Source organism: Pseudoclavibacter sp. RFBG4 (assembly GCF_002931515.1).
In the GTDB taxonomy this organism is placed as follows: Bacteria; Actinomycetota; Actinomycetes; order Actinomycetales; family Microbacteriaceae; genus Pseudoclavibacter.
Map to the genome: position 1 here is coordinate 1 of NZ_PSYC01000024.1, position 112,435 is coordinate 112,435.

Annotated in this window: 106 protein-coding genes (1 of these 106 cut by a window edge); 48 read left to right on the forward strand and 58 right to left on the reverse strand. The window is 68.9% G+C overall.

Annotated features, from left to right (window positions below; genetic code table 11):
- Positions 1-95: 95 nt before the first annotated feature.
- Positions 96-1,025 carry an aldo/keto reductase family oxidoreductase gene (locus C5E10_RS07000; protein ID WP_104331029.1) on the reverse strand — a complete coding sequence of 310 codons (930 nt, stop codon included), beginning with the start codon at positions 1,023-1,025 and terminating at the stop codon, positions 96-98.
- 170 nt (positions 1,026-1,195) lie between these two features.
- Here C5E10_RS07000 and C5E10_RS07005 point away from each other — a divergent pair, with 170 nt between their 5' ends.
- From C5E10_RS07005 to C5E10_RS07015, 3 genes are all read left to right on the forward strand, one after another.
- The gene (locus C5E10_RS07005) at positions 1,196-1,687 is read left to right on the forward strand and encodes a DUF4395 domain-containing protein (RefSeq protein WP_104331030.1); all 492 of its coding nucleotides are present in this window, start codon (positions 1,196-1,198) and stop codon (positions 1,685-1,687) included.
- Positions 1,688-1,698: 11 nt separating this feature from the next.
- Positions 1,699-2,127: a thioredoxin family protein gene (locus C5E10_RS07010; protein WP_104331031.1), complete on the forward strand. Its 429-nt coding sequence runs from the start codon at positions 1,699-1,701 to the stop codon at positions 2,125-2,127.
- Between the two features lie 66 nt (positions 2,128-2,193).
- Positions 2,194-2,634 (forward strand): thioredoxin family protein, encoded by a 441-nt coding sequence (locus C5E10_RS07015; RefSeq protein WP_146080186.1) that lies wholly within the window; start codon positions 2,194-2,196, stop codon positions 2,632-2,634.
- Between the two features lie 39 nt (positions 2,635-2,673).
- On the opposite strand, the gene C5E10_RS07020 is transcribed toward C5E10_RS07015, so the two are convergent.
- On the reverse strand, positions 2,674-3,474 hold the full coding sequence (locus C5E10_RS07020) for a GAP family protein (RefSeq protein WP_104331032.1): 801 nt from the start codon (positions 3,472-3,474) through the stop codon (positions 2,674-2,676).
- Between the two features lie 117 nt (positions 3,475-3,591).
- Between C5E10_RS07020 and C5E10_RS07025 the strand changes: the two genes are divergently transcribed.
- From C5E10_RS07025 to C5E10_RS07035, 3 genes are all read left to right on the forward strand, one after another.
- The gene (locus tag C5E10_RS07025; protein ID WP_104331033.1) at positions 3,592-4,803 is read left to right on the forward strand and encodes a sensor histidine kinase; all 1,212 of its coding nucleotides are present in this window, start codon (positions 3,592-3,594) and stop codon (positions 4,801-4,803) included.
- Positions 4,800-5,471 carry a response regulator transcription factor gene (locus C5E10_RS07030; protein WP_236558238.1) on the forward strand — a complete coding sequence of 224 codons (672 nt, stop codon included), beginning with the start codon at positions 4,800-4,802 and terminating at the stop codon, positions 5,469-5,471. Before C5E10_RS07025 ends, C5E10_RS07030 begins: the two co-directional genes overlap by 4 nt.
- Before the next feature lie 133 nt (positions 5,472-5,604).
- Entirely contained in the window at positions 5,605-6,609 is a 1,005-nt protein-coding gene (locus tag C5E10_RS07035; RefSeq protein ID WP_104331034.1) for a Gfo/Idh/MocA family protein, read from the forward strand.
- Here the strand turns inward: C5E10_RS07035 and C5E10_RS07040 are convergent.
- Genes C5E10_RS07040 through C5E10_RS07060 form a run of 5 tightly spaced genes read right to left on the reverse strand, consistent with a single transcriptional unit; the run spans position 6,606 to position 12,568 of the window.
- Positions 6,606-6,986 carry a VOC family protein gene (locus C5E10_RS07040; RefSeq protein ID WP_104331035.1) on the reverse strand — a complete coding sequence of 127 codons (381 nt, stop codon included), beginning with the start codon at positions 6,984-6,986 and terminating at the stop codon, positions 6,606-6,608. The genes C5E10_RS07035 and C5E10_RS07040 overlap by 4 nt on opposite strands.
- A gap of 52 nt (positions 6,987-7,038) precedes the next feature.
- Entirely contained in the window at positions 7,039-8,817 is a 1,779-nt protein-coding gene (locus tag C5E10_RS07045; RefSeq protein WP_258071027.1) for a biotin carboxylase N-terminal domain-containing protein, read from the reverse strand.
- Positions 8,814-10,448: a 5-oxoprolinase/urea amidolyase family protein gene (locus tag C5E10_RS07050; RefSeq protein ID WP_104331036.1), complete on the reverse strand. Its 1,635-nt coding sequence runs from the start codon at positions 10,446-10,448 to the stop codon at positions 8,814-8,816. The genes C5E10_RS07045 and C5E10_RS07050 overlap by 4 nt, the downstream gene beginning before the upstream one ends.
- A gap of 4 nt (positions 10,449-10,452) precedes the next feature.
- Entirely contained in the window at positions 10,453-11,247 is a 795-nt protein-coding gene (locus C5E10_RS07055; protein WP_104331037.1) for a LamB/YcsF family protein, read from the reverse strand.
- Between the two features lie 28 nt (positions 11,248-11,275).
- Positions 11,276-12,568 carry an NRAMP family divalent metal transporter gene (locus C5E10_RS07060; RefSeq protein WP_104331038.1) on the reverse strand — a complete coding sequence of 431 codons (1,293 nt, stop codon included), beginning with the start codon at positions 12,566-12,568 and terminating at the stop codon, positions 11,276-11,278.
- Between the two features lie 172 nt (positions 12,569-12,740).
- Between C5E10_RS07060 and C5E10_RS07065 the strand changes: the two genes are divergently transcribed.
- Both C5E10_RS07065 and C5E10_RS07070 read left to right on the forward strand, forming a co-directional pair.
- Positions 12,741-13,409, forward strand: coding sequence for a GntR family transcriptional regulator (locus C5E10_RS07065; protein ID WP_236558243.1), 669 nt, complete (start codon positions 12,741-12,743; stop codon positions 13,407-13,409).
- Positions 13,410-13,487: 78 nt separating this feature from the next.
- Complete coding sequence (locus C5E10_RS07070; RefSeq protein ID WP_104331039.1) at positions 13,488-14,237, forward strand: glutamine amidotransferase; 750 nt, start codon at positions 13,488-13,490, stop codon at positions 14,235-14,237.
- Here the strand turns inward: C5E10_RS07070 and C5E10_RS07075 are convergent.
- The 8 genes from C5E10_RS07075 to C5E10_RS07110 all read right to left on the reverse strand — a co-directional run bounded on the left by C5E10_RS07075 (position 14,234) and on the right by C5E10_RS07110 (position 22,268).
- Entirely contained in the window at positions 14,234-15,124 is an 891-nt protein-coding gene (locus C5E10_RS07075) for an ABC transporter ATP-binding protein (protein ID WP_104331040.1), read from the reverse strand. The two genes, C5E10_RS07070 and C5E10_RS07075, sit on opposite strands and share 4 nt — an antisense overlap.
- Positions 15,117-16,202 carry an iron chelate uptake ABC transporter family permease subunit gene (locus C5E10_RS07080; RefSeq protein ID WP_104331041.1) on the reverse strand — a complete coding sequence of 362 codons (1,086 nt, stop codon included), beginning with the start codon at positions 16,200-16,202 and terminating at the stop codon, positions 15,117-15,119. Before C5E10_RS07080 ends, C5E10_RS07075 begins: the two co-directional genes overlap by 8 nt.
- Positions 16,199-17,245 (reverse strand): iron ABC transporter permease, encoded by a 1,047-nt coding sequence (locus tag C5E10_RS07085; protein ID WP_258071028.1) that lies wholly within the window; start codon positions 17,243-17,245, stop codon positions 16,199-16,201. Before C5E10_RS07085 ends, C5E10_RS07080 begins: the two co-directional genes overlap by 4 nt.
- Positions 17,242-18,186: an ABC transporter substrate-binding protein gene (locus C5E10_RS07090; RefSeq protein WP_104331042.1), complete on the reverse strand. Its 945-nt coding sequence runs from the start codon at positions 18,184-18,186 to the stop codon at positions 17,242-17,244. Before C5E10_RS07090 ends, C5E10_RS07085 begins: the two co-directional genes overlap by 4 nt.
- A gap of 55 nt (positions 18,187-18,241) precedes the next feature.
- Positions 18,242-19,000: an ABC transporter ATP-binding protein gene (locus C5E10_RS07095; protein ID WP_104331043.1), complete on the reverse strand. Its 759-nt coding sequence runs from the start codon at positions 18,998-19,000 to the stop codon at positions 18,242-18,244.
- A 34-nt stretch (positions 19,001-19,034) separates the two neighbouring features.
- Positions 19,035-20,084: an iron chelate uptake ABC transporter family permease subunit gene (locus tag C5E10_RS07100; RefSeq protein ID WP_104331044.1), complete on the reverse strand. Its 1,050-nt coding sequence runs from the start codon at positions 20,082-20,084 to the stop codon at positions 19,035-19,037.
- Positions 20,077-21,090, reverse strand: a complete 1,014-nt coding sequence (locus C5E10_RS07105) for an ABC transporter permease (protein ID WP_104331045.1) — start codon at positions 21,088-21,090, stop codon at positions 20,077-20,079. The genes C5E10_RS07100 and C5E10_RS07105 overlap by 8 nt, the downstream gene beginning before the upstream one ends.
- 164 nt (positions 21,091-21,254) lie before the next feature.
- The gene (locus C5E10_RS07110; RefSeq protein ID WP_104331046.1) at positions 21,255-22,268 is read right to left on the reverse strand and encodes a siderophore ABC transporter substrate-binding protein; all 1,014 of its coding nucleotides are present in this window, start codon (positions 22,266-22,268) and stop codon (positions 21,255-21,257) included.
- Positions 22,269-22,489: 221 nt separating this feature from the next.
- Here C5E10_RS07110 and C5E10_RS07115 point away from each other — a divergent pair, with 221 nt between their 5' ends.
- A complete protein-coding gene (locus C5E10_RS07115; RefSeq protein ID WP_104331047.1) occupies positions 22,490-23,620 on the forward strand; it encodes an FUSC family protein in 1,131 nt (376 codons plus the stop codon).
- A 52-nt stretch (positions 23,621-23,672) separates the two neighbouring features.
- Positions 23,673-25,865, forward strand: coding sequence for an RNA polymerase recycling motor ATPase HelR (gene helR / locus C5E10_RS07120; protein ID WP_219820335.1), 2,193 nt, complete (start codon positions 23,673-23,675; stop codon positions 25,863-25,865).
- Between the two features lie 108 nt (positions 25,866-25,973).
- Here helR and C5E10_RS07125 read toward each other — a convergent pair whose 3' ends face one another.
- The gene (locus tag C5E10_RS07125) at positions 25,974-26,399 is read right to left on the reverse strand and encodes a hypothetical protein (RefSeq protein WP_146080187.1); all 426 of its coding nucleotides are present in this window, start codon (positions 26,397-26,399) and stop codon (positions 25,974-25,976) included.
- A 184-nt stretch (positions 26,400-26,583) separates the two neighbouring features.
- On the opposite strand from C5E10_RS07125, the gene C5E10_RS07130 reads away from it, so the two are divergent.
- The 5 genes from C5E10_RS07130 (at position 26,584) to C5E10_RS07150 (ending at position 31,371) form a co-directional block, all read left to right on the forward strand.
- On the forward strand, positions 26,584-27,567 hold the full coding sequence (locus C5E10_RS07130) for an NUDIX domain-containing protein (RefSeq protein ID WP_258071029.1): 984 nt from the start codon (positions 26,584-26,586) through the stop codon (positions 27,565-27,567).
- A gap of 174 nt (positions 27,568-27,741) precedes the next feature.
- Positions 27,742-28,266, forward strand: a complete 525-nt coding sequence (locus tag C5E10_RS07135; RefSeq protein WP_104331050.1) for a pyridoxamine 5'-phosphate oxidase family protein — start codon at positions 27,742-27,744, stop codon at positions 28,264-28,266.
- Positions 28,267-28,439: 173 nt separating this feature from the next.
- Complete coding sequence (locus C5E10_RS07140) at positions 28,440-29,240, forward strand: tryptophan-rich sensory protein (RefSeq protein WP_104331051.1); 801 nt, start codon at positions 28,440-28,442, stop codon at positions 29,238-29,240.
- Between the two features lie 182 nt (positions 29,241-29,422).
- Entirely contained in the window at positions 29,423-29,755 is a 333-nt protein-coding gene (locus C5E10_RS07145) for an L-rhamnose mutarotase (RefSeq protein ID WP_181062682.1), read from the forward strand.
- Positions 29,756-29,952: 197 nt separating this feature from the next.
- A complete protein-coding gene (locus tag C5E10_RS07150; protein ID WP_104331053.1) occupies positions 29,953-31,371 on the forward strand; it encodes an amino acid permease in 1,419 nt (472 codons plus the stop codon).
- A 45-nt stretch (positions 31,372-31,416) separates the two neighbouring features.
- On the opposite strand, the gene C5E10_RS07155 is transcribed toward C5E10_RS07150, so the two are convergent.
- A complete protein-coding gene (locus tag C5E10_RS07155; RefSeq protein ID WP_104331054.1) occupies positions 31,417-32,721 on the reverse strand; it encodes an esterase family protein in 1,305 nt (434 codons plus the stop codon).
- Positions 32,722-32,966: 245 nt separating this feature from the next.
- Here C5E10_RS07155 and C5E10_RS07160 point away from each other — a divergent pair, with 245 nt between their 5' ends.
- Positions 32,967-33,527 (forward strand): hypothetical protein, encoded by a 561-nt coding sequence (locus C5E10_RS07160; RefSeq protein ID WP_258071030.1) that lies wholly within the window; start codon positions 32,967-32,969, stop codon positions 33,525-33,527.
- A gap of 76 nt (positions 33,528-33,603) precedes the next feature.
- Positions 33,604-34,731 (forward strand): hypothetical protein, encoded by a 1,128-nt coding sequence (locus C5E10_RS07165; protein WP_104331055.1) that lies wholly within the window; start codon positions 33,604-33,606, stop codon positions 34,729-34,731.
- A gap of 34 nt (positions 34,732-34,765) precedes the next feature.
- On the opposite strand, the gene C5E10_RS19525 is transcribed toward C5E10_RS07165, so the two are convergent.
- Positions 34,766-35,215, reverse strand: a complete 450-nt coding sequence (locus C5E10_RS19525; protein WP_308471708.1) for an excalibur calcium-binding domain-containing protein — start codon at positions 35,213-35,215, stop codon at positions 34,766-34,768.
- 195 nt (positions 35,216-35,410) lie between these two features.
- Between C5E10_RS19525 and C5E10_RS07175 the strand changes: the two genes are divergently transcribed.
- Positions 35,411-36,313 carry a hypothetical protein gene (locus tag C5E10_RS07175; RefSeq protein ID WP_146080189.1) on the forward strand — a complete coding sequence of 301 codons (903 nt, stop codon included), beginning with the start codon at positions 35,411-35,413 and terminating at the stop codon, positions 36,311-36,313.
- Between the two features lie 15 nt (positions 36,314-36,328).
- Here the strand turns inward: C5E10_RS07175 and C5E10_RS07180 are convergent, their stop codons facing one another.
- The 3 genes from C5E10_RS07180 to C5E10_RS07190 all read right to left on the reverse strand — a co-directional run bounded on the left by C5E10_RS07180 (position 36,329) and on the right by C5E10_RS07190 (position 39,157).
- The gene (locus C5E10_RS07180) at positions 36,329-36,733 is read right to left on the reverse strand and encodes a (deoxy)nucleoside triphosphate pyrophosphohydrolase (protein WP_258071056.1); all 405 of its coding nucleotides are present in this window, start codon (positions 36,731-36,733) and stop codon (positions 36,329-36,331) included.
- Positions 36,734-37,076: 343 nt separating this feature from the next.
- The gene (locus C5E10_RS07185; protein WP_104331059.1) at positions 37,077-37,994 is read right to left on the reverse strand and encodes a dihydrodipicolinate synthase family protein; all 918 of its coding nucleotides are present in this window, start codon (positions 37,992-37,994) and stop codon (positions 37,077-37,079) included.
- Positions 37,994-39,157, reverse strand: a complete 1,164-nt coding sequence (locus C5E10_RS07190) for a mandelate racemase/muconate lactonizing enzyme family protein (RefSeq protein WP_104331060.1) — start codon at positions 39,155-39,157, stop codon at positions 37,994-37,996. Before C5E10_RS07190 ends, C5E10_RS07185 begins: the two co-directional genes overlap by 1 nt.
- 87 nt (positions 39,158-39,244) lie before the next feature.
- Between C5E10_RS07190 and C5E10_RS07195 the strand changes: the two genes are divergently transcribed.
- The 4 genes from C5E10_RS07195 to C5E10_RS07210 all read left to right on the forward strand — a co-directional run bounded on the left by C5E10_RS07195 (position 39,245) and on the right by C5E10_RS07210 (position 43,170).
- The gene (locus tag C5E10_RS07195) at positions 39,245-40,039 is read left to right on the forward strand and encodes an IclR family transcriptional regulator (protein WP_104331365.1); all 795 of its coding nucleotides are present in this window, start codon (positions 39,245-39,247) and stop codon (positions 40,037-40,039) included.
- A 48-nt stretch (positions 40,040-40,087) separates the two neighbouring features.
- Positions 40,088-41,350 carry an ABC transporter substrate-binding protein gene (locus tag C5E10_RS07200; RefSeq protein ID WP_104331061.1) on the forward strand — a complete coding sequence of 421 codons (1,263 nt, stop codon included), beginning with the start codon at positions 40,088-40,090 and terminating at the stop codon, positions 41,348-41,350.
- Positions 41,347-42,321 (forward strand): carbohydrate ABC transporter permease, encoded by a 975-nt coding sequence (locus tag C5E10_RS07205; protein ID WP_146080190.1) that lies wholly within the window; start codon positions 41,347-41,349, stop codon positions 42,319-42,321. The genes C5E10_RS07200 and C5E10_RS07205 overlap by 4 nt, the downstream gene beginning before the upstream one ends.
- Positions 42,322-42,423: 102 nt before the next feature.
- Positions 42,424-43,170 (forward strand): carbohydrate ABC transporter permease, encoded by a 747-nt coding sequence (locus tag C5E10_RS07210; protein ID WP_181062683.1) that lies wholly within the window; start codon positions 42,424-42,426, stop codon positions 43,168-43,170.
- Between the two features lie 503 nt (positions 43,171-43,673).
- On the opposite strand, the gene C5E10_RS07215 is transcribed toward C5E10_RS07210, so the two are convergent.
- The 13 genes from C5E10_RS07215 to C5E10_RS07275 form a co-directional block, all read right to left on the reverse strand.
- Positions 43,674-44,489: an amino acid ABC transporter ATP-binding protein gene (locus C5E10_RS07215; RefSeq protein WP_104331064.1), complete on the reverse strand. Its 816-nt coding sequence runs from the start codon at positions 44,487-44,489 to the stop codon at positions 43,674-43,676.
- A complete protein-coding gene (locus C5E10_RS07220; RefSeq protein ID WP_374953490.1) occupies positions 44,486-45,385 on the reverse strand; it encodes an amino acid ABC transporter permease in 900 nt (299 codons plus the stop codon). Before C5E10_RS07220 ends, C5E10_RS07215 begins: the two co-directional genes overlap by 4 nt.
- Positions 45,386-45,388: 3 nt before the next feature.
- Entirely contained in the window at positions 45,389-46,234 is an 846-nt protein-coding gene (locus C5E10_RS07225; protein ID WP_104331065.1) for an ABC transporter substrate-binding protein, read from the reverse strand.
- Positions 46,235-46,318: 84 nt separating this feature from the next.
- Complete coding sequence (locus tag C5E10_RS07230) at positions 46,319-46,843, reverse strand: cupin domain-containing protein (protein WP_258071032.1); 525 nt, start codon at positions 46,841-46,843, stop codon at positions 46,319-46,321.
- Positions 46,836-48,182: an amidohydrolase family protein gene (locus C5E10_RS07235; protein ID WP_258071033.1), complete on the reverse strand. Its 1,347-nt coding sequence runs from the start codon at positions 48,180-48,182 to the stop codon at positions 46,836-46,838. The genes C5E10_RS07230 and C5E10_RS07235 overlap by 8 nt, the downstream gene beginning before the upstream one ends.
- The gene (locus C5E10_RS07240) at positions 48,179-50,017 is read right to left on the reverse strand and encodes an adenosylhomocysteinase (RefSeq protein WP_146080191.1); all 1,839 of its coding nucleotides are present in this window, start codon (positions 50,015-50,017) and stop codon (positions 48,179-48,181) included. The genes C5E10_RS07235 and C5E10_RS07240 overlap by 4 nt, the downstream gene beginning before the upstream one ends.
- A 108-nt stretch (positions 50,018-50,125) precedes the next feature.
- Complete coding sequence (locus C5E10_RS07245) at positions 50,126-51,379, reverse strand: type II toxin-antitoxin system HipA family toxin (protein WP_104331067.1); 1,254 nt, start codon at positions 51,377-51,379, stop codon at positions 50,126-50,128.
- Positions 51,379-51,630, reverse strand: coding sequence for a helix-turn-helix transcriptional regulator (locus C5E10_RS07250; protein ID WP_104331068.1), 252 nt, complete (start codon positions 51,628-51,630; stop codon positions 51,379-51,381). Before C5E10_RS07250 ends, C5E10_RS07245 begins: the two co-directional genes overlap by 1 nt.
- 85 nt (positions 51,631-51,715) lie before the next feature.
- Positions 51,716-52,075 (reverse strand): hypothetical protein, encoded by a 360-nt coding sequence (locus C5E10_RS07255; protein ID WP_104241063.1) that lies wholly within the window; start codon positions 52,073-52,075, stop codon positions 51,716-51,718.
- 9 nt (positions 52,076-52,084) lie between these two features.
- Positions 52,085-53,491, reverse strand: coding sequence for an FAD-dependent oxidoreductase (locus tag C5E10_RS07260; RefSeq protein ID WP_104331069.1), 1,407 nt, complete (start codon positions 53,489-53,491; stop codon positions 52,085-52,087).
- 114 nt (positions 53,492-53,605) lie between these two features.
- Entirely contained in the window at positions 53,606-54,169 is a 564-nt protein-coding gene (locus C5E10_RS07265) for a hypothetical protein (protein WP_104331070.1), read from the reverse strand.
- A gap of 77 nt (positions 54,170-54,246) precedes the next feature.
- Complete coding sequence (locus C5E10_RS07270; protein WP_181062684.1) at positions 54,247-54,834, reverse strand: hypothetical protein; 588 nt, start codon at positions 54,832-54,834, stop codon at positions 54,247-54,249.
- 66 nt (positions 54,835-54,900) lie between these two features.
- Positions 54,901-55,632, reverse strand: coding sequence for an alpha/beta hydrolase (locus C5E10_RS07275; RefSeq protein ID WP_104331072.1), 732 nt, complete (start codon positions 55,630-55,632; stop codon positions 54,901-54,903).
- Positions 55,633-55,700: 68 nt separating this feature from the next.
- Between C5E10_RS07275 and C5E10_RS07280 the strand changes: the two genes are divergently transcribed.
- Positions 55,701-56,885 carry a cation:proton antiporter gene (locus C5E10_RS07280; RefSeq protein ID WP_104331073.1) on the forward strand — a complete coding sequence of 395 codons (1,185 nt, stop codon included), beginning with the start codon at positions 55,701-55,703 and terminating at the stop codon, positions 56,883-56,885.
- Between the two features lie 146 nt (positions 56,886-57,031).
- Here the strand turns inward: C5E10_RS07280 and C5E10_RS07285 are convergent, their stop codons facing one another.
- The 3 genes from C5E10_RS07285 to C5E10_RS07295 all read right to left on the reverse strand — a co-directional run bounded on the left by C5E10_RS07285 (position 57,032) and on the right by C5E10_RS07295 (position 59,105).
- On the reverse strand, positions 57,032-57,523 hold the full coding sequence (locus tag C5E10_RS07285) for a histidine phosphatase family protein (protein ID WP_104331074.1): 492 nt from the start codon (positions 57,521-57,523) through the stop codon (positions 57,032-57,034).
- A 180-nt stretch (positions 57,524-57,703) separates the two neighbouring features.
- On the reverse strand, positions 57,704-58,546 hold the full coding sequence (locus C5E10_RS07290) for an alpha/beta fold hydrolase (protein ID WP_104331075.1): 843 nt from the start codon (positions 58,544-58,546) through the stop codon (positions 57,704-57,706).
- Between the two features lie 202 nt (positions 58,547-58,748).
- The gene (locus tag C5E10_RS07295) at positions 58,749-59,105 is read right to left on the reverse strand and encodes a hypothetical protein (protein WP_104331076.1); all 357 of its coding nucleotides are present in this window, start codon (positions 59,103-59,105) and stop codon (positions 58,749-58,751) included.
- Positions 59,106-59,384: 279 nt separating this feature from the next.
- Between C5E10_RS07295 and C5E10_RS07300 the strand changes: the two genes are divergently transcribed.
- Together C5E10_RS07300 and C5E10_RS07305 are read left to right on the forward strand one after the other, a co-directional pair.
- Positions 59,385-59,777 carry a hypothetical protein gene (locus C5E10_RS07300; RefSeq protein WP_104331077.1) on the forward strand — a complete coding sequence of 131 codons (393 nt, stop codon included), beginning with the start codon at positions 59,385-59,387 and terminating at the stop codon, positions 59,775-59,777.
- Complete coding sequence (locus C5E10_RS07305) at positions 59,753-60,631, forward strand: hypothetical protein (RefSeq protein ID WP_146080193.1); 879 nt, start codon at positions 59,753-59,755, stop codon at positions 60,629-60,631. The genes C5E10_RS07300 and C5E10_RS07305 overlap by 25 nt, the downstream gene beginning before the upstream one ends.
- Before the next feature lie 21 nt (positions 60,632-60,652).
- Here C5E10_RS07305 and C5E10_RS07310 read toward each other — a convergent pair whose 3' ends face one another.
- Together C5E10_RS07310 and C5E10_RS07315 are read right to left on the reverse strand one after the other, a co-directional pair.
- A complete protein-coding gene (locus C5E10_RS07310) occupies positions 60,653-61,099 on the reverse strand; it encodes a VOC family protein (RefSeq protein WP_104331079.1) in 447 nt (148 codons plus the stop codon).
- Complete coding sequence (locus C5E10_RS07315) at positions 61,096-61,575, reverse strand: SRPBCC domain-containing protein (protein WP_104331369.1); 480 nt, start codon at positions 61,573-61,575, stop codon at positions 61,096-61,098. The genes C5E10_RS07310 and C5E10_RS07315 overlap by 4 nt, the downstream gene beginning before the upstream one ends.
- A 174-nt stretch (positions 61,576-61,749) precedes the next feature.
- On the opposite strand from C5E10_RS07315, the gene C5E10_RS07320 reads away from it, so the two are divergent.
- The gene (locus tag C5E10_RS07320) at positions 61,750-62,178 is read left to right on the forward strand and encodes a YciI family protein (protein WP_104331080.1); all 429 of its coding nucleotides are present in this window, start codon (positions 61,750-61,752) and stop codon (positions 62,176-62,178) included.
- 38 nt (positions 62,179-62,216) lie between these two features.
- Positions 62,217-63,539 carry an RNA polymerase sigma factor gene (locus tag C5E10_RS07325; RefSeq protein ID WP_104331081.1) on the forward strand — a complete coding sequence of 441 codons (1,323 nt, stop codon included), beginning with the start codon at positions 62,217-62,219 and terminating at the stop codon, positions 63,537-63,539.
- Positions 63,540-63,719: 180 nt separating this feature from the next.
- Here C5E10_RS07325 and C5E10_RS07330 read toward each other — a convergent pair whose 3' ends face one another.
- Complete coding sequence (locus C5E10_RS07330; protein ID WP_104331082.1) at positions 63,720-64,421, reverse strand: YceI family protein; 702 nt, start codon at positions 64,419-64,421, stop codon at positions 63,720-63,722.
- Positions 64,422-64,615: 194 nt separating this feature from the next.
- Here C5E10_RS07330 and C5E10_RS07335 point away from each other — a divergent pair, with 194 nt between their 5' ends.
- Positions 64,616-66,343, forward strand: coding sequence for a long-chain-fatty-acid--CoA ligase (locus tag C5E10_RS07335; RefSeq protein WP_258071034.1), 1,728 nt, complete (start codon positions 64,616-64,618; stop codon positions 66,341-66,343).
- A 10-nt stretch (positions 66,344-66,353) separates the two neighbouring features.
- Here C5E10_RS07335 and C5E10_RS07340 read toward each other — a convergent pair whose 3' ends face one another.
- Positions 66,354-67,574, reverse strand: coding sequence for a S9 family peptidase (locus tag C5E10_RS07340; RefSeq protein WP_104331084.1), 1,221 nt, complete (start codon positions 67,572-67,574; stop codon positions 66,354-66,356).
- 123 nt (positions 67,575-67,697) lie between these two features.
- Here C5E10_RS07340 and C5E10_RS07345 point away from each other — a divergent pair, with 123 nt between their 5' ends.
- Complete coding sequence (locus C5E10_RS07345; RefSeq protein ID WP_104331085.1) at positions 67,698-68,000, forward strand: DUF4287 domain-containing protein; 303 nt, start codon at positions 67,698-67,700, stop codon at positions 67,998-68,000.
- On the forward strand, positions 67,997-68,437 hold the full coding sequence (locus tag C5E10_RS07350; protein WP_104331086.1) for a YchJ family protein: 441 nt from the start codon (positions 67,997-67,999) through the stop codon (positions 68,435-68,437). The genes C5E10_RS07345 and C5E10_RS07350 overlap by 4 nt, the downstream gene beginning before the upstream one ends.
- A gap of 131 nt (positions 68,438-68,568) precedes the next feature.
- Here C5E10_RS07350 and C5E10_RS07355 read toward each other — a convergent pair whose 3' ends face one another.
- From C5E10_RS07355 to C5E10_RS07370, 4 genes are all read right to left on the reverse strand, one after another.
- Positions 68,569-71,271, reverse strand: a complete 2,703-nt coding sequence (locus C5E10_RS07355; protein WP_104331087.1) for a phosphoenolpyruvate carboxylase — start codon at positions 71,269-71,271, stop codon at positions 68,569-68,571.
- 105 nt (positions 71,272-71,376) lie between these two features.
- Entirely contained in the window at positions 71,377-71,853 is a 477-nt protein-coding gene (locus C5E10_RS07360; protein ID WP_104331088.1) for an SRPBCC domain-containing protein, read from the reverse strand.
- 9 nt (positions 71,854-71,862) lie between these two features.
- Positions 71,863-72,972 carry a DNA alkylation repair protein gene (locus tag C5E10_RS07365; RefSeq protein ID WP_104331089.1) on the reverse strand — a complete coding sequence of 370 codons (1,110 nt, stop codon included), beginning with the start codon at positions 72,970-72,972 and terminating at the stop codon, positions 71,863-71,865.
- Positions 72,956-73,699, reverse strand: coding sequence for a TetR/AcrR family transcriptional regulator (locus C5E10_RS07370; RefSeq protein ID WP_104331090.1), 744 nt, complete (start codon positions 73,697-73,699; stop codon positions 72,956-72,958). The genes C5E10_RS07365 and C5E10_RS07370 overlap by 17 nt, the downstream gene beginning before the upstream one ends.
- Before the next feature lie 183 nt (positions 73,700-73,882).
- Between C5E10_RS07370 and C5E10_RS07375 the strand changes: the two genes are divergently transcribed.
- The 4 genes from C5E10_RS07375 to C5E10_RS07390 all read left to right on the forward strand — a co-directional run bounded on the left by C5E10_RS07375 (position 73,883) and on the right by C5E10_RS07390 (position 77,965).
- Positions 73,883-74,491 carry a hypothetical protein gene (locus C5E10_RS07375; protein ID WP_146080194.1) on the forward strand — a complete coding sequence of 203 codons (609 nt, stop codon included), beginning with the start codon at positions 73,883-73,885 and terminating at the stop codon, positions 74,489-74,491.
- A gap of 69 nt (positions 74,492-74,560) precedes the next feature.
- On the forward strand, positions 74,561-75,739 hold the full coding sequence (locus tag C5E10_RS07380) for an aminotransferase class I/II-fold pyridoxal phosphate-dependent enzyme (protein ID WP_104331092.1): 1,179 nt from the start codon (positions 74,561-74,563) through the stop codon (positions 75,737-75,739).
- A 56-nt stretch (positions 75,740-75,795) separates the two neighbouring features.
- Positions 75,796-76,479 (forward strand): ABC transporter ATP-binding protein, encoded by a 684-nt coding sequence (locus C5E10_RS07385; protein WP_104331093.1) that lies wholly within the window; start codon positions 75,796-75,798, stop codon positions 76,477-76,479.
- A complete protein-coding gene (locus C5E10_RS07390) occupies positions 76,466-77,965 on the forward strand; it encodes a hypothetical protein (RefSeq protein WP_146080195.1) in 1,500 nt (499 codons plus the stop codon). Before C5E10_RS07385 ends, C5E10_RS07390 begins: the two co-directional genes overlap by 14 nt.
- Here the strand turns inward: C5E10_RS07390 and C5E10_RS07395 are convergent.
- Positions 77,950-78,513 (reverse strand): dihydrofolate reductase family protein, encoded by a 564-nt coding sequence (locus C5E10_RS07395; RefSeq protein WP_104331095.1) that lies wholly within the window; start codon positions 78,511-78,513, stop codon positions 77,950-77,952. The two genes, C5E10_RS07390 and C5E10_RS07395, sit on opposite strands and share 16 nt — an antisense overlap.
- A gap of 94 nt (positions 78,514-78,607) precedes the next feature.
- Between C5E10_RS07395 and C5E10_RS07400 the strand changes: the two genes are divergently transcribed.
- Positions 78,608-79,651, forward strand: coding sequence for an LLM class flavin-dependent oxidoreductase (locus tag C5E10_RS07400; protein WP_104331370.1), 1,044 nt, complete (start codon positions 78,608-78,610; stop codon positions 79,649-79,651).
- 13 nt (positions 79,652-79,664) lie between these two features.
- On the opposite strand, the gene C5E10_RS07405 is transcribed toward C5E10_RS07400, so the two are convergent.
- The gene (locus C5E10_RS07405) at positions 79,665-80,228 is read right to left on the reverse strand and encodes a dihydrofolate reductase family protein (RefSeq protein WP_104331096.1); all 564 of its coding nucleotides are present in this window, start codon (positions 80,226-80,228) and stop codon (positions 79,665-79,667) included.
- 334 nt (positions 80,229-80,562) lie between these two features.
- Between C5E10_RS07405 and C5E10_RS07410 the strand changes: the two genes are divergently transcribed.
- Entirely contained in the window at positions 80,563-82,032 is a 1,470-nt protein-coding gene (locus C5E10_RS07410) for a DUF222 domain-containing protein (RefSeq protein WP_374953491.1), read from the forward strand.
- Between the two features lie 416 nt (positions 82,033-82,448).
- Here the strand turns inward: C5E10_RS07410 and C5E10_RS07415 are convergent, their stop codons facing one another.
- Positions 82,449-83,258, reverse strand: coding sequence for a substrate-binding domain-containing protein (locus C5E10_RS07415; RefSeq protein ID WP_104241091.1), 810 nt, complete (start codon positions 83,256-83,258; stop codon positions 82,449-82,451).
- A gap of 96 nt (positions 83,259-83,354) precedes the next feature.
- On the opposite strand from C5E10_RS07415, the gene C5E10_RS07420 reads away from it, so the two are divergent.
- Positions 83,355-83,711, forward strand: a complete 357-nt coding sequence (locus C5E10_RS07420; RefSeq protein ID WP_219819490.1) for a DUF5997 family protein — start codon at positions 83,355-83,357, stop codon at positions 83,709-83,711.
- 7 nt (positions 83,712-83,718) lie between these two features.
- Positions 83,719-84,300, forward strand: coding sequence for an MOSC domain-containing protein (locus tag C5E10_RS07425; RefSeq protein WP_104331098.1), 582 nt, complete (start codon positions 83,719-83,721; stop codon positions 84,298-84,300).
- Between the two features lie 564 nt (positions 84,301-84,864).
- On the opposite strand, the gene C5E10_RS07430 is transcribed toward C5E10_RS07425, so the two are convergent.
- The 3 genes from C5E10_RS07430 to C5E10_RS07440 are packed head-to-tail and all read right to left on the reverse strand — an operon-like array spanning position 84,865 to position 88,032.
- Positions 84,865-86,319, reverse strand: coding sequence for an NAD(P)/FAD-dependent oxidoreductase (locus C5E10_RS07430; RefSeq protein ID WP_104331099.1), 1,455 nt, complete (start codon positions 86,317-86,319; stop codon positions 84,865-84,867).
- The gene (locus C5E10_RS07435; RefSeq protein ID WP_258064751.1) at positions 86,309-86,950 is read right to left on the reverse strand and encodes an MBL fold metallo-hydrolase; all 642 of its coding nucleotides are present in this window, start codon (positions 86,948-86,950) and stop codon (positions 86,309-86,311) included. The genes C5E10_RS07430 and C5E10_RS07435 overlap by 11 nt, the downstream gene beginning before the upstream one ends.
- Complete coding sequence (locus tag C5E10_RS07440) at positions 86,947-88,032, reverse strand: S-(hydroxymethyl)mycothiol dehydrogenase (protein ID WP_104331371.1); 1,086 nt, start codon at positions 88,030-88,032, stop codon at positions 86,947-86,949. The genes C5E10_RS07435 and C5E10_RS07440 overlap by 4 nt, the downstream gene beginning before the upstream one ends.
- 28 nt (positions 88,033-88,060) lie before the next feature.
- Between C5E10_RS07440 and C5E10_RS07445 the strand changes: the two genes are divergently transcribed.
- On the forward strand, positions 88,061-88,993 hold the full coding sequence (locus C5E10_RS07445) for a DUF4031 domain-containing protein (protein WP_104331100.1): 933 nt from the start codon (positions 88,061-88,063) through the stop codon (positions 88,991-88,993).
- Here C5E10_RS07445 and C5E10_RS07450 read toward each other — a convergent pair.
- On the reverse strand, positions 88,990-91,239 hold the full coding sequence (locus C5E10_RS07450) for an excinuclease ABC subunit UvrA (protein ID WP_104331372.1): 2,250 nt from the start codon (positions 91,237-91,239) through the stop codon (positions 88,990-88,992). The genes C5E10_RS07445 and C5E10_RS07450 overlap by 4 nt on opposite strands.
- A gap of 69 nt (positions 91,240-91,308) precedes the next feature.
- Here C5E10_RS07450 and mgtE point away from each other — a divergent pair, with 69 nt between their 5' ends.
- Entirely contained in the window at positions 91,309-92,661 is a 1,353-nt protein-coding gene (mgtE, locus tag C5E10_RS07455) for a magnesium transporter (protein ID WP_104331101.1), read from the forward strand.
- 235 nt (positions 92,662-92,896) lie between these two features.
- On the forward strand, positions 92,897-95,362 hold the full coding sequence (locus tag C5E10_RS07460) for a LuxR C-terminal-related transcriptional regulator (protein WP_104331102.1): 2,466 nt from the start codon (positions 92,897-92,899) through the stop codon (positions 95,360-95,362).
- Positions 95,363-95,379: 17 nt separating this feature from the next.
- Here C5E10_RS07460 and C5E10_RS07465 read toward each other — a convergent pair whose 3' ends face one another.
- From C5E10_RS07465 to C5E10_RS07475, 3 genes are read right to left on the reverse strand one after another with little or no spacing between them, the layout of a single operon-like run.
- The gene (locus C5E10_RS07465) at positions 95,380-96,378 is read right to left on the reverse strand and encodes an NAD(P)-dependent oxidoreductase (RefSeq protein ID WP_104331103.1); all 999 of its coding nucleotides are present in this window, start codon (positions 96,376-96,378) and stop codon (positions 95,380-95,382) included.
- The gene (locus C5E10_RS07470; protein ID WP_104331104.1) at positions 96,375-99,098 is read right to left on the reverse strand and encodes an alpha/beta fold hydrolase; all 2,724 of its coding nucleotides are present in this window, start codon (positions 99,096-99,098) and stop codon (positions 96,375-96,377) included. Before C5E10_RS07470 ends, C5E10_RS07465 begins: the two co-directional genes overlap by 4 nt.
- A complete protein-coding gene (locus tag C5E10_RS07475) occupies positions 99,092-100,114 on the reverse strand; it encodes a 3-oxoacyl-ACP synthase III (protein ID WP_104331105.1) in 1,023 nt (340 codons plus the stop codon). The genes C5E10_RS07470 and C5E10_RS07475 overlap by 7 nt, the downstream gene beginning before the upstream one ends.
- A gap of 179 nt (positions 100,115-100,293) precedes the next feature.
- On the opposite strand from C5E10_RS07475, the gene C5E10_RS07480 reads away from it, so the two are divergent.
- Complete coding sequence (locus C5E10_RS07480; protein WP_104331106.1) at positions 100,294-101,355, forward strand: hypothetical protein; 1,062 nt, start codon at positions 100,294-100,296, stop codon at positions 101,353-101,355.
- Positions 101,356-101,523: 168 nt separating this feature from the next.
- Here C5E10_RS07480 and C5E10_RS07485 read toward each other — a convergent pair whose 3' ends face one another.
- Complete coding sequence (locus C5E10_RS07485; RefSeq protein WP_104331107.1) at positions 101,524-103,230, reverse strand: sodium:proton antiporter; 1,707 nt, start codon at positions 103,228-103,230, stop codon at positions 101,524-101,526.
- 191 nt (positions 103,231-103,421) lie between these two features.
- Here C5E10_RS07485 and C5E10_RS07490 point away from each other — a divergent pair, with 191 nt between their 5' ends.
- Positions 103,422-104,669 (forward strand): LLM class flavin-dependent oxidoreductase, encoded by a 1,248-nt coding sequence (locus C5E10_RS07490; protein WP_104331108.1) that lies wholly within the window; start codon positions 103,422-103,424, stop codon positions 104,667-104,669.
- Complete coding sequence (locus C5E10_RS07495; RefSeq protein WP_104331109.1) at positions 104,666-106,075, forward strand: NtaA/DmoA family FMN-dependent monooxygenase; 1,410 nt, start codon at positions 104,666-104,668, stop codon at positions 106,073-106,075. The genes C5E10_RS07490 and C5E10_RS07495 overlap by 4 nt, the downstream gene beginning before the upstream one ends.
- On the opposite strand, the gene C5E10_RS07500 is transcribed toward C5E10_RS07495, so the two are convergent.
- Positions 106,027-107,490, reverse strand: coding sequence for an XRE family transcriptional regulator (locus tag C5E10_RS07500; protein ID WP_104331110.1), 1,464 nt, complete (start codon positions 107,488-107,490; stop codon positions 106,027-106,029). The two genes, C5E10_RS07495 and C5E10_RS07500, sit on opposite strands and share 49 nt — an antisense overlap.
- Before the next feature lie 134 nt (positions 107,491-107,624).
- Here C5E10_RS07500 and aceA point away from each other — a divergent pair, with 134 nt between their 5' ends.
- Positions 107,625-108,935: an isocitrate lyase gene (aceA, locus tag C5E10_RS07505; protein WP_104331111.1), complete on the forward strand. Its 1,311-nt coding sequence runs from the start codon at positions 107,625-107,627 to the stop codon at positions 108,933-108,935.
- 92 nt (positions 108,936-109,027) lie between these two features.
- Positions 109,028-110,695 (forward strand): malate synthase A, encoded by a 1,668-nt coding sequence (gene aceB / locus C5E10_RS07510; RefSeq protein WP_104331112.1) that lies wholly within the window; start codon positions 109,028-109,030, stop codon positions 110,693-110,695.
- 37 nt (positions 110,696-110,732) lie between these two features.
- On the opposite strand, the gene C5E10_RS07515 is transcribed toward aceB, so the two are convergent.
- The gene (locus C5E10_RS07515; protein ID WP_104241109.1) at positions 110,733-111,431 is read right to left on the reverse strand and encodes a MarR family transcriptional regulator; all 699 of its coding nucleotides are present in this window, start codon (positions 111,429-111,431) and stop codon (positions 110,733-110,735) included.
- 60 nt (positions 111,432-111,491) lie between these two features.
- Here C5E10_RS07515 and C5E10_RS07520 point away from each other — a divergent pair, with 60 nt between their 5' ends.
- Both C5E10_RS07520 and C5E10_RS07525 read left to right on the forward strand, forming a co-directional pair.
- The gene (locus tag C5E10_RS07520; protein WP_104331113.1) at positions 111,492-112,376 is read left to right on the forward strand and encodes a VOC family protein; all 885 of its coding nucleotides are present in this window, start codon (positions 111,492-111,494) and stop codon (positions 112,374-112,376) included.
- Positions 112,373-112,435, forward strand: the 5' end (the start) of a protein-coding gene (locus C5E10_RS07525; RefSeq protein WP_104331114.1) for an alpha/beta hydrolase. The gene runs 576 nt beyond the window's last position; the window shows 63 of its 639 coding nt (coding positions 1-63); it begins with the start codon at positions 112,373-112,375; the stop codon falls past the right edge of the window. The genes C5E10_RS07520 and C5E10_RS07525 overlap by 4 nt, the downstream gene beginning before the upstream one ends.

Below are 112,435 nucleotides of genomic sequence, written 5' to 3' on the forward strand. Positions count from 1 at the left end.
GTGCTGCTCCCGATCACGGGAGCAGCACCGGGCCACAACTCTGCGCTCCGGGAGGCTCAGGCAGGCGCGCGGACAGGCTCCGGAGCGTGCCGACGCTACGGCAACGTGTGGCCGGCCGCAGTGAAGATGCGGTAGTACTCCTCGCGCGTCAGGTGCACATCCGAGCCCGCGGCCGACTCGGCGACGCGCGACGGGGTCGTCGTGCCGAGCACCACCTGGATGTTCGCGGGATGACGAGTGATCCAGGCCGTCGCGATGCCCATCGGCGTGACGCCGTACTTGTCGGCAAGCGCCTCCAGCACGTCGTTGAGCTCGGCGAAGTGCTCGCGGTCGCCGAGGAAGACGCCGTCGAAGAACCCCTTCTGGAACGGCGACCACGCCTGCAGGGTGATGCCGTTGAGGCGCGCGTAGTCGAGCATGCCGTTGTCACGGTCGATGGACTGGTCGAGGCCGACCATGTTGGCGGCGATCCCCGACGCGATGATCGGAGCGTGGGTGATGCTGAGCTGCACCTGGTTGATGATGAGGGGCTGCGCGACCACCGACTTCAGCAGCTCGACCTGACCTGGCGTGTGGTTGGAGACGCCGAAGTGGCGGACCTTGCCGCGGTTGTGCAGCTCGTTGAACGCCGTCGCCACCTCCTCGGGCTCGACGAGCGTGTCGGGACGGTGCAGCAGGAGCACGTCGAGGTACTCGGTGCCGAGGGCCTCGAGCGACTCGTCGACCGTGCGCAGGATGTGCTCGGCCGAGAAGTCGAAGTAGCCCTCGCGGATGCCCACCTTCGACTGGATGAGCACCTGCTCGCGCTCGGCAGGTGACAGGCGGATGGCCTCGCCGAAGCGACGCTCGCAGGCGTGGCGCTCGCCGCCGTAGATGTCGGCGTGGTCGAGGACGTTGACGCCGGCGTCGAGGGCCGTGCCCACGAGGGTGCGCAGCTGCTCGTCGTCGAGGTCCATGATGCGCATGAGACCGAGGACGATGCTCGAGGCACGCACGTCGGTCTGGGGGAGAGTGAAGGTCTTCATGCTGGCATCATCTCAAGCCACCTCCCGCCGAACCTGGTCGTCGCGGAGCGTCACAGTCGTTCCCCTCGGGGCCGCGCGCGCCTACCATTTCGGCACAGCATCCGCTGCCACCCCGGGGGCTGGCTTCGCTCGAAGCCGTCGCCGAGGTCACCCCTGGAAGACGGAGCATCATGTCGGCACAGACTCGCATCGACCCACGCGGGCCGCGGTTCGGGGCAGCGATCACGGCTGTCCTGCTCCTCGTCACCGTCTTCCTCGGCCTCGTCGCCCCGGCAGCGGAGACGGTGGCGGGCAGGCTCGTGCAGCCCGGCTTCCTCCTGCTCACCGCCCTGACGGCGCTCTTCGCGTGGGGTGCATTCGCGGGCATCCAGCGGCACCCCTACGGGCGATTCTTCGCCGCGGTGATCCGACCGCGGCTCGCGCCACCCGCCGAGACGGAGGAGGCGGCGCCGCCGACGTTCGCGCAGGGAGTCGGGTTCGCGGTGACCCTCGTCGGCGTCGTGCTGCACGTGCTCGGTGTTCCGCTCGCCGTGCCAGTGGCCGCGGGGGCAGCCTTCATCGCGGCCTTCCTGAACGCCGCCTTCGGCTACTGCCTCGGCTGCCAGCTGTACGTCCTGCTCCTCCGGGTCGGCGTCATCCGCCCGCGCGGCGTGCAGGCCTGAAGGAGGCGCCCGTGGATGCCTCGCTCGCCGTCATGGTGCTCGTCGGACTCGTCGTCGTCGCCAGCGTCATCGGCGTCGTCCTGCAGCGGACGAACGGTCGCCTGAAGACCTCGCGTGATCCAGCCGGTGCAGCCGCGGGGGCCACGGACCTGCGCCTGCTCGGGGCCGGCGTCGAGCCGGGGGACAGCGCCACGGTCATCCTCTTCTCCACGGAGTTCTGCGCGAGGTGCCCCGCCACGAAGCGGATGCTCGACCAGCTCGCCTCGACGGCCCCCGGCGTCGTCGTGGCCGAGGTCGACCTCACCGACCGTCAGGATCTGGCCAGGAGCTACGACGTGCGGCAGACGCCGACCGTGCTGGTGCTCGACGCCGACGGCAAGCGGGTCGCACGCATCGGCGGGCCTCCGAGACGAGCTGAGCTCGAGGCGCAGCTCCTGTAGCTCAGCTCGTGACGCGAACGCCCGCAGACCTGACCTCCGAACCCCCGAGTATGGGAGGCTGAGCGCGTGGACGGATCAGTGGTGTTGCTCGTGATCATGGCGCTTGTGCTCATCGTCGCCGTCGTCGGGTGGGTCGCGCGACGAGGGGTGAGCCGCTTCGACGGCGAAGGCGAGCCCGAGCCCGAGCAGTCCGAGATCGACCTCGAGCTCCTGCCCGAGGACGTGCTGCCCGGCCGTCGCGCGACGATCGTGCTCTTCACCGCCCCCGACAGCGCGGAGTGCGCCGCCACGAGGTGGATGCTGCAGGACGTCGCGGCGACCTCGGCGGGGGTTGTGCTCGCGGAAGTCGACACGAGCATCCGGCCCGAACTCGTGCTGCCCTACGACATCGTCGTGACCCCGACGGTGCTGCTCCTCGACGCCGACGGGAACCGCGCCGGTCGCTTCGACGGGTCCCCGCTGCGTGAGTCGGTGGAGGCGCAGCTCATCGAGCTCAGCGTGCGCTGACGGCGGTCTTGGTGGCAACCCGCGCCGGCACCGCGGCCGTCAGGTGTTGAACGGCCAGAAGTCGAAGCTCGCCGAGTGCGCGAGCGCGTCTCGGAGCAGGAAGAAGCCGACGAGGGCGATGATCCAGGCCGTGTTCTCCGCGGCGTTTCGGCTCAGCCAGTCGGCGAGCCGACGCAGGCGCGGTTCGACCGCGCGTCGAGCGGCGACGCGGCCGAGGAGCAGGAGCAGCGCCGGCGCGACCATGACCACGCAGTAGGCGGCGAGGAGCGGAGCCGAACCGGCGATGCCGAGCCCCGAGCCCGTGAGGAGGCCGACCGCCGCCAGGTACGGGATCATCGTCGCGAGCTCGATGAGCCCCGCCGCCAGCGCGAGCGCGATGACGGTCACGGGTGGGCCGTCTCCCAGGGCGCGGTCGCGCCAGCGGGAGAGCCTGCCCTTGGCGGGCTTCGCCGATTGCCCCGGGTCTGCCGACAGCGCGCCTCCGGGCAGTGCGCTCCCGTCCTGAGCGGCCCCGGCCCCTGCCGCCACCCGGTCCCGCTTCTTGGTCGGCATGCAGATGCCCACGACAAGCAGTCCACCGCCGACCACCAGCTGAACGGCGTAGGCCGTGGGGGTCTCGAGCACGGCAGCCGCGTTCTCCAGGAACGCGGAGGCGCCGGCCGTGAGGGCGAGCCCGACGAGGAAGTAGAAGCCGGCAATCGTGCCCAGGTAGGTGAGGATGCGCCCGAAGCGGATGCGGCCGGTCGCGAGCAGGAAGAAGATCGGGATGAGGAGCGTGCCCGCGCTCAGGCTGTCGACGAGCGCGAGACCGAGGAGCGAGAGCAGGAGTTCAGTGGACATGCCGCAACCCTCCTGCGCGCCGGCTCCCGGCCGCATCCGCTGAAGGATGCCAGCCGCGGTGCTGGCGTACATCGTTCGGGTGACCGCGCGTTGGCGTCCGTGTGCTGGGATGGTGCCATGACCGAACCGCAGAGCGCCGTCGCGCCGGGAACCCGGCACCTCCGCGCCGGTTGGCGGCCCGACGAGGACGCGACGACCACGCTCTTCGCGATCGCGGCTGCCGTCCTGCTGGCGCTGTTCGACTCGCCCCAGCACATCGCGCTGAGCCTCGGTGCGGTTGCGCTCGGCGGGCTGGCGCTCACCCAGAAGCGGCGCTTCCCCGTGCTGGTGCTGCTCATCTGCGTGACCATTTCGGTGTCCGCCTTCGTGCTCGTCGGCGTCATCGGCGGGGCCGTTCTGGTGCTGGATGCCCTCTTTATCGTCGGCCGGTACAGCCCGCCGGCGGCGCTCCGAGCGGTGCAGGTGCTCGTCGCGGTGGCCGTGGTGGCGGCCGTCGCCGTGCCCGTGCTGCTCGGCGAGGCGCTTCGGCAGGGCGTGTTCTTCGGACTGCAGGCCCTCGCTATCTTCGGAACGCCACTCTGGTGGGCGAGCTCGGTGCGTCAGAGCGCGGAGCTCGCGCGGGTGCAGGAAGCTCGCGCCGACGACGCCGAGCGTCTGCTCGTGCTGGAGCGGGAGGAGGCGGTACGCGACGAACGCGAGCGCATGGCCCGCGACCTCCACGACGTGGTGGCGGCCAACCTCTCGGCGATCGCCATCACCTCGGAGGCGGCTCTCGCGGGGTCAGGGGTGCGAGGCCGGGAGGCGGGGGCGCTGCAGGCGATCCGTGACTCGGCCCTCGACGGGCTCGACGAGATGCGGTCGATGATCCTCATCCTTCGAAGCGGCGCCGGCGACGGGGAGGTCGCGGCGCCGCCGAGGCTGGCTCAGGTCGCGGAGCTCGTAGCCTCGGCGGACTCGGTCGAGGCGAGCATCGTCGGGGAGCTGCCGAGCGCATCCGCTGCCACGGAGCAGGCCCTCGCCCGGGTGGTGGCCGAGGCCGTCTCGAACGCCGGGCGGCACTCGCCGGGGGCCGTCGTCGAGGTGCGCTTCGAGGAGCGGGCGGACTGGCTTTCCGTCGTCGTGACCTCGACGGGCGGCACCCGGATGGAGGCTGCGCCGGGCACCGGCAACGGGCTCGGTCTCATCCGCGAGCGGGCGGAGCGCCTCGGCGGCCACCTCGAGGCTGGGCCGACGCCAGAGGGCGCAGGGTGGCGAGTCGCCGCCACAGTGCCGCGCACCGCGGGCGCGAGGGCGCAGACCACTGAACGACCCGAGGGGAGCACATCGTGACCGAGGAGATCGACGGACCCATCCGTGTGCTCGTCGCCGACGACCACGCCGCGATCCGGGCCGGGCTGCGGCTGCTGCTCGAGGCCCACGGCATCGAGGTCGTGGGGGAGGCCGGCGACGGGGCCGCGGCGATCAGGAACGCGCGGGCCCTGCGACCCGACGTCGTGCTCATGGACGTCCGCATGCCGGGCACCGACGGCATCGAGGCCACGCGAGCCATCGTCGCCGACTCGCTCGCGCAGGTGCTGGTGCTCACCACCTTCGACCTCGACGAGTACGTGTTCGGCGCCGTGCGGGCAGGGGCCGCCGGGTTCCTGCTGAAGACGACGTCGGGGCCGGCCCTCCAGGCCGCAGTCGAGGCGGTGGCTCGGGGCGAGGGAGCACTGTCGCCGGAGGTGACACGGCGTCTCCTCGATCGCTTCGCGCAGACGGCTGACGGCGCTCCGACGCCGACTCCGGAGGTGCCCGGACTCGCCGAGCTCACGGCGCGAGAGCGGGAGGTGCTCTCCGCGCTGGGCGAGGGGCTGTCGAACTCCGGCATCGGCCAGCGGATGCACATCAGCGCCTCCACGGCGAAGACCCACGTGTCGCGGGTGCTCGCGAAGCTCGGCGTCGTGTCCAGGATGGAGGCCGCCGTGCTCGCGCGTCGGGCTGGCCTCAGCGACTGACGCGCGCCCGCATCCGCGAGACGGGGCTCACCTGGCGACGTCGGAGGTCTGCTCCGTCTTGCCATTCGAGAAGGCCTCCTGCTCGACGCGCGGAGCTCTCGCGGTGCGCGCGGTGCCCGGCTAGGGTTTTTCCGTGACGACTGAACGGGTGCGGTGGGGAATTCTCGGGGCGGGCAACATCGCGAGGACCTTCGTGGGCGACCTCGTGGCGCAGGGCCTGGAGGTGGCGGCGGTTGCGTCTCGGGATGCGAGGCGCGCGGCCGAGTTCGCCGCCGAGCTGTCGATTCCGACCTCCTACGGCAGCTACGAGGCGCTTGTTGCCGACCCAGGCGTCGACGTTATCTACATCGCGACGCCGCAGGCATTCCACGCCGAGCAGGCGCTGCTCGCGATCGACGGCGGGAAGCCGGTGCTCGTGGAGAAGTCGTTCACCAACGACGCCCCCGAAGCCGTGCGGGTCGTCGCGGCGGCCCGCGCCAAGGGCGTGTTCGCGATGGAGGCCATGTGGACGCGCTTCCTGCCGACGGCCGACGCGATCGGCGACGTCCTCGAGCGCGGTTCGATCGGCGAGCTCGTGAGCGTCTCGAGCTCGCACTTCCAGAACCTCGACGTTGCCCCGACGAGCCGACACGGGAACCCCGAGCTCGGCGGTGGCGTCATGGCGGACCTCGGCGTCTACGGCGTCTCCTTCGCCTCGAGGTATCTCGGCGAGCCCACCTCGATGCTCGTCGACGGCGAGGCCTCGGAGCTCGGGGTCGATCTCTCCGCCTCCGTGCTCCTGCGTCATGGTGCTCACCGCACCTCGGCGACCCTCACGCGCATGGATGCGCCCGGCTCGAACCGCGCGGCCATCGTCGGCTCGGACGGCTGGATCGACATCGACTCGGTCTTCTACGCGTCGACCTCGTTCACGGTCTACGACGGCGGCCGAGGGCAGCGCGAGCTCCTCCGCTTCGACAAGCCGCAGCATGTGGGCCGCGGCATGCAGTTCCAGGCGCTCGAGGTCGAACGGTGCCTCAGCGCCGGCGAGCTCGAGAGCCCGCGCATGCCGCTCGACGAGTCGATCGCCATCATGCGAACGCTCGACGAGGTGCGGGCGCGCATCGCGGCCGCTCGTTCCAGCTCGGTCTCGCGCTAGGAGCTCGACCAGACCCCGAGCTCGTTGCCCGCAGGGTCGGTGAAGTGAAAGCGGCGGCCACCGGGGAACTCGTACGGCCCGCTCACGACCTCGCCGCCGGCCGCGCGCACCTGCGCGACGCTCGCCTCGAGGTCGTCGGAGTAGAGCAGCACAAGCGCCCCGCCTGGCGTGACCTGGGGGTCGAGTCGGAAGCCGCCCACCTCGTCGGCCGCGTCACCGCCGGGTCGCCGGATGCCGACGTAGTTGGGGCCGGGGCCGTAGTCGTTGAAGCTCCACCCGAAGGCATCGCCGTAGAACTGCTTGGCCACGGCGAGGTCGGTGACTCCGAACTCGAGGTAGTCGATGGAATGGTGGGCGCGGGCGGCTGGTTCCGTCATGCGAACCAGTCTGCCCGCAGCCACCGACATTTCACCGTCGCCTGGCAGGAGATCAGCTCGCCGCGGCGAGTTCCGCGAGCACCTCGCCAGCTGCGATGGGGCTCCCCGCCTCGGCGCGCTGGCGGAGGACGCCAGCGGCCGTGACCTGAACAGGCGTCTCCATCTTCATCGCCTCGACGACGGCGACGGCAGTCCCCGCCTCGACCTCGGCGCCGTCCTCCACGAGCCAGCGCAGGAGCGTGCCCGCCATTGGGGCCGTGACCGACGAGCCGGACTCGCTGCCAGCATCCGCTGCCCCCGCAGAACCTGCCGCACCGGCAGGCGACGCCGCGGCAGCCGAGCCGCCGGCGGCGAAGAGCGTCGTGGGGAGCCGCATGGCGACGCGTCGCCCGTCGAGCTCGATCCAGGTCGACACGACGGACGGGTCTGTCGGTTCGACCGAGAGCGACTGCTCCGGGATGCGCTCGGCGAAGGTCGTCTCGATCCACTGCGTGTGCACGCCGAAGCCGGGGACGCCCTCGGCGCTCTTGTCGCCGACGAAGTCCGGGTCGTCGAGCACCGCACGGTGGAAGGGCAGCACCGTCGGCACGCCTTCGACCTCGAACTCGGCGAGGGCGCGGCGCGCGCGGCGGAGCGCCTCATCGCGGGTCGCGCCGGTGACGATGAGCTTCGCGAGCATGGAGTCGAACTGGCCGGAGACCACGGAGCCGGTCTCGACGCCCGAGTCGACGCGGACGCCCGGTCCGGACGGTGCTCGGAACAGCGAGATGGTGCCCGGCCCTGGAAGGAAGCCGCGCGCCGGATCCTCGGCGTTGATGCGGAACTCGAGCGAGTGCCCGCGGGGTGCGAACTCGGCTGCGTCGAGCGTGAGCCCGTCGGCGATGCGGAGCTGCTGGACGACGAGGTCGACACCCGCGGTCTCCTCGGTGACGGGATGCTCGACCTGCAGGCGCGTGTTGACCTCGAGGAACGAGATGACGCCGTTCGCGTCGAGGAGGAACTCGACGGTGCCGGCGCTGCGGTAGCCGGCGGCCGCGCAGATGTCGCGGGCCGAGGTGTGGATGCGCTCCCGCTGCTCCGCGGTCAGGAAGGGGGCGGGCGCCTCCTCGACGAGCTTCTGGTTGCGGCGCTGCAGCGAGCAGTCGCGGGTGCCGACGACGACGACGTTGCCGTGCTCGTCGGCGAGCACCTGCGCCTCGATGTGGCGCGGCGACTCGAGGAACTGCTCGACGAAGCACTCGCCCCGGCCGAAGGCGGCGACGGCTTCTCGCCCGGCTGCGGCGAAGAGCTCCTCGACCTCGTCGAGGCGGCGCGCGACGCGCAGGCCGCGGCCACCGCCCCCGAACGCGGCCTTGATCGCGATGGGGAGGCCGTGCTCCTCCGCGAAGGCGCTCGCCTCTGCGGGGGAGTCGACGGGGCCGCTGGTTCCGGCGACGAGCGGCGCGCCGACCTGCTCGGCGAGGCGGCGGGCCGAGATCTTGTCGCCGAGCAGCTCGATCGCCTCGGGCGACGGGCCGATCCAGACGAGCCCCGCGCCCTCGACGGCGCGCGCGAACTCGGCGTTCTCGGAGAGGAAGCCGTAGCCCGGGTGCACGGCGTCGGCGCCCGTCGCCTTGGCCGCGGCGAGGAGCTTGTCGGCGTCGAGGTAGGTCTCCTTCGAGGTCGCGCCCTCGAGCGGCACGGCCTCGTCGGCGAGGCGCACGTGGAGCGCATCGGCGTCGCCGTCGGCGTACACGGCAACGGAGGCGACCCCGTAGTCGGCGCAGGCGCGGGCGACGCGCACGGCGATCTCGCCGCGGTTCGCGATGAGGACCTTGGTGATGCGGGTCATCGGAGTTCTCCTGGAGTCTGGGTGCGTGGTGTGTGGGTTCGTGGTGCCACGATGCGGAATCGCACGGCGGCGCCGACGGGCAGCTGGCCCGCGAGGGGGAGGTCGTCGGTGATGACGGCCCCGAGCACGGGGTAGCCGCCGGTAAGGGGGTGGTCTGCGAGGAAGAGCACCGGCTGCCCGTTCGGGGGCATCTGGATCGCGCCGCTGACGCAGCCCTCGCTGGGCAGCTCGCCGCTTTTCGCTCGGGTCAGGGCGTCGCCTTCGAGTCGCACGCCGACCCGGTTCGATTGCGGCGTCACATGCCAGTCCTGGCTCGTGAACCGCTCGATCTCCTCGGCCGAGAACCAGTCGTCACGGGGGCCGAGCACGATGCGCAGCTCTACGGTGTCACCGCCGGCCCGGGGAAGCTCCCGCGGCGGGGCGTCCGCGACGGGGCTCGCAGCGACGAGGGTGGCGTGCGGCGCGAGGACGCCGAGCACGTCGCCGGCTTGCAGCGCGTCGGGGCCGAGCCCCGCGAGGAGGTCGGTCGCGAGGCTCTCGAGCACCGGGGGTGCGTCGAACCCGCCGCGCACCGCGAGGTAGCTGCGCACGCCTGCGTCGGGGGAGCCGAGCTGCAGCTCGTCGCCGTCGTCCAGCGCGAACGCCGCTCCGAACGGGGCGGTGCGGGCAACGGCGCCGGACACGGTCAGGGGCACCTCGGCTCCCGTCACCGCCACGACCTGCGCGCCGCGCGCCCGCAGCACGAGCCCACCGTAGGCGACCTCGAGGGTGGGGGCTGCCGCAGCGTTGCCGACGAGGCGGTTCGCCTGGCGGTGGGCTGGCGCATCCAGTGCCCCGGAGACGGAGACGCCCATGCTGGCGTAGCCGGCGCGTCCGAGGTCCTGGAACAGGGTCTGCAAGCCGGGGGAGACCACCTCGAGGGCGGACTCGCGGTCGGCGCTGCTCCTGGGATGCTCGGGTTCGGCCTCCCGGGGTGCGTTCGCCCTGGCAGCGCTCAGGGTCGAGCGCGCCCGCTCGGTCGCGGCGGCGACACTGAACGTGACGAGGTCTCCCGGCGCCATGAACGCGGCCGGGTCGCGGTCGAGGTCCCACATGGGCACCTCGGTGGTGCCGATGAGCTGCCACCCGCCGGGGCTCTCGCGCGGGTAGACGCCGCTGTACGTGCCTGCCAGTGCGACGGAGCCCGCGGGGATGCGCGTGCGGGGCGTCGACCGGCGCGGCACGTCGAGCACGGGGTCGTCGCCCGTCAGGTACGCGAAGCCTGGCGCGAAGCCCACGAATCCGACCGTGAAGGTCGAGCTCGTGTGGCGGCGCACGACTTCGTCGGTGGAGATGCCGAGGAGCTCGGCGACCTCCGCGAGGTCCTCACCGTCGTACCGCGTCGGGATCTCGAGGCGCCTCGGCTCTCCCGTGCGCACGCCGCTGAGGTCGGCTGCCGCCGCGGCGGCCTCGATCTCCTCGGCGGTGACCCGGGCCGGCCGGAACGGGACGAGCAGGGTGCGGGCACCCGGCACCATCTCGCCGACACCGGGGATGCGCAGTGCGGTCAGGGCGTCGAAGAGCGCGATCGTCTCGTCGAGGCTGGTGCACTCGATGAGGACCGCATCGTCGCGGGCGGTGAGGACTCTCATGGGGTCAGGCCAGCTTGCCGGCGGCTGCTGTGGCGCCCGCGAACGGGCGAAGCTCGACGCCAGCCTCGGTGAGCGCGCGCCGCACCTGCTTCGCCATGTCGGTGGCCCCGGGGCTGTCGCCGTGCACGCAGATCGAATCGGCCCGCAGCTCGAGCGTGCTGCCGTCGATCGCCTCCAGCAGGCCATCGGTCGCAAGGCGCACCATGCGCTTCGCGACCTCGTCGACGTCGTGCAGCACGGCGCCGGGCTCCCGACGGGAGACGAGCGTGCCCTGCGGCGTGTACGCGCGGTCGGCGAACGCCTCGATCGCGGTGGGGATGCCCGCCTCGGCGGCGAGGCGGAGCACGGCCGAGCCCGGCATGCCGAGGAGCACGAGGCTCGGGTCGACGAGGCGGACGGCCTCGACGACGTCCGCCGCCTGTCGCTCGTCGTGCACGATCGTGTTGTAGAGGGCGCCGTGCGGCTTGACGTAGCGCACGCTGGTCCCCTCGGCGGCGGCGAGTGCCTGCAGGGCGCCGATCTGGTAGACCACATCGGCGACGAGGTCGTCGGAGGCGACGTCGATGTTGCGACGCCCGAAGCCGGCCAGGTCGCGGTAGCCGACGTGCGCGCCGATCGCGACCCCCGCATCGGCCGCCCCCTTGACGGTGGCGCGGATGGCGCGCGGGTCGCCGGCGTGGAAGCCGCAGGCGACATTCGCGCTCGTGACGATGCCGAGCATCTCCTGGTCGTCGCCGAGGGTCCAGCGGCCGAAGCCCTCGCCGAGGTCGCTGTTGAGGTCGATGGAGCGTGCGTTCATGTGGTCAGCCTTTCGCTCGGGATACGGATCAGGTGTTGAGGAGGTCGAAGATCGGTCCGACCGCGTTGACGGCCATGTACCAGGTGATGAGCGTCGCGAGCGTGCCGATGATGAGCAGCCACTTCGGGTACTTCGCGCCGCCCAGCTTCGACGGGCGGAACCAGCCGATGTACATGAACAGGGTGAGGCCGATCGGCAGGATGAGGCCGTTGAAGCCGCCGACGAACACGAGGAGCGTCGCGGGCGGGGTGCCGATCGACAGGTAGATGGCCAGCGAGAAGAGGATGAAGCCCACGGTCCAGAAGTCGGCGGTGCGGCCGGCGATGCGCTTCGAGAAGACCGGCAGGAACGACACCGAGGTGTAGGCGGCGCCGATGATGCTCGTGAGGGCGGCGAGCCAGAAGATGGCGCCGAAGATGCGGAAGCCGGCCTCGCCGGCTGCAGCCTGGAAGGCGTCTGCTGCCGGGTTGAGGGTCGTGTCGAGCACGACGCCGCTCGCGACGACGCCGAGGATGGCGAGGAACAGCACGTAGCGCATGATGCCCGTGATGAGGATGCCGGTCACGGCCGCGCGGTTGACTTCCCTGATGTGCTCAGGTCCGGCGTTGCCGGAGTCGAGCAGCTTGTGCGCTCCCGAGTAGACGATGTACCCGCCGACGGTGCCGCCGACGATCGTCGTGATGGTCGCGAAGTTGATGGTGTCGGGGAGGACGGTCTGGCGGAGTGCGTCGCCGATTGGCGGCTGCGCGACGATGGCGACGATCACGGTGAGCAGGATCATCGCGACGCCGGCCACGATGACGACCCGGTCCATGACGATGCCGGCGCGCTTGATGAGGAAGATGGCGATCGCGATGGCGGCGCTGATGACGGCGCCGACCTTGACGTCGAGGCCGAGCAGCACGTTCAGGCCGAGCCCGGCGCCGCCGATGTTGCCGATGTTGAAGACGAGGCCGCCGATGACGATGAGCACGGCGAGCACGTAGCCGCTGCCGGGGAGGGCGTCGTTGGCGAGTGCGCTCGCGCGCTTGCCGGAGAGCGTGATCATGCGCCAGATGTTGAGCTGGACGGCGAGGTCGATGAGCACCGAGATGAGGATGCCGAAGGCGAACGCGGCGCCGAGCTGCTGGGTGAAGGTCGCCGTCTGGGTGATGAAGCCGGGGCCGATGGCCGAGGTGGCCATGAGGAAGAGCGCGCCGACCAGCGAGGTGCGGCGGGCTTTGGCGTACTGCTTGAGCTTCTCGGGGGTGCTCGCCTCGTCGGCGGCAGAGGAGCCGGACGCTGGGGACGCCGGGGAAGCGGGAGGAGGTGTGGAGGTCATGACTCGTTCCAGTTCGGTAGGGGAGCAGCGAGTGATTGCGGCAACCCTACGGTTGTTCAACGCTGAGCAACAGATTGTTCAACGATAGACGCGTAAATGTCTTGTTACAAGATGTATCGGGGGTATTTCGTGGAACGGGTCGCCGCGGAGCGCCGCCGGTAGAGTGCGAAGCGTGAACGCAGCCGACGAGACCCTCGACAGGGCGGAACGGGCGGCCTCGAGCCTCCGCCAGATGATCGTCACGGGCGAGATCGTCCCAGGGCAACGCCTCTCGGAGAGCGCCATGACCGAGCGACTCGACGTCTCGCGCAACACCCTCCGCGAGGCCTTCCGCATGCTCACGGCGGAGCGGCTGCTCACCCGGCGCCCCAACGCGGGCGTCTTCGTCGCCATCCCCTCACTGGCCTCGATCCTCGACATCTACCGGGTCCGACGCATGATCGAGGTGCAGGCCCTGCGCGCCGCCCCGGGGCGGCACCCGGCCGGGGCGCGGATGCGCGAGGCCGTCGAGCACGCCATCCGAGGGCGAGAGGCCGGCGACTGGGCGGCGGTCGGCACGGCCAACATGGCGTTCCACACGGCGATCGTCGCGCTCGCGGACAGCGAGCGCCTCGACCGCGTCTACGCGAACGTCTCGGCGGAGCTGCGGCTCGCGTTCGGCTTCCTTGAGGACCTCGAGTACCTGCACGCGCCCTACATCGAGCTCAACCAGCGCGTGCTGGAGCTCCACCTCGCCGGCGATACGGCCGGGGCGGCGGAGGCCCTCGACGAGTACCTCGTGCGCTCCGAGCGCACCGTGCTCGCCGCCTACGCACGCATCGCCCCGGCGCCGACGCTCTGACCTAACGCCCTGACCCCATGCCCTGCACTGACGCCCGACTCGTCGCCTCGAGTCGCACCCAACCCGAAGGAGCCCGCCGTGTCCCTCACCGCTCTGGTCGTCCGCCACGTCGTCTTCGAGGACCTCGGGCTGCTTCGTGACGTGCTCACGGAGCGCGGCTACGACATCCGCTACCTTGAGGCCGGGCAGGACGAGTTCTCTGCCGAGCTGCTCGTCGACGCCGACCTCGTCGTGGTGCTCGGCGGGCCGATCGGGGTGGGAGATGCGGAGCGATACCCGTTCCTGACCCCCGAGATCGCCGCCATCAGGGCTCGCGTCGAAGCAGACCGGCCCACGCTGGGCGTCTGCCTCGGGGCCCAGCTCATGGCGGCAGCCATGGGGGCAGCGGTCGCGCCGACGGGGCGAGTCGAGATCGGCTTCTCGCCGCTCACGCTGACCCCGGATGGGGCAGCTTCGGTGCTTGGCGGCCTCGCCGACGTGCCGGTGCTGCACTGGCACGGCGACCAGTTCGAGATCCCCGCAGGAGCCGAGCGACTCGCCGAGACCCCCGGCTTCCCGAACCAGGCGTTCGCCGCGGGCCGGAACCTGCTCGGCCTGCAGTTCCACCTCGAGGTCGACCCGCGGATGGTCGAGACCTGGCTCATCGCGAACGCCTACGAGCTGGCCATCCACGAGCTCGACCCGCGGGAGATCCGCGCGGATGCGCTTGCGCTCGGCCCACGCCTCACGGCCGCCGCGCGGACCGTCGTCGGTGGCTGGCTCGACGCGCTCGATCCCGTCGCCGCCGGCGGGACCGAATCCGGTGGGAACGACGCCGGCGAGAACTAGGCCGGGGAGCCCATGCCCTCCCGTGCGCTCTCCGCCGAGCGAGGGTGGGGCATCCCGCGCGGCACGACAAGCGGCCCGCCCGTGATGGGGTCCTCTATGACGACGTTCGGCAGGCCGTAGATCTCCTCGACCCGTTCGCTCGTCACGACGTCGCGGGGTGTGCCGGAGGCGAGGATGCGCCCGTCGCGCATCGCGATGATGTGATCGGCGTAGCGCGCGGCGTGGTTGAGGTCGTGCAGCACGGCGACGACCGTGCGGCCCTGCCGGTTGAGGTGCGCGAAGAGCTCCATGAGCTCGACCTGGTGCGCGATGTCGAGGAACGTCGTCGGCTCGTCGAGCAGGAGGAGCTCGGTCTCCTGCGCGAGGACCATCGCGACCCAGACCCGCTGGCGCTGACCGCCGGAGAGCTCGTCGACGCGTCTCGACGCCAATGGCAGGGTGCCTGTCGCGTCGAGGGCATCGCGGACCGCTCGCTCGTCGGACTCGGACCATTGGCGCAGGAGACGCTGGTGCGCGAACCTGCCGCGGCCGACGAGGTCGGCGACGGTGATGCCATCCGGAGCCAGGGCCGACTGCGGCAGCAGGCCGAGGCGGCGGGCGACGTCCTTCGCCCGCATGCTCGTGATGGCCTTCCCGTCCAGCACGACCCGGCCGGCGTCCGGCGCGAGCAGGCGGGACAGGCCGCGGAGCAGGGTGGACTTGCCGCACGCGTTCGGGCCGATGATGACGGTGAAGGAGCCGTCGGGGATCACGGCGCTCAGGTGCTCGATGATCGGTCTGCCGTCGTAGCCGAGGGTGATGTCCTCGGCGCTGAGGCGTGACGAGGCGGGGAGCGTGGCGCGCTCTCGGGTCGTGCGGGCGGTGGGTGGTGGCTTGTGCTCAGGCACGGCGGCGGATCTCCTGGACGATGGTGACGACGAGGTAGAGGCCGCCGACGGAGACCGTCACGACCCCAACCGGCAGTGTGACGGGAAGGACGTGCTGGGCGATGAGGTCGGAGGCGAGAAGGAGCAGGGCCCCGACCAGGGCCGCGAGCGGCAGCGACAGGTACGGGGTGCGCGCGATGCGACGCGCGATCTGGGGAGCCGCCAGGGCGATGAAGGCGACGGGGCCGATGACGGCGGTCGAGATCGACACGAGGCCGACCGCGGCGAGCAGGACAAGCGCGCGGACGAGCTGCGGCCTGGCACCGGTGGCGGCGGCCACGTCGTCGCCGAGGTCGAGCTGACGCAGCTGCGGGGCGAGGAAGAGCAGCACGGCGAACAGCGGGACGCCGCAGGCGATCGCGCCGGCGAGGGGCGGGCCGGTCACGCCGTTGAGGGTGCCGGCGCCCCACGCGGAGGCGAACATGGCGGTCTCGAGCTCGACCTCGAGCAGCATCCACGTGTTCGCGGAGGCGAGCATGGCCGAGACGCCGATGCCGATCACGATGAGGCGGAACCCCTGCGCGCCACCGCGATGCGCGAACGCCCAGATCACGAGGGCGGTGAGGAGGCCGCCGATCACCGCACCGGCGGTCATGAGCGGCCAGGATGCGGAGAACACGACGACGCTCACGAGCATGCCCGTGAAGGCGCCGTTGGAGAGGCCGAGGATGTCGGGGCTCGCGAGCGGGTTCCTCGTGACCGTCTGGAAGAGGGCGCCGGCGACGGCGAGGAAGGCGCCGAGGGTGATGGCCGCGATGACCCGAGCGAGTCGCCACTCGTAGACGACGGTGCGGTCGAGTGCGTCGCCACCGCCGAGCAGGGCGCGGACGACGGCATCGGGGCTGAGCGGATACGTGCCGAGCCCCAGGCCCAGGATTCCGAGGACCAGCACGGCCGCGGCCACGGCCGCACCGACGATGGCGCTGCGCAGGCGGAAGGAGACGGCGATGGGGCCGGCCCCGAGGCGGAGCTGCCGGTAGCCGAGGTCGACGGGCTCGAGGCGGTCCTCGGTGCTGTTCGGGGTGCGGGTCGCTGTCATGAGAGGGTGCTCGCCTTCCGTTGCCGGGCGAGGGCGATCAGGATCGGGGCTCCGACGAATGCCGTGACGATGCCGACGGGGATCTCGGCGGGCGCGATGAGGACGCGGCCGAGCACGTCCGAGAGGAGCACGATGACGGGGGCGAGGACCACGGAGATGACGAGGATGACACGCTGGTCGACGCCGAACAGCCACCGTGCGACGTGCGGCACCATGAGGCCGATGAACGAGATGGGGCCGGCCAGTGCGGTCGCCGTTCCCGCGAGCACGGTGACGGCGAGGATGACGCCGATCCGGATCGCGCCGACGTTGGCGCCCTGGGAGCGGGCCACGTCCTCCCCGAGGGCGAGCGCGTTGAGGCCGGGGGTGAGCAGGAGGGCGCCGAGCACTGCGAGCGCGATGAAGGGGAGCACGGGCAGCAGGACGTCGAAGCCGCGGCCGAGCAGCGAGCCCGCGTTCCAGGACCGCATCTGCTCGAAGGCATCCGGGTTGCTGAGGGTCATGCCGGTGGTCATCCCCGAGAACACGGCGCCGAGGGCCACCCCTGCCAGGGTGAGGCGGATGGGGTCGGCGGGGCCCCGGCTGGAGGAGCCGATGAGGTACACGGCGACGGTCACGATGAGGGCGCCGAGGAAGCCGAGCCACACGAACGACGAGATGTCTCGGAGGCCGAGGAATGCCACCCCGATGGCGATCGCGAATGCGGCCCCTGCATTGACGCCGAGGATGCCTGGGTCGGCGAGGGGGTTGCGGGTGAAGGCCTGGATGAGTGCTCCGGCGACGCCGAGGGCGACGCCGACGACGATGCCCGTGACCGTGCGCGGCACCCGGAGCTCGGCGACGACGTAGCGCGCTTCGGAGGACCCGCCGCCCCGCAGCACGTCGAGCACGACGTGCGGCGGGAGCGCGTTGGAGCCGAGCATGAGGGAGAGTGCAACTGCGGTCACGAGCAGGGCGAGGAGCACGAGGGCGCCGGTGGTTGCGCGCGCTCGTGACCCCGCCCTGAGCCGAGCCGGGGTGCGATCGGTGTGGAGGAGCGTCACCGCTGGGTTTCGAGGAAGCGCTCGATGTCTTCGAGCACGAGCGCGCCGCCCTTGGGGCCGACGCCGGACACCCAGTAGCTGGTGTCGACGAGGGTCACCGAGGGGAACTCGGCGGCGTTCTGGGTGATCGCGGTGGGGATGGTCGATGCGTCGTCGACGTCGGCGGTCGTCACGAACACGTAGTCGGCCTTGGCGTCGAGAATGTTCTCGGGGGAGAGGTCGGCCTGGAGTCCGTCTTCCCATTCCTGCTCGGGGATGGTGAGGCCGGCGCATTCGAGCGCGCCGCCGGCGAACGAGGTCGGGCCGTAGAGGCTCAGCGTGGTCTCGTCGCGGGGGCGGATGAGGTTGGCGGTCTTGCCGTCGACGCCGAACTCGGTCTTGATCTCCTCGCAGCGGTCGTTGAAGCCGGTCAGCAGCTCCTGTGCCTCGTCCTGCTGCCCGAGGGCTTCGCCGATGAGGAGGACGTTCTCCTGCCATGGGTCGGCCTGGCTCGCCATGAAGACGGTGGGGGCGATGGCTCCGAGCTGCTCGTAGAGCTTCGAGTGCCGCGACTCCGTGCCGAGGATGAGGTCGGGCTTGAGGGCGGCGATGGCCTCGAGGTCGGGCTCCGGCACCGTACCGACGGGCTCGACGCCGTCGACGCCCAGGTACTCGGGCACTCCGGCGACGTTGCTCGCGACTGCTGCCCCGACGGGGGTGACGCCGAGGGCCACGGCAGTGTCGAGCTCGACGGGTTCGAGGACGACGACGCGCTGGGGGTCGGTCGGGACCTCAGCCGTGCCGCGGGCGTGCTCGACGGAGCGGGTCCCGGACGCGGTGCCTTCAGCGTCTCCTGCGGTCGGGGCGTCCGCGGCTCCGGTCGAGCATCCGGCGAGCAGCAGTCCCGTGAGGGCTGCGGAGGCGATGAGCGTTGCGGCTCTGCGTGTGGTGCGTGTGTGCATGGTGAACGACTTCCGTGGGGTGGGATGGGGAGAGGGATGCGCGGCCGGCGAGTGCTTACCGGTAGTAGACGGCGAGCGGGTAGTCGCCGTCGTGGCGCACCTGGATGGGGGTGCCGAAGACCTGCTCGAGCGTCTCGGTGGTCATGAGCTCGCTCGGGCTGCCCAAGTGCGCGAGCTGGCCGTCGGTGAGCGCGACGATGTTGTCGGCGTAGGCGGCCGCGAAGTTGATGTCGTGGATGACGATGACAAACGTCTTCCCGAGCTCGTCGGCGGCGCGGCGCAGCTGGCCCATCATGGCGACTGCGTGCTTCATGTCGAGGTTGTTGAGGGGCTCGTCGAGGAGGATGTAGTCGGTGTCCTGGGCGAGCACCATGGCAACGTAGGCGCGTTGGCGCTGCCCGCCGGAGAGCTGGTCGAGGTAGCGGTGCTCGAGCGCCGCCAGGTCGAGGAACTCGATGGCACGGTCGATGTGCACCTTGTCGTCGGCGGTGAGGCGCCCCTGCGAATGGGGGAAGCGACCGAAGCCGACGAGCTCGCGCACCGTGAGCCGGGTGACGAAGTGGTTCTCCTGGCGGAGGATCGAGACGACCTTCGCGAGGTCTCGGCTCCTGGCCTTCGTGACGTCGTGTCCGCCAACGGTGACGGTGCCGGTGCTCGCATCCGTCAGCCTGCCGACGATCGTGAGGAGCGTCGACTTGCCTGCGCCGTTCGGCCCGACGAGCGCCGTGATGCCGCCAGCCGGGATGTCGAGGGTCACGGGGCCGAGCACGGTGGTCTTGCCGTAGGTCTTGGTGACGTTCGAGAGCGAGATCACAGAGCACCCTTTCGGAGGAGGTAGCCAGTCGGAGTCACAGCGCACCTTTACGGAGCAAGTAGCAGATGAAGAACAGGCCGCCGACGAACTCGATGATGATCGAGAGGGACCCGGCCGCGTAGAACACGTGGCGCAGCACGAAGTAGCCGCCGAGCAGCGTCAGCATGCCGAGCAGCATCGCGAACGGGATGACGTGCTTGTGCAGGGACGAGCCCGTCAGCTGGTAGGCGAGGGTCGCGACGATGAACCCGAAGAACGTCATGGGGCCGACGAGGGTGGTCGAGATGGAGATGAGCACGGCCGTCAGGATGAGCAGCACCGTGACCTTGCGCTTGTAGGCGACGCCGAGGTTGACGGCGGTGTCGCGGCCGAGGGCGAGCACGTCGAGGGTGTTCCGGGTGCGCCAGATGAAGGCGAGCACGACCGCGATGATGAGTGCCGCCCACGGCAGGTACTCGGGGTTCGAGTTGCTGAGGTTTCCGAAGAGCTTCGCGGAGAGCACGTCGAACTCGCTCGGGGTGAGGAGGCGCTGCATGAACGTGGAGAGCGAGCCGAAGCCCACCCCGAAGACGACGCCGATGAGCAGCATGATGTGCAGGTTGCCGCGTTTGCCGGAGAACAGCCACGTGTAGAGCAGCGTCGCGAAGCCCACCATGAGGAAGCTCTGCAGGAACACCTTGGGTAGGCCGTCGGTGGAGGCGAGCGCGGCGCCGCCGAGGAAGAACACGAGCGCGGTCTGGAAGACGACGTAGATCGCGTCGAACCCCATGATCGAGGGGGTGAGGATGCGGTTGCCGGTCGCGGTGTGGAACAGCACGGTCGCGACGGCCTGGCAGGCGGCGACGACGACGACGGTCGCGACGGTCACGACGCGCAGGTTCACGGCAAGCCAGAATCCGCGGCTGCCGGGCTCCATGGCGATGTCGTAGGTGAGGACGCCGACGGCGGCGAGGACGACGAGGGCGCCGAGGATGCTGAAGCGCAGCCAGAGTCGGGGAGCTTTCGCGGGGCGGCTGGCGTCGCTGACCTGGTCGCCGATGCGACGGGACGTGGATCTCGGGAGGCGGGGCACGGTCTCAGCCATTGCGACGCATCCGGAGCAGGAGGGTGATGAAGACGGCGGCGCCGACCATGCCGAGGATCATGGAGACGGGCAGCTCGAAGGGCATGCGGATGACGCGGCCGATGATGTCGCAGACGATGATGATGCCGACGCCGAGCACGCACACCCAGGGCAGGTTCGATCTGAGGTTGTCGCCGCGCGCCATGGAGACGAGGTTCGGCACGATGAGCCCGAGGAAGGGCAGGAAGCCGACCACGACGGTGGTGACGCCGGTGGCGATCGCGACGAGGGCCGTGCCGATGAACATGACGAGGGTGTAGTTGAGCCCGAAGTTCGTGGCGATGTCCTTGCCGAGGCCCGCGACGGTGAAGCGGTCGGCGACGAAGTACGCGATGACGACGATGACGGCGACGATCCACAGCACCTCGTAGCGGCCGCGGACGACGCTCGTGAAGCTGCCCATGAACCAGGTGCCGAGCATCTGCAGGTAGTTCGTCTCGATGGCGAGCCAGGTCGTGAAGGCGGAGACGACGGCGCCGAGCATGATGCCGATGAGCGGCACGATGAGGGCGGAGCGGAGTGCGACGCGGCGCAGCACGGCGAGGAACACCATGGTGCCGATGAAGGCCGAGACGCTGGCCATGACCATGCGGGTCGTGAGGCCGGCCGCTGGGGCGACGATGTAGCTCACGAGCAGGCCGAGGGCCGACCACTCGGTGGTGCCGGTCGTCGTGGGTTCCACGAAGCGGTTCTGGGTGAGCAGCTGCAGGATGAGGCCGGAGACGCTCATCGCGCAGCCCGCGAGCACGAGCGAGACGGTTCGAGGAACCCGGGAGATCCAGATCATCTCGCCGCCGAACTCGTTGCCGGCGATGTCGTACGCGCCGACGTAGAGCGACAGGACGGCGAGACCGGCGACCGTGACGATGCCGATGGGGAGCGCCCCTCGCCGGTTGAGGAGCGGCACGTGCGGCTTCGACGCGGCTCGGGGCGCCGGCGCTGCTGGGGGTGGGGCTGTTGCTGTCATTCGCTCGCTGTCGTGGGTGACGTGCGGAGGGGGGCCGTGCGGAGGAGTGCCGCGCGGCTGTCGCGGCGGGAGACCCCGGGATACCCGGGGCCGGTTCGTGCCCCGCCGCTCGGGTGCCGCGAGGGCACCAGGGGAGCGGCGGGGCACGAGAGCCCGGAGCGTGGCTAGCTGCTCGCGCCGGAGAACGCCGCTGCGACGTCCGTGTACAGGCCCGTGTAGGCCTGGATGCCCTCGTCGAGGTAGAAGGTCGGGTCGAGGTAGACGATCTGGTTCTTCTGCACGGCTGGCACGTTCTGCAGGGCCTCGGCGCCGGCGATCAGATCGGCTGCTGCCGCAGCGCCCTCTTCGCCGGTGCCGGCGTCGCGGTCGAGCACGATCATCCACTCGGGGCTGGCCTGGGCGATGGCCTCGACGCTGATGTCGTCGCCGTGGGAGGCGTCTTCAGCGGCCTGGTCGATGGCGGGGGTGAGGCCGATCGTGGGGAAGAGCTGGCCGACGCCGCGTCCCTCGCCGGGTGCCGCGTAGGCGATCTCGCCGCCGGAGGTGATGAGGCCGACGACCGTGTCGGTGCCGTTGTATGCGCTCTTGGCGTCGGCGATGGCGGTGTCGAAGGCGGCGACCGTCTCGGCGGCTTCCGCTTCCTTGTCGAAGATCTGGCCGAGGATCTCGACCTGGCGCTTCAGCTCGCTTGTGGCCTCCTCGCCGTCGCGGGGGTTGATCTCGATGGTCTTGGGCTGGATGTCCTTGAGGTCTTCGTAGTAGTCCTGGAAGCGGTAGCCGCCGATGATGAGGTCGGGCTCGGCTTCGATGACGGCCTCGAGGTCGGGCTCGCGGTGGAGGCCGACGTCGAGCACCTCGTCGCCGCCGGCGAGGTCGGGCCAGACGCTCTCCATGAGCGGCTTGGGGGCTGCGACGACGTTGATGCCCCAGTCGCTGAGGGTCTGGAACGTCGTGTTGTCGAGGGCGATGACGCGCTCGGGGTTGACGGGAACCTCGATCTCCCCGTGGTTGTCGGTGATGGTGACGGTTCCGGACGCGGGGGCAGCGGTCTCCTCGGGTGCGGCCCCGGTGGCCGCTGGGGCGCATCCGGCGAGGAGGAGCGTGGAGATGGCGAGCAGGCCGGCACCCTGGAAGCGGGCGGCCGTGCGCCGCGTGGGAGTCGTGAGCGTTTCGGGCATGGCGGATCCTCGGTTCGGGGATGTGCTGTGCTGCGCGCACAGAGAGTGGAGCCGTTGCAGGGGCCGCACGGGCGCTTTGGGGGCGGACGGGCCAAGCCTGCGCGTCGCGTTGAACGTCCAACACGACTCGGCTTTGAGTAAGGCGAGCCTATCTTAAGTTCGGGGTCGTGGTCAGGGGCGGCAGACGGGGAGAAGTCCCCGGGCGGGGAGATAATGGCGCAATGCCTTTTTCCCGACACGAGCTGATTCCTGGCTGGCGCGACCTGGTGACGATGGGGCCCTACCGCCGCGACCACTGGGTGGCACTTCGGGTCGCACTGGCGATCGGCGCGCCGCTGGTGCTCCTCTGGGCGACCGAATCCATGGAGCTGGCGATCTTCGCCGTGTTCGGAGCCTTCACGAGCGTCTACGGTCGCGGGCTGGGCGTGTTCGCTCGCCTCCGACTGCAGTCGATCGCGGCGGGAGCGCTGCTCGTCTCCGTCGGGGTGGGGGCGCTCGTCGCGCTGTCGCCGGAGCGCGGCCTGCTCGTGCTGCCCATCGCCGCCGCATGGGCCTTCCTCATGTCCCTCCTCGGCGACCGGGTGCGGTGGGCGCCTCCCGGCCCCATGTTCCAGATCTTCGCCCTCGCCGCGATCGCGGCGCTCGCGGTGGATGGGGCGGTGCTGCTGCGCGGTCTCGGCGTTGCCGTCGTGACGGCCGTGTGGTCGCTGCTCCTCGGGCTCGCGTTCGGCGGGGTCGGGGAGTTCGTGGACAGGGGCCGAGCGGCGCGTGCTGCCGCCGGTGCAGCCGCTGCTCCTGCTCAGGCTCCGGGGCCAGCTGTCTCGGGGGCCTCCGCTGGGGGTTCGCCGTCGACGGGGTCGATCAGGTCGGTTCGTCCGGCGAGGTCGACGCCGGTGGGACGCGCGTGGATGTTCGCGGTCGGCACGCTGGTGGCTGGGGCGATTCCGCTGCTGATCGGCATCGGGCATCCGTATTGGGCGATGGTGTCCGCGATCGCGGGTCTGTCGGCGGCGACGGGGTTCCACCGGGTGCTGCGGGCGACGCATCGGCTTGTTGGCACGGTGCTCGGCCTCGGGGTGGCGGCGGTGCTGATGGCGTTCGAGCCGAGCGGCCTGGTCGTGGTGCTGCTGGTGATCGCCCTGCAGGGCGGGGTCGAGCTGTTCATCGTGCGCAACTACACGCTGGGGCTGCTGTTCCTGACGCCGCTCGTGCTCGTCATGGGGCGTCTCGCGGGCGATGTCTCGGCCGGGCAGCTGCTGCTCGAGCGGGGCGTGGAGACGTTCATCGGGGTGGCTGTCGCGGTCGTGATCGCGGTGGTTCTCGAGCGCCTGCCTGCCTCTTCCAAGTTATAAATCACCAGGGGGCTTGCCGCAAGGCCCCGTCGAGGCACCAGAATGAGCGATCGTGACATCTCCTGCTGAAGTCTTTGCCCTCCCACCCCACCTCTCGTTCAAGTCCGACCCGGAACTGGTGGGTGCTGATGCTGAGCAGTTCGCCGCGGTCGCTGAGGCGCTGGCCCTGCAGAAGGGCGAGCTCGCGGCGCGGCTCGATGAGCTGCGGCTGACGGAGGGCGGCGCGGGGCAGCAGGCGCTCGATCGGGATACGGAGATCCATCGCCTGTCGCGGCAGCTGCGTGGCCTGGAGCGCTTCGGGGTCGATGCGTGCCTGGGGCGGATGACGCCGGCGGATGGTTCGCCCGACGTGTACGTCGGCCGGTTCGGTCTCGCAGATGAGGCCGGGCGTCGACTGCTCATCGACTGGCGTGTGCCGGCGGCTGAGCCGTTCTTCGCGGCGACGCACGCGAATCCGCTCGGCCTGGCGAGTCGCCGCCGGTACCGCTGGAACGTGGAGCGGGTCGTCGACTACTGGGATGAGGTGTTCGTGCCCGGAGATCTTGTCGGCCGTGTGGCGCTGGACGACCAGTCGTCGTTCATCGCGAGTCTCGGGTCGGCGAGGTCGGGGGAGATGCGGGACGTGCTCGGCACGATCCAGGCCGACCAGGACGCGATCATCCGTGCCCCTTCGCGGGGTGCGCTGGTCGTGGATGGCGGGCCTGGCACCGGGAAGACGGTTGTGGCGCTGCACCGCACGGCGTTCCTGCTGTACTCGGACCCCCGCTTCAAGCAGGGGCGCGGCGGGGTGCTGTTCGTGGGCCCGAGCCGCCCGTACCTGAACTATGTGGCGAACGTGCTGCCGAGCCTCGGCGAGGACAGTGTGCAGCTGTGCACGCTGCGCGACCTGCTCCCGGAGGGGGCCGACGCACGGGAAGAGGCCGATGCATCCGTTGCCCGGCTGAAGTCGTCGCTCGACCTGGTGCGGGCTGTCGGCAAGGCTGTGCGGTACCACCAGCGTCCGCCGCGGGCGCCGTTCTCGGTGACGACGACGGACTCGCAGGAGCTGACCCTGGATGCCCGCGACTGGGCGGAGGCGTTCGTGGCGTACGAGCCTGGGCTCACGCACAACGAGGCGCGTGAGCAGGTGTGGGAGGAGGTGCTGCGTCTGCTCGTCGACAAGCGCTCGCCGCAGGCTTCCGAGTACGCGGTGCGGGCGTCGCTGGTGCGTGATGAGCGGTTGCGGGCCGCGTTCGCGAAGGCGTGGCCGCTGCTCGACCCGGCTTCCGTGATCGCCGACCTCTGGTCGGTGCCGGCGTACCTGCAGTGGTGCGCTCCTGAGCTGAGCGCTGATCAGGTTCGGGCGCTGCAGCGGGCGGATGCTCGCTCGTGGACCGTCGCGGATCTCCCGCTCATCGACGCAGCGCGGCGACTCACGGGCGACCCGAATGAGTTCCGGCAGCGGGCCCGGCGGGCCGAGGCCCTGGTGTCGCAGCAGGAGAACATGTCGCATGTGGTCGACAACCTCATCGAGGGCGACGACGACGGCGAGGGCGTCGTCACGATGCTCCGAGTCGAGGATGCGCAGCATTCGCTCATCGACGAGGGCTCCCTGCCCCCGGTCGACTTCGACGAGCTGGCTGGCCCCTTCGCGCACGTGGTGATCGACGAGGCGCAGGAGCTCACCGATGCCGAGTGGGCGATGCTGCTTGCGCGGTGCCCCTCGCGCAGCTTCACGGTCGTCGGCGACCGGGCGCAGGCGAGGCACGGCTTCCGCGAGACGTGGGAGGAGCGTCTGCGAGGCATCGGCCTGCCGAAGGTCGAGGTGGCTCAGCTCACGATCAACTACCGCACGCCGGAGGAGGTCATGGCCGAGGCTGCGCCTGTCATCCTGGCGGCGCTTCCGGATGCCAACGTGCCGGTGTCGGTGCGCAGCAGCGGACTGCCCGTCGTGCACGGATCGGCCGCTGACCTCCAGCAGGTGCTGGATGCGTGGCTTGACGAGAACCTCGAGGGAATCGCCTGCGTCATCACGGCCGTGGGGAGCAGGAGCGGGAGCGGTGGCGGTGATGGCCCGAGCGGTGTCGAGTTCGACAACCGGGGCCGGGTGCGCTCGCTCACTCCGGAGACGGCGAAGGGGCTCGAGTTCGACCTGGTCGTGCTCGTGGATCCCGAGCAGTTCGGGACCGGGATCGAGGGTGCCGTCGACCGGTACGTCGCCATGACCCGGGCCACGCAGCGCCTCGTGGTGCTGACCACCGACTGACGCGGCGGACCGTGTCGCCGCCGTGGCTCGCGTGGCTGCGACAGTGCGTGTCGCCGCCGCGGTTCGTGTGACCTCTGTCGACAGCCTCGGAGGGGGCGTCGGCATCTCTCACGCCGCCGCGGCGAAGTACTCGGCCTTGTCGAAGTGGCGCACGCCCTCGCGCGATGCGAGGAGCTGCGCCCGCACGGAGAGCTCGCGCACCTCGCACGCGATGCCGAGCGCGGCTGCCCACAGTCGCTCGTCTGGTGTGGAGTCGCCAGGGCCTGGACGCTCCCACGTGAGGATGACGCTCGCGGCCTGCAGCTCGGCGACCATCTCGGCGATGGCCCCGGCGATCTTCTCGAGGTGCGGATACGTGGGCCTGTTCGGGTAGGCCTCGATCGGCATGAGCACCGGGAGGGCGAGGTCGTCGGCGTCGAGGAACATGAGCCAGAGCTGGCGTCGGTAGGCCTCCCCGACGAGGCCGGTCACGTGACGGAGCACCTCCTCGTCGGTGATGATGGGCTCGGTCATCGGGGCTGGGATCGCTGTCATGCGACGAGTGTGCGCGCGACGAAGTGGCCGGAACCGCGCTGCCTTCGCAGCTGTGGAAGGGGTGCATCCACAGGCTGCACGTCTGCGGAGTCACCCCTCGCCCGAACGGGCCCTCGGGGAGTATCTGTTACGCACGTCTGGCTGGGCTCTTGGCAGCGGGGCCGCGCCGTGTGAAGCTGACGGGGTGACGACTTCCCCCACCGGCAACCAGGTTTCGCGACGCCTGCTGCACGGGCCGCGCGATCCCGGCGACGCGTGGGTGTACTCCGAGACCGGACAGCGCTACTGGGGCAGGTTCGGTGCCGCAGGTCTCGTGGCCGTCGACCCGCAGCGCGGCATCCTGCTCCAGCACCGCGCCGAGTGGAGCCACCACGGCGGCACGTGGGGTATCCCGGGCGGGGCGCTGCACGAGGGTGAATCGCCGGCCGTCGGCGCCCTCCGCGAGGCCGCCGAGGAAGCTGGTGTGCCGTGCGGCTCCGTCTCGCCGCTCTTCACGAGCGTTCTGGAGCTCGGCTTCTGGCGGTACACGACGCTCGTTGCTCGCGTCGTCGAGCCCTTCGAACCGGTCATCGCCGACGCGGAGAGCCTCGAGCTGCGCTGGGTTCCCATCGACGAGGTGGACAAGCTGCCGCTGCACCATGGCTTCGCGGCCTCCTGGCCTGCGCTGCGGGCCGCCCTCGAAGTGCGTGCGGCGGTTGTCGTCGACGCGGCGAACGTGGTCGGCTCGGTCCCCGACGGCTGGTGGCGCGACCGTGCCGGCGCTGCCGAGCGGCTGCTGTCGAAGGTCGAGGCCTTCGCCCGAGCCGGGGCGGCCTTGCCTGTGGCGTCCGGATCCACGCCGGTGGCTTCCGGGATCTCGGCCGAAGATCTCGGGCTGGGTGGCACGAGCTGGTTCCCGGAGTTCGCGGTTGTCGTCGAAGGCGCCGCGCGGGAGATCCGCGGCCCGTCGGACGACGAGGCACAGCACGCCCAGGTTCGAGTGGTCCGCGCCAGCGCTTCGGGTGACGACGCGATCGTCGATGAGGCGCGTCGCCGGGTCGATGGGGGCGAGACCGTGACGGTCGCCACGAGCGACCGCGAGCTCGGCGAACGCGTCGCGGCGGTCGGCGCGACCGTGAAGGGTGTCGGCTGGCTGCGCGAGCTGATCGGCTACGGGGCTCGCCGCTAGAGCACACGCCTTTCGTCTCGCTCCCAGGCGCCGCGCCGGGAGTGCACGGCGGGCATCCGGGAGACACGAGGGGGATTCGGAGGCCCCGTGCGTACGTTCGCCGGGTCCCGTCAGCGGGAGCGCCCGACGACGGGCGCGACGATGCGCACGATCTGATCCCCCGAGGAGCAACACATGACCGACCACACGACGCACGACGGCCACGGAACCCACTCGAACGCTTCGCATGCCGATGAGGTGGCGAAGATCGCGAAGCTCGTCAAGAAGTTCCGTTTCGCCATGCTCACGACGATCGAGGGTTCAGGGTCGCTGGTCGCGCATCCGCTCACCATCCAGGAGGCGGAGTTCGACGGCGACCTGTGGTTCCTCATCCAGAAGGACTCGACGACGGTGCGCAACCTCGCGGCGGATGCTCGCGCCGGGGTCTCGCTGAGCTCGAACGACTCGTGGGTCTCGCTCTCTGGGACGGCGGGGGTCGTGGATGCGCCGGAGAAGCTGCGCGAGCTCTGGAACCCTGCCGCCGAAGCGTGGTTCCCTGACGGACCCGAGGACCCGAACGTGGGCGTCCTGAAGTTCACGGCGAGCGGCGGCGAGTACTGGGACACCCCGGGCGGCCGCATCGCGACGGTCTTCAGCTTCATCAAGTCGAAGGTCTCCGGAGAGCCCATCGAGGGTGACAGCGGCAAGGTAGAGCTCTAAGAGGCGCGAAGGCGGCTCGGAGCCGGAAGACTCTGACGCCCCCGATCATGAGCACCACTCGGTGCGGTTCATGGTCGGGGGCGTTTGCCGTGGCCGCGACGGATCGATCGCGTCGGGCACGCGCGGGTGTCAACATCCACGCCGCATTCAGTTAGATCGTTTAGCTTCTTTGCATGTCCTCCGATCTTCTCCGTCGTCTGTTCGTGACCGTCTCCGGAATCCTCTGCGTCGTCGGGACCCTCTACGGGGTGGGTCTCTTCGGCGGCACCGAGGTCAATCAGTCGTCGAGCGGCAACCTCTCCGCCGACGCAACACTCATCGCCCCGGCCGGCACGGCCTTTTCGATCTGGTCGATCATCTACCTCGGCCTGTTCGCCTACGTCGTCTGGCAGTGGCTGCCGAAGCAGGCCACGTCGGCGAAGGCTCGCTCCACGGGCTGGCTGGCCGCGCTGTCGATGCTCCTGAACGCCGGGTGGCTGCTGGTCACCCAGTTCGGCCTGATCTGGGTGAGCGTCGTCGTCATCGTCGCGCTGCTCGCCGTGTGCATCGCGCTGGTGAGCCGCATCGCCGCGCGCCCCGCCGAGAATTGGGGCGAGCGCCTCGCCGTCGACACGACCTTCGGCCTCTACCTCGGCTGGGTGTCGGTTGCGACCCTCGCGAACCTCGGGGCGGCCATCGTCTCGACCGGGGTGGCTGCGGAGAGCACGCTCGGTGAGATCTCGACCACCGCGGCCCTCGTCGCCGTCCTCGGACTCGCGACGTTCTACGTGTGGCGCTGGAAGAACCTTGCGGTGTCTGCGGCCATCATCTGGGGTGTCGCCTGGGTTGGCTTCGGGCGGCTCGCGGATGCACCCGAGTCGACGCTCGTCGGCGTCGTCGCCCTCGCGGTCGCGATCCTCATCGCCGTCACGGGGGTGCTCGCCAAGTCGATCGATTCGCGCAACGCGAGCAGCCAGCAGGCCGCCCTGGCCTAGGTCCTGCTTCGAATGGCCCAGTCACCGCTCTCGCGGTGGCTGGGCCATTCTGCATGCCAGGTGTCGCGCTCCCGCGGGGCGCGATCTCGCTAGCATTCGAGTATGGAAGCTACCGATGGAGCCCTTCTTCGAGACGAGACGCCTGCTGCAGCCCGCGGGGCGCGCTGGATGCGACTCTCACGATGAGGGTCGCGCTCCACTCGGAGATCAAGCCGGGATCGATCGAGGGGTACCGTGCCAGCCACGCCGTCGTGCCTGACGAGATCATGGCCGCGTTCGACCGGGTCGGCATCCGCAGCTGGACGATCTTCCGGTCCGGGCATCGGCTCTTCCACGACGTGATCTGCGACGACTGGGATGCGGCCATCGCTGCCCTCGACGTCGACCCTGCGAATGCGCGCTGGCAGGAGGACATCGGACGCTTCGTCGAGCTGTACCGAGACTCCGATGGTGAGGAGGGCTTTTCCCCGCTTGAGCTCGTGTGGGATCTCGAGGTGCAGAAGCGCGGCGGCTGACGCGCAGGGAGGCGCCGGCTCTCGCATCGGTTCTCGCATGCGTTCTCGGCGTTTCCAACTTGCTCCCGGAACGATCATGGGCTTACACTCGAATCCTTGGGGGATGCGTTCTTGAGACGCCTTGTCTGGTGCAATTCCAGAGTCCTCCACCAATCTTTTCTGGTGAGTTTTCTTCTCACTCGATCTAGGCTCTGGCCATGAGCGGTATCGAAGGCGATTCCCCAACTGCCGGGCCGGCGCTTGAGCGCGGTCTCAGCAACCGACACATTCAGCTGATCGCTATCGGCGGTGCGATCGGAACCGGACTCTTCCTGGGTTCCGGCATCGGCATCCATAAGGCTGGCCCGTCGATTCTGCTGGTGTACGTCGTCGTCGGCGCGATGCTGTTCGTGATGATGCGGGCGATGGGGGAGCTGCTGCTCTCGAATCTCGGCTATCGCACCTTCCAGGACTTCGCGGCCGACTATCTCGGTGAATGGGCGCGCTTCTTCATCGGCTGGACCTATTGGCTGTGTCTCATCTCGATCGCGACGGCCGACATGGTCGGCGTGCAGACGTATGCGAGGTTCTGGTGGCCGGATCTTCCCGGTTGGGTGCCGATGGTCATCGCGGTCGCGTTTGTACTGGCGTTGAATCTCATCGCCGTGCAGGCATTCGGTGAGGCCGAGTTCTGGTTCGCGCTCGTCAAGGTGGTCACCATTCTCGGGCTGATCGTGGTCGGCATCTTCCTCATCGTGACGGCGTTCACGGCCCCGAACGGGGATACGGCGAGCGTCACGCATCTGTGGGACGACGGCGGCTTCTTCCCGAACGGGCTCATCGGGTTCCTTGGCGGTTTCCAGATCGCGATCTTCGCGTTCGCGGGCATCGAACTGGTCGGCACGACGGCGGCCGAGGCGAAGGATCCGGAGAAGAACCTGCCGAAGGCGATCAACCAGGTGCCGATGCGCATCCTCTTCTTCTACGTGCTCGCGCTCGGCGTCATCATGTGCGTGACGCCGTGGAGCGAGATCGACCCGAGCGAGAGCCCGTTCGTGGCGCTCTTCCTGCTCATCGGTCTCGGCGGGGCGGCCGCCATCATCAACGCCGTGGTCATGACGTCGGCTGTGTCAGCCGCGAACAGCGGCTTCTTCTCCTCGAGTCGCATGGCGTACGGCCTGGCGACGAGGAGGCAGGCTCCCGCCGTGTTCGGGAAGCTGACGCGGACAGCCGTGCCGGGCAGTGCCCTGCTGCTGTCGTGTGGGGTGGTGCTGCTGGGCGGATCGCTCGGCTTGATCTTCGACGACGCGTTCCAGCTCGTCACGGCAGTGTCGTCGATTCTCTTCATCTTCGTGTGGTCGATGATCCTCGCGTCGTACCTCGTGTACCGGCGCCGCCGTCCCGAGCTGCATGCCGCATCCGCCTACCGGTTGCGTTTCGGTGTGCCGCTCTCGTGGGTGGTGCTCGGGTTCTTCGTCTTCATGCTGGTGGTGCTCGGCATGTTCGACGACACCCGGGGGCCGTTGCTGCTGACCCCCGTGTGGTTCGTCATCCTGGGCGTCGCGTGGATGCTCGTGCGGCGTCGTGTGGGTCGGGTCGCGGAAGAGCGTGACGATGTGGAGCCGGCCCGCTCCTAGCCGTCGCGAGTGAGCCCGGCTGGCACAGGCTTGGCTGATGCTCGGTCAGGTGCCGGTGGAGAGCCCGAGCACGGGGTAGAGCACGTTGAAGCCTTCGGTGAGGCCGCCGCTGACGGCGTCGCCGCCGTGGTCAGCGCCCTGCACGATGAACAGGGTCGTCGCGATGCCGAGGGCCTGGGTGGCGTTGGAGAGCGTCGTCGCCATGGAGACGAAGTCAGGGTCTTCGCTGCCGGCCGTGAAGATGGCGGTCATTCCGGCGTACGTGCCCGCGGGGGCGGCGTTGAAGATCGTGATGGGCTTCGACGCTTCGAAGGCGGCGGTGTCGCCGCCGTAGATGTCGGCCGTGACGGCGTCTGGGGTCTCTGAGCCGGGGTACTGCTCGCCGGAGACGCTGATGATGTTCTTGAAGGTGCCGGGGTCTTTCGCGGCGTATTTGGCCGCGCATCCGCCGCCGTTGGAGTAGCCGGCGACGGTCCAGTACTTGGGGTCCTGGATGACGTTGAGGTTGGCGTTGACCCAGTTGACGACGTCGGTGGTGACGTAGGTCTCGGCGTTGCCGTACTTCGCGGAGTCGGCGCAGGCCGGGTCGACGTCGCCAGCTCCGCCGAGCTGGTCGGCGACGACGACGATGGGGGCGAGGCCGTTGTGGTCGGCGGCGAACTGGTCGAGGACGTCGCTGATGATGGTCGGGTCGGGGTTGCCGACGTAGCCCATCATCATGATGACGACGGGCAGGGCTGGGGCGTTCTCGACGAGTGCGGCCGGGGGCAGGTAGATGCCGGCGTCTCGGGCCACGAAGCCGGATTCGGTGCCGGGGATGGGGGCCGAGCCGCGTTCGCCGACGGAGGGCATGTCGTCTGGCGCCTGCCAGGTCGCGGCGAGGGGCTGCGTGGGCGCGGTTCGGTTGTCGGGGTTGTACTCGGGGAGTGTGATCTGGTCTTCTTCGACGACGCCGAAGACGGAGCCGAGGGTGGGGTTGAGGCCGTAGAACGCGTTGATGCCGGTTGCCCCCGCGAGGAGGTAGGCGAGGATGGCGACGCTCGCGACGATCTTGCGCCAGGGCTTCGCGTCCGGGAAGGATGCGATGGCGAGGCCGACGCCCGCGAACATGGCGGTCGCCCACACGCCAACCATGAGGGGCAGGTTCACTCCGAAGAGGTCGAGCAGGTTGCCCGCGAAGTAGATGCCCATGCCGAGCAGCGCTCCGGCGACGGCGCCGATGGAGGCGCGCACGAACCACTTCGGGTCGGGGTCGCGGACGAGCAGCGTGATCGTGAGGGCGACCGCGACGAGGTAGATGATCCACATCGCCGGCGAGTCGACGATGGGCAGCTCGAGGATGGCGCTCATGCGCGCGCGGGGAACGACATCGGGTGCTCCTTCGTACGAAGCGTTACGGGGGATTCTGACGAATCTCGGGTCCCGGTGGACTCAACTTCTCACACGGGGTGAGAGAAAGCTACACGCGAAGGCGGGGCGAATTGCTGGGTGGCGATGGGTGGATGCGCGGGTCGGTTCGCGCTCTGACGCTCGGCGGGGATCGCGGGTCGCTGGCGAGGCTTCCGAGTCGGCGTCATCGGCGCTACGTTTCGAGGGTGAGCACCCCAGCAGAGGTCGAGGAGCCCGTGGACGAGCGCCAGCGCGACGTGCCGCTTGGCGTCGTCATGGTCGGTATGGCGGCGGTCGCCTGGTGGCCGGCGTTCACGCTCGGAGCGTGGGGTGAGGTGTTTTTCGACGACATCCTCGGGTTCTGGGCGGCATCGACAGCCGCGTTCGTTTTCGTGCTGCTCGAACGGCGGAGGGTGTGGGGCAGGCTGTGGCGCGCTGGGCTGCTGCTCGTGCCGACGATGTGGCTGGTCCTCAACTTCCTCGTCGACGACGACTCGGGCAATCTCGGAGTCGCCTTCGTAGACCTCGCCGCGCTGCTCGTCGTGCTCGTGTGCGTGCCCTTCACGCTCTGGGTGCTGCTGCGCATCGTGTGGCCCGACTTCGTCGATCGCACTTCACGGCATCGGCGCTGGCTGATCGTCGCCGTGGTCGGCGGCATCGTCGTGGTCGCCTACGTGCTCGGCCTCAACCAGGCCCACTTCCTCACCTGCGACGACTTCGCCATCAGCGGGAACTCGCTGCCGCCGGGGTGCGTGCAGGGGAGCTGACTTGTTTTCCTGCCCTCACGCGAGGACCAGTCGCCTCTATGGTTGGAAGCTGATCGCTGCACGGGGGAGAAGCTTGATGACGTCCATCTATGTCAACCGTCAGCGCAGTATCGAAGCTGACCCGCAGGCACGAAAAGCCCTTGAGACGCTCTTCACGCGGATGCTCGAATTCGGTGCGGATTCCGCGCCCGGGCTTGAGCGTGTTCCCTGGGCAACAGACTCGCGGGCGCGACTGGTGGCTCTCGACGGCGGATACTCGGCGCTGGTCTTCGTGCTCGAGGTGTCGCCGGCTTCGAGGGCCGCGGTAATCGCCGGCATATGGCCTGCAGCAGTCGCCCGAGAGAAGGCACGCACTTTGATGCTGCAGCTGAACCCGGTCAACGGTCTGCCTGAACTCGAGCAGGCGGCGAGCGCCGAGGACGCAATCGAACGCCGCGCTGAGATGCAGCGCATGATGCGGTCGGACGCTGAGCGGAGTTCTGAGCACTTTGCGCCATTGAGCGAAGAGGAACAATCAGAGCCGGGGAACGCCCCGGAGCTCACAGACAAACCTGAAGCCTCGGACGACGCTGACGCTCAGTGGAGGGCAGCCACCGAACGAGTGGTGGTGGAAGCCGCAGCCAAGGTGAATCCAATTGATGAGGCCCTTGGTGAGTGGATCGGTACGCGAACGCAGAGCGGCGAGGTGGCGGCCGTCTTCGTGGCCTTCGAGCAGATGCGTGCCTTCGAGCAGGGGCAGCAAGACCAGAATGCGGCCGGCTTCGAAGGTATCCATGGTCGTTTCCCGCCCATGGACGTCGAGCGGCGAATCGGTTTGCCTCAAGAACTCTTCGCGCGTGCATGGGATGCACGGACCCAGAGTGCCTTTGACGCGGTTGTCGCCTCCTGCGAGAACGAATGGCAACGTCTCGTGTTGACTCGCATGCTTGAGCAGCCGACGGTCGACGACGTTCTGGCCGAGTTCTCTCTCGAGACTCAGGTGGTGCCGTCGGACCCGGAGCCCACGGCCGAGCAGCGGGATTCCTACTTGAGAGCTGTCGAAGCTACCCGAGAGCGCTGGGACGCGGGCCAATTCGTCGAGGAGCCTGAGGTGCCGGGGCCGCCGTACCTCGTGGAACTCGGTCTCCCCGCATCAGACGCTGAGATCATTGCGTCCTTCGAGCATCCGACTGCTCGACTGCAGTTTCAACACTCTTGCTCTTGAGCCGCTGTTGGTTCGAGGCTCGGTGACGATTTGGCTACTCGCAGCCGATGCCGTCACCGTCACGGTCGAGGTGCGGGCCGTAACCAGGATCCCCTGAGTAGACGGGCGCTGCGCCTGCGTCGCGGGCTGCGGTGCAGTTCTTGTAGTAAACGCTCGACGGCTGCTCGACGGGTTCCGCGGCGAGCGGCACCGGCGCTGTTTCGGGTTCAGGTGCGGGCTCCGGCGCCGCGGGTGCCGCCTCGGGAACGCTGACTTCTTCAGCTGGGACGACAACCTCAGGGGTCGCTGTGACGGTGACCGTCACCGTCTCGACGGGAAGCGTGGCCGTAGCCGTGACGGTGACCGTTGGGGCCGGCTCGGCGACTGGCTCGCTCGCGGACGCGCATCCACTGAGCACTCCGAACGCGACGATCGAAAGGGCCGCAGCCGCAGCCAAGAGGGTTCGGCGGGGCAGGCGCGACTTAGGGGCGCGAGGGGAGTTCACGATGAGGGGCTCCAGAGATGGGGGAGAGCGAGGAAGACCCGGCGAGCTTATGCGACCAGAGTTCATGTCGTGAAATGCCCGGGTGCTGGGGAATTGGGTGCTCAGCTCTGAGTGGAGAGGGAGAACGCGCGTGTGGCTTGAACTAGACGCACCCGCGAGCTTTTCCTCGTGCACGGCTATCGCTAGTCTAGAAACGTGGATTTCCCCTGGCCCATACGCATCGGTGAGACCCTCCGGCGACGCCGAATCCACGAGATGCTGGGCGGGCAACAGCAGCAGGGAATATCGACTCCCCGTGGAAACCCGAATATCCTCATCTTCACGGACCCCAAGAAGGGGCAGCGATATGGGTACGACCTCCACGAAGGCCTCCGCGCCGACGGAATTTACGCGTATACGGGTGAAGGAACCCTCGGTAATCAGCAGTTTCTTCGCGGAAACGCAGCCATCATGTCATCTGTGCAAGATGGTCGACTGATCAGGCTCTTCACAGTGCGGGGAGTTGATGTCACCTACGTCGGCGCTTTCACTCTTGCTGACCCGGCGTTCGAGTACCAGGAGATACCGGACGTAGAAGGGGGATCTCGCCGCGGCATCATCTTCCTACTCGCTCCGGTCGACGCGGACGTGGCGAGGCTTATGCCGAGTGGCGTGCCTGATGCTGAGCAAGTCGTCGTCGCTGATTGGGTCATGCCCGAATGGGGAAGCTTCACTGTCGAGCTGCAGCCTCGTGAACTGGAGATATCGAGGGTCGAATTCAATCTCCAGGCAGCATTCGGAACCTGGCTGAAGTCAAAGAACCATGTGGTTCAGTCCATGTCGCTGACAGTCGGAAACGCTCGGATCCGTCCAGACTTCTACGACAGCACTGCGGGCGAAGTCATCGAGGCGAAGAAATCCACCGCTCGCTCGTACGTTCGTACGGCCATCGGGCAGTCGCTCGACTACGCGCACAATGCGCGGCGAGCCGGCTACCCCGTGAAACCGGCGATCCTCATGCCAGGTCGCATGGAAGACGACCTCTCAGAGCTCTGTCGCGAGCTCAACGTTCGGGTCCACACGCGCGTGGGAGAGGGTTTCGTCGAAAGCGAGTGGTGAACGGGGCGTTCCGGCTCAGCCGACGCTCCGTATGAGTGCCCCCACAGTTGGAAGATCTGGTTTCGCCCATTCCAGGGCCGCGAGCTGGCTAATAGGAACCCAGCGCAGAAGATCGTGGTCCGTGCTGCTGCTGGGCGCAGTCTCAAGAGCCTCGACGAGATAGCAGCTGAGGTCGATGGTCACATCTCTCAGTGTCGTCCTCGAACGATCGACAAGTTCCAGAACGTTGACGTGGACGGAGAGCTCCTCTGAGATCTCCCGCGCAAGAGCCGCCTCGGGTGTCTCGCCAGGTTCCACTTTGCCACCGGGGAACTCCCATGATCCGGCCCCACTTTTGTCGGAGCCTCGTCTGCATGCGAGCACGTTTCCATCTTGAAGAAAAACGCCCGCGACGACTGTCATCGTTCTCTCGCGTCCCATAGCCACGCCAGACAGTCTGGTCCAACCTGCGCGCGACGGCTAGTTGTAATGCTCAGGCAGTTGGTTGGTGTGTGACGATTCGCTGTAGGCGAGGAATGAGAGTGAGGACCTCTCGGTGCCTCGTGCCGCTGCTACCACTACGCGCTGTACCAGAGGGGTCCTCGCTCGCTTGATTCGGCCCTCGCATGTCGATGTTCTGACAGTGGACCCAGTCCGCTGCTACGAGCCCGACCGTCCGAGCGCGGAGATCCACGACGGTGAGAAAGTCGCCACCGCGATCGGGGTGTGAAAACGAAACCACGTGTCGTTCATGACTACCGGCCTGCATCCTCGCCTACGGTCATCACCGGCTCGATACCGGAGTCGGAATCGAGAGAGACAAGAGGACGGCTGCGAGTGCATCCCGCGAACGAGCGCTCAGAGGCTTTGCGGGCGCCCTCACGGTCGCCGCAGCAATGATGCCGCGGAGCACGAGTACTTCTTTGTGCACGCTCCAGGCGAGACCGGGTTGCACACCCAAGAGAATCAATGGCAGCAGGGACGCGAAACCGCGGCGTGCTTCGAGATGATTGCCAGCGTTCCACGCATCAAGGACAGGTTTGAGGACATCGACGAATTCGCTCGCAGGCATTGTGCCCGTCGCGCCGCGAGCGTATTCCTCGAGGCAGAGCTGTGCGTTGTTCCCACCCAGAACGGTGAACTCGGGTGTAGCGCAGCTCGCGGCGACAGTGTCGATCTTCTCTGCCGTCGGTGGTGCCTCGACTTTTACGGACGAGATAGCCGTGACTCGGCTCAGCTCCACGATGGTGTCGACTGGGAACTGCACTCCGGTCGGGCCGGGAGCATCCTGCAGCATGACCTCGGACCCCAACTCGCTGCAAGTGTTCGCGACTTCGCCGTAGAAGTCGAGAAGTTGCGGTGGGGTGGGTTTCACCATGAACGGCGGAAGGACCATCAGTACATCGGCGCCCTGCTCTGAGGAGTCTCTCGCCTGTTCGACGGCAGTAACTGTCGACATGGCGTTCACTCCCGCGACGACAGGAACTGCACCATCGGTCACGGCGCGAACTTCTTCGAGGACCAAGCGCCGCTCCGCTGCTGTGAGCGCGAAGGCCTCGCTCGCGTTGCCGTTGACAGCGACTCCGTCGACTCCGCTTTCTAAGCAGAACTCAGTAAGCCTGCGGAGGCTGGGGAGATCGAGCGTGCCGTCGGGATTGAACGGCGTCGCGAGAATGGGAATGAGGCCTTGGGGGGCTGGCATCAGCTGTGTTCCTTTGCGAGTTGGCGGATAAGTGGTTCGTCGATGTCGATTCCCAGGCCGGGGCCGTTCGGTACCCGGAAGCTCGCCCCGTCCGGGAGGAGCGAGGTGGTCAGGATTGATTGGCCAATCTCGGTGCTCGTCGGCTGGTATTCGAAAGCGAGAAGGTCGGGGATAGCGGCGCTGAAGTGGATGCCAGCGGCTAGGAGCACGCCGAGGCCCACTGAATGGTGCGGCGCGGTCGGCAAGTGGCGGGCCGAGCAGACTTCGGCGATGCTGAGAGCCTCGGTGAGGCCCGTGCGCCCGACGTCAGGTTGCGCGAGGTCGAGTGCGCGCTGTGTGGTCCAGCGTTCGAACTCGAATCGGTTGCGTAGCGTTTCTCCGACGGCGATGGGAATGGGGCTGCGCCGAACAAGCTCGCGATGGGCTTGCTCGTCCTCAGGAACAAGCGGAGCTTCGAGGAACCAGCCGCCGAGTGCGCTGAGCCCTTCCGCGAGGCGCAGGCCGTCGTGAGGCGAATAAGCCCAATGGGCGTCGACTGCGATCCGTAGTTGAGGCGCTGCCTCATGGACTGCCGCGACGGTCGCCAGATCGTGGTCAACACCCAGGCCGAGGTGCAGTTTTACGGACCTCATGCCAGCGTCCTGCCATTCGCGGGCGAGTAGCGCGCGGTCGGCGTCGGTTGAGCGTGGGAGGCCGGAGACGTACACGGGAACTTCTTCGCGGAAGGCTCCACCGAGCAGTTCGACGAGCGGAACGTCGTGGAGACGGGCCGCGAGGTCCCAGAGGGCTATGTCTATCGCTGCGAGCGCGTCAGCCTGATGGCCCACGAGGTGTCCTCGCTCACGCATGAGAGAGGTAGTGCGGTTCCAGGCTGGTCGTGGTGCGACGGCACTCATTCCTATGAGTTGGGGCGCGATGAGCCGTCGAATGATCGTGGCCAGAATCTCCGGACCAACTGGTGCGAGCCCTTCTCCCCATCCGGCTGTGCCGTCATCGGCGGTGATCTTGACGAGCACTGTCTCGAAGAGTGGGGAGTACAAGCTCCGCCACGGTTCACGAACGTGGTAGCCAGCGGGCACGCTGGCTCCACCCTGCAAGGCCCCGAGGTAGTTCTCCCGGTGCTGCAGCTTGAGGACGAAGACCTCTACGGACGCAATTCGCATGCATATATCCAATCAGTGGTTGCAGTCATGCACTGTGCGGATTACGCTATCCATTATTGTCGAGGTTGTCTAGCGATGGGAGAAGTCATGGCAGCAGATGGAGCCAATCAGGGGCTTGAGCGGGCTGCATCCGTTCTCGATGCGATAACCCGCTGCGGGCCTTCCCGGGTCGCGGACATCGTGACGGAGACAGGATTGGGACAGTCCACGGTTTCCCGGCTCCTGACCTCGCTCGAGATGCTCGACTACGTCGTGCGCGATCCGGAATCCGGCACGTATCGTCTCGGGTTGATCTTCCTGGCGATGGCCGGTGCCGCGCTCAACGAGCAGTCCGTTTTTCGGCACGCGAGGCAACCCGGTCAGCACCTTGCGGCGTCGCTGGGGCTAGGCGTGAACGTCGCCATCCGTCGGGGTGGGGAGCTCTACTACCTCTCGAATTTCGAGGGTGCGCTCGCGCCGAAGAGCTTCACGCTCATGGGGCATCGCAGTCCTCTGCATTCGACGGCTCTCGGAAAATGCTTGCTCGCAGAGCTATCCGGCGACGAGCGCCGTGCATTGCTGCCTGATCTCGAACCGTTCACCGTGCACACAATCGTCGACCATGAGCGTCTTGATGAGGCAGTCGCGTCCGTGCACCGCAGCGGCTACTCGACGGAACGCGAGGAGTTGGCCCTGGGGCGATCCTGCGTTGCCGCCCCCATCCGCAACTCCGAAGGAGACATTGTGGCCGCGATTTCGATCTCGGGACCCCTCAGCGCGCTTGACCTGACTACTCGCGAGTCGGAGATCGCCCAGCGGGCAATCGAGGTTGCCGATTCCATCAGCACAGCGATGGGCTATCTGGGTCCCCGCGCTTCGACCCAACACCCGCACCGCGCATAGCTGGCTCAGCAATCATCCCCACCTCAGCACACAAGGAAGTGTCGCAGCATGCAACGAACCCGAAGAAACAGCATCCTCTCCCTCACAGCGATCACCGTTCTCGGACTGACCGCCTGCGGCTCCGGTGACACCCCGGATGCCACGGGGCCGATCACCCTGGAGTTCCCGAGCTGGCAGGCCGAAGACCCTGCATTCGGCGCTTGGTGGAGCGAGGTGATCGCCGAATACGAAGCCCAACACTCCGACGTTGATATCGACTTCTACCAGGTCCCGTTCGGCAGCTACGTTGACCAGTTGACGACTCGGTTCGCCGCGAACGACCAACCGGAGATCGTGCACCTGCCTGCGCGCAACGCGTCTGAGTTCGCGAGCCGGGGTTGGCTCGCTCCGTTGGATGCGCACCTTGACGGCACCGATATACCGGAGACGTGGACGCCGCTGCAAACGGAGATGGAGTGGGAAGACAAGTCGTACGGAGTGCTGCTCCTGGGCTATGGCTACACGCTCTACTACAACGCGGATCTCTTGGAGCAGTCCGGAATACCCGTACCGACTACGGGCGAAGAGGTTGTCGCCGCCGCGGAAGCGATAACTGGCAACGGCGTCTACGGATTCGGTGCAACAACCCAGCAGAGTCCAGACAACTACACCGAGCTGATGTCGTTCATCACCGGCAACGGAGGTGCGCTCGCAGACGGGAGCGTGTTTACGGTCGACACTCCTGAGGCTATCGCCGGAATGGAGCAGTATAGGGCCGCGCTGGCGCAGGCACCGGCGGGTATCCAGACGCAGCAGCGCAACGAGCTGTTTCTGAACGGCAACATCGCGATGCTGTTGGACGGGCCCTTTTTTGTTGCAGAGCTCGACGGAGCCGCAGAGAGTGTCGCTGGTTCGCTGAAGACGGCGGCTGCGCCATTCGAGACGATCCCAGGCGGGGTGAGCAACAGTATCCACTTGCCGACGGGCTTGGATGAGCGGACCGAGCAGGCGGCGTGGGAGTTCATCGAGCTCGCGTCGAGCGCTGAGTGGCAGGAACGCTACACGGAGCTCGCGGCGGTGCCTGCACCGCGCGCTGGTTCGATCACCGAAGAAGCCCTAACCGATCGGCCGGAGTTGGAACTCTTCCAGGAGCTCGCGGATGAGGCAGTGAGCATCTACCCGCAGGATGCGCAGCAGCGTGAAGAGTTCACGAGGCTCAGTCAGATCGTGTCGGAGGCGGCCATCACGCTCACGACCACAGACACACCCACGCCTGAGGTCGCAGCTTCCCTGCAGGAACAGTTGGTGCGCGAATTCGGGAGCGGCTCGTGACTGATGTGCGCGAACGGGAGAGCGTGAACGTAGCGCCTGACCGACAACCGCGGTCGCGACCCGCGACGAAGACTGGTCGGCAGGCTTCTCCGACTCGTCGACGGGATGGACTGTTTGCCTACTCGACGCTGACGCCAACGCTGGTCGTGGTTGGCCTGCTTATGGCGTACCCGTTCTATGTCGCCATCGACCTGTCGTTCAGGGGCGGTCGCGTGCAGTCGTTGGACGATGTCGGCTCCTTGCCGTTGACGTTCGACAATTACGTGCAGATCCTTACCGATCCTCAACTGCTCGGCGACCTCGGACGGTCCGTCGTCTACACGCTTGGAGTGCTCATCCCGGCGTTCCTCATCGGACTCGCATTGGCGCTCTTGTTGAATCGCAGTTTCCCGGGGCGCAGGATCTTCCGGCCGCTCGTGCTGCTGCCGTGGGCCGTGCCCGGCATCGCAGTCAGCGCCGCATTCGCATGGATGCTGGATGCGTCGTACGGCATCGTGAACGCCATCCTCCGCAATCTGGGCATCATTCAGGAGAACATTGCCTGGTTGGCCGACCCGGATTCGGCAATGCTGGCGGTTATCATTCCGACTGTCTGGAAGTACTACCCGTTCTTCACTCTCGTATTGCTGGCCGCGCTGCAGAGCGTGCCGGGAGAGCTGTACGAGGCTGCCCAACTCGATGGTGCGAAGTCCAGGCAGCAATTTCGCTACGTCACTTGGCCTGCCGTGCGCACTGCGTCGGCGCTTTCCATCGTCATCACGGCTATCGGCATCTTCCGGGAGTTCGATTTCATCTACCCGCTGACCGGAGGCGGGCCGAACAACGCCACGCAGACGCTGGCGATCCGCATCTACAACGAAGCATTTCAGTACTTCCAGCTCGGGCTCGCTGCGGCCCTTGGGGTCATCACGATGCTCATCGCTACGGCAGTGCTCGCATTCTTCATGCGCTCGCTGCGCACTCAGAGTTAGGAACGCAGCATGCGTCAACTTTCACGCCCTCAGCGATACGGGCTGCTTGCGATCGCTCTCGTCGCGAGCGGGATCCTTCTGTTTCCCATCTACTGGATGGTCATGACGTCCCTCGTGCCGTCTCGGAGTCTCCTGACGGAGAACCCGCCACTTTTCCCTGCGTTGGACGAGGTCTCGTTCGACGCGTATACGGAGGTCATCACGGGCCGCCCGATCTTGACGTGGCTCGGGAACTCCGCGCTGTCGACGCTCGGCGCCGCCGTCGTGTCCACCGTCGTGAGCACGCTGGGCGGATACAGTCTGTCGCGATTCCGCACGCGAGGGCAGCAGGCGATGGGGTTCAGCCTCCTCGTGAGCCGGGTGCTGCCGGGCACCCTGCTTATTATCCCGTTGTTCATGGTGTTCGCCACGACACATCTCATCAACAACTTGTGGTCGGTCATCCTCGTGAATATCGCGGCGACGGTGCCATTCACGACTTGGCTCATGAAGGGCTTTATCGATTCGGTCCCGGTTGAAATCGAGCAGGCTGCCATGATCGACGGATGCTCGAGGCTCGAAGCGCTCCGGCTCGTCGTCCTTCCAGTGCTCCTGCCCGGCATCGCCGCAACATTCACCTACGCCGCTATCCTGACCTGGGGGGACTTCTTGTTCGCGCGCACATTGATGTCAAACCCTGACGGATGGACCATCACAGTCGGTATCGCTTCATTCATCGGCGAGTTCAGCGTCGACTGGTCGGGCCTCATGGCAACTGGGCTTCTGTCGACAATCCCGATGGTCATTCTCTTTCTCTTCCTCGAACCCTTCCTCGCGAAAGGTATGACAGCCGGAGCCGTCAAGGGGTAGATGGGTTCGCAACTTATGTGACGCTGACGGTGACGGAGGCGACGTGCCCAGATGTGTTTTCACGCACGGACGCTTCCCGCAAAGTTTGGCGCGGGTATGGGCACGTCGGCCAGCGTAGGAACGGCATTGTGGGCAGGAGGATCGGGTCGCACTTTCGATGAAGCTGCGGGTGCACGCGGGCACTCGTCGATTCGGGTGGCGCTCGGGAGCAGGGGCCGGAACCGTGATGAGTGAAAGCGTCCAAGCTGTGCTGCGACAGCGGGAACGTCTGGTCCGCCCCACTCCAGGTCGTTGACCTCCTCGACGGAAGCCCACCGAAAGGGATCGTGGGGCGGTGCTGCTATGCCGATCTACGTCCTGAGCCGTGACCACATCACAGGCGAGATCGATTGCGACATCTTCCAACGCGGTCTTCGAGCCATCGAACAGCTCCGCTGCGTCGGTGCGAGTTGCCATAGCTAGCTTTCGGACAATCGAGCGCCAAGACTCTCCCGATCTACTACTTACGCCCCGAGGTTCACCCGCGACAGGAACTCCACCGTCTCGGGCCGCTGCGGGCTCGTGAAGAACTGCTCGGGCGCGGCGCGTTCGATGAGCACACCGTCCTTGAGGAACACGATCTGGTCGGCGACGCGGCGCGCGAAGCTCATCTCGTGCGTCGCCATCAGGATCGTGGCGCCCTGCTCCTTCAACTCGAGCACCACATCCAGCACCTCACCCACCAACTGCGGGTCGAGCGCGCTCGTGATCTCGTCCAAAAGCAGGACCTTCGGCTCCGTCATGATGGCCCGGGCGATCGCAACCCGCTGCTGCTGACCACCCGACAGGCGATCCGGGTAACTCGTCGCATGCGCACCCAGGCCCACGCGCTCGAGGATGGCCGTGCCCCGCGCCGCCGCCTCAGCCCGCGGCGTCTTGTGCACCTTCCTGGCAGCGAGCGTCACGTTGTCGAGCACCGTCATGTGCGGGAACAGGTTGAAATGCTGGAACACCACGCCGATGCGGCTCCGCACCGCGTCCCCGTTCGCGCGCGGGTCGGAGATGTCCTCGCCATCGAGGAAGATCTGCCCGTCATCGACCCGCTCGATCAGGTTGATCGTCTTCAGCAGCGTCGACTTGCCCGAACCGCTCGACCCCACCAGCACGATCACCTGATGCGGCAGCACGGAAAGATCGATGCCGCGCAGCACCTGCACGTCACCGAACTGCTTGTGCACGCCCCGAACCTCCAGGACCGGCTTCAGATCGCCCGCGGTGCCAGCGGATGCAGCGGTGCCCGCGGCGGCGGGCTCGTCGTCGTATGCGTACACGTCGCTCATACCGTGCCCCCGATCTGCTCACGCTTCTGCGCCCGGGCCGTGTACCAATCCGTGAGACGGATCATCGGCAGGCTGATCAGCACGAACAGCAGACCCGCGACCACGTACGGCGTGTAGTTGTAGGTGAGCGCCGTCTCGATCTGCGCCGCCCGAACCGCATCCACCGCACCCAGGATCGAGATGAGGCCGACGTCCTTCTGCATGGAGATGAAGTCGTTCATGAGAGCCGGCGTCACCTTCCGCACACCCTGCGGCATCACCACCAGGCGCAGCGTGGCAGCGTGCGAGAGGCCAAGCGAACGCGCGGCCACGCGCTGCGTCGGATGCACCGACTCCATACCCGCCCGAAGCACCTCGGCGACATACGCCGAGTAGACGAGCACAAGCGCGAGGGTGCCCCAGACGGCCGCATCCACGCGAGGGAAGATGCCCAGCGCCGGAACGCCGATGCCCACCAGGTAGAGCACGATGATGATCGGCATGCCCCGGAACAGGTCCGTGTACACGGTCGCGACGGCACGCAACGGGAAGAAGACCGGACCGCGAAGCGTGCGGATGACCGCCAGCAGCGTCGCGAAGATCGCCACCCCCACCACGGCGACGGCCAGCACGCGGATGTTCAACCACAGGCCCTCGAGCACCGTCGGCAGCACCTCGATCGCGTAGTCCAGATCGAAGAACGTCTTCGACACCGCCGCCCAGCCAGGCGTGTTGATGAGCGTCGCCCAGACGATGACCGCGAACGCGAGCGTCGAGACGAGCGCCACCAGCACCGAACGCTGCGACTGACGTCGGCGGAACGCGCGCCGCTCGAGCTCGATCGCACTCGGCGACCAAGGCTCCGCGGCCGCGGCGCTCGCCGACACGTCGGCGGTTGGAGGAGGGACCTGCGACACGGGCTACTTCAGCGTCGGAACGTCAACCGACGTCTCGAGCCACTCGGTCTCGAGCTCGCCGAGCTTGCCGTTGTCACGCAGCGCATCCACGGCGGCCGTGACCGGCGCCGTCAGCGCAGAGTCCTTCGGCAGCACGATGCCGAACTCGTCGCCACCCTCGGTCGAGTCGAACTGGCCGATGATCTTGCCATCCTCGAGCTCCACCCCGGTGAGGTAGAACGCCGTCGGCAGGTCGGTGACCAGCGCATCGATCTGGCCGCTCTTCAGCGCCAGCACGGTGTCCTCGTTCGAGTTGAAGACCTCGGGATCCTTGCCGAGCGCATCCTTCGCGACCGAGTAGCTCGTCGATGCCGCGGCCACACCCACCTTGGCGTCCGCGAAATCGGCGATCGACGCAGCACCGGCGACGCTCGACCCCTCGGTCGTGATGATCGCCTGCGTCGTCGTGTAGTACGGCGACGAGAAGTCGACGGCGTTCTTCCGCTCCTCGGAGATCGTGAACTGCTGCAGGTTCAGATCGAAGTCCTTCGGCCCCGGCGCGACGGCGCTGTCGAAGGTGGTGCGCACCCACTCCACATCCTCCGGCGCGTACCCCAGCTCCTCGGCAACCGCCAGCGCGACGGCGGCCTCGAAGCCCTCGCCCGTCTCCGGCGCGTTGTCGATGACCCACGGGTAGTACGCCGGCTCGCCCGTCGCGATCGTCAGCTTGCCCGGCGTGAGCGTCTGCAGCCCGTCACCCTCGGCAGCCGGCTCAGTCGTGGACGTGCCGGAGCACGCGGAAAGCGCGAACAGCGCGGCGATGACGCCAGCGGCAGCAGCGCCCTTGCGGATGCGGGAGGAGAGAGTCATGACAAGCCTTTCGTTCACTGCTGAAGATAGGGGAAGGCGCACGCAGGCACGCGCCCATTACGCCTGGTTGCGGGCAAGGCAGGCTCACGCCTCGTGATCGTCGACCAGCGTGAAATCGTCGAAGCTGAAACCGGGGGAGACGAGGCAGCTCACGAGCACCTCCTCCTCGCCCGGCAGCGTGCGCTGCCAGTGCCCGGCGGGGACAAGCGCCTGTGCGTGCCGAAGGTCGAGCGTGACGGGTTCGCGGGCATCCGGCGCCGACCCGTTGCCGCCGAGCTGCAGCTCGAGCGAGCCTGGGCCGTGCCACATCCAGATCTCGTCGCTCGTCACGAGGTGCCAGGCCGACGACTCGCCAGGCGGGAGCAGGAAGTGGATGAGCGTGGCCGCGGGCCGCTCGCCGTTCGGGGTCTGCAGGCGGTCGCCCGATGTCCACGTGCGGCGATACCAGCCGCCCTCGGGGTGCGGCTCGAGGCCCAGCTCCCTGGCGCGCGCGGGCACGGCGGACGGGTCGCGCGCATCCGCATCCTGGCGCCCCTGCGCAGCTGACCCTTCGGCTGCAGGCGCCTGCGTCTCGCCTTGCTGCTGCTCTGCGTTTCCCTGCTCAGCCACGTGAAGCCTCCAGTTCAGTGTTGTCGGCGGCCCAGACGAGCTCGCCGCCGATCATGGTCGCGGACGCCCGGCCTGCCCCTGCCTCGGCGAGCGCGACGATACCGTCAGCCACCGACACCACGGGCACGTCGAAGAACGCCAGGTCGGCGCGCGCCCCCACGGCGAGGTACCCGGTGCGGTCAGGACCGAGGTCGAGGCCCAGCGCGTGCGCCCCGCCGAGCGTCGCCGCCGACAGGATCCGCTCGTGCAGGTCGTCGCCCCGATACCCCTGCGAGCGCGCCACCTCGACAAGCGTCGCGACGTCGTGCATGAGGTCGAGCGACGGGCTCGACGACAGCGAGTCAGTGCCGATCGCGATCGGGCTGCCCTCCACGAGGTACTCGGCGACCGGGGGCGCATCGAGGCCGATGACCTCGTTCGACCGCGGGCACAGGGCGACGCTCGTGCCGCGCTTGCGCAGCAGCGCCCGGTCAGATGCCGTCATGTACACGCCGTGCGCGACGTGGCAGTCGGGGCCCAGCACGCCGAGCTGGTCGACGAACTCGGTCGCGCTCATCCCGAAGCCCGCCGAGCGCATCGCCCGGAAGCTCTCGAGCTTCACCATCTGCCATGGCTCGCCGTCGACGCCGCTGCCATCGCGCTCGCCCTCGAACGCGGCCTCGCCCAGGTGCAGGTGCGTGCGCAGCCCGCGCTGGCGCACGATGTCGGGGATATCGAGCAGGGGAATCGCGTCGAGCGAATACGGCGCGTGCGGGGAAAGACCGGCGCCGGGCGTGGTGGGGATGCGATCGAGCTCCTCCACGATGAGCTGACGGCCCCGCTCCTGCCAGTCCTCGTTGGTCCAGCTCATCACCTCCCAGTAGGTGATGCCGTGCAGTCCAGACTCGTGCAGCACGGGGATCGCCGTCGGGTCGGTGACGATATCGGCGACGCTGGTCGTGCCCGCGCGAAGCAGGCTCTGCGCGCCCGCCATGGCGTCGGCGTACCAGTCGTGGGGGAGCACGTAGTCGCGGTTGAAGGCCTCGGCCCAATCCTCGAAGCCGTTGTACTGGCGTTGACCGACCGCGGCCATGCCGGTGTACTGCAGGTGCGAGTGCGCGTTGACAAGCCCCGGCATCAGGATGCCGTCGTGGTGCACCTCCCGCGCCACGACGCCCCGCTCGGCGAGCGACTCCGTCACCCAGGCCCGCTCGCCGACATGCACGATCTTGCCGCCGCGCACCGCGACCGCGCCGCCCAGGATCGGTGGCGCGGTGATCGGAATGACCAGCGTCGCCGTATAGACCATGACGTCGTTCGCCGAGGTCGTCGCTGCGTTCTGCACGGGCGCTCCAGTCATGCGTTCGGGAATCTGGTGGGGTGCCAGGCGGGCTTCTGGCTCTCGCCCTCGGTCTGGCTCCTGCGCCGGTTCCGGGCCGTCGGCTCGGGGCGGGTTTCGAACTCGGGCTCGGCCTCCGCGAGTTCCGGACTTCTCTGCCCGACGTCGGCACCGAGGATCCCGGCCGCGATGACCTCGTCGGCGCTTGGGGGCAGCGGATGCACGCCCGGCTCCCGCACATCGCAGCGCGCCAGCATGCCGGCGGCCGTGAGCTGCGCCGCGAACGAGAGGTCCATGATCTGCACCGGGTTGCCCTCCGCGGCGGTGATGTTGATGCAGCCGCCACGATCGAGGACAAGTGCCGGGGAGTCTGAGCCGGAGCCGGAGCCGGACGCAGCCGCGGACGCCGCGTCGTCACCGGCCCGGTCGCCGTGCTCGGCCCCGGGCCAGAGCACCGCGTCGACCTTCCACGCCCGCGATTCCAGACGCGCACCCAGCGACTGCGCGTCGCCGAGCGCGATCTCGTCGAGCACGCCGCCCGCGACGGCGAACGCCGTGCCGGGGCCCGCCGTGCGCAGGTGGGCGGCGGTGATCGTCTGCGGCTCACCGGTCGCGGAGATGACGACGTGGGCGGTGCCCACCGTGTCCTCGAGGGGCGCCGTGTCGTAGCCGGCGTACCGCGCCTCGAGCGCCCGCACCGGGTCGAGCTCGCACACCGTGACCACCGCCCCAAGCGCCGACGCGTGCTGCGCGACCCCCACCCCGACCGGACCGAACCCGACCACCGCGACCCGTGCATCCGCGAAGCCCCTGCCGAGCTGATCGAGGAGGTCGGCGATCGCGAACACGCACGACTGGCCCGTGCCGTACCGGTTGTCGAAGCGGGTCTTGACGCGGGCGTCATTGACGGCGAGCACGGGGATGCGCAGCGCATCGCCCATGGCGTGCAGCGGGCGGAGGCCGCTTGTGGTCTCCTCGGCAGCGCCGAGCAGCTCGACACCGTCGTGGGCCGCGAGGCGGATGAGGTGCGAGCCGTCGTCGAGCAGGAACTCGTGCCCCTCGGCGAGATAGGCGCGTGCGTTCGCGAGCTGCCCGTCGGCGTCCGCGCCAGAACCGGCGTGGACGGCGAACCCGCGAGCCCTGAGAGCATCGGCGACGGCGTCGTCGGTCTCGTCGCTGTGCGCGTAGAGCGACACCTGCGCCCCGGCCTCGGCGAGCAGCAGCGAGAGCACGGCCGTCTTCGGCTCGAGCACCATGCTCACCCCGAAGCGACGCCCCCGCAGCGCCCCCTCTGCCGCGAGCGACGCGGCCACCCTCGACGAGGCTGGCATGAAACGGCGAGCCCAGTCGAGGCGCAAGTCGGCGTCACGGGCGGCCGCGTCGGAGCCAGGTTCGAGCGCCTCGGCCCGTCGGCGAGTGAAGTCGAGTCGCGCAGTGAACGGGTCTCGGCCCAGAGTCGCGGGGTCGAGCCGAAGCATGTCGAGGCCGCGGCCGTCGGCGAGGCGGTAGCGGCGCGAGGGCGGCCGCGTCGCGAGCTCTGCGAGGCCGCGTGCCTCCAGTGCGGTTGCAAGAGCCCCGTCGTCGCTCGCGTCGACCACGATCGCCCCGTCGCGGAACGGCAGACCGTCCGTCGCGGCAGCAGCTTGCGACGGCCTGTCGTCGCCGGCGGTCAGGAAGACGTAATCGGCCCGGTCGGGCTCGCTCGAGACCCCGCCGAGCGCACGCAGCAGGCTGCGGAGCGCGCCGGCCAGCTCGCCCGCACCAGCGACGTGGATGCGCTGCCCGGCGACCACCAGGTTCGTGGCGGCAGCGAAGGCGCGCACAAGCCGCTCGGCAGTCAAGGACGCGTCATTCACGGCGCAAGTCTAGAGACAGTGTGCGACCGACTCGGAGCACACTGCGGGATTTCGTCACAGCCCGTTATCGCCGGCACCAGCTCGACTTCTCCGCGCGGCGACGGCAGGCTACTCGACGGGCAGAGGGTGGCCGACCGCTTTCCCCGCGCGCAATCGTTCCGTAAAGGTCCGGATCTGCGCGGTCAAGTTCGGGTACGAGCCCTCAATGGGCTGCTCAGTAGCGACTGCGGCCAGAATCTCATCGAGCGTCTCGTTGACAAGTCGCTCTGCACCGCGGAGTCCCCATGACGTGAGCTCGGACACGACATCCGAACGCTCCATCAGGTGATGCTCGTAGCGACCGTTCACAGCCAACGCGAGTCGACCATCCACCCCAGCCTGATGAGCTTGCGGCACCACGTCGTACGCGGGGGCCAGACGCGTGCGACCGTTGACGGGGTGCAGCAGCCCAAGGTTCTTGGTGTGCAAGTCCAGGTTGCCGACGGCGACGCTGAGCACGAGCACCCGCGCCAGCAGGACCAGATCGTTCGAACGCGACTGGCCACGCAGCGCCTGGGCGACACGCTTCAAACTCGTGACGCCGCCCAGCTCCTGGTACTTCTGATTGCCCGACGCTCCGAGAACCTGGCTGAAATCCTCCTGGTGGATGCGCGCCCCATCGACCCGGTCGAACCTCTCGACAACAAGCGCCGGCAAGCCATCGAATTCGGCGACCGTCGTCGAGAAGGATGCAAGCCCAAGCCGCCGCGCCAGTCGCGCACCGTACTCCTCGTCGAAGATCACCGTCGGGTTCGCCGACAGCCTCGGCTTCAGGATGTGCGTCGACGGGTAGCCACCGAAAGCCTGGCTCCACTGCGCCCCGCCCATCGCCGATGCTGTCGCGGCCAACACGATCTTGGGCTGCACGCCTGCCAGTGACGATTTGCCGACCTCGGCGAGGTTCCCAAGTGATGCGGACAGCGGGTTCTCAGGGAGTGCCCGAATCTGGCTGTCGTCGACCGGACTCGTGCCAGGCGCACGAGGCTCCGTCGGATCGTCCACATCCCAGAGCTGCACCGCACCCGCCACGTCGCGCCCATAGCGAGCGAGGAACCCCAAGACATCTCCGGGACGAAGGCCCGCCTGAGTCCGCAGGTACTCGTACTGATCGCCCTCCGGTAAGAGCTCTGCGAACCAGTTTCGACGTCTGCCCGCCTTCGCCCGGGTCTGGCGAGCGACCAGCGGGAGCTCGACCCCGAGAATGCTGCTGTTTGTTCCAAACTCGGCGATGCCGGCCGTGGACGCAACGAAGTCGAACGACCGAGAGTCATCGCCCTCGAGGTCCCCGACGACGACGCCGTAGAGCTCCACCGCCAAGCGCATCAGCGCGGCCCGGTCGGCTCGTCGGCTCGCTGCTCCCAGCTCGCAGACAACTCGATATCCAGCTCGTGCATCAGATCGAACAGTCTCCGCAGGTAGATCGTCGTCTTCCCGCTCTCGATCTCGCTCACCGCACTCTGCGACAGCTGCAGACGCTCGGCGAGCTCAGCCTGGCTCAGACCTGCTTCGAGGCGCGCCTGCTGCACCGCCAAGCCGAAATCGGCAGGCGCATGCAGTCGAGCACGAGCAACCATGATGAACTCCCATTTGAATATTCAGATACTACTCGAGTATCTGAATATTCAGATGGAAGTCGCCTATCTGGATAATCCGATACGCCTACGCGTCGACGACCCCCGTGAAGCGAGTCCCGATGCCATACGAGAACTCCCGGGTCGTTCCGGCGGCAGGCTCCGGCAACTCGTCGAGATCATGGTTGTCGCACGACACATACGTGAACTCCGGCCACCACTTCTTGGGCCGCACCTTCTCCACCGTCCCGCACACCTCGCACGTCAGCGTCGCCCACACCGGGCGCTTGCCCGTGCGGTTCGCCCGCGACTGCGCCAGCCACGCCGGCGGGTTCGCGTCCAGCTCGGCCAACGCCTCCTCGGCGATGTACGGGGGCAGGCCGTTCCGCTTCGCCATCTCCAGAGGGATGTCGAGGCGGATCGCTGCATCATGTCGGCTGAGCTTCATCCCGCCAGCCTAGAGCGCAGGCGCGCCGGCGGAGTCCGCGGCCGGGTCCTCGGCAGGGTTCGCGGCCGTGTTCGCTGCCGGCAGCGGAGCGAGGTACCTGGCCAGGCTGTCGTCGAGTTCATCCACCCACTTCGTGTGGTGCGTGGATGCGATCGTGCCCGTCATCACGGAACGGTAGGCGCGGTCGCGGTACCCCATGATGTCCTCCGCCTTGTCGTGCTTCCACTCGAGGAAGATCTCCACGACCTCATCGAGGTCGAACATGGGGTAGTCGGTGGCCTCGATGAGGTCACGCACGTAGTCGGCCTGGAAGCGGATCTCATCCGCGGCCCCACCGATCGCGTGGAAGCGCTCGAGCCACGCCTCGATGTCGGCCCGGCGCGCATCCACGCTCGGCAGCACGACGTCGCCCAGGATCACGTCGCGCACGAACCAGGCCTGCGCGTCGAACATGTTGAACGTGAACCACTGGTCCTGCGCGCCCAGGTAGAAGAGGTGCGGGTTCTGCTCCCACACCACACCCTTGTAGAGGCCCTCCGGGTACACGTTGTTGGGGGAGTCGAGCGCCAGCTCGCTCGGCAGGAACGGGTACTTGTGCAGGTAGCCCGTGCAGAGGACAACCGCGTCGAAGTCCTTCTCCGTGCCGTCCGCGAAGTGCGCGGTCGAGCCGTCGAACCGCGTCACGAGCGGGCGCTCCTCGAAGCCGAGCGGCCAGTCGTAGCCCATCGGCGCCGTCCGGTAGCTCGCGGTCACCGAGCTCGCACCCATCTTGTGGGCCTGGCTGCCGATGTCCTCCGCCGAATAGCTCGAGCCGATGACCAGCACGTCCTTGCCCCGCAGGTTCTCGGCGCCGCGGAACTCGTGCGCGTGGCTCACCTGGCCGGGGAACGTCTCGAGGCCCTCGAACGTCGGCATCTTCGGGAACGAGAAGTGTCCGGATCCCACGACGATGCGGTCGAACACCTCACGGCTCGTCTTCTTCGACTCCAGGTCCTCGCTCACGAGCGTGAACTGCTGCGTCGCCTCGTCGAAGTCGACCCAGCGCACAACCGTGTTGAAGCGCACGTGCTTGCGCACCCCTGCGCGCTCGACGCGGCCCGAGATGTAATCCCACAGCGCCGGTCGCGGCGGGTACGAGGAGATGGGGCGGCCGAAGTGCTCGTCGAAGCTGTAGTCAGCGAACTCGAGCGCCTCCTTCGGGCCGTTCGACCAGAGGTTGCGATACATGCTCGAGTGGACGGGCTCGCCGTGCTCGTCCAGGCCGGTCATCCACGTGTAGTTCCACTGGCCGCCCCAATCCGCTTGCTTCTCGAAGCAGACGATCTCAGGGATCTCCCGCCCCTGCTCTGCCGCCGACTCGAACGCTCGAAGCTGTGCCATGCCGCTCGGGCCCGCACCGATGATCGCAATTCTCATGTTCTGTTGTTCCCTGGTTCTGTATGTCTGGTCGAGTTACGTATGACGCTGTACTGACCACCAGGTTAACAAGTCGTGTTCTCGTCGCCGCCGTTGGCGAAGCGGATGCGCCGCTCAGGGCATGCAGACGGCGCTGTCCTCTTCGAGGTCGGTGCTCGATGAGTCGTAACCGCCGGTCTGAACCGAAGCGGCGACGATGGCTGTCCCCATCGTCGAGAACGTGTACGTCGTCGTGACGAGCGGGGTCGGCTTTGCGGGTGCCTCCGTGTCGAGTCCGTAGACCGCGCCGTAGTCGGGCAGCTCGGGGAGCTCCAGCTTCTCGGTGTCCGTCTTCAGCGTCAGCTCGTGCTCGTCGGCGAACGCCTGCATGGAGGACGCAGTCCAGCCCTCCTGGCTGCGGGTCGCATCCAGCGCCGGCTTCAGCTCGGTCTCGCACCGCTCAGCCAGCGTCGAACGGAAGACGAGCGTGCCCCCGAAGATCGTGGCCGCAATCGCCAGCAGGCAGAACACGACGCCGCCGAACCTGATGTAGCCGAGGTACGCGTCGCTCCAGTTCGGCTCGCGGTCGCGGAACATCCACCGCTGGCCCGTCGATGCGGCAGCCGCCGGCCAACCGGCCTGCCACACCCCGAGCACGGCGAAGAGTGCGGCGACGGCGAAGATCGGGAAGAAGTCCATGAGGGCTGATGCTAGACCCGAAGCGGGGTGTCAAGCGCGCTCCGTGAACGCCAGGTCACCGCGTCTTCACGCCCCGCTCAGCAGGCGCATGGCATGCTCGCGAACTGGTTCAGCCCGACGACCGCGAAGATGACGCCGGTGATGAGGAACACGGGCGCCCCCAGGATGCCGCACCAGAAACTCGGCGCCTGCTTCTCGCTCGGCAGGAAGAAGGTGGCGATCGCCACCGCGATCGCCCACAGCGACACCGGGGCCAGGAACGGCTGCTCGAACACCCAGATCATCGGCACCCAGTGCAGGCCCACGATGAGCAGCATGACGGGCGCCATGAGCTCGCCCTTCTTCTTCCGCAGCAGGATGATCGCGGCGATGAGGCCGCCGACGACCTCGACTGCCACCATGACGATGTAGACCGTGAACGGCACGGAGTCGACCCGCAGGGCCGTCGCGCTCGTCCAGTTCCTGATGGCCGTCGGCAGCGTGATGCCGACGAGTGCGACACCGGCGAGGCTCAGCACCCCGAAGACGATGCGCCAGGCCCAATGTCGGGGCCGCTCCTGCGCCCACCCCGCCCACACGAAGGTCGCGAAGCCGAACAGGGACGCAGTGAAGATGACATCTCTCGGGAATTCGACGGACAGCATGCGCACCCCTTCATCGTTCATCGATGTGCGGCTCAGCCTAGGGGAGCGAACCGCCACGGGGCGGGGGAGAAGTGCCCCGCCTCCTCGTCAGATGAGGTCGCGGATCGCCCCGTAGCTCGCATCCACGTCGTGCAGCCAGAACGGGTGACCGACCTCGGGGAGCTGACGCACCTGCCACCCCAGAGCCTCGAGCTCGGCGGGCATCGGGGCGGGAACCACGGCCTTCCCCTCGGCGGAGAGCACGATCGTGGATGGCACGACCGGGACGGCAGGCGTGTACGGGCCATGCGCGACCTGATCGAAGATGCCCACCGTCATCTTCCCGTCGAAGCGCTTCTTCGCCCGAGCGTTCAGCGCCCGCGTCTCTGCCGAGTACCGCTTGGTGTCATTCGTGCCCGTCGCGGCGCCCGCCAGCATCACGAGCGGCAGCGTCACTCCGGACAGCGCCCAGAACACGCGCGCTCCGACTCCCTCGCTTGGCAGTCCGAGCTTGAACCCCGGATCGAGGTAGATGGCCCGTCCGGGGCGAAGCCGGGGCACCGCCCGCACGAGCAGGGCACCGCCCAGCGAATGCCCGACCGCGCTGTGCAGATCGTGCGGAAGCGTCTCGATCAGGTCATCGACGAACTCCTCGAGTCGGTAGCTCTCGGCCCGCGGGCTCTCGCCGTGGCCCCGCAGATCGACGGCGATGGCCGTGTACTCGCCAGACTCGGCGATGCGCCCGGCCAGCGAGCCCCACAGCTCGGCGCTCGCACCGATGCCGTGCACCAGCGCCACCTTCTTCGGGCCGTCGCCGGTGGTGATCGTGTGCAGCTTCATGCATCCGCTCCAGTGCTCGTGTCCGAATCGCCACCCACGCTACGCGTGCCCGCTGTTACTCTGAGCGCGTGTCGGAACCCGGGGTCTTCCTCATACCGGCCCTCGCAGTGCTGGCTCCCCTCTTCACGCGCAGCATCTCGCGCTGGGTCAAGGTGCCCATCGTCGTGTTCGAGCTCCTCCTGGGCATCGCCGTCGGGCCGAGCTTCCTCGGCTGGGTCGACAAATCGGACCTGCTCGACTGGCTCTCCGAGTTCGGCCTCGCCGCCCTCTTCTTCGTCGCCGGCAACGAGATCCGCTTCCGCAGCCTCGGCGGCGGTCCGCTCGCCCGGGCATCGCTCGCCTGGGTCGCAAGCCTCGTCATGGGGCTCGCGGCCGGCTTCCTCATCGCGCCGGGGGAGGCGGCCGTCATCATCGCGATCGCCCTCAGTTCGACCGCGCTCGGCACGCTCATCCCCATCCTCCGCGACGCGGGGGAACTCGGCTCGCCCTTCGGCAAGGCGACGACCGCGATGGGAGCGGTCGGCGAGTTCGGGCCCCTCGTCGCGATCTCGATCTTCCTCGGCACCCGCTCCCCGGGCGTCTCCACGCTCGTGCTCGCGCTGTTCGTCGTCATCACGGGCATCGCGATCTTCGTGGCCGTGCGCATGCAGCACGGGCACCTGCATCGACTCGTGAGCGCGAGCCTCCACACCTCAGGTCAGTTCGCGGTGCGCGTCGTCATCTTCACGCTCGCCTGCCTCGTCGCCCTCAGTGCGATGCTCGACCTGGACATCCTCCTTGGCGCCTTCGCCGCCGGAGTCATGTGGCAGATCATCATGCGCAGCGCGCCGGAGGCCGACCGTGAGCAGGTCGAGAGCAAGATCGAAGCGATCGCCTTCGGCTTCCTCGTGCCCCTCTTCTTCATCTACACGGGCGTCACCTTCAACCTCGATGCGCTCCTCGGCAGCCAGCTCGCGCTCATCCTGCTGCCGGTGTTCCTCATCCTGCTGCTGGCGATCAGAGGCCTGCCCGCCCAGCTCGTCGCGCCCCGTGGCGCGGGCAACCGCGAACGGGCGGGCATCGGCCTCCTCAGCGCGACAGCACTGCCCATCATCGTCGCGGTGACCGCGATCGGCGTCGACCAGAAGGTCCTCGACCCCGGCCTCGCGTCGTCGCTCGTCGGGGCGGGAATGCTCTCCGTGCTGCTCTTCCCCATCCTCGGCATGGCGCTGCGGCCAGCGGACGCGAAGCGGCACGAGAGCGCGAACGTCTGACCCGGCGGGATTGCTGATGGGATGCGGCGGGATTGCTGCCGGGACGCGGCGGGATTGCTGCCGGAACTCGGGAGTTCGACCGAACCGTCTGGGGGTGGCCGCCGTCAGGTGCGGCGTCCGTCAGAGACGGCGCTCGTGTCGCGAGGTCAGCGCGGCGCTCGGAAGGCCGTGATGTTCGCGGAGTTCCAGCGCAGCGCATCCCACTCGCCGTGGAACGTCAGCACGGTGATCCCCGAGGTGGGGTAGCCGTGTCGGATCTCCCGAGCCAGCTCCGAGTCCTTGTCGGCGGCCAGCGCGATCGCAGTGCCCGAGACGGTCGGCTCGTGGCCGATGACCAGCAACGTCTGCACCTCGGCATCGGTCTCCTTGACCTGTTCGAGGTAGTCGTCCTCGCCGCCCATGTAGAGGGTGCTCGGGAACTCGGCGGGAGCGAGGATCTCGGCGGTCTCGAGCGTCTGCCGCGTGCGTGCGGCTGGCGAGCAGAGCACCTTGTCGACCTTCGGCGCGTTCGCGCGCAGCCAGTCGCCGGCCTGCGCGGCTTCCTGCACGCCCCGGTCGGCGAGCGAGCGCTGGCGGTCGTCGATCGTCATCGGATGCTCGGCCTTGGCATGGCGGAGAAGGATCAGAGTGCGGGGCATGTGGCCAGCCTAGAGAACGAGATGGGCAACGCGTCGAAGGCTGACCGCGTCGGTGGCTTTCGCGAGCTGCATGGGTCGGCAGTGCCTGGTTCGCCAAGCGATCGCACCCCGCGCATCCGCTTTATATCTTTGATATCTGCGGATGCGCGCGGCGCGACGCCGTGCGGGCTGCCCCGGCTGTCAGGCCTTGACGAACTTCAGAAGCGCCGCGTTGACTTCCTCGGTGTGGGTCCACAGGAGTCCGTGCGGGGCGCCGTCGACCTCGACGTACTCGGCCTCCGGGAACGCCGCGTGGAACGGGCGCCCCGTCGCGTCGATCGGCAGGATGTTGTCGCTCGTGCCGTGCAGGATGAGCGACGGCTTGCCGCTCGCGCGCACCGCCGCGACGTCCTCGCGGAAGTCCTCGATCCACGTCGGCACCACGGCATAGGCGGCGACCGGCGCCGACTGGGTGGCCGTCGTCCAGTTCGCGTCGGCGACCTCCTGGCTGATGCGCGAGCCAAGGTTCTCGTCGAGGTTGTAGAAGTCCTTGTAGAAGTTCGTGAACCAGGCGAAGCGGTCGGCTTTCGCGTTGTCGGAGATGCCGTCGAAGACCTCCTGCGGAACGCCCGTGGGGTTGTCGTCGCGCTGCACGAGGAACGGCTCGAGCGAGGCGAGGAAAGCCAGCTTCGCAACGCGGTCGTGGCCGTGCTTGCCCACGTACCGCGCGAGCTCGCCGGTGCCCATCGAGAAGCCGACCAGGATCACGTCGCGCAGGTCGAGGGTCTCGAGCACCACGTTCAGGTCGTTCGCGAACGTGTCGTAGTCGTAGCCCTCGGTCACCTTGCTCGACTCGCCGAAGCCGCGGCGGTCGTACGTGATGACGCGGTAGCCAGCGGCCAGCAGCTCTCGCGTCTGCCGCTCCCAGCTCGCCCCGTTCAGGGGGTAGCCGTGGATGAGGACCACCGGCTGCCCCGCGCCGTGGTCCTCGTAGTAGAGCTCGATGTCCGTGCTGTTCTGCGTCCCGACCTTGATGTAGCCCATGGCGGTGCTCCCTTCATCGTGGCGAATGCGACCGGCCCCGAGACGAGATCGTGCGGCGAGGCGTCGCGGAGACAATCCAAGGACACGCGCCTGACCGCGAACCGAGACTGTGACGCCGGAAGGCTCCGAGCGTCGCCGTCTTGAGTGCGGAGGCGAGAGCCTCCGCAGGCGGGGCTGTGGTCGGGGTTGTGGTCGAGGCGAGTCAGGCCCTCTGCGCGGCGCGGAGGTCACCTGCCGGCGGGAACGGCAGCAGGTACTCGTTGTGCGGCACGGTCATGTCGCCCCAGTCCTCGCGCTTCACGCGGATGCGGACCGCCGACACCTCCGTGATGCGCACCCGAGTCCAGTGGCCGTCATCGAGGCGCAGCTCGTAGGCGTCGGCAAGGTAGCCGATGCCGGTCTCCTCCAGGAGGGTCTCGGCCGCCAGCCAGTCGATGGCGTCGGAGCGCTCACGCCCGAGCAGGTCGATGACGACGAAGCCGTCGCCGCGAGGGCACATCCACCCGAGAAGCTCGCCGTCTCCTCGTCGATGCTCGATCCATTCGCTGGGTGCAGTCATGCGTCGATGCTAGCCAGCCGCCGTAGACGGTTGGCGAGGTGTGGATAACTTCTGCGCGAATTCTCGGAGGCCACTACGTTGACGCCCATGCGTTCAGGGGAGAGAAGCAGACGCGCCGTCAGGGCCGCGCTGCTCGTCATGCTCAGCTTCGGGTCGGCCGTCGGGGTGAGCGGATGCGCGCCCCTAGACCCGGCCCCAGGGTCAACCCCCAGTCCTCCACCCAGTGCGCCGGCCGGCGCGGCGCCCGTGCTGCCGACCAACGAAGAAGCCCTCGCGATCGTGGAGGAGCTCGTGCCGAAGTTCCTGGCGGCGGAGGCGGATCTCCTTCAGACAGGTACTACCTCGGCGCTCGAGAGCTTAGCGGTCACTGCCTACGTGGAGAGAGTTGTGCAGGATTATCAAGATCTACAGTCCCGCGGATTGTCGGTGTCCGGCGTTCCCACGCTCAACAGCCTTGAAGTTCAGAAGGTGGAGGCTGGAGAGCGAAATGTCGTTATCTCCTTGTATGGCTGCTACGACATTTCTACAACTCAGATGTTGGACGGAGCAGGTCAAGACGTTCTTGTTCAATCTGCGGGCGGGCGGTCATCAGTAATTGTGTGGGTGAATGACGCGGAGGGCGACTTCAAGATTCAGGAGTTGGAGCCATGGTCTGGCGCGAGCTTCTGCTAACTACTCTCCTTCTCGTTGGCGTGAACCCCGCCGGTGCAGAGTTGCATCCTCGGAGCTGCACCTATCTGAACTTTGCGGATGGAGTCTGCGGTGCATCGAATGACGGCGACAGCGTCAACATTCAGGTCGAGGAGACGTACTCGGACGAGTCCACATCTCCGGACCTCTCCGACGGCGGCGGGGGCGGCTGGGATGACGGAGAGGGTGGCGGAGGCGGCGGCGATGCAGCTGGCCCGAGCGGTCCGCCCTCGTTCACGCCCAGCGTGAGGGCTCTCGCGTCGCCGATGAGCTCGCTCCTCACCCCGGTGCAGTGCCGGGCCTGCGGCGGCGGTGGGGGAGGCGCACGCCCGACCGCGCCGAGCCCGCCGAGGAGCTTCACGGTCAGCGACGTGCTCACGCTCGCACCGGCATCGGTGACGCTCACGGCGGAGCCGTCCACGTGGAGCATCGTCGGGTCCCACACGAACTTCTTCACGACAGCGACCATGCACTCCGCTGCAGGCACCGTCCTCGGGTACCCCGTCACCGCGACGTTCACGCCCGTGTCCTACCGATGGGACTCCGGCGACGGCACCACGTGGGAGACGACCACGCCGGGAGCGAGCTGGGCGGCACTCGGCCAGGAGGACTTCACCGCAACGGCGACCAGCCACGTCTATCGGGAGAAGGCCACCGTGCAAGCCTCCGTCACCGTCGTCTACGCGGCGAGCGTGACCCTCGCGAACGGCACGAGCATCCCCGTCACCGGCACCCTCGACCGAGCGTCGGCCGCTGTACCGATCGAGCTCTTCACGGCCGACACCGTCATCACCGTCGGCGACTGCAGCGAGCACCCGCAACAGCCCCGCTGCTGACCTGCCCCAGCTCGGGCCTGGCTACTCCTGCCCGTCCTGATCGAAGACGACGGAACCGTCGGGGAGCACCGCCCAGCCCGGGTTGTGCGCCACCTCCCAGACGACGCCGTTCGGGTCCTCGACGAGCCCGTGGAAGACCCCGCCGAACTCACCTTCCTGCGGCACCTTCAACATCACCCCGCCACCGGAAGCCATCGCCGACACCACAGCGACGACCTCCTCCCGGCTGCCTACGTTGTGCGCCAGCGTCACACCGGACACCGTCGACCGCTGCTCGCCCGTGCCCAGGTCACGGTCGAACTTCTCCGCATCGAAGAAGCCAAGCACCTGACCGTCCCCGATCTGGAAGAACAGCACCTCGCCCACCACATCCAGCAACGGCTCCCACCCCAGCGCCTCCGAGTAGAAGCGCCGCGCCTCGTCGAGATCACGAGTCGCGAACGTCACGAAGTTCACCTGCTGCTTCACGAGCGACCCACAAACGCCGACAGGTTCTCCAGCGACGACGACATGCCGTCGACGTGGTCCGCCTGCGCGATGCCGCTCGGCACGTCGTACGCCGAGACCGTCACCAAGGTCCCGCCTGGGAACTCCGCCAGCTCCCACACCATCGTCATCGTCCCGGCGAACGCGGGGTCTTCCGACTCGAACACGACCTGCTGCGAGACCCGCTCGTCGGGGACGAGCTCCACGAGCACAGACGCCGAGACATCCCGAGACTCGGTCGTCTTCCCGCCACCCGCCGGCGCCTCCGCGTAGGTGAGCTCGAGCACGCTGCGTCCGCCCACCCAGGGCTCGAAGCTGAGGTACCTCCCCGAAATGCCCTGCGGCGGCAACCAGGACTCAAGCGCTCGCTGGTCCAGCAGAGCCCCGTAGACATTGGATGCGCTCGCTGGCAGCACCCGGGAGACCCGGTCGACGCGTGGTTCGAAATCGCTTGTCATGACCGGAAGGTAACAACCCGAGGTGGGGATGCGCCGACCGGCCTCCGGAAGAAAATCCAAAGAAGATTCCGACGTATGTCGATTCCGCTGGCCCCCGTTCGACGCAATAGTAGAAGGGTGCTGACCGGCACCCTGAAACCGGCCCCGACTGGGTCGCAGACAAGGAGAACCATCATGAAGTTCATGCTCATCATGCGCGCCACCGACGAAGCCAAGGCCTCCTACGAGGACACGGACTTCACCGAGATCATCAACGCCATGGGCAAGTACAACGAGTCGATGATGGAGGCCGGTGTCCTGCTCGCAGGCGAAGGGCTCGCCGACGACCTCAGCACGGCGTTCGTCGTCGACTTCACCGGCGAGCAGCCCGTCGTCACCGACGGCCCATACGGCGAGACGCACGAGCTCTTCAACGGCTTCTGGATCATCGAGACCGCCACCCGCGACGAAGCCATCCAGTGGGCGTCCCGCGCCCCGCTCCAGGGTCCAGGGTCGAAGCTCGAAGTTCGCCGCGTGACCGACATGAGCGACTTCGAAGGCCACGAGGACAACGAGTACCTCCGCAAGGAAGAGGGCTGGCGCGAGGAGCAGGCGGGCGCCTGAGCCCCCGCACGTCTCCGGTCCGCAGCTCGCCAACGGCCATGACCACCCCCGAACACGGCCACGACCCTGAGACGCGCGACGGCTCCACCGGGGGTGCGGCCGCCGACGCCCCCGAAGCTCCGCGTGCGAGCGCGGCGGCGGTCGATGCCGTCTGGCGCATCGAGAGCGCAAGAATCGTCTCTACCTTGACGAGGATGGTCGGAGACGTCTCCCTCGCAGAAGACCTCGCGCAGGAAGCGGTTGCCGACGCTCTGACGCAGTGGCCGGAGTCGGGCGTCCCGGTCAACCCGGGCGCCTGGCTCACGGCCGTCGCCAAGCGCAAGGCCATCGACGGGTGGCGGCGGCGTGAGCGACTCGACGAGCGCTACAGCGCCATCGCGCGAGACCTCAGCGAGGCGGATGCTTCCGCAAGCGACGAGTGGGAGCCGATCGGCGACGACGTCCTTCGGCTCATGTTCGTCGCCTGCCACCCGGCGCTCTCCCGCGAAGCCCAGGTGGCCCTCACCCTGCGCATCGTCGGCGGCCTGACGACTGGCGAGATCGCGCGCCTCTTCCTGCTGCCGGTCGCGACCGTCCAGCAGCGCATCGTGCGCGCCAAGAAGAGCCTCGGCGCCGCCAAGGTGCCCTTCGAGACGCCTGACCCCAGCGAATGGACGGCCCGTCTCAAGGGAGTCCTCGCCGTGATCTACCTCATCTTCACGGAGGGCTACGCGGCGACTTCCGGCGACCGCTGGCTGAGATCCGACCTCGCGGCCGAGGCGCTGCGCCTCGGCCGCGCCCTCAGCAGCATGCTGCCGCGCGAGCCGGAGGTGCTCGGGCTCGTCGCGCTCATGGAACTGCAGTCCTCGCGCTTTGCGGCGCGCGAAGCAGCGGACGGCACGCCGATCCTCCTCGCAGACCAGGACCGTCGCCGCTGGGACCGATCTGCGATCCTCCGCGGCCGCACCCTCCTGTCACGAGCGGATGCGCTGGGCAAAGGGCGAGGCACTTACTGCCTGCAGGCAGCCATCGCCGAGCGTCACGCGGTCGCGCCATCCGTTGCGGACACCGACTGGCCGCAGATCGTCCTGCTCTACGAGGTGCTCGGACGCATCGCGCCGAGCCCCATCGTCGAGCTCAACCGTGCGGTTGCCGTGTCGATGGCGACGGGACCCGCCAGCGCACTGGCGATCGTGGACCGGCTGGGTGCATCCGGTGCTCTCGCCGGCGGTCCGCTGCTCGCGAGCGTCCGGGGGGAGCTGCTGGTGCAGCTCGGGAGGGTGGAGGAAGCTCGCTCGGAGCTGCTCGTTGCGGTGCAGCTGAGCGGCAACGAGCAGCAGCGCCGGGTGCTGCAAGGCAAGCTCGACGCGCTCGGGGCCTGAAACCAGGGCGGAGCTGAAGGTGCGTCACGCAGAAACGACCAACTTGCGTGACAGAAGGGCTGCCCGGGCCGAGTTCTGGCCGGATGCACCGGTTCTGTCACGCAAGTTGGTCAGCGGGTGGAGAAGGCGGTCGGGGTGAAGAGTGCCCCAGGCCGGAGGTGTCGGCTTGGGTGATGAAGGCTAGGCGCGCTCGAGCACCAGGAGGAACTCGACGTCGCCAGTGGGCTCGACGGAGACGAACCCGAGGTTCGGCGCCTCGACACCGTAGTCGGCGAAGGTCACGGGGATGCTGCCGGCGACCTGCACGGTCTCGCCGTCGAGGCCGGCAGTGATGTCGATGCTCACCTGCTGGCTGACGCCATTGAGCGTGAGCGTGCCCGTTGCCGGGATGGTCTCCTGCGTGCCTTCGGCGAGGCCATCGAGTGCTGCGACGGGCTCGTCGAGCGTGAAGGTCGCCTCCGGGTTCGTGGCGGTGTCGAGGGCTTCGCTGCGGAAGTACTCGTCGCGGCGCTGCTCGTCGGTGGCGATGGACGCCACGTCGACCGTGATGTCGGCTGCCGTGAGCTCGGTGTCGGTGGTCGTGAGGGTGCCGGAGACGGTCTCGGTGCGTCCGGTGACGGTCACATCCGTGCCGTTGAGGACCTCGTCGACGCGGTAGCCCGCGTAGGAGCCAGCGGCGACGGTCCAGGAGCCGGCGAGCGATCCGACATCCGCGCTGCTCGGGGTCGTGGATTCGATCTCGAGGGCAGGGGCCTCAGCTGCGGGCGCCGCGATGACATCGCGGTAGATCATGGGGCCGAACACTGCGGCCGCGATGCCGATCACCACGACGACAGCCGCGATGACGATGCCGATGGTGGCTTTCTTCGATGGCTTCTTCATAGTTGTAGCTTGAAGCACTTTTCTATGGACAAGCTATGGGTTTGACGTCTTCTTCGTCTGTGCCGGGACGCGTTCCCCATCCATCACCCATCCACGACCCGGCCGTGACCGACGCACGGCTCCAGCACAACCGCCCCGTCATAGGGTTCGAGTGCACCGCTGTGCGCGCAGCCGTGATTGTCGAAGGGACCCCGGTGAACGACGCCAACGAGACCAGCAAGACTTCAGCCCTCGCATTCCGGCCCTGGCTGGCCGCCTACGCGGAGGACGTGCCTCACGACATCCCAGAAGTGCGTGAATCGCTCGTGGACCTGCTCGACAACGCGGTCAAGCGCTTCGGGTCTCGCCCCGCGCTCGAGTTCTTCGGTGCAGAGACCAGCTATGGCGAGCTCGGCGAGCAGGTGGCTCGGGCTGCCGAGGGGCTCCGCAAGCTCGGAGTCGGGGCAGGCGACCGGGTCGCGCTTGTGCTCCCCAACTGCCCGCAGCACGTCGTCGCCTTCTACGCCGCGCTCCGCCTGGGGGCCATCGTCATCGAGCACAACCCGCTCTATACGGCCCGGGAGCTGCGGCACCAGTTCGAAGACCACGGCGCGAAGCTCGCGATCGTCTGGGACAAGGTCGCGGACATCATCTCCGAGCTGCCGAGCGATGTGGTGCCGGAGACGATCGTCGCCGTCGACATGTCCTCGGCGCTCCCGTTCGGGAAGCGACTCGCCCTGCGTCTGCCGATCGCCAAGGCGCGCGAGTCTCGCGAGGCCATGACGGCAGCACCCTCGGACCGCAGCGTGCTCAAGTGGGAGCGCATCGCGAACGCCAAGCGCATCTCGAAGCGAGTGCCGCACCCCGGCATCGACGACGTCGCGTTGCTGCAGTACACGAGCGGAACGACCGGCAACCCCAAGGGCGCCATCCTCACGCACCGCAACCTGCGCGCGAACGCGGCCCAGGGACGCGCCTGGGTGCCGGGCCTCACCGAGGGACGCGAGACCTTCTACGGCGTCCTGCCGCTCTTCCACGCGTACGGCATGACGCTGTGCCTGACCTTCGCCATGAGCCTCGGTGCCAAGCTCGTGCTCTTCCCGAAGTTCGACGTCGACCTCGTTGTCACCGCGGCGAAGGCGTCTCCGCCGACGTTCCTGCCCGCGGTCCCGCCCATCTACGACGCGCTCTCGCGGGCGGCCTCCCGCAAGGGCGTCAGCTTCACGAGCATCCGCTTCGCGATCTCCGGGGCCATGAGTCTGCCCGTGAAGACCGTCGAACGGTGGGAAGAGGTCACGGGCGGACTCCTCGTCGAGGGATACGGCATGACCGAGACCTCACCGGTCGCGCTCGGCAACCCGGTCGGCCCGAGCCGACGCCCGGGCACGGTTGGCGTGCCCTTCCCGAGCACGCACATCCGTGTCGTCGACCCCGAGGACCCGACCGTGGAGCGTGCCTTCGGCGAACCGGGCGAGCTGCTCATCCGCGGCCCCCAGGTCTTCCAGGGCTACTGGAAGCGCCCTGACGAGACGCGGGAGGTGCTGCTCGCCGGCGGATGGCTTCGCACGGGCGACATCGTCACCGTCTCGGACGACGGGTTCGTGACGGTCGTCGACCGCATGAAGGAGCTCATCATCACAGGGGGCTTCAACGTGAGCCCCTCCGAGGTCGAGGAGGCGCTCACGGCGCATCCCGACGTGGAGGGGGCGGCAGTCGTCGGCCTGCCCCGCAGCTCTGGTGGTGAGGATGTGACCGCCGCGGTTGTCCTCCGGGAGGGCGCCGCGTTCGATGCAGATGCCCTTCGTGACTTCTGCCGCTCTCGCCTCGCCTCCTACAAGGTGCCGAAGCGGGTCGTGCAGGTCGACGAGCTGCCGAAGTCGCTCATCGGCAAGGTGCTCCGCCGACAGGTGCGGGACGGGCTCGTCGCGAAGCGCAGCGAGTAGCGCGCAGAGGCTAGCGAACCAGGCGCGCGTCGAGCCAATCGAGGAGCACCTCGTTGACCGCGGTGCGAGCGAGCGGCTCGCAGTGCGAGTCGGCACCGTTGACGGCTGTGAAGGGGACGAGCTCGGACGCGGGTACAAGCGACGCGAGTTCCTCGGACTGTCCTGGCCAGAACTGCTCGTTCTCCGGTGCCGTGATGAGCAGCGGCGTCGTGATCGAGCTGGCGAGCTCAGCCGTGAGGCGATACTTCTCGACCTCCCGGTAGACGGCGAAGTAGCCGGTGCTCGCGTACGGCTTCGCGCGAAAGCTCCACACGGCGCGCTCCGCCGGGCTGTGGCCGAGACCCAGCTTCATGTACTGGTCGAAGTGCTTCGCATCGCCCTTCGCGAGTTCGTGGCGCAGAGGAGCGGGCAGGTGCGAGAGCCACGAGGTCGACACGTCCGTCACGCCTGGGTCGACGATGGCCGCGGCCACGCGGTGCTCGAACGCGAGCGCTCGTGGCACCCAGTAGCCGGCCTGGCTGACGCCGTAGACCGCGATTCGTGAGGCATCCACGCCCGCTATGCCGAGCGCCGTGTCGATGACCGGCGTCAGCACAGCCTCGAAGTCGGGTCTGAAGTGCGACCCGGCGACGAGCTGGCTCTGCTGGCCGGGGCCGTCGAAGTACAGCACGGCGTAACCCCGGGCTGCGGCGGATGCTCCGATCGTGGCGTAGAGGTCGGTGAGTGTTCCGTCGCTGCCGTTCACGAGCACCAGGAGCGGAGACGCCCTGTCCTCGGCACCGACCTCGGGACGCTGCAGGTAGCCGGGGAGCCTGCCCTTGCCGACGCGGATCGCGAGTCGCTCCAGCGGCACGCGCCTGAGGTCCGCGAAGCGATCCCAGGCAGCGCGGTGCAGCGCGAACGCGTTCGTGTAGCCGTCATCGTCGCCGATCGCAGCGATCGCGTTCAGGGCATGGCCGTAGTAGGCGGATGAGCGAAGCCACTGGGCTGCGGCCGTCGCTGTTCGCCCATTGCCCGTCGAGACCTCGGCAAGCTGCCGCGTGACCTGGGCTCGGGCGAACCACGCCCTGATCCACGACTCGCGCTTCCCGTCCTCGATGGCGGCGAGCGTCGCGAAGATCTCGCCCAGATCGCCGGCACCCGCACCGACGGATCCGAGGACGACCTTGGCTTCGAAGTTCTGGTCTGCGTCGTGGAACAGCGGCCGCGACAGTGCTGGATGGTGCGACATAGCCTCATCATCCTCCTGCCCTGGCGGGCCCGGTCCGATCCGCAGGTATTTGGAAGGAAGGTCGGGTCGTTAGGATGCCAGCACGGTTCTCCGCCCAGAGGCGAGCCCAGGGAGGGTGCATCCATGTCGTTCCAGTCGTACCTCGACAACATCGAGGAGAAGACGGGCCTCACGCCGCGTCAGTTCATCGCGATCGCGAAGGAGAAGGGTCTCGACGGCGAGGCCACGAAGGCCGGCGAGATCCTCGCCTGGCTCAAGGAGGACTACGACCTCGGTCGAGGCCACGGGATGGCGCTGGTGCACGTCATCAAGAAGGGTCCGAAGATCAGCGACAAGCACGTCGGGAAGGCGGGCCCGCACGGCGACGAGTCGGACACCCTGTGGCTGGATGGCAAGGCCACCAAGCCTTCGGCGGCTAGCGAATGAGCGAGGTTGCGGCAGCGTCCCACGACGCGGCGCCGGGCACCGAGACCAAGACCGAGGCCGAGCCCTGTCCGTGCGGAAGCGGGGCCACGTACGCCGAGTGCTGCGGCGTCTTCCACGAAGGCGTCCCAGCTCCGACAGCTGAGGCACTCATGCGATCCCGCTACTCGGCGTTCGCGCGCCGGCTGCCGGACTATCTCAATGCGACCTGGGATGCGGAGACCCGCCCGGCGGACCTCGAGCTCGAAGATGGCACGGTGTGGCGGCGCCTGCAGATCGTCGACACGTTCGACGGCGCAGAGGGCGACTCGACGGGAGTCGTCGAGTTCCGGGCGTCCTACCGTGACCCCGACGGTGCAGGCCTGCTCCACGAGCGCGCCCGCTTCAGGCGAAGCGACGGGCGCTGGGTCTACGTCGACGGCAGGGTCATCCGCGACTGAGGCGCGCACGTGGGAGGGACGCGCCCTCTCGATGTTTCCATCAGCCAGCGGCGCCAGAAAGACGGAGAGGCCGTCATCCCCGCAGGCATGACGACCTCTCACTGTGTCGGCGACAAGGGTCGCCGGCGGCGTCAGCCGGTGTTCTGGAGGCCGGCCGCGACGCCGTTCACGGAGAGCAGCAGGAGCCGCTGGAGCTCGGCGGCCTCATCCCCGTCTGGCTTCCTGGCGTCGTCACGCAGCCTGCGGAGCGCGCGCAGCTGCAGGAGCGACAGCGCGTCCACGTAGGGGCTGCGCATCTTCACGGCGCGCTGCAGCACGGGCTTGCGCTCGAGCAGCTCGGCGCCACCCGTGATCCGGGTGACCCAGCTCGCCGTGAGGTCGAGCTCGCTTGTCACCAGCTCGGCGAGTTCCGGGCGGTCGCCGAGTTCCAGGTAGCGGCGGGCGATGCGTCCGTCCGTCTTCGCGAGACTCATCGCGACGTTGTCGATCATCGACCTGAAGAGCGGCCACTCGGCATAGGCGGCCTGCAGCTGGTCGAGGTCGCCAACCGCGTCGAGCGCCGTGCCGAGGCCGAACCAACCGGTGAGGTTGATGCGCGCCTGCGTCCACGCGAACACCCACGGGATGGCGCGCAGGTCCTCCAGGGACTCCACGGAGAGGCCGCGGCGGGCGGGACGCGACCCGAGGGCGAGCATCCCGACCTCCTCCATGGGCGTCACTCGGGCGAACCACGGGGCGAACCCGGGGGCCTTCACGAGCGCGAAGAACCGCTCGCGTGACGCGGAGTCCATGGTGGCGGCGACCCCTGCGTACTTCTCGGCGGCATCCGCGTTGCGGGTCTCCGTCGACGGGGCAGAGGCGAGGAGCGTCGCGGAGATGACCTGGTCGATGTGCCTGGCCGCGATGTCAGGGTCTCCGTACCTGGCGAAGATGACCTCACCCTGCTCGGTCAGCTTGAAGCGACCGTCGACGGAGTGCGGCGGCTGGGCCAGGATCGCGACGTTCGCGGGGCCACCGCCGCGGCCGAGCGCACCGCCGCGGCCGTGGAAGAGGGTGAGCTCGATGCCGTTTTCGCGGGCCCAAGCGGCGATCTGGCTCTGCGCCTCGTACAGCGCGAGCGTCGCAGCCACCGGCCCGACGTCCTTCGAGGAATCGGAGTAGCCGAGCATGACCTCGAGCCTGCGCCCGTTGCCAGCGAGCAGCTCGACGACCTCGGGCTGCTCGAGCATCTCGGCGAGGATGCGAGGAGCCGCCTGCAGGTCGGCGAACGTCTCGAAGAGGGGGATCACGTTGAGCGCGGGCGGCGTCGCCCCGGGACCCGTGGCCGCGACGGCGAGCTTGTAGACGTTGGCGATGTCCTCCGACGACTGCGTGAAGGACACGATGTAGCGGCCTGCCGCGCGCGGGCCGTGGCGCTCCTGGATGAACGCGATCGAGCGGAACACGTCGAGCACCTCGGCGGCCAGCTCGCTTGGCTCTGCACCCGCCTCCTGCTCGGCGAGCTCGGCGAGCACCTTGCGGTGCACCTGCGAGTGCTGGCGCACCTCGAGCTCGGTGAGGTGGAAGCCGAACGTCTCGACCTGCCAGATGAGGTGCTGCAGCTCGCCGTAGGCGTGCCGGCCAGCGCCAGCGGCGACGAGCGATGCCTGCAGGATGCGCAGCTCCCGCAGCAGCTCGTCCGGCACCTTGTAGGCGAGGTCCGCGTTGCGTCTCCGGGTCGCCTCGATGCGGCGCGCGATGAGCAGCAGGATGCGGCGGTGGGGCTCCCCGGGGGAGCGCTGGGCGATCTCGGCCGCGGCACTCTCGTCGCCGCTGCCGAGGCGCGCGAGCAGGGTCGCGGCGGCCGCATCGAGGGGCGTGGTGTCGGCGCCGAGCGTGAGCGTGCGCCCGATTCGAGCCGAGGCGCGCTCGAGGCCGAGGAGGACGTGCTCGGATGCGATGACGGCTGCCTGACGGCTGACCTTCGCGGTCACGAACGGGTTGCCGTCTCGGTCGCCGCCGATCCAGGAGCCGACGCGCACGAAGGGCTCAGCGATTGGCTTCGATGTTCCAGAGAGCGCGCCCTGCAGGGCCTCGTCGACTCGGCGATAGACGCGGGGGACCGTCGTGAAGAGGGTCTCGTCGAAGACGGCCATGACGGTGCGCACCTCGTCGACGGGCGTCGGCTTGTCGCTGCGCAGCGGCGAGGTGCGCCACAGCAGGTCGATCTCCTCGAGCAGGCGACGGGTCAGCTCCTGAGCGGCGGGGCTGCCCTCGGATGCGCCACCCGAGAGCCGCTGCTCGTCGCGTTCCTCGAGCAGGTCGCTGATGCGACGGATCGCCGAGGAGACAGCGCGTCGGCGGGCCTCGGTCGGGTGCGCCGTGAAGACGGGGTGGAAGCGCAGGGCGCGGACCCGCACCGACGCGGCCTCCGCACCGATCTCGTCGCTCAGGCGCGCGAACGCCTGCGAGATCGTGTCCTCCTGCTGCTTCGATGGTGAGGTGCCGCGGGCGCGGAGCACGCGCACGCGGTGGTGCTCCTCGGCGAGGTTCACGAGGTGGAAGTAGCAGGTGAACGCACGCGCGACCTCGTCCGCCCGCGCCGGTGAGAGTGCATCCACGAGCTCCTCGGCAGAGGCGAACGAGTCGTTCGCGGCCGCGCCGTCGTGCTCGTAGGCCGAGATCGTGAGGCGACGCAGCCGCTCGACGTCGTCGAGGAGCTCTGGGCCTCCCGTCTCTGTCAGGACCTGGCCGAGCAGGGTGCCGAGGAGGTGCACGTCGGAGCGCAGCTCATCTGGCAGTTCAGCGCCAGCCTCAGTGCGGCTGGCGGGGGAGTTCGTTGGGGCTTCGAGCATGAGCCCAGGCTACCGATGCTGTGTATCGACAATGTGACACGGCATCCATCATGACCGGGAATGACATCCGATCGAGTGATGCGCGTCGAAGTGCGGATCGCGCGGTCAGGCCTCTTCTGAGGGTGCCTGAAGATAGTCCTCGAAGACGGGCGTCTCGAGGCCGTCCTTGGCCGCCAGCATCAGGTCGAGGTAATAGTTCCAGCCTGCCCGGATATCCGAGAGCATCGGCACGGGCACCTCGAAGTGCTCGAAGACGAGCTGAGTGGCCTCGCCCCGCACCCCGGACTCCGCCAGCGAGACACGCAGGTGCCACGATCCGGCTGCATCCTCGGTCGTGACCTCCAACAGGCTCGGGGCCTCGCAGCGCCGGATCGTCGCCGCGCTTGCCGGGGCACCCTCCTCTGCCACGAGCTGCAGCCCGATCCGACCGCGCTCCTTGTCAGTGAAGTGCCACGGGCCGATCCACTGCGCCGTCTTCTCGCTCGCCGTGAACCACAGCCATAGATCCTCGCGAGCGGCGTCCACGCTCCGCTCGAGGCGAATGGTCTCGGTGCCGACTGCTTCGGAGTGTTCTTCGGACATGCGGGTATCTCAGCACACCGGGTCGAGAACCAGGTCGAATTCGGCGAAGCCGTGCCGGATCCCGTTGACCTGCAGCTCGATGGCATGCACGCCGGAATGGTAGCGACGCGTGGTGATGGGTCTGACCGCGTGCCGTTTGCTGATGCCGAGCGTGGCGCCCGGTGCGAGTCTCGTCGTCGAGATCTTGAACGTCTTCGGGGTGCGGCTGCCGTCCGCCTTCACATGGTGCACGACATAGTCGACGACGAGATCCGCGGCGACCTGCCCACGATTCGTGATGCTGGCGGTGATGAGCAGTTCCTCGCCGAGCACCATGCTCGCTCGATCGAGGGTCGGCCCGTCCACGACGACCTCCGCCGAGCCGAAGCCGAGCAGCGCCAAGGCGTCGGGATCCCCCCGTTTCACGAGCGTCCTGAGGGCATGGCGAACGAGTCTCGGCGTCTGCTCGTCACCGTCGGCGAGCCACGCGGCGGCCGTCTCGCAGACCAGGGTCGCGTCGTGCCTGCTGATGTCGTTCAGATGGTTGGCGACCGAACGGCGAACGACCTCGCTGTCGTCACGGTAGAGCGCATCCAGAATCGGGATGCACAGGCGGGCATCGCGGGTGATCTCGGGGACTCGAGTGCCCCACGGCAGGTACGGCCGAGTGCCCTCGGAAGCGAGTCGACGCACATGCTCGTTGTCGCTCCTGGTCCACTCGAGCATGATCTCGAGTGCCCGCTCGAGCCTCGCCCGCAGCATGGGGCGCACCGCCCACTCGCAGGTCAGCCGAGGGGTGAGTTCCGCGAGGAGCTGCATGCCGTCGTCGAACGCCGCAGCGCCGCCGTCGGCGATGGCGGCGGCGGACACCGCATTCGAGATCGGCCACACCATCCACCCCTCAAGCGACGACGACTCCAGCGCACGGCGGACGATCGCGGCGAACTCGGGGTAGGCGACCGGGAGGTCCTCCAGGATGGAGGCAGCGAGGTGGGAGCTCCGCGCGCCGAGGGCGAGCCCGTCGAGGCCCTCAGCGGTCGCCCGCGTCGCGGAGAGCTGATGGCTTCCGGCGGCCGACTGCAGCAGCTTCACCATCGCGGAGACCTGCTGGTGTCCGAGGAGTTCATCCGCGAAGGGCATGCAGTGCCTCCTCCGTGCGCGACGTGCTCAGCGCCTCGCCGGTCATCTCGGAGACGCCGGTCATCTGGTAGTCGCCGAAGGCCGAGTCCACGAGCTTCTCGACGCGCTCGGCGCTCTCTGGCGTCGTGAGGCCGAGCAGGATCATCCGCCAGTGCACGCCGATACGCTCCACGAGGTCCTGCCGGTCGGTCAGCGCACCGGAGAGCAGCTGCGTGCCCGTGAAGGACGAGACGAAGAGCGAGCTGACGTGGTCGGCGCTGAAGTCGCCGCGGATGCTGCCCTCTCGCTGGCAGATCCGGATGACGGGACGGATGCGCGCGAGCCAGTCGAGATAGGAGCCGTGCGAGAGGAAGCTCGAGCCGATCTCCGACGTGACGATGACGCCTGCGAGGACCACGACGTCGCTCTGCAGGAGCTTCGCGAAGGCGACGGACACCTTCAGGAGCGCGTCGATGCCGCTTGCCGCCGACCTTGTGGCCTCGGCCACCGCATTCGAGGCCCGCGCAGCGTACTCGCCGAGGACTGCCTCGGCGACCGCCTCGCGCGTCGCGAAGTGGTGGTAGAACGCCCCGTTCGTGACTCCCGAGTTCGCCCGGATGCGCGACAGGGTCGAGCTGGCGAAGCCGTACTCCACGAAGGTCGTGGCCGCTGCGAGCACCAGGCGACTCCGAGTCTGGATGCTGCGCTGCTGCTGGGGTCCGCCGACCGGTCGGGCGAGGGCATTCATAGCCAGTGAGTGTAGTGACGATCGGGGCAGCACCGCACCCCGTTCGGGGTGGGGTGGGGACGTCGGTATCCGCCATATGTGAAGACGAATTCGTCGCGGAGGAGCGGATAGTGTTCCGTCGGCATGCTACGTTGCGCGGAGATTTCCAGTGCGGAGCAACACCGCTCGTGAGTTTGGAGAGCCGTGGGAGTACTCGTACATCCGGACCAGGAAGTGCATCCTGCGATTCGTTGGGCGATCGTCGAGGGGCGGCTTCGAGTTGTCGCCGACCACGGCTCGGGGGCGCCGTGGCTGCTCGCGCGACCATTGGAGCGGGCGCTCACCGAGGTCCGAACGAGGCACCTCGACCTCATCTTCCTCACCCGCCTCTCCAGCGAGCCGGCGACTTCCGTCGTGCTGCGGGCCCAGGGGCGACGATTCCTGGACGAGCTCGGCGACCTCCCGGAGCTGCTCGTGCCATCCGCGATCATGATCGCCAAGGACCGGGCCGGAGCGCTGCGGGTCCAAGGCGCACGCCCCGGCGGAAGAGGGGAGAGCAGACCGGTGTGGCTGGAGGAAGGCACCGCGGCGTTCGTCAGCGACGACCCCCGTCTTCTCGAGGAGGTCTTCTCGCCCCACCCTGGGCAGCTCGACCGGGACGCCTGGCAGTCGATCAAGACCATCCCGGCGGGCTCGTGGCTGCACACCCAGGCGGGCAGGCGCCCGCGAGTGCGCGCGATCATCGACGACCCGGACCCTTCGCCTTCCCAGGGCGAGTGCACCGAGGCTGGGGCTGGTGCCACCAGCAGTTGAGCCTCACGTTGCTCAGCGGACGCGCCCGCCCACGACCCTGAGAACGGCCTACCTGGCATCCTTGGGGGTATGAAGCTCTCGCATCGCGCCCAGACGGTCGAGCCGTTCCACGCCATGGCGTTCGGGCAGCGTGCCGCCGCCCTCGAAGCCGAGGGCAAGCGCGTCGTCAAGCTCTCGTTGGGGGAACCCGACTTCGGGGCGCCGCCCCAGGTTCGCGAGGCGATGCGCGAGGCCATGGACGGTCGGCCGCTCCCGTACACCGTCGCGCTCGGGCTCCCAGCGCTCCGCGAGGCGATCAGCGATTTCTACCGCATCCGTCACGACGTCGAGGTCGACCCGGCCCGCATCCTCGTGACCTCAGGCGCGTCGGCGGCCCTCCTGGTCGTCGTGGCCGCCACCACCGACCCCGGTGACGACGTCGTCATGGCCGACCCGTCGTACCCCTGCAATCGGCAGCTGGTCGAGAGCTTCGGCGGACGGGTGGTCGGCGTCCCCACGAGCATCGAGTCGCACTACCAGCTCGACGTGCCCAGTGTCGAAGCGGTCTGGGGCGAGCGGACGTCCTCGATCATGGTCGCGACGCCGTCGAACCCGACCGGCACCTCCGTGCCCTTCGATGAGCTCGCTGCCCTGTGCGCGTTCGCCCGCGAGCGAGGCGCGTGGCGAATCGTCGACGAGATCTACCTGAACCTCTCCGACCCGGGCGAGGACGGCACGCCGCCGCGGAGCGTCCTGAGTGTCGACCCGGAAGCGATCGTCATCAACAGCTTCTCCAAGTACTTCGGCATGACCGGCTGGCGACTCGGCTGGGCCGTGCTCCCTGAGGCTCTTGTTTCGGCCGTCGAGAAGCTCGCGACGAACTACTTCCTGTCGGCGTCGGCACCGGCGCAGCTTGCCGCACTCGCTGCGTTCACCCCACAGTCGCTGTCGATCTGCGAGGAGCGCCGTCTCGAGCTCGCCGATCGTCGCGAACTCGTGCTCGAGGGCTTGCGGCGCATCGGCCTCCAGGTTCCGGTCCTGCCCGACGGCGCCTTCTACGTGTACTTCGATGTGTCCCGGACCGGTCTGTCCGCGTGGGATTTCTGCGGACGGGCGCTCGAGGAGGCCCAGGTCGCGCTGACGCCTGGCCGCGACTTCGGGGCGCACACGGGGGAGAGCCACGTCAGGCTCTCGTACGCCGCCTCGAGAGCGGAGCTCGTCGAAGGGCTGCGCCGTCTCGAGTCGTTCGTCGAGGGGCTGCTGCCGTGAGCGGGTCTGGTCCTGGACGAAGCGATCGTGTTCCTGGTCGAGCGGAGGATGGCTGCATGCCAGTCGTCCGCGTCGAGGGTCTCTCGGTGAAGCGCGGGGGCACGCGGGTGCTCTCCGATGTAGATCTCGCGGTGCCTGCCGGATCGGTGCTGTGCCTGACGGGGTCGAACGGTTCCGGGAAGACGACGCTGCTCCGCGCGTTGGCCGGGCTCGTCACGCCGAGCGACGGCAGAATCCTCCTCCACGACCGGCCGGTGGATGAACGGAGTCCGCGGTTCCGGCGGAGTCTCGCCGCCCTGCTCGGGTCGGTCCCGTTCTCGCTGACCCTGACTGCACGAGAGCATCTGACGGCCGTCGCAGCATCGTGGGGGACCAGCACGCTCGAGGGGGAGCATTCCGCTGATTCGGTGCTGGCGCGCCTCGGCATCGAGCATCTGGCGACGCGGTTCCCGCACGAGCTCTCATCCGGGCAGTTCCAGCTGCTCTCACTGGCCACCGTTCTGGCGCGTCCGTTCGACGTGCTCGTGCTCGACGAACCCGAGCAGCGTCTCGACGAGGAGCGACGTGAGATGCTCGCCCGCACCCTGAGGGAAGAGAGAGACAGAGGCGCGGCGATCGTCGTCGCGACGCACAGCCGAGCGCTTATCGAGGCGCTGGGTGCGGCCGAGCTGCGGCTTGCCGGGGAACACGAACGCGACGGCGACGACCGGGGCAAGGGTGGTGGGCGTGCGGCGGCGTGAGGGGGCGTACCGCGCGTACCTCGCTGGAGCGGTAGCGCTCGTCGCGGTCGCGCCGCTGGCGCGGATGCTGTTCATCGCGCTCCTGGAACCGGCCTCGATCGCCTGGCTTACGTCTCCGGCGTTCGCGGAGCAGCTTCGGATCGTGGCTGCCGCGGTGGTGCCCCTCGGTCTGCTGGTGGGGACGACTCGTGGTCCGGCCCTGCTTGATCCCTTCGCTACGGTCACCCTCGGTTCCAATGACGTGCCGAGGCGCGTCTCGCTGCGGCGGCCGTTCCGGACGAGTGTGCTCGCTGCCTCGGCGGGGACGGGGCTACTGGCCTGTCTCCTGGGGGCCGCGTTGGTCGTGGGCGTCGGGGCCCCTCCGGTGCCAGTGGCGTGCTTCGTGGCGGCGTCCGTCGCACTGGCCTACTTCGGCGTGATCGCGGCGCTCGTGGGACAGGTCATCGGCAGCCTGCGCGCGTGGGTGGCGGCAATCGCTCTCGGTCTTCTCGGGGTGTCGCCCCTAGGCGTCGGGGCCTGGTTCGGGTCGATCTGGACCGGCGTCGTCGGCCAGAGCCGTGGGAACGGTCGAGGGGTCCACTCGGCCCTCGAGGGCTGGCTTGGGCACGACGGGGGCCTGAGTCTCGTTCTCGTCGGTGCGCTGGCGCTCCTCGGGGTCCTTGCGGCTGCGTTCGCATCCGTGCCCCGGCTGCTGGATCGACTGCGGGGTGACACGCTCCTTCGGCAGGCGCGGCGCCGTGAGGCCGCCGCTTTCGCCGCAGCTGCCGGGGAATTGGCGGGCGCATCGGCGGCGTACCGCGAAGCGCCCTCGGTGGGGAGGGGGCTTCGAGCCGTCGTCGGCGGGCCGCGTGTGCTCTCCATGCTGGTGCGCGATGCGGTCGGGGCGTTGCGGACTCCGCAGCGCACCGTGCTCGGGCTCGTCGGGGTTCTGGTCGCGGCCCTGCTCCTTGGGCTGGCAGTCAGCCCGTCGGCGGTCGCCGCGTTGGCCGCTCTCGGTGGCTCCATTCTGATGTTCCTCGCTCTGGCCCCGTTCACCGAGGGGTTCAGGCATGCGGCCGACGCAGCCGCCGGGGCCGCCGTCTTCGGAACGCCGACGGGGGAGCAGTTCCTGCTGCACGCCGTGTTCCCGCTGGTCGTCGTCGTCCTTGTCGTCGGAGTCACGCTGCTCGTCTCGGGTGGTGCCGGTGGTGGTGCCGCGCCGCTGCTCGCAAGCCTCGCCATGGTCGCCGTGCGCGCCTACGAAGCGGGCCGCGGGCACCTCCCTCCGCTGCTCCTGACGCCCATGCCGAGCGAGGTCGGCGACGTGTCCGTGCTCGCAAGGCTCGTCTGGCAGCTCGACTCGGTCATCATCGCGGCGCTCCTCGGGCTCGCCGCGACGATGCTCTGGGCTGTGGGCCTTCCAGTCGTCTCGATCGTGCTTCTGGTCGCGGGCGCGCTTGTGCTCGCTCTGGCGACGAGGTCACGCCTTCGTCACCTCCGCGGGTAACGCACCTCGTAGCGCGCTTCCACGAACTGTCCCCTCGCGTGCGCGGAGGTCAGGCGCAGCGCATCCGCTTCGATGCGGCGGGGGAGCACCGGAGCTCCGGAGGTGAGGGTCACCGGCGCGATGGAGAGGCGGACCTCAGTCAGGTGGCCCGAGTCGTAGAACTGGCCTGCGAGGTCTCCGCCGCCCACGACCCAGATATCGCGGTCGCCGGCGGCCGCCGCGATGGCACCGATGTGGTCGGCGACGGCACCCCGCACGAGGTGAATGTCGAGTCCCTCAGGGACGGGCAGGTCGCGGCTCGTGAACACGAACGTCGGCCGGTCGGCGTAGGAGGCTCGCCATCTCTCGGGATGCTCGTCGAGACGCTCGTGGTCGTAGACCCACTGGTAGGTGGTCGATCCCATCACGAGCGCGCCGACGCTCGCCAGGAACGAGCCGAAGCTGTCGTCATCGGGCTGGTCGACGACGAACAGCCAGTCGAGAGCGTCGTCGTCGTCGGCGATGAAGCCCGAGAGGGTTGTGGCGGTGTTGTAGATCACGTTCGTCATGCGAGGAAGGTAGCCCCGACCTCCGACAATCGGGAGATGGCGACACGCGAGCGGTCTCGGGAATGCGGCATCGATTCCAGACGCTGTGCTCAGCATGCGCAAGAAAATCGGCTTCCTCTCGTTCGGGCACTGGCACCCGTCTCCGCAATCGGGCACGCGAACGGGCGGTGATGCGCTCGTGCAGTCCATCGAACTCGCGGTCGCGGCGGAAGAGCTCGGCATCGATGGCGCCTACTACCGCGTGCATCACTTCGCGCGACAGCTCGCTGCCCCATTCCCGCTCCTGGCAGCCGTCGGGGCTCGGACCAGCCGCATCGAGATCGGCACCGGCGTCATCGACATGCGCTACGAGAACCCCCTGTACATGGCGGAGGAGGCTGCCGCTGCCGACCTCATCAGCGCACACGCCGGCGGTGAGGGGAGGCTCCAGCTCGGTCTGAGCCGAGGCTCGCCCGAGCCCGCCCAGGACGGCGCACACGCGTTCGGCTTCACTCCGCCTGAGGGCAAGACCGATGACGAGCTGGCCCGCGCGAAGACGGAGCTGTTCCGAGCGGCCATCACCGGTGCTGGGCTTGTTGCCGGCAACCCGCAGATGACAGGCTCGACGGCGCCGCTCCCCATCCAGCCGCAGTCCGCGGGCCTGGACGACCGGATCTGGTGGGGCTCCGGAAGCCGCGCCAGCGCCGTGTGGGTTGCGGAACAGGGCATGAACCTCATGAGCTCGACGCTGCTCACGGAAGACACGGGCGTTCCGTTCGACGAGCTGCAGGCCGAGCAGATCCAGGGCTATCGCGACGCGTGGGTGGCCGCAGGACACCGTCGAGAGCCCCGGGTCTCGGTGAGTCGCAGCGTCATCCCCATCACGACCGACGAGGACGTGACCTACTTCGGCGGGGGAGGCGGCGGGGAGGGCGACCAGGTCGGCATGCTCGACGGGATGCGCTCACGCTTCGGTCGCACCTACCAGGGCACTCCCGATCGTCTCGCGGAGGAGCTCGCAGCGGATGCTGCCGTCCAGGCAGCGGACACCCTGCTGCTGACCGTGCCGAACCAGCTCGGTGTCGCCTACAACACGCGGATGCTCGCCACCATCGCGGAGCACATCGCTCCGGCGATCGGCTGGTCGCGCGAGGCGTAGCCGACAGTCCGGGTCAGCGCAGGACCCGGTATCGGAGATGCACGACGCCCGACTCGAAGGTTCGCGAGTCGAGCAGCTCGAGGTTCGTGCGGCGCTCGTTGCGTGAGAAGAACGGCGTGCCGCCTCCGACGAGAACGGGGCAGATGCGCAGCAGGTACTCGTCGACCAGATCGAGATCAGCCACCTGATGCGCCAGCTCTGCTCCACCGATCGCGATCGGTCCTTCTCCCGGTTCGGCCTTCAGGCGCTCGATCTCCTCGGCGAGCCCGCCTTCGGCGATCCGAGTGTTGCCCTGCACCTCGGTGATCGTGTTCGAGAAGACGATCTTCGGCAGGGCCCGCCAGAGCTCGGCGAACTCCGTCTCGAGCTCCCCGTAGTTCCGCGCTTCATCGGTCGGCTCCCAGTAGACCATCGTCTCGTAGAGGCGGCGGCCCATCAGGTGGAAGTCGACCGCTCGCACCTCCTCGGTCGCCAAGCGGAACACCTCCTCGCTGGGGTCTCCCCAGTCGAAGCTGCCGTCCGAGTCCTTGATGTACCCGTCGAGGGTGAGGGCCAGCGAGTAGGTGACCTTGCGCATCAGCGAACCTCCTTGTTCGTGCCTTTGAATCTACCACCGGTTGGGGTACTAGAGGCGTCCTAGTACCTTGCAAACTCGCCGCCTGATCTGGGGTTTCGCTAGGCTGTGAGCCTCCGGAGGGCCGATTGTCGGTGGTCCGGTCCAAAATGTTGCCATGTCTTCGAATGATGATCCGACGCCGACCGGGCTGGGGTGCGATCCCCGCGATCCGGGGTCGGTCGCTGCGCGTCGTCGGCTGCTCCTGGCACGGGAGGCGGGGCTGATGGCAGCGGCTGCTGGGGTCGCGGCGGCGCAGGTGCGAGTTCGGGCTGAACTGGCGGAGATCGCAGCAGCCTTGGATGCGGTTGAGGGCTCGGCGGAGCACGGTCTGCATGTGCGGTCACTGGCAGCCGAGGTGGCGCTGGTCGAACAGGTTGGGCAGTCGGTCGCGGAGGGACTGCTGCAGGAGGCGGCGACCGCGGTGCGTGAGTTTCCGGGGCTCGTCGACGCACTGGGTGCGGGCGCGGTGAGCGAGGCGCAACTGAGGGTGCTGACAGAGGCAGGTCTGTCGGTGTCGCATGTGGATGCCGTCGAGCAGACGGCGCGGCGGGGTGCGTTCGTGCGGGTGATGCTCGCGGAGGTCGGTGCGCGGGTGCTGCCGCCCCGCGCGTTGCGGGTGGCGGCGGCGAGGGTTGCGGAGTCGTTGACGCAGGAGTCGGTGTGCGAGCGGTTCGCGCGGGCGCGGAAGACGCGGTACGTGTCGGTGACCGAGGCGGAGAACGGCATGTGCCTGCTGCGAGCGCGGTTGCCGCTCATCGAGGGCAAGGCGATCGCGGACCGCCTGCGCAAGCAGGCGAAGGCCGTGATCCGGGCGAGGCCTGCACCCACCGGCAGCACGGGCAGGGCCGGGAGTGTCGGGAGTGCCGGGGACACCCAGAGTGCCGGCAATACCCAGAGCACCGGGAACACTGGCAGCAGCGAGAGCGCCGCGAGCGGGGCCCGCGCCGAGGGGGCGGACACGGCTCGGGATGAGGGTCCGGTCGGGGGCTTGGACGAGGCTCCGGATGAGCGGACGGTCGACCAAGTCAAGGCCGACCTGTTCGCAGACGTGCTCCTCACCTCGACGCCTACCTCCAACGTCGCGGCTGCGGGGATCCAGGCGAGCGTGCAGTTCACGATTCCGATTCTCACGCTCCTCGGCTCTGGCCACGCTCTCGCCCCGGACACTGATCGCCTGATTCCGGCGCCCGCGCTGCTCAACGGCATGTCACCCATTCCGCTCGAGGAAGCGAAACGACTCGCGGCAAACGCTCCCTCATTCCAGCGCATCCTCACCCACCCCATCACGGGCGCGGTCGCGGCCGTCGATACCTACCGTCCCACCGCGGCGATGCGGGCCTTCCTCACCGCGAGAGATATTCACTGCCGCTGGCCCGGCTGCCGGCAACCCGCCGCGCGCTGCGACCTCGACCACACCCACGCCTGGGAACACGGCGGCACCACCAGCATCGACAACCTCTGCGGACTGTGCAGAGGGCACCACGTCATGAAACACGCCACCGCCTGGACCGTGCGACAGCTCGGCGGCGGCGTCCTCGAATGGCGCACCCCTAGTGGCAAGAAGTACGCCGACCGCCCCGAACATCACGACACCTACGCCAACCCCAACATCGAATTCAGGCCGAGCGATGAGGCGCGCGATGGCCGCGCCGCGACAGGCATGGCGATGCCGCGGCCAACGTCTCAGCAGAACAGCAACGCCAAGGCGCCAGCCCCAGATGAACCGGAGCAGCGGGGGAGCGCAGGCGAACCGCCTCCCTTCTAAGCTCGGTGCCACGCGACGTCAAGAAGGCTGCCGCTGCCGCTGCCGCGGGCGCGTGGGCGGGCGCGGGATTTCACCCGAACCCTGTCAGAGAACTCGGCAAGAGCTCGGCCGGCCTGCTTACCTGCTTACCTGCCTGCTTACCTGCTTACCTGCCTGCGTGCCTGCGTGCCTGCTTACCTGCCTGCGTGCCGGCCTGCCTGCGTGCCGGCCTGCCTGCGTGCGTGCCTGCGTGCCGGCCTGCCTGCGTGCGTGCGTGCCTGCGTGCCGGCCTGCCTGCGTGCCTGCCTGCCGTGCCTGCGTGCCTGCCCTGCCTGCCTGTTGGTTTGTTGGCTCATCTGTCTGGCAGGCCAGCACGCAGCCGGTCGGCCAACAAGCGAGCGAACCAGCCACCCAGCCACCCAGCCACCCAGCCAGCGCTAGCGGCGCTTGCGCTTGCCGCCCGATCCGCCCGCCTTTGCGCGCTTCGCGGCGAGCTGGGCGCCGCGGCTCGTCCCGGAGGAGGTGCCGATTCGCTTCGCGGTCGCCCGCTTCTTCTGCTGCTCCTTCACGCGGCGCTCGGCCTCCGCCAGTGCCTGCTGCTCTTCCCGCTGCAGCGCGGCAGACTTGGCGCCGGTGCGTCCCCTCGAACTCCCCGCGGTGCGCCCGCGGACGATGCCGACGAACTCCTCGGTGTCGAGACGGTCATCGGCGACCGCCCAAACCACAGAAACGGGAACCCGAGGGAGGTCGCTGATGACCCGATACGTGACGTCCTTGCGGGCGTGCTGCCTCGCGACCGACTGAGGGACGATCGCCACCCCAGCCCCGCCCGCGACAAGCTCCATCGCGTCCGCCGGATCGGTCGTCATGGCCGCCTCGCCCGAGTCGAGCCCCAGGCGCTCTGCCGCCTCCGCCCAATCGGGGGTCCACGCGGCCAGCACCAGCTGCCAGTCGTCGAGCTCCTCCAACCGCAGAGGCTCGTCGATGTCGAGATCCGACTCGACCGCGACCACAGCGACCACATCTTCGGCGAACAGATCGATCGCGTTCAACCCCTCGCGTTCGAAGGGGTGCCGCACGAAGGCGACCTGCGCGCCGTCGTCGAGAACGAGCTGCCTGGCCTCGGCCGAATGCAGGGTCGCGAACTCCAGCGGCGTCTCTGCTCTCCGCTCCTCCCACACTCGAGACCACTTCCGTGGGTTGATGCCGGGGGCGAGAGCGACCGTGAGGTGCGTCGGAGTCTCCATGCCCGCAAGGCTACTGGGTACGATGCTCAGATGAGCGAATCAGAAGGCAACTCGGCCGAGAGCCACACCGCGGCCGACCGCGGGTCAGACCAGACCATGAAGCCGGCGACCGCCGCCAAGAAGCTCGGCATCTACCTGCCGGCAACCCCAGAAGCGTTCCAGGAAGCACCGCTCACCCGCAGCGAGTTCCTCGAGCTGCAGGAGACCCCACCCGAATGGCTGCAGGAGCTGCGCCGCACGGGTCCCCACCCGCGCGACATCGTCGCCCGCAAGCTCGGCATCACCAACTCCGGTCTCGCCCGTGGCGGCGTCACCGAAGCGCTCACCACTGAAGAGATCCAGGCTCTCCTCGAAAGCGCCCCATCGTGGCTCTCCCACGAGCGAGGCGTCCAGGCGAAGGTCCGCGCCGAGAACGCACGCGTCGCCGAACTGCACGCGAAGCGAAAGAACTGAGCCGACCTTGGCCGAGCTGCTCGCCGTCTGCGCCGTAGCGCAACTCCGCCGGGACCCGGGTGCCGTCGGCGTGACCGCGATCGACAAGCGGACCCTCGAGGGGCCCGTCAAGGTGGGGCGCTATGGCGTCTACGGCGACGTGCAGGCCGATCGGAAGCACCACGGCGGCCTCGACCAGGCGGTCTACGCCTACTCGCAGCTTGACGCCGACCACTGGGCCGAAGAACTCGGCCGCGAGCTCACTCCGGGGTTCTTCGGCGAGAACCTCCGCATCGACGGGCTCGACGTCAACGACCTCCACATCGGTGACACCCTCCGCATCGGAGACCTCACCGCCGCGGGCTCGTCCCGCGTCGTCGAACTCGTCGTGACCGCCCCGCGAGTCCCATGCCAGACCTTCGCCAGGTGGGTCGGGGGAGACGACGAACGTGGCTGGGTGAAGCGATTCAGCGCAGCCGCCCGCGTCGGCGCCTACCTGCGCGTCGCGAAGAACGGCAAGATCGCGGCGGGCGACACGGTCGAAGTCCTCGAGACGGCCGACGGTGCGCCGACAGTTCGTCAGGTGTTCTCCGGCGACCACGGCGGCTGAGACGAGCGAAGTCGAAGTCGAAGCCGGTGTCGGTGTCGGTGCCGGAGCCGAAGTCAGAACCGGTGCCGAAGCCAAAGTCGGAGCCGTCGCCGAAGCAGAATTCAGAGCAAGAGCGAGACCTTGGTCGGAGCGAGTACCGGAGCGAGCGCGAGTGCCGGAGACGAGGCCCAACCTGGGATGCAAACTGCCTCACGCATGCCGGGTTCCCGCCGCTCTGGTGACACGGAGCCGACGGTCGGTGATGCCAAGCCGCCGGTCTGGTGACGCCAAGCCGCCGGGCTGGTGACGCCAAGCCGCTGGTGTGTTGAAGCCGAGCCGCCGGGCTGGTGACGCCGAGCCGCCGATCTGTTGACGCCGGACCGCCGGGCTGGTGACGCCGAGCCGCCGGTCTGTTGACGCCGGACCGCTGGTCTGCTGACGCCGAGCCGCCGGTCTGCTGATGCCCAACCAACCGCCCGCCGCAGCAGCACCCCGCGCCAGCACCCCGCGCCAGTACCCGGTACCGCCGGGAGGGGCTCGCGAAACCCGCTCGCGCCCTCCGCGGGTGCGCTTGAACGTCGCCTGCTACTGCGGACGCCCGTAGCCCTCGAGCAGCCGCAGCCAGAGCTCGCTGATCGTCGGGAACGACGGAACCGCATGCCACAGCCGTGACAGTGGCACCTCGCCGACGACCGCGATCGTCGCCGCGTGCAGCAGCTCGCCCACGTCGGGGCCCACCATGGTGAACCCGACGACGACCCCGCGATCCTCGTCCACGACCATCCGGGCCGTTCCCTCGTAGCCCTCCGCGTGCAGCGAAGCCCCCGACACGTTGCCGATGGGCACGTCGACGGCCCGCACCCGAAGGCCCCGCTTCTCGGCAGCAGCAGTCGTGAGCCCGACAGCGGCGACCTCGGGGTCCGAGTAGACGAGCTGAGGCACCGCGGCATGATCAGCCGTCGCGACGTGCGTGCCCCAGGGTCCATCGTCGAGGTTGCGCCCCGCGGCGCGCGCCGCGATCGCGTCACCGGCCGCCCGCGCCTGGTACTTGCCCTGGTGCGTCAGCAGGGCGCGATGGTTGACGTCGCCCGCCGCGTACAGCCAGTCGCTGCCGCGGACGAGCATCGTGTCGTCGACATCGATCCAGGCCCCGGACTCGAGCCCAGCCGTCTCGAGACCGACATCGCCCGTGCGCGGGACCCGGCCCGTCGCCACCAGAAGCTCACTGCTCTCGAGGGTGCGGCCGTCGTCGAGCGTCACCGTGGCCGGACCGGACGCATCCCGGACGACACCAGCTGGCGCCGCACCCGTGATGATCGTCGCCCCACGCGAACGCAGGGCCGCCACGACCGCCTCACCTGCGAACGCCTCGAATCCGCCGAGGACCGTGCTCCGTGCGACCAGCGTCACCTGGGCGCCGAGATCGGTGTAGGCCGTCGCGATCTCGACCGCCACGACGCCGCCGCCGATGATCGTGATCGACTCCGGGATGCGCTCGACCGACGTCGCCTCTCGGCTCGTCCACGGCTCCGCGTCAGCGAGCCCTGGGATGTCCGGCAGCAGCGCCGCCGACCCGGTCGCGACGACGACGGCGACACGCGCCGAGTAGGTCGTCTCGCCGACCGTCACCTCACGCTCACCCGTCAGGCGGGCATGCCCGCGCACGAGCTCGATGCCAGCGTCCGCGAGCCAGGCCACCTGACCCTCGTCGCTCCACTCGGACACGTATGAGTCGCGACGAGCGAGGACCGCCGACACGTCGAGGTCTCCCGTCGCCGCCTCGCGGCTGCCCGGCACGGCACGCGCCGCGCGCAGAGCAGCCCCGCTCCGAAGGAGCGCCTTCGAGGGAATGCACGCCCAGTACGAGCACTCACCGCCGACGAGCTCCTTCTCGACGATGAGGGTGCTCAGGCCACCCTGAACGGTGCGGTCGGCGACGTTCTCCCCGACGGGGCCCGCGCCGATGACGATGACGTCGAACGTCGTCGCACCCTTGGGGAGCACGGTCGCCTCGGACGAGGTCTGAGACTCAGTGGCCACGCGCGATCCATTCTTCGAGGTGCGGCGCTTCCGCCCCGATCGTCGTCGAATCCCCGTGACCCGTGAAGACCTTCGTCTCGGCCGGCAGCGTCAGCAGGCGCTCCGAGATCGACGCGATGATCGTCCCGAAATCGCTGTAGCTGCGCCCCGTGGCCCCGGGCCCGCCGCTGAAGAGCGTGTCTCCGCTGAACAGCGCCCCGAGGGCCGGAGCGTAGAAGCAGACCGACCCGGGCGAATGGCCCGGCGTGTGCAGCACCTGCAGGTCGACCTCATCGATCACGATGCGGTCGTCGTCCGCGAGCTCGATGTCGGGAGCCGAGTCGGGGTAGACCGCATCCCAGAGCATCCGGTCGCCGTCGTGCAGCGCGACGGGCGCGTCCACGAGCGTCGCGAACTCCTGCGCCGCCGCGATGTGATCGTCGTGCCCGTGCGTCAGGAGCACCCGGCGCACCCGGCGGTCGCCGACCGCATCGCGCACCGCCTGGGCGTCGTGGGCCGGGTCGATCACGACGACGTCCTCGTCGTCTCCGACGAGGTACACGTTGTTGTCGACGTCCCATGTGCCCCCGTCGAGGGAGAACGTGCCGCTCGTGACGACGCGGTCGATACGCACCTTGCCGTGGCCGCTCACAGCTCCACCACCGAACGCAGAACAGTGCCGTCCTTCATGCGGCCGAACGACGCCTCGATGTCGTCGATGCCGATGCGCTCCGAGACGAAGGCGTCCAGGTCGAGCCTGCCGAGGCGGTACTGCTCGACGAGCATCGGGAAGTCGCGGCTCGGGAGGCAGTCCCCGTACCAGGACGACTTCAGAGAGCCGCCGCGGCCGAAGACGTCGAGCAATGGAAGCTCGAGGGTCATCTCAGGCGTCGGCACCCCGACGAGCACAACCCGACCGGCGAGGTCGCGGGCGTAGAACGCCTGCTTGTAGGTCTCCGGGCGACCCACGGCCTCGATGACGACGTCGGCTCCGAAGCCGCCAGTGAGGGCCCTGACGCCTTCGATGACGTCCTCCTCGCGAGAGTTGATGGTGTGCGTCGCCCCGAAGTGGGCGGCACGCTCGAGCTTCGCGGGGTCGATGTCGACGGCGATGATCGTCGTCGCCCCGGCGAGGGCGGCCCCGGCGATCGCCGCCATGCCCACCCCACCGCAGCCGATGACCGCGACCGACTCGCCGCGCTTCACCTCGCCCGTGTTGATGGCGGCACCGATGCCGGCCATGACACCGCAACCCAGGAGGCCGACGGCAGCCGCATCCGATTCCTCGTCGACCTTCGTGCACTGGCCGGCGGCGACGAGCGTCTTCTCGATGAACGCGCCGATACCGAGCGCCGGGGAGAGCTCCGTGCCGTCCTCCAGCGTCATCTTCTGCGTCGCGTTGTGGGTGTTGAAGCAGTACTGAGGCTGCCCCTTCGCGCAGGCACGGCACTCGCCGCACACCGCGCGCCAGTTCAGGATGACCCGGTCGCCGACAGCGACCTCCGTCACGCCCTCGCCGACCGCCGACACGCGGCCGGTGGCCTCATGGCCGAGCAGGAACGGGAAGTCATCGCTGATCCCGCCCTGCTGATAGTGGAGATCGGTGTGGCATACACCGCTCGTGATGATGTCGACCACGGCTTCGCCTGGCCCCGGATCGGGGACCAGCACCGTCTCGATCGACACCGGTTCGTTCTTGCCACGGACAACTGCACCTTTGACACGGGAGACCATGTGGCAAGGGTAGTCGTAGTCTCTCTGGATGGTCATCCTGATCGATCCGCCCGTCTGGCCCGCGCACGGCACGACGTTCTCGCACCTCGTGTCCGACGCCTCCGTCGACGAGCTGCATGCCTTCGCCCGGAGGGCCGGCATCCGCGACCGCGCCTTCGACGTCGACCACTACGACGTCCCGGCGGAGCAATACGACGCCCTCGTCGCGCTCGGGGCCGAACCCGTCGGGGGCTCCGAGCTCGTGCGCCGACTCGTCGCGGGAGGCGTGCGCGTGCCCGCGCGCGACAGGCCCAAGCGAGCCCGGCTCACCCTCATCCGACGTTGGGCCGAGCTCGAGCTGCCCGTGACTGCTGGCAGGCAGCCGGCGACGGATGCGCTCCGCGACGAGCTCCTCGACGCCTGGTCGGCTCCTTCCCGTCACTACCACGACGCGACGCACCTGCTCTCGGTGCTGGACGCCATCGACATCATGCGCCTCCGCGCCGCCGAGACCGGCGCGCCCCTGGCCGAGCGCGAACTGCTGACCGCCAGGCTCGCCGCCTGGTTCCACGACTCGGTCTACGAGGGCACCGCAGGCGACGACGAACGCGCCAGCGCCGACCTCGCCGTCGAGCGGCTCACGGCTCTCAGCGTCGACGCCACCCTCGTCGCCGACGTCGAGCGCCTCGTACTTGCGACCATCGTCCACGCGGTGGCGGAGAGCGACGTGGCCGGTCAGATCCTCATGGACGCCGACCTCGCCGTCCTCGCCCGCTCGGAGGACGGCTACGCGCGCTACGTCGCACTGGTCAGGCGCGACTACGCGCACGTCACCGACGAGCAGTGGCGCGCCGGCCGCGCGTCCGTGCTCGAGACGCTGCTCGCGACGCCCCGCCTCTTCGTGTCACCTGCGGTCCCGGAGGACTGGGAGGAGCGCGCGAGACGAAACTTGGAGCGCGAGCTCGAAGCGCTTCGCAGCTAGGCGCCCACGTAGCCCGCGAGGTGCTTGCCGGTGAGGGTCGACGGATCGGCAACGAGCTGCGCCGGCGTCCCCTCGAACACCACCGAACCGCCATCGTGACCAGCGCCGGGGCCGATGTCGATGATCCAGTCGGCGTGTGCCATGACCGCCTGATGATGCTCGATGACGATGACCGACTTCCCCGAGTCCACGAGCCGATCGAGCAGCGAGAGCAGCTGCCGCACATCCGCGAGGTGCAGGCCCGTCGTCGGCTCGTCGAGCACGTACACGCCGCCCTTCTCGGCCATGTGGATCGCGAGCTTGAGCCGCTGCCGCTCGCCACCCGAGAGTGTCGTGAGGGGCTGCCCGAGCCCCAGGTAGCCGAGCCCGACGTCGACGAGGCGCCCCAGCACCTTGTTGGCGGGACCGGTGGAGAAGAACGCGTGCGCCTCCGCGATCGACATCGACAGCACCTCGCTGATGTTCTTGCCATCGAGCGTGTAGGCGAGCACCTCAGCTTGGAAGCGCCTGCCCTCGCATTCCTCGCACACCGTCGACACGGCCGCCATCATGGCGAGGTCCGTGAAGATGACCCCGAGACCGTTGCACTTCTGGCAGGCACCAGAGGAGTTCGCGCTGAACAGGCCCGGCTTGACGCCGTTGGCCTTCGCGAAGGCCGCCCGGATCGCATCGAGGACCCCCGTGTACGTGGCGGGTGTGCTCCGCCTGGAGCCGCGGATGGCGGTCTGGTCGACGACGACCACGTTGGCTGACTTCGGGATCGACCCGTGGATGAGGGAGCTCTTCCCCGAGCCTGCGACCCCCGTCACGACCGTCAGCACGCCAAGGGGGATATCGACGTCCACGTCCTTGAGGTTGTGTCGCGTCGCCCCGCGGATCTCGAGGCTCGTCTTCGAGCTCCGCGGCTCCTCCTTGAGCGAGACCCTGTCGTCGAGGTGCGTGCCCGTGAGGGTCCCCGACGCGCGCAGGCCCTCGACGGTGCCCGCGAACTGCAGCTCTCCACCACCGGAACCCGCACGGGGCCCGAGGTCGACGACGTGGTCGGCGATCGCGATCGTCTCGGGCTTGTGCTCCACGACCAGCACCGTGTTCCCCTTGTCGCGCAGGCGCAGCAGGAGCTCGTTCATGCGCTGGATGTCGTGCGGGTGGAGCCCGACCGTCGGCTCGTCGAACACGTAGGTGACGTCGGTGAGGCTCGAGCCCAGATGCCGCACCATCTTCACCCGCTGCGCCTCGCCACCCGAGAGGCTCCCCGACTCCCGGTCGAGGCTCAGGTAGCCGAGCCCGATGTTCACGAGAGAGTCGAGCGTCTCCTGCAGGGTCGCGATGACCGGGGCGACCTGCCGGTCCTGCACGCCCGTCATGAACGCCGCGAGGTCACTGATCTGCATCGCCGAGCAGTCGGCGATGTTCCTGCCTTGGATGCGGCTCGCGAGGGCCGCCTGGTTCAGGCGCGCCCCTGCGCACTCCGGACAGGCAGTGAACGTGACCGCGCGGTCCATGAAGGCGCGGATCGCGGGCTGCACCGCATCCGGGTCCTTCGACAGGATCGACTTCTGGATGCGGGGGATGAGCCCCTCGTAGGTCAGGTTCATGTTGAGGGCCGGCATGTTGACCTTCGTCGGCTCCTTGTAGAGGAAGTCGTGCAGCTCGGCCTCGGAGAAGTCGGCGATCTTCTTGTCGCCGTCGAGGAACGGCGCGTCCGAGTATCCGCGCACCATCCACCCGTCGACCTTGTAGCCGGGAATCGTGATCGCGCCCTCGTTCAGCGACTTCGTACGATCGACGACCTCATCGATGTCGAGGTCGGTGACGCGTCCGATGCCCTCGCAGCGAGGGCACATGCCCTCGGCGAGGTTGAAGCTGAAGTGGCCGGCTGGTCCAGCTGAAGGAGCCCCGAGGCGGGAGAAGATGATGCGGAGCATCGTGTGCGCGTCGGTCGCCGTGCCAACCGTGGAGCGGGCGTTCGCGCCCATGCGCTCCTGGTCGACCACGATGGACGCGCTCAGCCCTTCGAGCACCTCGACGTCGGGCCGGGCAAGGCTCGGCATGAACGACTGCACGAAGGCCGTGTACGTCTCGTTGATGAGGCGCTGGGACTCGGCCGCGATCGTCCCGAACACGAGCGAGCTCTTGCCTGATCCGGAGACGCCCGTGAAGACCGTGAGCTTGCGCTTCGGGATGTCGACGTCGATTCCCTTGAGGTTGTTCTCACGAGCGCCGCGCACGCGTATGGATTCATGCATGCGGCGATCGTAGCGACCCGCCGAGGTGCGAGCCACGCCCCCGAGGTCAGGGTGTGCTTCGATGCCCCCATGCCTCCGATCCACTCCCTCGACGATCTCGTCGAACTCGTCTCGACCGAACTCGCTCGCGGAGACCTGAGCGCCGCCGCGACCGCCCTGGCGAGCGCGCCGCTTCCGGACGTGGCCGTGCTGCTCGAGCGCCTCCCGGCCCGGGATGCCGGGGTCGCGTTCCGTCTGCTGCCGAAGGACGAGGCCATGACCGTGTTCGAGCGGATGGACGCCCCAGCTCAGCGCGAGGTCGTCACGCAGCTCTCCGACGCCGACGTCGCCCGGGTGTTCGCGGAGCTCGACGCCGACGACCGGGTCGCCCTCATGGACGAGCTCCCGGCGAAGATCGCGAAGCGCCTCGTGCAGGAGCTGCCGGCGGATGAACGCGGCGAGACGGCGATCATCCTCGGCTACCCGGTCGGGTCCGTCGGCAGGCGCATGACGCCCGACTACGTGCACGTGTACGCGCATGAGCTCGTGGGGGTGGCGCTGGAGCGCATCCAGCAGCGAGGCGCGGACGCCGAGACGATCTACACGATCCCCGTCATCGACGACGGGCGGCGCCTCCTCGGGGTCGTCAGCCTCCGCGAGCTGTTCTTCGCGTCGCCGAGCGACGCCGTCGAGCAGCACATGGCGACCGCCCTCTACGCGCACGCCGATGACGACGCCGAGGTGACGGCCCGGACGCTCGTCGACCGCGGAGTCCTTGCGATGCCCATCGTCGACCGTGAGGAGCGCCTCCTCGGCCTCCTCACGGGAGACGACGCGCACCGCATGGTCGAGGCCGCCCGCGACGAGGACGAGGCGCACGCTGGAGCCTCCGAGCCGCTGAGGCGCCCCTATCTGACGACCCCCGTCTTCGCGGTCGTGCGCTCGCGCGTCGTCTGGCTGTTCGTGCTCGCGATCTCCGCCATCCTGACCGTGAGCGTGCTCGAGCTCTTCGAGGCGACCCTCGAGCAGCAGGTCGCACTCGCCCTGTTCATCCCCCTCCTCACCGGCATCGGCGGCAATACGGGATCGCAGGCCGCGACAACCGTGACGAGGGCCCTGGCGATGGGGGAGGTTCGACCGAGGAACGCCTGGCCCGTCGCCCTCAAGGAGCTGCGCACGGGCATCGTGCTCGGCGTCTCGCTGGGGGCAGTGGCCTTCGCCGTCGCGACGATCTTCTACGGGGTGGGCATCGGCACCGTCATCGGCCTGACGCTGCTCTCCGTCTGCACCATCTCGGCGACCGTCGGCGGCGTCATGCCATTGGTCGCGAAGTCCATCCGGGTCGATCCGGCGGTCTTCTCGACGCCCTTCATCTCGACCTTCTGCGACGCGACGGGACTCATCGTCTACTTCTCCATCGCGAAATCAGTGCTCGGCATCTGACGGAAGCGCCCCTGGCTCCCGGAGGGAGGTGGGGCCCTCCTGAGCGGACACGGAGCTCGTGCTTCGCATCGTGTGGAGACCGCCGCACAGTGCCCAGACCGTATACGACGCGTCGCCCTCCGAAACCGTATCGTGGGGCCGAGGCGTGGCGTAGGCGGACGATCTCCGACACCACGCAGGACTCTGGGGGGAGTCCGCAGCGCGCAGCGCTGAGGATCAGCAGGAGAGGGCAGACATGTCCAGCAGCACGCTCAACGATGGGCCTCGCGCCGCCGAGCCGTGGCACACGCTCGACCGCGACCGGCTCTCGGGGCTCGCGCTCGCCGGACAGCGCCTCACCCTCATCGTCGGGATGCCGGGCGGCGGTCGCACGACGCTCCTCAGGCAGATGCAGGGCAAGCTCGGCGCGGCCGGCATCACGGTTCTCTGGTGCGCCTCCCGCGCCGAGCTGCTTCGCGTCCTGGCCGAACTGGACTCCGGAGCACACGCGGGTCGCACCGCGGTCATGCTCGACGACCTCATCGTGGCGCAGGACGACGAGCTGTGGGAAGACATCAGACGGTTCGTGACCGGCCCCGACCGGGGCGCGCGGTTCCTCATCGCCTCCCTCGCCATGCCTGATTGGGCCGCCTCGCTCGGCCCCGCTGGGCTGGTCATCCATCCGAGCGAGCTCGCCTTCAACGCCTCCGAGCTCGATGGGCTGCTGGCCCTCAACCAGCCAGGAGCACCGCCAGAGCTTCGCATGCGGCTCCTCGATGCGCTCGCCGGTCACCCCCTCACGACCCGCATCGCCCTGCAGCGGTGCCGTTCTGACGCGCATGCGGACGGATGGTCCACCGTCAGCGGTGCGTCGAGCGCCGCCCTGACACTGCAGGAGCTCCGCCGCTTCGACCCCGCGGAGCTCGACCGCGTCGACGCGGTCCGCATGATGCGGGCCCTGAGCGTGCTGCGTCGCTTCTCGAGGAGTGACCTCCGCCTGCTGGCCCCGGAGATCGCCGGCGATCACTGGTTCGACCAGCTCGCCTCCTCGCCGTACGGCACGACCGAGATCAACCGCATCACGCTCGACGTCGAGTTCATCTGGCACGCCGACACCTTCAGGCGCCTCAACGCGGACCGCTCCCCACATGAGGTGCGAACGTCCGCCGCCAGGGCCATCGGATCCTTCCCGGAAGAGCTGAACGTCATGCAGCGGCTCTTCCTGGCCGTGAGAGCTCGCACGTGGGGTGAAGTCGAGTCGATAGCGCAGCGCCACTTCAGGACCATCTACGAGTACGCGCCCCGCGAGACCGTCGAGGAGATGCTGCAGGCCCCGGCGAGCGTGCTCGCTCGCCTCGTGAGCACACGCCTGCTCGTCGCGCTCTTCAAGTGGCGACGCTTCGGGGCGACACGCGGCGTCCTGCTCAGCCTCCGCGAGTCAAGCCTCGCGACGACGATGATCGCGCCGAGCGACCCCGTCGGCCTCTTCGCTCAGGTCACCAGGCACTCGCTCGCGACCTCCTTCGGGGGTGACCGTGCGGCGGCCCGGCGATGCCTCCGAGATGCGAAGGGCCTCATTCGCGACGGCGACGGGACTCTGCTCGCCGCGCTGGCTGCCTCGCCCACCGCCCGCGGCCGGTTCGCGGCCGACTGCCTCGCGCTCGAGGGGGCCGCGATCCTCTCCGATGACCTGCCGTTCGCGCTCGAGCTCGCAGGCCTCGCCGCCGAGCACGGCGAGAGCTTCAACCGAACCGACGCGGATGCGCTGCGGCACGTCGAGATCATCGGGGTCATCTGCGGGCTCCGCCAGACCGACGCGGAGAAGCTCACGGGGCGGAGCCTCCCCGGCATCGCCGAGTGCTTCGAGCTGCTCGACGACGGCGACGAAGATGGGGCGCTCGGCGTGGCCAGGAAGCTCCGCGACCTGCCCCGAGCGGTTCTGCCGCAGGACACGGCGGCCACCGTCCGGATCCTCATGGAAGCGCTCGTCGGCGACGAGGACCCGATCGCCGAGGTCGATCAGCTCCTCGAGCTGAGCGCGGAGTCCTGGCGCGACGGGCGCCCCTCCACCCTGCTGACGTTCGCGGCGACGACCTTCTTCCTCACTCGCGGTCAGAACGTTCGCGCGCAGCGGGCGGCCGACTACCCAGGCGCGCAGGGCGACTGCTACATCAGCCTCGCCCGGTGCCTGGTCGAGCTCGCCAGTGGCCGACACAGGGAAGCCCTCGCGCACGCCGAGGCAGCCCTTGGCGACACCAAGCTCGCCCCGAGGTTCGCATCCATCGCACGGACGATCACGGCGCTATGCCTGCTGCGGATGGGCAATCTGGTCGCCGCAGCCAACCGCATCGCGACGATCGCCACCCAGTGCCTCGACGATCGCAACGCCCGGTTCGCGCTCCGCTTCGCGACGGACAGCGACGCTGCCCTCATGGCGTCCATCAGCGACAAGCTGCCGACCCGCATCTCGGACCTGCTTGTCGTCGTCGCTGCAGACTCCCGACCGCTGTCCGCCTCCACGGTCGGCGAGGAGCTCTCGAGCGCCGAGATCGAGGTGCTCAGGCTCGTGGGCCAGAACTGGACCAACGCGCAGATCGCCGCGCAGCGCTTCGTCTCCGTGCACACCGTGCGAGCGCAGCTGCGCAGCGTGTTCCGCAAGCTCGGGATCGGCGACCGGCGGTCCGCGGTGGCCGCCGCCGAACGGCGGGGCCTACTCGACTAGGCACTGTGTGACACGAGCTAGCGTCGCGCTCGGCCCGATCCCGGGTTGGAACCCGCGGTGTGGTCGGCGAGGCGCTGCAGCCCCTCTTCCAGCGACACCGCCGGCGCCCAGTCGAGATCCGTGCGCGTGCGTCGCTGATCGAACCAGTGCGCCGTCGAGAGCTGCTCGGCGAGGAATCGCGTCATCGGCGGCTCGTCCTGCCCCGGTCGGATGCGCCACACACCCTCGATGAGGGAGCCGGCGGCCCGAGCGAGGACGGCCGGCACCCGGAGGCGGGGCGGCGGCGCCCCGCCCGCGCGGCAGATCCCCTCCATGAGCTCCGCGACGGTCCGAGGCTCCCCGTTCGTGATGACGTAGCTGTTCCCGTGGGCGACCGGCGCTCGCCGCAGCGCCGCTGCGATACCCGAGGCGGCGTTGTCGACGTAGCAGGAGTCGATGAGGGCCGCACCGCGCCCGAGGAGCGGCAGCGTGCCCCTCGACGCCCGGTCGAGGATGCGCGCCACGAGCTGGGTGTCGCCGGGGCCCCACACCAGGTGGGGGCGCACCGCGACGACGGCGAAGTCCGGGGCGTCGGCGGCGAGAGCACGCAGCTCTGCTTCCGCCTTCGTCCGGGCGTAGCTCCCGTGGGCGAGGTCGGGCCTGGCCGCATCCGCACCCGCGCCGTGGATGGCGGCACCGAAGTGGGCCACGGAGGGGGAGGAGACCATGACGAAGCGGGTCGCGCCCGCAGCCTTCGCGTGCTCGACGAGACGCTCGGTCCCGGCGATGTTGACGGCCTCGAACTCGGCCTCCGGTCCGCTCAGCGACACCTTGGCTGCGAGGTGGACAACCCCCTCCATCCCGTTGACGGCACGCGCCACGGCCGCATCGTCGGTGATCGAGCCGAGCGCATCCGTCACGCCGTCGATGCCGCTCGCGCTGCGCTGCATCGTCGTGACCTCATGGCCCTCGTCACGCAGCTGCACCGCGACGGCGCGCCCCAGCATGCCGCTCGCCCCGGTCACGAGCACCCTCACGGGGCCGACACCCGCTCCCCGGAGAGCGCGCGCTCGGCCCAGCTGGCGAGCGCTGTTCGGTCGATCTTCGAGTTGTGCCTGATGTCGGTGGGCAGCTCGGGAACGATGAGCGCGGCAGCGAGCGGCTGCGTCGTGGAGGCGCGGAGCGCATCGGCGAGCTCCGCCTCGGCCACACGGACCCCTCGAGAGTGTTCCCTGGTCTCGAGCACGGCCACGGCCTGCGCCGTTCCTGCCGGTCCGACGCCGACGACCGCGGCGCGCCGCACCCACGGCAGCGTCTCGAGGTCCTGCTCAGTGCCGACCGGCGCGAGTGGACCATCGACCGTCACGAAGACGTGGGGGAGGCGGCCCTCGATCCAGAGACGCCCCTCCGCGTCGAGGTGGCCGACGTCGCCAGTGCGGTGCCAGCGGCCCAGGTCGTCGTGGTCGGGATCTTCCTGATCGGAGGGTGCCTGATCGGGGGTTCCTTGACTGGCGGACTCTGCGCCGCCGCCGGGCAGGTCGCGCACGGCGGCCCGATCGGTCATGGCGAGGCGGTCGTAGCGCTCCTTGAGGTGCGGGGCGCTGATGATGACCTCGCCCAGCACACCAGCCTCGTCGGAGGGGGCGCCGGTCGCGGCACCCGTCTCGTCGAGAGCGCTGATGCGGACGACGTTGCGCCCGATCGGCGTGCCGACGCACACGCCGTGGTCAGCGGCGAGTGCGGCAGCGGAGATGCCGTCGCGGTCGATGTCGGTGACGAGCAGGCACTCGGTCATCCCGTAGGGAGTGTGCGCCTCCGCGTTCGGCATGAGGGCGCAGGCGTCGTCGAGCAGTCGCGCCCCGATGGGTGCCCCCGTCGAGAGGAACGTGTCGACGCTCCCGAGGGCCTCCCGCTGCGCCGCATCGAGCTCGTCTCGCGTCGCGACGACGTTGAGGATCGCGGCCGGCGAGAGGAACACGATGCGCGCATCCGCCGCCACGACCGCATCGGCCACCGCGGTGGCCGTGAGGGTTCGAGGGGAGGTGACGTCCATGTCCGGCGTCACCGACCGTGTTCCGAGGGCCGGGCCGAGCAAGGCGAATGGCGCGAAGCCCGTGACGAGGCCAGATTCGGCCGTCACCCCGTAGGCGTCGCGGAGCGTGTCCCGCACCGCCTGCAGCTGGCGGTGCGTGTACACGACGCCCTTCGCGGGTCCGGTCGAGCCCGAGGTGAACAGCACCGCTGCGAGGTCCTCTGGGCCGGGAGGAGCCGGCAGTGCCGCGCCGCGCCCGAGCTCGGCCACCTCGGCGAGCGAGTGCGCGACACCGAGGGCGGCTCGAGCGCTGGCGGGGATGCTCGTGGCGCTGATGCGCATGCCAGGCCAGCCGAGCGCCTTGGCCGCCGTCAGGCCGGGGACCTGGCCGATGATGACGTCGGGCCAGGCGCCGCGGACGGCGCGGGAGAGGCCCTTGACGCCGAGCCCGGCATCCGCGACGACGACGACGGCGCCGATGCGCAGGCAGGCGTAGACGATGGCGGTGAGGGTGACGCCGGGCCGCACGAGCAGGGAGACACGGTCGCCCCGGCGCACCCCGACGGCGCTCAGGCCGGCCGCGATCTCTTCGACTCGGCGCGCAAGCTGACGCCAGGAGACCCGCAGCGGGGCCCCGTCCGCCCCGCGCCCCATCTCGAGGGCGGCGATGCTGGGGTCGTCACGGTGCTCGTCCAATGCAGCCCACATGGGCGCGGATGTGTCGTCGGGGCTCGGCGCCGGAACGTGCTGGCCTCGGCGACGAGCGGTTCCCGCGGCGACGTCGTCGAGCCAGGCGAGGAGATGCGTCGCGTACGGGGTGTCCTCCGCGATGAGGTGACCCGCGCCTTCGAAGCGGTGCACCTCGGCGTGGGGGAGGCGACGCATGAGGTCGCCCAGGTACAGGTCGGTGAAGATCGGGTCGCGGGGGCCCCAGAGCAGCAGCGCTGGCACGTCGAGCGCCGCGACGCCAGCCGAGACCCCCTGCAGCGCCGCGTGGCTCTTGGTGGATTCGTCGACCGGGATGTCGGCCACGAACTGCTCGATGCCGAGCCTCGACGCGCGATCGAGGTAGGGCGCAGAGTAGGCGGCCTTCACCTGGGCGGTGAGCGGCGGATTCGCGAGGGCGAGCGTCGTTGCCAGGAAGGCCGGGCTCGTCGACGTGGATGCGCGCAGCACTGGGCCGAAGCGGGCGAGGCGCAGGGCGGCCGGGATGGGCAGCTCGCTCGGCTGGTCGACGGCGGTGTTGAGGGAGGCGACCGCGGTGAGCAGCTCCGGGTGGCGGACCGCCCAGCCGAGGGCGACGACCCCGCCCCAGTCATGGCCGAGGGAGACGACGTCGCCGCTGAGCTCGAGCTCGTCGGTCAGCGCGCCGAGGTCGAGGATGCGCTGCTCGAGGGTGCGACGCACCTCGGTGCGCTCGGAGAAGCCCATCTCGAGCTGGTCGACCGCGATGACGCGCCACGCGGATGCCCCGGACTCGGCGGCCGAGATCGATTCGCTCACCAGCGAGCGCCAGAGGTACGACCATGTGGGGTTGCCGTGCACGGCGAGGACCGTGCCGACGGGCTCGATCCCCAGCTCCTGGAGGATCGGCGCCGTGTCGAGGAGGTGCCAGGTGCGGCTCGTGCCGGTGTCCTCGCCGACGCCCGTCGTCTCGACGAGGCGGCTGAATCGTTCCTGGAGTCCGGGCAGGCCGGCGGGTGGGCGGCAGGCCGACCTCACCACTTGAGCTCCATCATCGCCGTGTTGAGGCCGGACCCGACCCCCATGAGGAGGACCCGGTCGTCGCGCTTCAGGCTCTTCGACTGCAGGTCGAGGGTGATGGGGATGGACGCGGGACCGACGTTCCCGAGCGTCGGGTAGGTGGTCGGCACGCGCTTGGCGTCGAGGCCGACGGCCTTGACGATCGCATTGGTGTGGACGCGCGACACCTGGTGGGTGATGTAGTGGTCCATCGACGACCAGTTCCAGTCGGTCTGCGCCTCTTTCCAGGCCGACACGACGAGGTCGAGGCCGCCGCGCAGCAGCGCCTTGGCATCCGTGAACATGCCCTGCACGCTGCCGACGCACAGCTCGTGGAACTGGGTCGCGGCTCGCGTCACGCCGCCGAGGATCTGGTGCCCCTCGGGATGCTCGTCCGTGCGTCCGAGCACGGCTGCCGCCGCACCGGAGCCGAGCGTGAGGCTCGCGAACTCGCTCATGAAGTCCTCGCGCCCGATGTCGTCGCGGAGCAGCCGGTTGATGGTGTTCACCTGGATCTCGTCGGCGTCCTCGCCGTTGACGATGATGGCGTAGCGGATCTGGCCAGCCTCGATCATCTGCGCTGCGAGCGTCATGCCGTTCACGAAGCCGAGGCACGCGTTCGCGATGTCGAAGTTCACGGCGGAGCTCGGCATGCCGAGACCGTGGTGCATGCGCACGGCCACCGATGGCTCGAGATGGGTCCGGGTCACGGACGTGTTGATGAGCAGGCCCACCTCGCTCGCGTCCACACCCGCGCGGCGCAGCGCCTCGTGGCCGGCGGCGACGGTCGCCTCGGTGAACGATTCGCCCTCAGCCCAGTTCCGTCGCTCGGTCACGCCAGCGACGCGCTCGAGGAGGTTGCCTGGGAGTCTGAGTCGCTTCAGGCCTGCGGAGAGCTTGCCTTCGATGTCTGCCGAAGCCGTTGCCTTCGAGGGAAGGCTGCTCGCGACCGACAGCAGCGAGACGTTGTGGAAGCGAGTAGTCGCGTTACCTGTCATAGATGTGATTTGCGTCCTGAGCCGTGCAGAGAGTGGGGAGGGGCGTAACCACGTCAGTCTAGGTGCTCCCCGATGACCGAACTCTCAGGCCCGATCATTAGCGTGCAGAGATGTTGCCAAGTGATATTCCTAGCCATGAAGATCTGCTTGAACTGACCGAGTACCGGGGCGAGGGCAGCGTGAGCATCGCCATCCCGGCCTCGAGCGCCCCGAGCGAGTCGGAGGCCCTGCGACTGGAGTTGCGGGCCGCCGTGAGCCAGGCGGCGAAGGAGCTCGAGACCCTCGGCCTGGATCGGACGCGCATCGCGAAGATCCTCGATCCAGCGAAGCAGCTCGAGTCCGATCCCGAGTTCTGGCGGGCGCAATCCCGCTCCCTCGTCATCCTCGCGTCCGGTGACCGTTTCCGCACCTTCCGCCTCGCCAATCGCCTCGGCCATCACGTCGCGGTGGGCGACCGCTTCGACGTGGGCGCACTGCTGCGCGCGACGACGTTCCCGAACTGCGGCTTCGTGCTCGGGCTCTCCCGAGGCGAGGTGACGCTCTTCGAGGTGCTCGCCGACGCGAAGCCGCGCCAGCTGCCCATCGAGGGCCTCCCCGACGACCTCGCGACGGTGCTCGAGCACACGACCACCGGCGGCCGCTTCGACCGGCAGCGCGCGCAGGGAACGACGGGCGACCGGATCGGGCACGAGCGCTTCGCGCGCATCGTGCAGGAGCAGGTCATCCCGATCCTCCGAGACTCGGGTGCCCCGCTCATCCTCGCCGCGACCGGCGACTTCGACACCGCCTACCGGGCCGTGAACGAGTACCCGGGGCTCCTCGAGCAGCGCATCGGCGCCCACCCCGGTTCGCTCGCGCCGGGGGAGCTCGACGCGAAGGCGCGCGGCATCCTCGACGACCACTACCGGGGAGAGATCAACGACTGGCGGGAGGAGTTCGGCACGAAGCGGAGCAACGGCCACGCGACCACCTCCATCAACGAGGTCGCCAAGGCCGCCTCGCAGGGCGCCGTCGCCGAGCTCTACTTCGACATGGACTCGACCCTGGAGGGCGAGCTCGACGAGGACGGCAAGCTCACGCGCGCCGAGACGCCCGGCCCGCACACCTACGCCATCGTGGACGAGATCGCGGCCCGCGCCCTCAAGCACGGCGCAAAGGTCAGGGCCGTCCGGCGTGGCGACCTCGTCGACGGCGCCGAGGTGGCCGCCACGCTGCGGTATCCGCTGAACGCCACGGCGTAGTCGCACCGGCAGCGCTCACGGCAGCGGCCGACGGGTGCTCGAACGACACGGCGGGGTGCGGGCTCAGGACGAGCCCGCACCCCGCCGTCGTGCGCGACGGAGTCGCGTCGACCGATCTCGCGTCGGGCGTCGCGCGAACTCGCGTTTGGCCCGCCTCCCAGACTCGCGTCAGGCGCCGCCGAAGCGGAGAGCCTCGGCATCGAGGCGGTGCTGCGCCTGCTCGATGGTCCGAGACGAGTAGCTCCCTGACGACCGCGCATCGAGCAGCGCCAGCTGGGCGTTGTCGAGCAGGATGCGGGTGAGCTCCCGCCGCTGCACGTGCGTGTCCTGCGCGTCCTCGTCGAGGTCGACGGACTTCGAGAGCAGCCGGCTCATGCGGGACGCGACGCCCTGCACCTGCTCGAGCAGCTCAGCGTCGTACTCTCCACCATCCGCACGCCGAAGCTCCGGGTTCGCGAGCGACTCGCGCGCGACGTCGAACACCTCGTCGGCGAGGCTCGCGAGCTCGCGCGCGTCCGCGTCGGCGTCCGTGCCGGTGACCCCGAGCTTCCTGATGAGGAGCGGGAGGGTGCCGCCCTGCACGACGAGCGTCACGATCGCCACCGTGAAGGCGATCAGCACGAGCTGCGGCCGGTACGGGAAATCCGCGGGCAGCGACTGCGCCGCCGCGAGCGTGACGACCCCGCGCATCCCGGACCACGCGAGCACGGCCCCGCCTCGCCAGCCGAGCCCCTCGTCACGATAGAACGCGATATCGGCGCTCGCGCGCTTGGCTCGGTCGACGAGGCGCGGCCGCGCGCTCGCGAGTCCTGGGGCAGTCACCCGCTTGAGGAACTGCTCGACGCGAGGCGCGACGAGCTCGGCGCGGCGCTGCTCCCTTCGGAGCATCAGCACGAGCGGGATGACGAACAGCACCCGGATGACGACCAGCGCGATCGTCGCGAGCAGGCCGATGCCGACGGCATGCAGCAGCCCGATGCCGTCCGCGTCGCCGTCGACGGACTCGATGAGCGCCGACAGCTCGAAGCCCATGAGGAGGAAGACGCCGTTCTCCAGCAGGAGCTGCGCCGTGCGCCAGTTCGTGCGCTCGCTGATGCGATCCTGCGGGCTGAAGCGGCTCGCACTGGCGTGCCCCGTGATGAGGCCCGCGACCACAACCGCGAGCACACCGGAGCCACCCACCTCCTCCGTCGGCACGTAGGCCAGGAAGGGCACCGTGAACGAGATCGCCGTCGTCAGCACGGCGCTGTCGAGCTTGGAGCGCACGTACACGGTGACCGCGCCGACCACGGCGCCGAGCACGACGGCCAGGGTCACGGCGAGCACGAAGTCACCGACAGCCCCCCAGAACGACAGCGCTCCCGCCGTCGCCGCGATCGCGCTGCGGAGCATGACGAGCGCCGTCGCATCGTTCACCAGGCCCTCGCCCTCGAGCACCGTCACGAGGCGCGGAGGAAGGCCGAGCCGCTTGCCGACCGCCGTCGCGGCCACCGCATCCGGCGGGCTGATGACAGCCCCGAGCGCGATCGCGGCGGCGAGGTTCAGGTCGGGGAGGAGCGCGTAGAGGAGCAGCCCGCTGCCGAACGCCGAGATGATGACGAGCAGCACCGACAGCCCAGTGATGGAGCGCAGGTTGCGGCGGAAATCCGCCAGCGGGACGTTCACGGCGGCCGAGTAGAGGATGGGCGGCAGCACGATCGTGAGGATCAGCTCAGGGGGGAACTCGAAGTCGGGGACCCCGGGCAGATAGCCGACGCCGATGCCGACGAGCACCAGCAGGATCGGCGCCGCGACCCCCAGCTTGGGCGCGATGGCGGCGACCGCAACGATGATGAGGACCGCCGCGACACCGAAGACTGCGAGTTCGAGCTCCATGGAACAGCAGACTAATCGGCCACGGCCGTGATCCCGGTCGCCCGCGCGCGTCGCAATGTTGCACTCCATTTCGGCGGGTGACGCACCCGGACTCCCGGCTGTGATGCGCGGAACTACGATCGGGCAACCCAGAACACCGCGGCTGCTGCGCTCCGCCGTGCTCGGAAACCGGATCCCGTGAGAGAGGCATCATGTCGAGACGAGCAAGCCCCGGACGATTCACGGTCGGGCTCGCCCTCCAGGGCGCAGGCTGGCACCCAGCCGCGTGGACGGTGCTGCCACGGGGTGACGGGAATCGGCTCACGGAACTCGGCTACTGGCGCGACCTCGTCCAGCATGCCGAGCGCGCCGGCATCGACTACGTCACCTTCGAGGACGCCTACCAGATCGAGGGGAGCGCCCCGGACTGGGAGGCATCTCGCGATCTCGCCGAGGTGTCGCTCGACGCGACCCTGCTCGCGGCCGCCCTCGCCCCGCACACCAAGCGGATCGGACTCGTCCCCACCATCGGCCTCACGCACGCGGAGCCCTTCCACGCTGCCACGAGCATCCAGACCCTCGACTTCGTGTCGCTCGGCCGCGCGGGCCTCCGGGCCAAGCTCAACGCGAGTGCCGCGGAGGCGGCGAGCTTCGGACGCAAGAGCTCACTCGGTCTCGACGCGATCTTCGCCGAGGGGGCGGACTCGGTCGAGGTCATCCGGCGGCTCTGGGACAGCTGGGAGGACGACGCCGTCATCCGCGACGAGCCGACGGGCCGATTCATCGACGCGGACCGCCTGCACTACGCGGACTTCGAGGGCGAGCACTTCAGCGTGAAGGGGCCCTCCATCGTGCCGCGCTCGCCGCAGGGGCAGCCGCCGGTCTTCGCGCTCGCGCAGACGCAGGACGCGTTCGAGTTCGCGGCTCGGCAGGCCGACGTCGTGTTCGTCACGCCTGGCCGAGCCACGGTCGCCGAGCTCCTCGCCGCGATCCGCGAGGCCGAGCAGCGCGTTGGCCGCACGGGCGAGCCCCTCCGCGTCGTCGCCGACCTGGAGATCTTCCTCGGCGACGAGGACGGGTCGACCGAGGAGCACTTCCGAGCGCTCGACGAGCGCGTCCGCGCAGACTCCGGCTACCGCAGCGACACCAGGGTCGTGGTCAGATCCAACGTGACGACCGCCGAGCTCATCGCCAAGTACGCGGACGCCGGGCTCGACGGCGTGCGCGTCCGCCCCCTGACCCACGGCGACGTCGCCGAGTTCGTCGACAGGGTGCGCCCCATGCTCGAGGCCCGAGGCATCGTCTCGCCCCCGAACCCCCGCGAGAAGTCACCGAGCCTGCGCAAGACGCTCGGGCTCGAACCGCGCCCCGCGAACCGCTTCGCCGCAGCCCATGCAGACCGCCAGGCGGCTCGCGGCCGCGGCGCCCTCGTCAACGATGGAAAGGCACAGCGCGCATGAGCGGCACGCCCCTCAAGCAGGTCCACCTCGCGGCGCACTTCCCCGGGGTCAACAACACGACCATCTGGACCGACCCGGATGCGGGCAGCCAGATCGACCTCGCCTCCTTCCGGGCCTTCGCGGAGACCGCCGAGCGCGGCAGGTTCGACTACCTGTTCCTCGCCGAGGGGCTTCGGCTTCGCGAGCACAAGGGGCGCATCCACGAGCTCGACGTCGTCGGGCGGCCCAACACGCTCGTGATCCTCGCGGCACTCGCCAGCCTCACCGAGCACATCGGACTCGTCGGCACGCTCTCCTCGACCTTCAACGAGCCGGCAGATCTCGCGAGGCAGCTCGCGACCCTCGACCACCTCTCCGAAGGACGAGCCGGCTGGAACGTCGTCACGTCGAGCGACGCCTTCCACGGCCAGAACTTCCGCCGCGGCGGGTTCCTGGAGTATGCGGAGCGCTACGAGCGGGCCGAGGAGTTCGTGCGGCTCTCGAAGCGTCTCTGGGACGCGTGGGAGGCCGACGCGATCGCCGCCAACCCCGGCCGTGGCGAGTACCTGCGCCCCGGCGGGGTCAGCCGCATCAACCACGTCGGCAAGCACTTCGACGTCGAGACGATCCCGAACGTGCCCCGCAGCCCCCAGCGCTACCCGGTCATCGTGCAGGCCGGCGACTCCCCGGCTGGGCGAGACTTCGCATCGGCGAACGCCGAGATCATCTTCTCCCTGCACGCCGCCTTCGAGGACGGCAAGCGGTTCTACGACGACGTCAAGGGCCGACTGCCTGCCGCTGGCCGCTCACGCGACTCCCTCCTGATCATGCCGGCCGCGACCTTCGTGATCGGCGATTCTGAGGCCGATGCCCGCGAGCGGTCCCGCGAGGAGGCCCTCGCCCAGGTCAGCCCGCAGACGGCGATCGCGATGCTCGAGCAGGTGTGGGGGAGGGACCTGTCTGGCGTCGACCCGGACGGCCCGCTGCCCGACCTCGAGCCTGGCGACGAGCGCATCCGCGCCGGTCAGGCGAACGACCTCTCCAAGCAGCGCGCCCAGATCTCCAAGTTCAGGGAGATCGCGGAGCGGGACTCGCTCACCGTGCGCGAGCTGATGGTGAAGCTCAACACGCGGCACACCTTCGTCGGGACCGCGTCGCACATCGCCGACGAGATCTCCCGCTACGTCCAGGGCGGCGCCTCCGACGGGTTCGTCATCGTGCCCTCGCTGATCCCCAACGGGCTCGACCGCTTCGTCGACGGCGTCATCCCGGAGCTGCAGGAGCGCGGCGTGTACCGCGAGGAGTACACGCCTGGGGCCACCCTCCGCGAGACGCTCGGACTGCCGGCGGAGCCGCCATCGGCCGATGCGCCCAGCGGTCAGCTGCTCGGCGCGGGCGGTGCCTCCGGGGGTGCCGCCGGGGCGTGACGATCCAGGAACTCGTACACCTCCACCTCGTCGACGCCGGGGAACGCACCGGTGGGCATCGCCGCGTGCAGTGAGGTGTGGAGGCGGGCGTTCGGGAACGAAGCGCCCGCCCACCTCGCCGACAGCTGTTCAGAGGGGCGGCGGCAGCAGTCGCCGTTCGGGCAGGTGGAGGTGTGCCTGCGCGTCGTCTCGCGCCCCGCGAACCATTTCGCGTGCTCGAAGGCCGTGCCGACGCTGACCGAGAAGGTGCCAAGGGGCGTGTTCTGGATGCGCGAGGTGCACCAGTAGGTGCCGACCGGCTTGTCCGTGTACTGGTGGTACGGGCTGAAGCGATCCTCGACGTCGAACACGCGCCGCGCGCTCCACTGCCTGCACACGAACTGGCCTTCCACGGCGCCGAGCGCGTCGGTTGGGAAGCTGACGCTGTCGTTCTCGTAGGCCTTCGAGATGACCCCGGACTCGCTGACCTTCAGGAAGTGGACCGGGATGCCGAGGTGATGGGTGCTGAGGTTCGTGAACCGGTGGGCGGCGGTCTCGTAGCTCACCCCGTACGCGTCGCGGAGGTCCTCGACCGACAGCGCCCGACGTCGCTGGGCCGCGCCCATGAGCTTCGCGGCGCCCAGCTCCGGGATCAGGAGCGCCCCGGTGAAGTAGTTCGTCTCGACCCGCTGCAGGAGGAACTCCGCGTAGTCGCGCGGCGCCTCGTGGCCGAGCACGTAGCTCGAGATGGTCTGCAGGATGATGGATCGGGGGTCGGCATCCGCCGACTGGGCAAGGGGCACGTAGATGCGACCGTGTCTCCGATCGACGACCGAACGGGTCGAGACGGGCAGGTCGCGCACGTAGTGCAGCGTCAGCCCGAGGTGAGTCGCGATGTCGGCCGCGGTGCGCTGCGACAGCGGCCCGTCCTCGTGCCCGACGCTCGTGAGCAGCGCAGAGGCCTGCTCCTCGAGTTCCGCGTAGTAGTTGTCCCGCTCGCGCATGGCACGCCGCAGCTCGGTGTTGGCTCGCCGAGCCTCCTCGGGGGTCGCGGCCCGCTCTGAGTCGATTCTGGCGAGCTCCCGGTAGAGAGCGAGGATCGTCTCGATGGCCTCGTCGCTGAGCGAGCGGCGGATGGGAAGCGGGTCGAGGCCGAGCGCGAGGGCGATCCGGCCCGCCTGCGCGCGTTCGAGCTCGACTTCGAGGGACGCGCGCTTCGAGAGCGGGGCGTCGGAGAGCAGCTCGTCGACGCTCACCCCGAAGAGGCGCGCGAAGGCCTGCAGCTCCGTCAGTCGAACCTCGCGCTTCCCGGTCTCGATGGCGGAGATCTGCGAGGGTGCGCGCTTGATGGCCGCGCCGAGCGCCTCGAGGGTGAGGCCCCGCTCCTGCCGTATCGAGCGGATGCGTCGGCCGAGCGTCAGAACGTCGATGTCCATGTGCGCAACCGTGCCACACGCATCCTTCTGCGCGCTAGAAGAACCGACAGATTTCTAGTTTGCGTTTCCGTCTCGAGCGTCCAGGACGGCGCAGGATCGACACAACACCAGTTCTTCGAGCAAAGGAGCTCATCATGAACCAGACGACGCCTCACGGAACCGAGTCGGCGCAGACGAAGGCCGCGAGCATCGAGACGGCCTGGAAGACGGAAGCCCGCTGGAGCGGCATCACACGCGACTTCTCCGCCGAGGACGTCGTCGCGCTGCGGGGGAGTGTCATCGAGGAGCAGACGCTCGAGCGCCGAGGAGCGGAGCGCCTCTGGGACCTCGTGAACGACGACGACGGCAGCTGGGTCGCCGCCCTCGGGGCCCTCACGGGCAACCAGGCCGTGCAGCAGGTGCGCGCTGGCCTCAAGGCCATCTACCTCTCCGGGTGGCAGGTCGCCGCCGACGCGAACCTCTCCGGCCAGACCTACCCGGACCAGAGCCTCTACCCGGCGAACTCCGTACCGGCCGTCGTCCGCCGCATCAACAATGCCCTCCTCCGTGCCGACCAGATCGAGACCGCCGAGGGCGGGGCACCGAGCCGCGACTGGCTCGCGCCCATCGTCGCCGATGCCGAAGCCGGCTTCGGTGGCCCGCTCAACGCCTACGAGCTCATGGCCGCCATGATCCAGGCGGGAGCCGCGGGCGTGCACTGGGAAGACCAGCTCGCGAGCGAGAAGAAGTGCGGTCACATGGGCGGCAAGGTGCTCGTGCCGACCCAGCAGCACATCCGCACCCTCAACGCGGCCCGCCTCGCCGCCGACGTCGCCGGCGTGCCCAGCGTCATCATCGCCCGCACCGACTCGCTCGCCGCGAACCTCATTACGAGCGACGTCGACGAGCGCGACCGAGCATTCTTGACGGGCGACCGGACCGCCGAAGGGTTCTACGAGACGAAGCCAGGCATCGAGACCGTGCTCGCCCGCGGGCACGCCTACGCCCCGTACGCCGACCTCCTCTGGGTCGAGAGCGGCGAACCCGACCTCGAGCTGGCCCGAACCTTCGCCGAGAGCATCCACGCCGAGTTCCCCGACAAGAAGCTGGCCTACAACTGCTCGCCGTCCTTCAACTGGAAGCGACACCTCGACGACGCGCAGATCGCCGCGTTCCAGCGCGAGCTCGCCGCCATGGGCTACACCTTTCAGTTCATCACCCTCGCCGGGTTCCACGCGCTCAACCACTCCATGTACACGCTCGCCCGCGACTACAGCGCCCGCCACATGAGCGCCTACGTCGACCTCCAAGAGGCCGAGTTCGCGAGCGAGGCCGACGGCTACACGGCGACGAAGCACCAGCGCGAGGTCGGCACCGGCTACTTCGACCGCCTGTCATCGAGCCTCAACCCCACCAGCTCCACACTCGCGCTCGTCGGCTCCACCGAGTCCGAGCAGTTCCACTGAACCGCGCGACGTCACGCTCTCCCTCCACCTCCCCGACCCGCGACCGCTCTGACCCCCGCGACCTCCCTGACCCATCGACGCAGAAAGCAGCCATGACCATGAACAGCACACCAGAACCGCGCCTGAAGGTGACGGGGCCCATCGGCGATCGCTTCGACGAGATCCTCACCCGCGAAGCCCTCGAGTTCGTCCTTCGCCTCCACGACCAGTTCGCGGGCAGGCGCCACGAACGTCTCCTCGCCAGGATGGACGGCCGGAAGGCCGTCGAGAACGGCCGCGACTTCCGCTTCCTGAGCGAGACCGCCGCCGTGCGGGAGGACCCGAACTGGCGAGTCGCGGGTGCCGGCCCCGGCCTCGAGGACCGCCGCATCGAGATCACCGGTCCCACCGATCGCAAGATGACCATCAACGCCTTGAACTCCGGAGCGAACGCCTGGCTGGCCGACCTCGAGGACGCGACGAGCCCGACCTGGCAGAACATCGTCGGCGGGCAGGTCTCGCTCCTGGATGCGGTCAGGGAGCGCATCGAGTACACGAGTCCGGAAGGAAAGGAGTACTCGGTCACCGCCGACAAGACGCCGACCATCATCGTCAGGCCTCGCGGTTGGCACCTCGTCGAGAAGCACCTGAGCTACACCGACCGCTCGGGCCAGCAGCGGCCCGCATCCGGTTCGCTCGTGGACTTCGGGCTCTACTTCTTCCACAACGCCACGGAGCTGCTGGCGCGCGGGCGCGGTCCGTACTTCTACCTGCCCAAGCTCGAGAACCACCTCGAGGCGCGCCTCTGGGACGACGTCTTCACCTTCTCGGAACGGGCCATCGGCATCGAGCACGGCACGATCCGGGCGACCGTGCTCATCGAGACGCTGCCCGCGGCCTTCGAGATGGACGAGATCCTCTACGAGCTGCGCGAGCACTGCGCGGGCCTCAACGCCGGACGATGGGACTACATCTTCAGCTTCATCAAGCACTACCGCTCGCGCGGACCCCAGTACGTCTTCCCGAACCGCGATCGGATCACGATGACGGTCCCGTTCATGCGTGCGTACACGGAGCTGCTCGTGCGGACCTGCCACGCGCGGGGCGCCCACGCGATCGGCGGCATGAGCGCCTTCATCCCGAACTCCCGCGAGCCCGAGGTCACGGCGCGTGCCCTCGAGAAGGTGCGCGCCGACAAGGCGAGGGAGGCGGCCGACGGATTCGACGGGTCCTGGGTCGCGCATCCCGGACTCATCGACGTCGCGCGCGCGGAATTCGATGCCGTGCTCGCCGGGGCACCCAACCAGCTCCGACGAGACCGCTCCGAGGTCGACGTCACGGCGGCGCAGCTCCTCGACGTGCGCTCGCTGGAGAAGCACGTCACCGACGAGGGGGTGCGCGCCAACGTCTCCGTCGCGCTCCGCTACATCGAGAGCTGGCTGCGCGGGGTGGGCGCCGTCGCGATCGACGACCTCATGGAGGATGCGGCGACGGCCGAGATCTCACGCTCCCAGCTGTGGCAGTGGATCGCCCAGCGGACCGTGACCGAATCCGGCACGGTGGTGACGCGTGAGCTGGTCGAGTCGCTGCTCGACGGCGCCCTCAGCGACGCGCGGCGCTTCGAGGGCGACCGCTTCGAGGCCGCCGCGCAGATCCTGCGACGGGTCTCGTTGGACGACGAGTTCCCGACGTTCCTGACGATCCCCGCCTACGCGCACCATCTCTGTGAGCGGCCGGTCGCGCGGAGCATCGAGCGTGAGGCGCACCTCGCCGCAGCCTGAGCGGGAGGCAGCCCGGTGCCCCTCGCTGCCCGGACCGTCAGCGCTGCAGCGGTGCGAGTCCGCGCGCCTCGAGGGCGCCCTCGAGGATGCCGACGGCGCGGGGGCCGACGCCGTGCAGGGAGAGCAGGTGCTCGCGGCTCGCACCGGCGACGTCGCCGAGCAGGGTCTGCCCATCGCCGGCGAGCGCGCGGGTCGCGGGCGCCCCGATGCCCAATCGGGCGATCGGCTCGGAATCCGAGCCCGCCGGCTCCGTCGCGGTCCGGTGGACGCCGAAACGGTCCTCGGGGTCGATCCGGTCGAGCAGCTTCTGGGAGATCCGGCCGAGCGTGCTGAACTCCTCGGGGGTGAGGGCATCCACGATGAGCTCCCGCACCTTGCCGACATGGCCGGGTGCGGTCTCCTCGAGGAACAGCATGCCGCTGTCGCTGAGCTTCGCGATCTTCGCCCTGCGGTCGCCCGGGTGGCTCGTGCGCTCGACGTGGCCGCGCTGCTCCAGGCCGAGGACAACGCGGGAGAGGCGCGGGAGCGTGGCGTTGGTGCGCGTCGCGAGGTCGGTCATGCGGAGGCTCCGGCCCGGCGACTCCGAGAGGACCGCCATCACGAGATACTCGTAGTGCGTGATGCCGGCGTCGTTGCCGAGCTGCGTGTCGAGCGCACCCGGGAGCAGCTCGACGACCCCGATGAAGTGCAGCCACGAGTGCTGCTCGTCCGCGGAGAGCCATCTGGGTTCGGTCATGCCCTCATCCTCGCGCCTTTTACTTGTAGATGCAAGTTCTTGAGTGCTACGGTTCGTGCCATGACGACATCAGATGGCGACAAGCTCGACGCAGGCACCGGGATGGGCCTCGTCTCACTCCACGTCGGCGACCTCGCCGCGCAATCCGAGTACTACCGCACGGCGCTCGCCCTCGAGCCGATCGCCGAGACCGACGGAGAGATCACGCTCGGTCGAGGATCCGCCCCGCTCGTGCGCCTCCGGCACACCCCTGGCCTTCCGGTCGCCCCGCGCCGTGCCGCCGGGCTCTTCCACACCGCCCTCCTGTTCGACACGCCGAGCGACCTCGCCGCGACCGTCTACCGGGCGGCCCAGCACCCGCGCTCCCAGTTCGTCGGCTCCTCCGACCACCACGTCAGCGAAGCCTTCTACTTCACCGACCCGGAGGGCAACGGCATCGAGCTCTACACCGACCGTCCACGTGACACGTGGCTCGACGCCGCAGGGCGCATTGCCATGTCCACCGAGTTCCTCGATCCCAACGCCTACCTGCGAGCCAACCTCGTCGAAGACACCGCGGATGCGCCCCAGAAGGCCGCAGCGGACGTCGGCCACGTGCACCTGCAGGTCGGCGACGTCGACACCGCCAAGAGCTTCTACGCCGACACCCTTGGCTTCGAGACGACGACCACCTATCCGGGAGCACTTTTCGTGAGCGCGGGCGGCTACCACCACCACATCGCCCTCAACGTCTGGAACAGTGCGGGCGCCGGACCCCGGGCCGCGACCCTGGGCCTCGGCCAGCTCACGATCGAGGTTCCAGAACGGACCGAGCTCGACGCGGTCGCCGACCGGCTCCGCGGCGCCGGCCTCCAGTTCGCCGACGACGGCGCGACCATCACCGTGCTGGATCCCTGGCGCTCCGAGGTCGTGCTCCGCACGCGTGCGCAGGCGGTCGCGGCATGAGCGGGCTCGCGATCAGCACCGCGCTCTCGTCGATCGACGCCTCGAGCAAGCGGCCGATC

What these genes read in the sequence shown, in the direction of transcription:
- C5E10_RS07090 (WP_104331042.1), bottom strand. Translation starts at nt 18,186, where the DNA reads ATGCACACACGCACCACACGCAGAGCCGCAACGCTCATCGCCTCCGCA.
- C5E10_RS07215 (WP_104331064.1), bottom strand. Translation starts at nt 44,489, where the DNA reads ATGAGCGACGTGTACGCATACGACGACGAGCCCGCCGCCGCGGGCACC.
- C5E10_RS07140 (WP_104331051.1), top strand. Translation starts at nt 28,440, where the DNA reads ATGTCCTCCGATCTTCTCCGTCGTCTGTTCGTGACCGTCTCCGGAATC.
- C5E10_RS07340 (WP_104331084.1), bottom strand. Translation starts at nt 67,574, where the DNA reads ATGTCGCACCATCCAGCACTGTCGCGGCCGCTGTTCCACGACGCAGAC.
- C5E10_RS07490 (WP_104331108.1), top strand. Translation starts at nt 103,422, where the DNA reads ATGTCGAGACGAGCAAGCCCCGGACGATTCACGGTCGGGCTCGCCCTC.
- C5E10_RS07445 (WP_104331100.1), top strand. Translation starts at nt 88,061, where the DNA reads ATGGTCATCCTGATCGATCCGCCCGTCTGGCCCGCGCACGGCACGACG.
- C5E10_RS07155 (WP_104331054.1), bottom strand. Translation starts at nt 32,721, where the DNA reads ATGAGCGCCATCCTCGAGCTGCCCATCGTCGACTCGCCGGCGATGTGG.
- C5E10_RS07110 (WP_104331046.1), bottom strand. Translation starts at nt 22,268, where the DNA reads ATGCCCGAAACGCTCACGACTCCCACGCGGCGCACGGCCGCCCGCTTC.
- C5E10_RS07055 (WP_104331037.1), bottom strand. Translation starts at nt 11,247, where the DNA reads ATGAACGCACGCTCCATCGACCTCAACAGCGACCTCGGCGAGGGCTTC.
- C5E10_RS07190 (WP_104331060.1), bottom strand. Translation starts at nt 39,157, where the DNA reads ATGCGAATTGCGTCCGTAGAGGTCTTCGTCCTCAAGCTGCAGCACCGG.
- C5E10_RS07460 (WP_104331102.1), top strand. Translation starts at nt 92,897, where the DNA reads ATGTCCAGCAGCACGCTCAACGATGGGCCTCGCGCCGCCGAGCCGTGG.
- C5E10_RS07145 (WP_181062682.1), top strand. Translation starts at nt 29,423, where the DNA reads ATGAGGGTCGCGCTCCACTCGGAGATCAAGCCGGGATCGATCGAGGGG.
- C5E10_RS07080 (WP_104331041.1), bottom strand. Translation starts at nt 16,202, where the DNA reads ATGACAGCGACCCGCACCCCGAACAGCACCGAGGACCGCCTCGAGCCC.
- C5E10_RS07515 (WP_104241109.1), bottom strand. Translation starts at nt 111,431, where the DNA reads ATGACCGAACCCAGATGGCTCTCCGCGGACGAGCAGCACTCGTGGCTG.
- C5E10_RS07150 (WP_104331053.1), top strand. Translation starts at nt 29,953, where the DNA reads ATGAGCGGTATCGAAGGCGATTCCCCAACTGCCGGGCCGGCGCTTGAG.
- C5E10_RS07020 (WP_104331032.1), bottom strand. Translation starts at nt 3,474, where the DNA reads ATGTCCACTGAACTCCTGCTCTCGCTCCTCGGTCTCGCGCTCGTCGAC.
- C5E10_RS07275 (WP_104331072.1), bottom strand. Translation starts at nt 55,632, where the DNA reads ATGAAGCTGCACACGATCACCACCGGCGACGGCCCGAAGAAGGTGGCG.
- C5E10_RS07265 (WP_104331070.1), bottom strand. Translation starts at nt 54,169, where the DNA reads ATGGACTTCTTCCCGATCTTCGCCGTCGCCGCACTCTTCGCCGTGCTC.
- C5E10_RS07295 (WP_104331076.1), bottom strand. Translation starts at nt 59,105, where the DNA reads ATGACTGCACCCAGCGAATGGATCGAGCATCGACGAGGAGACGGCGAG.
- C5E10_RS07005 (WP_104331030.1), top strand. Translation starts at nt 1,196, where the DNA reads ATGTCGGCACAGACTCGCATCGACCCACGCGGGCCGCGGTTCGGGGCA.
- C5E10_RS07185 (WP_104331059.1), bottom strand. Translation starts at nt 37,994, where the DNA reads ATGCCAGCCCCCCAAGGCCTCATTCCCATTCTCGCGACGCCGTTCAAT.
- C5E10_RS07360 (WP_104331088.1), bottom strand. Translation starts at nt 71,853, where the DNA reads ATGTCCGAAGAACACTCCGAAGCAGTCGGCACCGAGACCATTCGCCTC.
- C5E10_RS07400 (WP_104331370.1), top strand. Translation starts at nt 78,608, where the DNA reads ATGCGCAAGAAAATCGGCTTCCTCTCGTTCGGGCACTGGCACCCGTCT.
- C5E10_RS07405 (WP_104331096.1), bottom strand. Translation starts at nt 80,228, where the DNA reads ATGCGCAAGGTCACCTACTCGCTGGCCCTCACCCTCGACGGGTACATC.
- aceB (WP_104331112.1), top strand. Translation starts at nt 109,028, where the DNA reads ATGACCATGAACAGCACACCAGAACCGCGCCTGAAGGTGACGGGGCCC.
- C5E10_RS07500 (WP_104331110.1), bottom strand. Translation starts at nt 107,490, where the DNA reads ATGGACATCGACGTTCTGACGCTCGGCCGACGCATCCGCTCGATACGG.
- C5E10_RS07000 (WP_104331029.1), bottom strand. Translation starts at nt 1,025, where the DNA reads ATGAAGACCTTCACTCTCCCCCAGACCGACGTGCGTGCCTCGAGCATC.
- C5E10_RS07345 (WP_104331085.1), top strand. Translation starts at nt 67,698, where the DNA reads ATGTCGTTCCAGTCGTACCTCGACAACATCGAGGAGAAGACGGGCCTC.
- C5E10_RS07450 (WP_104331372.1), bottom strand. Translation starts at nt 91,239, where the DNA reads ATGCATGAATCCATACGCGTGCGCGGCGCTCGTGAGAACAACCTCAAG.
- C5E10_RS07270 (WP_181062684.1), bottom strand. Translation starts at nt 54,834, where the DNA reads ATGAACGATGAAGGGGTGCGCATGCTGTCCGTCGAATTCCCGAGAGAT.
- C5E10_RS07260 (WP_104331069.1), bottom strand. Translation starts at nt 53,491, where the DNA reads ATGAGAATTGCGATCATCGGTGCGGGCCCGAGCGGCATGGCACAGCTT.
- C5E10_RS07320 (WP_104331080.1), top strand. Translation starts at nt 61,750, where the DNA reads ATGAAGTTCATGCTCATCATGCGCGCCACCGACGAAGCCAAGGCCTCC.
- C5E10_RS07385 (WP_104331093.1), top strand. Translation starts at nt 75,796, where the DNA reads ATGCCAGTCGTCCGCGTCGAGGGTCTCTCGGTGAAGCGCGGGGGCACG.
- C5E10_RS07415 (WP_104241091.1), bottom strand. Translation starts at nt 83,258, where the DNA reads ATGGAGACTCCGACGCACCTCACGGTCGCTCTCGCCCCCGGCATCAAC.
- C5E10_RS07370 (WP_104331090.1), bottom strand. Translation starts at nt 73,699, where the DNA reads ATGAATGCCCTCGCCCGACCGGTCGGCGGACCCCAGCAGCAGCGCAGC.
- C5E10_RS07200 (WP_104331061.1), top strand. Translation starts at nt 40,088, where the DNA reads ATGCAACGAACCCGAAGAAACAGCATCCTCTCCCTCACAGCGATCACC.
- C5E10_RS07350 (WP_104331086.1), top strand. Translation starts at nt 67,997, where the DNA reads ATGAGCGAGGTTGCGGCAGCGTCCCACGACGCGGCGCCGGGCACCGAG.
- C5E10_RS07355 (WP_104331087.1), bottom strand. Translation starts at nt 71,271, where the DNA reads ATGCTCGAAGCCCCAACGAACTCCCCCGCCAGCCGCACTGAGGCTGGC.
- C5E10_RS07380 (WP_104331092.1), top strand. Translation starts at nt 74,561, where the DNA reads ATGAAGCTCTCGCATCGCGCCCAGACGGTCGAGCCGTTCCACGCCATG.
- C5E10_RS07485 (WP_104331107.1), bottom strand. Translation starts at nt 103,230, where the DNA reads ATGGAGCTCGAACTCGCAGTCTTCGGTGTCGCGGCGGTCCTCATCATC.
- C5E10_RS07045 (WP_258071027.1), bottom strand. Translation starts at nt 8,817, where the DNA reads ATGACCCGCATCACCAAGGTCCTCATCGCGAACCGCGGCGAGATCGCC.
- C5E10_RS07180 (WP_258071056.1), bottom strand. Translation starts at nt 36,733, where the DNA reads ATGGGACGCGAGAGAACGATGACAGTCGTCGCGGGCGTTTTTCTTCAA.
- C5E10_RS07105 (WP_104331045.1), bottom strand. Translation starts at nt 21,090, where the DNA reads ATGACAGCAACAGCCCCACCCCCAGCAGCGCCGGCGCCCCGAGCCGCG.
- C5E10_RS07195 (WP_104331365.1), top strand. Translation starts at nt 39,245, where the DNA reads ATGGCAGCAGATGGAGCCAATCAGGGGCTTGAGCGGGCTGCATCCGTT.
- C5E10_RS07330 (WP_104331082.1), bottom strand. Translation starts at nt 64,421, where the DNA reads ATGAAGAAGCCATCGAAGAAAGCCACCATCGGCATCGTCATCGCGGCT.
- C5E10_RS07210 (WP_181062683.1), top strand. Translation starts at nt 42,424, where the DNA reads ATGACGTCCCTCGTGCCGTCTCGGAGTCTCCTGACGGAGAACCCGCCA.
- C5E10_RS07250 (WP_104331068.1), bottom strand. Translation starts at nt 51,630, where the DNA reads ATGGTTGCTCGTGCTCGACTGCATGCGCCTGCCGATTTCGGCTTGGCG.
- C5E10_RS07365 (WP_104331089.1), bottom strand. Translation starts at nt 72,972, where the DNA reads ATGCCCTTCGCGGATGAACTCCTCGGACACCAGCAGGTCTCCGCGATG.
- C5E10_RS07420 (WP_219819490.1), top strand. Translation starts at nt 83,355, where the DNA reads ATGAAGCCGGCGACCGCCGCCAAGAAGCTCGGCATCTACCTGCCGGCA.
- C5E10_RS07475 (WP_104331105.1), bottom strand. Translation starts at nt 100,114, where the DNA reads ATGACAGGTAACGCGACTACTCGCTTCCACAACGTCTCGCTGCTGTCG.
- C5E10_RS07315 (WP_104331369.1), bottom strand. Translation starts at nt 61,575, where the DNA reads ATGACAAGCGATTTCGAACCACGCGTCGACCGGGTCTCCCGGGTGCTG.
- C5E10_RS07115 (WP_104331047.1), top strand. Translation starts at nt 22,490, where the DNA reads ATGCCTTTTTCCCGACACGAGCTGATTCCTGGCTGGCGCGACCTGGTG.
- C5E10_RS07245 (WP_104331067.1), bottom strand. Translation starts at nt 51,379, where the DNA reads ATGCGCTTGGCGGTGGAGCTCTACGGCGTCGTCGTCGGGGACCTCGAG.
- C5E10_RS07025 (WP_104331033.1), top strand. Translation starts at nt 3,592, where the DNA reads ATGACCGAACCGCAGAGCGCCGTCGCGCCGGGAACCCGGCACCTCCGC.
- C5E10_RS07255 (WP_104241063.1), bottom strand. Translation starts at nt 52,075, where the DNA reads ATGAAGCTCAGCCGACATGATGCAGCGATCCGCCTCGACATCCCTCTG.
- C5E10_RS07225 (WP_104331065.1), bottom strand. Translation starts at nt 46,234, where the DNA reads ATGACTCTCTCCTCCCGCATCCGCAAGGGCGCTGCTGCCGCTGGCGTC.
- C5E10_RS07305 (WP_146080193.1), top strand. Translation starts at nt 59,753, where the DNA reads ATGGTCTGGCGCGAGCTTCTGCTAACTACTCTCCTTCTCGTTGGCGTG.
- C5E10_RS07235 (WP_258071033.1), bottom strand. Translation starts at nt 48,182, where the DNA reads ATGACTGGAGCGCCCGTGCAGAACGCAGCGACGACCTCGGCGAACGAC.
- mgtE (WP_104331101.1), top strand. Translation starts at nt 91,309, where the DNA reads ATGCCTCCGATCCACTCCCTCGACGATCTCGTCGAACTCGTCTCGACC.
- C5E10_RS07440 (WP_104331371.1), bottom strand. Translation starts at nt 88,032, where the DNA reads ATGGTCTCCCGTGTCAAAGGTGCAGTTGTCCGTGGCAAGAACGAACCG.
- C5E10_RS07125 (WP_146080187.1), bottom strand. Translation starts at nt 26,399, where the DNA reads ATGACAGCGATCCCAGCCCCGATGACCGAGCCCATCATCACCGACGAG.
- C5E10_RS07290 (WP_104331075.1), bottom strand. Translation starts at nt 58,546, where the DNA reads ATGGGCTACATCAAGGTCGGGACGCAGAACAGCACGGACATCGAGCTC.
- C5E10_RS07100 (WP_104331044.1), bottom strand. Translation starts at nt 20,084, where the DNA reads ATGGCTGAGACCGTGCCCCGCCTCCCGAGATCCACGTCCCGTCGCATC.
- C5E10_RS07060 (WP_104331038.1), bottom strand. Translation starts at nt 12,568, where the DNA reads ATGACCTCCACACCTCCTCCCGCTTCCCCGGCGTCCCCAGCGTCCGGC.
- C5E10_RS07165 (WP_104331055.1), top strand. Translation starts at nt 33,604, where the DNA reads ATGACGTCCATCTATGTCAACCGTCAGCGCAGTATCGAAGCTGACCCG.
- C5E10_RS07050 (WP_104331036.1), bottom strand. Translation starts at nt 10,448, where the DNA reads ATGAGAGTCCTCACCGCCCGCGACGATGCGGTCCTCATCGAGTGCACC.
- C5E10_RS07135 (WP_104331050.1), top strand. Translation starts at nt 27,742, where the DNA reads ATGACCGACCACACGACGCACGACGGCCACGGAACCCACTCGAACGCT.
- C5E10_RS07285 (WP_104331074.1), bottom strand. Translation starts at nt 57,523, where the DNA reads ATGCCCCGCACTCTGATCCTTCTCCGCCATGCCAAGGCCGAGCATCCG.
- C5E10_RS07520 (WP_104331113.1), top strand. Translation starts at nt 111,492, where the DNA reads ATGACGACATCAGATGGCGACAAGCTCGACGCAGGCACCGGGATGGGC.
- aceA (WP_104331111.1), top strand. Translation starts at nt 107,625, where the DNA reads ATGAACCAGACGACGCCTCACGGAACCGAGTCGGCGCAGACGAAGGCC.
- C5E10_RS07495 (WP_104331109.1), top strand. Translation starts at nt 104,666, where the DNA reads ATGAGCGGCACGCCCCTCAAGCAGGTCCACCTCGCGGCGCACTTCCCC.
- C5E10_RS07395 (WP_104331095.1), bottom strand. Translation starts at nt 78,513, where the DNA reads ATGACGAACGTGATCTACAACACCGCCACAACCCTCTCGGGCTTCATC.
- C5E10_RS07040 (WP_104331035.1), bottom strand. Translation starts at nt 6,986, where the DNA reads ATGACGGAACCAGCCGCCCGCGCCCACCATTCCATCGACTACCTCGAG.
- C5E10_RS07325 (WP_104331081.1), top strand. Translation starts at nt 62,217, where the DNA reads ATGACCACCCCCGAACACGGCCACGACCCTGAGACGCGCGACGGCTCC.